General features: G+C 64.9%; 105 protein-coding genes (2 of these 105 running past the window's edge). 42 read left to right on the top strand and 63 right to left on the bottom strand.

All coding sequences use genetic code 11. The annotated features are described in order from the left end of the window. From FNV92_RS11980 to FNV92_RS11970, 3 genes are all read left to right on the top strand, one after another. Positions 1-482, top strand: the 3' end of a protein-coding gene (locus tag FNV92_RS11980; RefSeq protein WP_143840811.1) for an aldehyde dehydrogenase family protein. 967 nt of this gene lie to the left of the window's left edge; 482 of the gene's 1,449 nt are visible here — the last part of the coding sequence; its start codon lies beyond the left edge, outside the window; the stop codon is at positions 480-482. 140 nt (positions 483-622) lie between these two features. Beyond that, on the top strand, positions 623-2,164 hold the full coding sequence (gene garD / locus FNV92_RS11975) for a galactarate dehydratase (protein ID WP_143840812.1): 1,542 nt from the start codon (positions 623-625) through the stop codon (positions 2,162-2,164). 222 nt (positions 2,165-2,386) lie between these two features. Beyond that, a complete protein-coding gene (locus tag FNV92_RS11970) occupies positions 2,387-2,656 on the top strand; it encodes a hypothetical protein (RefSeq protein WP_143840813.1) in 270 nt (89 codons plus the stop codon). A gap of 45 nt (positions 2,657-2,701) precedes the next feature. On the opposite strand, the gene FNV92_RS11965 is transcribed toward FNV92_RS11970, so the two are convergent. After that, positions 2,702-3,058 (bottom strand): hypothetical protein, encoded by a 357-nt coding sequence (locus FNV92_RS11965; RefSeq protein ID WP_143840814.1) that lies wholly within the window; start codon positions 3,056-3,058, stop codon positions 2,702-2,704. A 353-nt stretch (positions 3,059-3,411) separates the two neighbouring features. Here FNV92_RS11965 and FNV92_RS11960 point away from each other — a divergent pair, with 353 nt between their 5' ends. Further along, positions 3,412-4,554: a hypothetical protein gene (locus FNV92_RS11960; RefSeq protein ID WP_143840815.1), complete on the top strand. Its 1,143-nt coding sequence runs from the start codon at positions 3,412-3,414 to the stop codon at positions 4,552-4,554. Between the two features lie 22 nt (positions 4,555-4,576). Here the strand turns inward: FNV92_RS11960 and FNV92_RS11955 are convergent, their stop codons facing one another. After that, positions 4,577-5,182 carry a DUF2147 domain-containing protein gene (locus tag FNV92_RS11955; protein WP_015684911.1) on the bottom strand — a complete coding sequence of 202 codons (606 nt, stop codon included), beginning with the start codon at positions 5,180-5,182 and terminating at the stop codon, positions 4,577-4,579. A 107-nt stretch (positions 5,183-5,289) separates the two neighbouring features. Continuing rightward, positions 5,290-6,318: an NAD(P)/FAD-dependent oxidoreductase gene (locus tag FNV92_RS11950; protein ID WP_015684910.1), complete on the bottom strand. Its 1,029-nt coding sequence runs from the start codon at positions 6,316-6,318 to the stop codon at positions 5,290-5,292. Between the two features lie 172 nt (positions 6,319-6,490). On the opposite strand from FNV92_RS11950, the gene FNV92_RS11945 reads away from it, so the two are divergent. Further along, positions 6,491-6,958: an acyl-CoA thioesterase gene (locus FNV92_RS11945; RefSeq protein ID WP_143840817.1), complete on the top strand. Its 468-nt coding sequence runs from the start codon at positions 6,491-6,493 to the stop codon at positions 6,956-6,958. Positions 6,959-6,970: 12 nt separating this feature from the next. On the opposite strand, the gene FNV92_RS11940 is transcribed toward FNV92_RS11945, so the two are convergent. Together FNV92_RS11940 and FNV92_RS11935 are read right to left on the bottom strand one after the other, a co-directional pair. After that, entirely contained in the window at positions 6,971-7,291 is a 321-nt protein-coding gene (locus tag FNV92_RS11940; RefSeq protein WP_008143731.1) for a 2Fe-2S iron-sulfur cluster-binding protein, read from the bottom strand. Between the two features lie 166 nt (positions 7,292-7,457). After that, complete coding sequence (locus tag FNV92_RS11935) at positions 7,458-7,832, bottom strand: Hpt domain-containing protein (protein WP_143840818.1); 375 nt, start codon at positions 7,830-7,832, stop codon at positions 7,458-7,460. 392 nt (positions 7,833-8,224) lie between these two features. Between FNV92_RS11935 and FNV92_RS11930 the strand changes: the two genes are divergently transcribed. Then, entirely contained in the window at positions 8,225-13,939 is a 5,715-nt protein-coding gene (locus tag FNV92_RS11930) for an apolipoprotein A-IV repeat region-like domain-containing protein (RefSeq protein ID WP_143840819.1), read from the top strand. 225 nt (positions 13,940-14,164) lie between these two features. Here the strand turns inward: FNV92_RS11930 and FNV92_RS11925 are convergent, their stop codons facing one another. Genes FNV92_RS11925 through FNV92_RS11915 form a run of 3 tightly spaced genes read right to left on the bottom strand, consistent with a single transcriptional unit; the run spans position 14,165 to position 16,963 of the window. Next, positions 14,165-15,046, bottom strand: a complete 882-nt coding sequence (locus tag FNV92_RS11925; protein ID WP_143840820.1) for an MlaD family protein — start codon at positions 15,044-15,046, stop codon at positions 14,165-14,167. Positions 15,047-15,062: 16 nt separating this feature from the next. Beyond that, positions 15,063-15,827, bottom strand: a complete 765-nt coding sequence (locus FNV92_RS11920; RefSeq protein WP_015684905.1) for an ABC transporter ATP-binding protein — start codon at positions 15,825-15,827, stop codon at positions 15,063-15,065. Between the two features lie 2 nt (positions 15,828-15,829). Next, on the bottom strand, positions 15,830-16,963 hold the full coding sequence (locus FNV92_RS11915) for an MlaE family ABC transporter permease (RefSeq protein WP_015684904.1): 1,134 nt from the start codon (positions 16,961-16,963) through the stop codon (positions 15,830-15,832). 134 nt (positions 16,964-17,097) lie between these two features. Between FNV92_RS11915 and dgcA the strand changes: the two genes are divergently transcribed. Then, positions 17,098-18,093, top strand: coding sequence for an N-acetyl-D-Glu racemase DgcA (gene dgcA / locus FNV92_RS11910; protein WP_143840821.1), 996 nt, complete (start codon positions 17,098-17,100; stop codon positions 18,091-18,093). Here the strand turns inward: dgcA and FNV92_RS11905 are convergent. Next, the gene (locus tag FNV92_RS11905; RefSeq protein WP_143840822.1) at positions 18,063-19,259 is read right to left on the bottom strand and encodes an MFS transporter; all 1,197 of its coding nucleotides are present in this window, start codon (positions 19,257-19,259) and stop codon (positions 18,063-18,065) included. The genes dgcA and FNV92_RS11905 overlap by 31 nt on opposite strands. A gap of 75 nt (positions 19,260-19,334) precedes the next feature. Here FNV92_RS11905 and FNV92_RS11900 point away from each other — a divergent pair, with 75 nt between their 5' ends. Next, complete coding sequence (locus FNV92_RS11900; protein ID WP_168213249.1) at positions 19,335-20,726, top strand: hypothetical protein; 1,392 nt, start codon at positions 19,335-19,337, stop codon at positions 20,724-20,726. Between the two features lie 215 nt (positions 20,727-20,941). On the opposite strand, the gene FNV92_RS11895 is transcribed toward FNV92_RS11900, so the two are convergent. Beyond that, positions 20,942-21,301 carry a hypothetical protein gene (locus tag FNV92_RS11895; RefSeq protein WP_143840824.1) on the bottom strand — a complete coding sequence of 120 codons (360 nt, stop codon included), beginning with the start codon at positions 21,299-21,301 and terminating at the stop codon, positions 20,942-20,944. 128 nt (positions 21,302-21,429) lie between these two features. On the opposite strand from FNV92_RS11895, the gene FNV92_RS11890 reads away from it, so the two are divergent. Further along, positions 21,430-21,813, top strand: a complete 384-nt coding sequence (locus FNV92_RS11890) for a VOC family protein (RefSeq protein WP_143840825.1) — start codon at positions 21,430-21,432, stop codon at positions 21,811-21,813. Here FNV92_RS11890 and FNV92_RS11885 read toward each other — a convergent pair. Next, the gene (locus FNV92_RS11885; protein ID WP_143840826.1) at positions 21,806-22,249 is read right to left on the bottom strand and encodes an RbsD/FucU family protein; all 444 of its coding nucleotides are present in this window, start codon (positions 22,247-22,249) and stop codon (positions 21,806-21,808) included. The two genes, FNV92_RS11890 and FNV92_RS11885, sit on opposite strands and share 8 nt — an antisense overlap. A 186-nt stretch (positions 22,250-22,435) precedes the next feature. On the opposite strand from FNV92_RS11885, the gene FNV92_RS11880 reads away from it, so the two are divergent. Further along, entirely contained in the window at positions 22,436-24,244 is a 1,809-nt protein-coding gene (locus FNV92_RS11880; protein WP_168213250.1) for a caspase family protein, read from the top strand. A 73-nt stretch (positions 24,245-24,317) separates the two neighbouring features. On the opposite strand, the gene FNV92_RS11875 is transcribed toward FNV92_RS11880, so the two are convergent. The 4 genes from FNV92_RS11875 to thiD all read right to left on the bottom strand — a co-directional run bounded on the left by FNV92_RS11875 (position 24,318) and on the right by thiD (position 28,250). Continuing rightward, positions 24,318-25,301 (bottom strand): threonine/serine dehydratase, encoded by a 984-nt coding sequence (locus FNV92_RS11875; protein ID WP_041748185.1) that lies wholly within the window; start codon positions 25,299-25,301, stop codon positions 24,318-24,320. A 62-nt stretch (positions 25,302-25,363) separates the two neighbouring features. Next, positions 25,364-26,407 (bottom strand): glycosyltransferase family 4 protein, encoded by a 1,044-nt coding sequence (locus FNV92_RS11870; RefSeq protein ID WP_143840828.1) that lies wholly within the window; start codon positions 26,405-26,407, stop codon positions 25,364-25,366. Between the two features lie 13 nt (positions 26,408-26,420). Continuing rightward, positions 26,421-27,233, bottom strand: coding sequence for a UDP-2,3-diacylglucosamine diphosphatase (locus FNV92_RS11865; protein ID WP_143840829.1), 813 nt, complete (start codon positions 27,231-27,233; stop codon positions 26,421-26,423). A gap of 216 nt (positions 27,234-27,449) precedes the next feature. Beyond that, the gene (gene thiD, locus FNV92_RS11860) at positions 27,450-28,250 is read right to left on the bottom strand and encodes a bifunctional hydroxymethylpyrimidine kinase/phosphomethylpyrimidine kinase (protein WP_143840830.1); all 801 of its coding nucleotides are present in this window, start codon (positions 28,248-28,250) and stop codon (positions 27,450-27,452) included. Between the two features lie 155 nt (positions 28,251-28,405). Here thiD and FNV92_RS11855 point away from each other — a divergent pair, with 155 nt between their 5' ends. The 4 genes from FNV92_RS11855 to FNV92_RS11840 all read left to right on the top strand — a co-directional run bounded on the left by FNV92_RS11855 (position 28,406) and on the right by FNV92_RS11840 (position 30,840). Continuing rightward, on the top strand, positions 28,406-28,651 hold the full coding sequence (locus FNV92_RS11855; RefSeq protein ID WP_015684892.1) for an Lrp/AsnC ligand binding domain-containing protein: 246 nt from the start codon (positions 28,406-28,408) through the stop codon (positions 28,649-28,651). An 88-nt stretch (positions 28,652-28,739) separates the two neighbouring features. Further along, complete coding sequence (locus FNV92_RS11850; protein ID WP_143840831.1) at positions 28,740-29,174, top strand: PqqD family protein; 435 nt, start codon at positions 28,740-28,742, stop codon at positions 29,172-29,174. Then, entirely contained in the window at positions 29,164-30,153 is a 990-nt protein-coding gene (locus FNV92_RS11845; protein WP_143840832.1) for a hypothetical protein, read from the top strand. Before FNV92_RS11850 ends, FNV92_RS11845 begins: the two co-directional genes overlap by 11 nt. A 6-nt stretch (positions 30,154-30,159) precedes the next feature. Then, positions 30,160-30,840 carry a glycosyltransferase family 2 protein gene (locus FNV92_RS11840; RefSeq protein ID WP_143840833.1) on the top strand — a complete coding sequence of 227 codons (681 nt, stop codon included), beginning with the start codon at positions 30,160-30,162 and terminating at the stop codon, positions 30,838-30,840. On the opposite strand, the gene FNV92_RS11835 is transcribed toward FNV92_RS11840, so the two are convergent. Both FNV92_RS11835 and FNV92_RS11830 read right to left on the bottom strand, forming a co-directional pair. Continuing rightward, positions 30,815-32,401, bottom strand: a complete 1,587-nt coding sequence (locus FNV92_RS11835; RefSeq protein WP_143840834.1) for a nucleotidyltransferase family protein — start codon at positions 32,399-32,401, stop codon at positions 30,815-30,817. The genes FNV92_RS11840 and FNV92_RS11835 overlap by 26 nt on opposite strands. Before the next feature lie 179 nt (positions 32,402-32,580). Further along, on the bottom strand, positions 32,581-33,510 hold the full coding sequence (locus FNV92_RS11830; RefSeq protein ID WP_143840835.1) for a c-type cytochrome: 930 nt from the start codon (positions 33,508-33,510) through the stop codon (positions 32,581-32,583). Positions 33,511-33,663: 153 nt separating this feature from the next. Between FNV92_RS11830 and FNV92_RS11825 the strand changes: the two genes are divergently transcribed. Next, on the top strand, positions 33,664-34,080 hold the full coding sequence (locus FNV92_RS11825; RefSeq protein ID WP_015684886.1) for a CHRD domain-containing protein: 417 nt from the start codon (positions 33,664-33,666) through the stop codon (positions 34,078-34,080). 87 nt (positions 34,081-34,167) lie between these two features. Here the strand turns inward: FNV92_RS11825 and FNV92_RS11820 are convergent, their stop codons facing one another. The 10 genes from FNV92_RS11820 to FNV92_RS11775 all read right to left on the bottom strand — a co-directional run bounded on the left by FNV92_RS11820 (position 34,168) and on the right by FNV92_RS11775 (position 46,674). Continuing rightward, positions 34,168-34,791 carry a class I SAM-dependent methyltransferase gene (locus tag FNV92_RS11820; RefSeq protein ID WP_143840836.1) on the bottom strand — a complete coding sequence of 208 codons (624 nt, stop codon included), beginning with the start codon at positions 34,789-34,791 and terminating at the stop codon, positions 34,168-34,170. A gap of 146 nt (positions 34,792-34,937) precedes the next feature. Beyond that, positions 34,938-36,221 carry a cystathionine gamma-synthase family protein gene (locus FNV92_RS11815; protein ID WP_143840837.1) on the bottom strand — a complete coding sequence of 428 codons (1,284 nt, stop codon included), beginning with the start codon at positions 36,219-36,221 and terminating at the stop codon, positions 34,938-34,940. 265 nt (positions 36,222-36,486) lie between these two features. Next, entirely contained in the window at positions 36,487-36,933 is a 447-nt protein-coding gene (locus FNV92_RS11810) for a c-type cytochrome (RefSeq protein WP_143840838.1), read from the bottom strand. Between the two features lie 131 nt (positions 36,934-37,064). Beyond that, entirely contained in the window at positions 37,065-39,374 is a 2,310-nt protein-coding gene (locus tag FNV92_RS11805; RefSeq protein WP_143840839.1) for a xanthine dehydrogenase family protein molybdopterin-binding subunit, read from the bottom strand. Between the two features lie 223 nt (positions 39,375-39,597). Next, on the bottom strand, positions 39,598-39,996 hold the full coding sequence (locus tag FNV92_RS11800) for a DUF1127 domain-containing protein (protein ID WP_143840840.1): 399 nt from the start codon (positions 39,994-39,996) through the stop codon (positions 39,598-39,600). A 263-nt stretch (positions 39,997-40,259) separates the two neighbouring features. Next, on the bottom strand, positions 40,260-41,786 hold the full coding sequence (murJ, locus tag FNV92_RS11795) for a murein biosynthesis integral membrane protein MurJ (protein WP_143840841.1): 1,527 nt from the start codon (positions 41,784-41,786) through the stop codon (positions 40,260-40,262). Between the two features lie 94 nt (positions 41,787-41,880). Then, positions 41,881-43,068 (bottom strand): DegT/DnrJ/EryC1/StrS family aminotransferase, encoded by a 1,188-nt coding sequence (locus tag FNV92_RS11790; RefSeq protein WP_143840842.1) that lies wholly within the window; start codon positions 43,066-43,068, stop codon positions 41,881-41,883. A 9-nt stretch (positions 43,069-43,077) separates the two neighbouring features. Then, positions 43,078-44,082, bottom strand: coding sequence for a Gfo/Idh/MocA family protein (locus FNV92_RS11785; protein WP_143840843.1), 1,005 nt, complete (start codon positions 44,080-44,082; stop codon positions 43,078-43,080). 182 nt (positions 44,083-44,264) lie between these two features. Further along, positions 44,265-45,677 (bottom strand): mannose-1-phosphate guanylyltransferase/mannose-6-phosphate isomerase, encoded by a 1,413-nt coding sequence (locus FNV92_RS11780; protein WP_168213251.1) that lies wholly within the window; start codon positions 45,675-45,677, stop codon positions 44,265-44,267. A gap of 7 nt (positions 45,678-45,684) precedes the next feature. After that, entirely contained in the window at positions 45,685-46,674 is a 990-nt protein-coding gene (locus tag FNV92_RS11775; protein WP_143840845.1) for an SDR family NAD(P)-dependent oxidoreductase, read from the bottom strand. A gap of 224 nt (positions 46,675-46,898) precedes the next feature. On the opposite strand from FNV92_RS11775, the gene FNV92_RS11770 reads away from it, so the two are divergent. Beyond that, a complete protein-coding gene (locus FNV92_RS11770) occupies positions 46,899-47,858 on the top strand; it encodes a lysylphosphatidylglycerol synthase transmembrane domain-containing protein (RefSeq protein WP_015684875.1) in 960 nt (319 codons plus the stop codon). Then, positions 47,855-48,874 (top strand): MraY family glycosyltransferase, encoded by a 1,020-nt coding sequence (locus FNV92_RS11765; RefSeq protein WP_143840846.1) that lies wholly within the window; start codon positions 47,855-47,857, stop codon positions 48,872-48,874. The genes FNV92_RS11770 and FNV92_RS11765 overlap by 4 nt, the downstream gene beginning before the upstream one ends. Here the strand turns inward: FNV92_RS11765 and FNV92_RS11760 are convergent. From FNV92_RS11760 to rfaD, 6 genes are all read right to left on the bottom strand, one after another. Continuing rightward, on the bottom strand, positions 48,862-49,809 hold the full coding sequence (locus FNV92_RS11760; RefSeq protein ID WP_015684873.1) for an NAD-dependent epimerase/dehydratase family protein: 948 nt from the start codon (positions 49,807-49,809) through the stop codon (positions 48,862-48,864). The two genes, FNV92_RS11765 and FNV92_RS11760, sit on opposite strands and share 13 nt — an antisense overlap. After that, positions 49,806-51,038 carry a glycosyltransferase family 4 protein gene (locus FNV92_RS11755; protein WP_168213252.1) on the bottom strand — a complete coding sequence of 411 codons (1,233 nt, stop codon included), beginning with the start codon at positions 51,036-51,038 and terminating at the stop codon, positions 49,806-49,808. The genes FNV92_RS11760 and FNV92_RS11755 overlap by 4 nt, the downstream gene beginning before the upstream one ends. A gap of 2 nt (positions 51,039-51,040) precedes the next feature. Next, positions 51,041-52,954, bottom strand: coding sequence for an SDR family NAD(P)-dependent oxidoreductase (locus FNV92_RS11750; RefSeq protein WP_041748789.1), 1,914 nt, complete (start codon positions 52,952-52,954; stop codon positions 51,041-51,043). 146 nt (positions 52,955-53,100) lie between these two features. After that, entirely contained in the window at positions 53,101-54,384 is a 1,284-nt protein-coding gene (locus tag FNV92_RS11745; RefSeq protein WP_143846029.1) for an O-antigen ligase family protein, read from the bottom strand. Positions 54,385-54,392: 8 nt separating this feature from the next. After that, positions 54,393-55,877: a D-glycero-beta-D-manno-heptose-7-phosphate kinase gene (gene rfaE1 / locus FNV92_RS11740; protein ID WP_143840848.1), complete on the bottom strand. Its 1,485-nt coding sequence runs from the start codon at positions 55,875-55,877 to the stop codon at positions 54,393-54,395. A gap of 27 nt (positions 55,878-55,904) precedes the next feature. Further along, positions 55,905-56,885, bottom strand: a complete 981-nt coding sequence (rfaD, locus tag FNV92_RS11735) for an ADP-glyceromanno-heptose 6-epimerase (RefSeq protein ID WP_143840849.1) — start codon at positions 56,883-56,885, stop codon at positions 55,905-55,907. Positions 56,886-57,044: 159 nt separating this feature from the next. Between rfaD and waaF the strand changes: the two genes are divergently transcribed. Next, the gene (gene waaF, locus FNV92_RS11730) at positions 57,045-58,142 is read left to right on the top strand and encodes a lipopolysaccharide heptosyltransferase II (RefSeq protein ID WP_143840850.1); all 1,098 of its coding nucleotides are present in this window, start codon (positions 57,045-57,047) and stop codon (positions 58,140-58,142) included. 55 nt (positions 58,143-58,197) lie between these two features. Here waaF and FNV92_RS11725 read toward each other — a convergent pair whose 3' ends face one another. The 3 genes from FNV92_RS11725 to FNV92_RS11715 form a co-directional block, all read right to left on the bottom strand. Continuing rightward, positions 58,198-58,659, bottom strand: coding sequence for a fasciclin domain-containing protein (locus FNV92_RS11725; protein WP_143840851.1), 462 nt, complete (start codon positions 58,657-58,659; stop codon positions 58,198-58,200). Between the two features lie 201 nt (positions 58,660-58,860). Beyond that, positions 58,861-59,463 (bottom strand): GTP cyclohydrolase I FolE, encoded by a 603-nt coding sequence (gene folE, locus FNV92_RS11720; protein ID WP_051026532.1) that lies wholly within the window; start codon positions 59,461-59,463, stop codon positions 58,861-58,863. 113 nt (positions 59,464-59,576) lie between these two features. Further along, positions 59,577-60,434, bottom strand: a complete 858-nt coding sequence (locus FNV92_RS11715; protein WP_244623717.1) for a LysR family transcriptional regulator — start codon at positions 60,432-60,434, stop codon at positions 59,577-59,579. Positions 60,435-60,532: 98 nt separating this feature from the next. Between FNV92_RS11715 and FNV92_RS11710 the strand changes: the two genes are divergently transcribed. Continuing rightward, the gene (locus FNV92_RS11710) at positions 60,533-61,504 is read left to right on the top strand and encodes a sodium-dependent bicarbonate transport family permease (protein WP_210248040.1); all 972 of its coding nucleotides are present in this window, start codon (positions 60,533-60,535) and stop codon (positions 61,502-61,504) included. Positions 61,505-61,511: 7 nt separating this feature from the next. Continuing rightward, positions 61,512-61,823 carry a P-II family nitrogen regulator gene (locus tag FNV92_RS11705; protein ID WP_015684862.1) on the top strand — a complete coding sequence of 104 codons (312 nt, stop codon included), beginning with the start codon at positions 61,512-61,514 and terminating at the stop codon, positions 61,821-61,823. 501 nt (positions 61,824-62,324) lie between these two features. Here the strand turns inward: FNV92_RS11705 and FNV92_RS11700 are convergent. Together FNV92_RS11700 and FNV92_RS11695 are read right to left on the bottom strand one after the other, a co-directional pair. Beyond that, the gene (locus tag FNV92_RS11700) at positions 62,325-62,696 is read right to left on the bottom strand and encodes a hypothetical protein (RefSeq protein WP_143840853.1); all 372 of its coding nucleotides are present in this window, start codon (positions 62,694-62,696) and stop codon (positions 62,325-62,327) included. Between the two features lie 44 nt (positions 62,697-62,740). Next, on the bottom strand, positions 62,741-63,757 hold the full coding sequence (locus FNV92_RS11695; protein ID WP_143840854.1) for a Bug family tripartite tricarboxylate transporter substrate binding protein: 1,017 nt from the start codon (positions 63,755-63,757) through the stop codon (positions 62,741-62,743). 191 nt (positions 63,758-63,948) lie between these two features. Here FNV92_RS11695 and FNV92_RS11690 point away from each other — a divergent pair, with 191 nt between their 5' ends. Beyond that, positions 63,949-65,445 (top strand): winged helix-turn-helix domain-containing protein, encoded by a 1,497-nt coding sequence (locus tag FNV92_RS11690; protein ID WP_168213253.1) that lies wholly within the window; start codon positions 63,949-63,951, stop codon positions 65,443-65,445. A gap of 180 nt (positions 65,446-65,625) precedes the next feature. Here the strand turns inward: FNV92_RS11690 and FNV92_RS11685 are convergent, their stop codons facing one another. Continuing rightward, positions 65,626-66,561, bottom strand: coding sequence for a LysR family transcriptional regulator (locus FNV92_RS11685; protein ID WP_143846031.1), 936 nt, complete (start codon positions 66,559-66,561; stop codon positions 65,626-65,628). Between the two features lie 129 nt (positions 66,562-66,690). Between FNV92_RS11685 and FNV92_RS11680 the strand changes: the two genes are divergently transcribed. Both FNV92_RS11680 and FNV92_RS11675 read left to right on the top strand, forming a co-directional pair. After that, a complete protein-coding gene (locus FNV92_RS11680; protein WP_143840856.1) occupies positions 66,691-67,020 on the top strand; it encodes a nuclear transport factor 2 family protein in 330 nt (109 codons plus the stop codon). Then, positions 67,017-67,805, top strand: a complete 789-nt coding sequence (locus tag FNV92_RS11675) for an SDR family oxidoreductase (RefSeq protein ID WP_143840857.1) — start codon at positions 67,017-67,019, stop codon at positions 67,803-67,805. Before FNV92_RS11680 ends, FNV92_RS11675 begins: the two co-directional genes overlap by 4 nt. Before the next feature lie 334 nt (positions 67,806-68,139). Here FNV92_RS11675 and ubiG read toward each other — a convergent pair whose 3' ends face one another. Together ubiG and FNV92_RS11665 are read right to left on the bottom strand one after the other, a co-directional pair. Continuing rightward, positions 68,140-68,916 (bottom strand): bifunctional 2-polyprenyl-6-hydroxyphenol methylase/3-demethylubiquinol 3-O-methyltransferase UbiG, encoded by a 777-nt coding sequence (gene ubiG / locus FNV92_RS11670; protein WP_143840858.1) that lies wholly within the window; start codon positions 68,914-68,916, stop codon positions 68,140-68,142. Between the two features lie 2 nt (positions 68,917-68,918). Further along, positions 68,919-69,074 carry a DUF2256 domain-containing protein gene (locus FNV92_RS11665; RefSeq protein ID WP_416377758.1) on the bottom strand — a complete coding sequence of 52 codons (156 nt, stop codon included), beginning with the start codon at positions 69,072-69,074 and terminating at the stop codon, positions 68,919-68,921. A 247-nt stretch (positions 69,075-69,321) separates the two neighbouring features. On the opposite strand from FNV92_RS11665, the gene FNV92_RS11660 reads away from it, so the two are divergent. Continuing rightward, the gene (locus FNV92_RS11660; protein ID WP_143840859.1) at positions 69,322-69,873 is read left to right on the top strand and encodes a hypothetical protein; all 552 of its coding nucleotides are present in this window, start codon (positions 69,322-69,324) and stop codon (positions 69,871-69,873) included. A 35-nt stretch (positions 69,874-69,908) separates the two neighbouring features. Next, a complete protein-coding gene (locus FNV92_RS11655) occupies positions 69,909-70,397 on the top strand; it encodes a DUF3429 domain-containing protein (protein ID WP_143840860.1) in 489 nt (162 codons plus the stop codon). Between the two features lie 191 nt (positions 70,398-70,588). Here the strand turns inward: FNV92_RS11655 and FNV92_RS11650 are convergent, their stop codons facing one another. Further along, positions 70,589-71,626, bottom strand: a complete 1,038-nt coding sequence (locus tag FNV92_RS11650) for a glycosyltransferase family 4 protein (RefSeq protein ID WP_143840861.1) — start codon at positions 71,624-71,626, stop codon at positions 70,589-70,591. A gap of 126 nt (positions 71,627-71,752) precedes the next feature. Between FNV92_RS11650 and galE the strand changes: the two genes are divergently transcribed. From galE to FNV92_RS11635, 3 genes are all read left to right on the top strand, one after another. After that, positions 71,753-72,766, top strand: coding sequence for a UDP-glucose 4-epimerase GalE (gene galE / locus FNV92_RS11645; RefSeq protein ID WP_143840862.1), 1,014 nt, complete (start codon positions 71,753-71,755; stop codon positions 72,764-72,766). A 118-nt stretch (positions 72,767-72,884) separates the two neighbouring features. Then, entirely contained in the window at positions 72,885-74,687 is a 1,803-nt protein-coding gene (locus FNV92_RS11640; RefSeq protein WP_143840863.1) for an ABC transporter ATP-binding protein, read from the top strand. A gap of 39 nt (positions 74,688-74,726) precedes the next feature. After that, complete coding sequence (locus FNV92_RS11635; RefSeq protein ID WP_143840864.1) at positions 74,727-75,428, top strand: fumarylacetoacetate hydrolase family protein; 702 nt, start codon at positions 74,727-74,729, stop codon at positions 75,426-75,428. Positions 75,429-75,492: 64 nt separating this feature from the next. Here FNV92_RS11635 and FNV92_RS11630 read toward each other — a convergent pair whose 3' ends face one another. The 4 genes from FNV92_RS11630 to FNV92_RS11615 form a co-directional block, all read right to left on the bottom strand. Next, on the bottom strand, positions 75,493-75,951 hold the full coding sequence (locus FNV92_RS11630; RefSeq protein ID WP_168213254.1) for a YybH family protein: 459 nt from the start codon (positions 75,949-75,951) through the stop codon (positions 75,493-75,495). Positions 75,952-75,962: 11 nt separating this feature from the next. Continuing rightward, positions 75,963-76,892 (bottom strand): aspartyl/asparaginyl beta-hydroxylase domain-containing protein, encoded by a 930-nt coding sequence (locus FNV92_RS11625; protein WP_143840866.1) that lies wholly within the window; start codon positions 76,890-76,892, stop codon positions 75,963-75,965. A 146-nt stretch (positions 76,893-77,038) separates the two neighbouring features. After that, positions 77,039-77,194: a hypothetical protein gene (locus FNV92_RS11620; protein WP_014493894.1), complete on the bottom strand. Its 156-nt coding sequence runs from the start codon at positions 77,192-77,194 to the stop codon at positions 77,039-77,041. A 144-nt stretch (positions 77,195-77,338) separates the two neighbouring features. Beyond that, positions 77,339-78,262 (bottom strand): LysR family transcriptional regulator, encoded by a 924-nt coding sequence (locus tag FNV92_RS11615; RefSeq protein ID WP_143840867.1) that lies wholly within the window; start codon positions 78,260-78,262, stop codon positions 77,339-77,341. A 210-nt stretch (positions 78,263-78,472) separates the two neighbouring features. Here FNV92_RS11615 and FNV92_RS11610 point away from each other — a divergent pair, with 210 nt between their 5' ends. From FNV92_RS11610 to FNV92_RS11600, 3 genes are read left to right on the top strand one after another with little or no spacing between them, the layout of a single operon-like run. Continuing rightward, on the top strand, positions 78,473-79,183 hold the full coding sequence (locus tag FNV92_RS11610; protein ID WP_143840868.1) for an SDR family NAD(P)-dependent oxidoreductase: 711 nt from the start codon (positions 78,473-78,475) through the stop codon (positions 79,181-79,183). A 16-nt stretch (positions 79,184-79,199) separates the two neighbouring features. After that, positions 79,200-79,433: a tautomerase family protein gene (locus tag FNV92_RS11605; RefSeq protein WP_168213255.1), complete on the top strand. Its 234-nt coding sequence runs from the start codon at positions 79,200-79,202 to the stop codon at positions 79,431-79,433. Positions 79,434-79,466: 33 nt separating this feature from the next. Further along, complete coding sequence (locus tag FNV92_RS11600) at positions 79,467-80,708, top strand: YbfB/YjiJ family MFS transporter (RefSeq protein ID WP_143840870.1); 1,242 nt, start codon at positions 79,467-79,469, stop codon at positions 80,706-80,708. A gap of 18 nt (positions 80,709-80,726) precedes the next feature. On the opposite strand, the gene FNV92_RS11595 is transcribed toward FNV92_RS11600, so the two are convergent. From FNV92_RS11595 to FNV92_RS11575, 5 genes are all read right to left on the bottom strand, one after another. Then, entirely contained in the window at positions 80,727-82,190 is a 1,464-nt protein-coding gene (locus tag FNV92_RS11595) for a flavin-containing monooxygenase (protein ID WP_143840871.1), read from the bottom strand. 53 nt (positions 82,191-82,243) lie between these two features. Further along, positions 82,244-82,663, bottom strand: coding sequence for a nuclear transport factor 2 family protein (locus tag FNV92_RS11590; RefSeq protein WP_015684843.1), 420 nt, complete (start codon positions 82,661-82,663; stop codon positions 82,244-82,246). 165 nt (positions 82,664-82,828) lie between these two features. Further along, positions 82,829-84,250 carry an adenosylhomocysteinase gene (ahcY, locus tag FNV92_RS11585; RefSeq protein ID WP_143840872.1) on the bottom strand — a complete coding sequence of 474 codons (1,422 nt, stop codon included), beginning with the start codon at positions 84,248-84,250 and terminating at the stop codon, positions 82,829-82,831. Positions 84,251-84,379: 129 nt separating this feature from the next. Continuing rightward, the gene (gene metK / locus FNV92_RS11580; protein ID WP_143840873.1) at positions 84,380-85,576 is read right to left on the bottom strand and encodes a methionine adenosyltransferase; all 1,197 of its coding nucleotides are present in this window, start codon (positions 85,574-85,576) and stop codon (positions 84,380-84,382) included. Between the two features lie 60 nt (positions 85,577-85,636). Continuing rightward, the gene (locus FNV92_RS11575; protein WP_015684840.1) at positions 85,637-86,989 is read right to left on the bottom strand and encodes a hypothetical protein; all 1,353 of its coding nucleotides are present in this window, start codon (positions 86,987-86,989) and stop codon (positions 85,637-85,639) included. Between the two features lie 167 nt (positions 86,990-87,156). Here FNV92_RS11575 and FNV92_RS11570 point away from each other — a divergent pair, with 167 nt between their 5' ends. Then, complete coding sequence (locus FNV92_RS11570; RefSeq protein ID WP_143840874.1) at positions 87,157-88,863, top strand: caspase family protein; 1,707 nt, start codon at positions 87,157-87,159, stop codon at positions 88,861-88,863. 175 nt (positions 88,864-89,038) lie between these two features. Here the strand turns inward: FNV92_RS11570 and FNV92_RS11565 are convergent, their stop codons facing one another. The 6 genes from FNV92_RS11565 to FNV92_RS11540 form a co-directional block, all read right to left on the bottom strand. Continuing rightward, positions 89,039-90,157: a cobalamin-independent methionine synthase II family protein gene (locus FNV92_RS11565; protein WP_143840875.1), complete on the bottom strand. Its 1,119-nt coding sequence runs from the start codon at positions 90,155-90,157 to the stop codon at positions 89,039-89,041. A 187-nt stretch (positions 90,158-90,344) separates the two neighbouring features. Next, on the bottom strand, positions 90,345-91,061 hold the full coding sequence (locus FNV92_RS11560; protein ID WP_143840876.1) for an ABC transporter ATP-binding protein: 717 nt from the start codon (positions 91,059-91,061) through the stop codon (positions 90,345-90,347). Continuing rightward, a complete protein-coding gene (locus FNV92_RS11555) occupies positions 91,054-91,809 on the bottom strand; it encodes an ABC transporter ATP-binding protein (protein WP_015684836.1) in 756 nt (251 codons plus the stop codon). Before FNV92_RS11555 ends, FNV92_RS11560 begins: the two co-directional genes overlap by 8 nt. Beyond that, entirely contained in the window at positions 91,806-92,834 is a 1,029-nt protein-coding gene (locus FNV92_RS11550; protein ID WP_143840877.1) for a branched-chain amino acid ABC transporter permease, read from the bottom strand. The genes FNV92_RS11555 and FNV92_RS11550 overlap by 4 nt, the downstream gene beginning before the upstream one ends. Before the next feature lie 8 nt (positions 92,835-92,842). Continuing rightward, entirely contained in the window at positions 92,843-93,712 is an 870-nt protein-coding gene (locus FNV92_RS11545; protein WP_015684834.1) for a branched-chain amino acid ABC transporter permease, read from the bottom strand. Positions 93,713-93,844: 132 nt separating this feature from the next. Beyond that, positions 93,845-95,020 (bottom strand): ABC transporter substrate-binding protein, encoded by a 1,176-nt coding sequence (locus tag FNV92_RS11540; RefSeq protein ID WP_143840878.1) that lies wholly within the window; start codon positions 95,018-95,020, stop codon positions 93,845-93,847. Between the two features lie 517 nt (positions 95,021-95,537). Here FNV92_RS11540 and FNV92_RS11535 point away from each other — a divergent pair. Beyond that, entirely contained in the window at positions 95,538-95,822 is a 285-nt protein-coding gene (locus tag FNV92_RS11535) for a hypothetical protein (RefSeq protein WP_143840879.1), read from the top strand. A gap of 46 nt (positions 95,823-95,868) precedes the next feature. Here the strand turns inward: FNV92_RS11535 and purU are convergent, their stop codons facing one another. After that, positions 95,869-96,732, bottom strand: coding sequence for a formyltetrahydrofolate deformylase (purU, locus tag FNV92_RS11530; protein WP_015684831.1), 864 nt, complete (start codon positions 96,730-96,732; stop codon positions 95,869-95,871). 186 nt (positions 96,733-96,918) lie between these two features. On the opposite strand from purU, the gene FNV92_RS11525 reads away from it, so the two are divergent. Both FNV92_RS11525 and FNV92_RS11520 read left to right on the top strand, forming a co-directional pair. Further along, on the top strand, positions 96,919-97,761 hold the full coding sequence (locus FNV92_RS11525) for a uroporphyrinogen-III synthase (RefSeq protein ID WP_143840880.1): 843 nt from the start codon (positions 96,919-96,921) through the stop codon (positions 97,759-97,761). Between the two features lie 123 nt (positions 97,762-97,884). Then, positions 97,885-99,147 (top strand): MFS transporter, encoded by a 1,263-nt coding sequence (locus FNV92_RS11520; RefSeq protein WP_143840881.1) that lies wholly within the window; start codon positions 97,885-97,887, stop codon positions 99,145-99,147. Positions 99,148-99,206: 59 nt separating this feature from the next. On the opposite strand, the gene FNV92_RS11515 is transcribed toward FNV92_RS11520, so the two are convergent. Next, on the bottom strand, positions 99,207-99,554 hold the full coding sequence (locus FNV92_RS11515; protein WP_143840882.1) for a hypothetical protein: 348 nt from the start codon (positions 99,552-99,554) through the stop codon (positions 99,207-99,209). Positions 99,555-100,299: 745 nt separating this feature from the next. Continuing rightward, positions 100,300-100,974: a Crp/Fnr family transcriptional regulator gene (locus FNV92_RS11510; protein WP_143840884.1), complete on the bottom strand. Its 675-nt coding sequence runs from the start codon at positions 100,972-100,974 to the stop codon at positions 100,300-100,302. 338 nt (positions 100,975-101,312) lie between these two features. Here FNV92_RS11510 and FNV92_RS11505 point away from each other — a divergent pair, with 338 nt between their 5' ends. The 6 genes from FNV92_RS11505 (at position 101,313) to FNV92_RS11480 (ending at position 108,505) form a co-directional block, all read left to right on the top strand. Continuing rightward, positions 101,313-102,134 carry an ABC transporter ATP-binding protein gene (locus FNV92_RS11505; RefSeq protein ID WP_143840885.1) on the top strand — a complete coding sequence of 274 codons (822 nt, stop codon included), beginning with the start codon at positions 101,313-101,315 and terminating at the stop codon, positions 102,132-102,134. Beyond that, the gene (locus FNV92_RS11500; protein WP_143840886.1) at positions 102,131-104,062 is read left to right on the top strand and encodes a long-chain fatty acid--CoA ligase; all 1,932 of its coding nucleotides are present in this window, start codon (positions 102,131-102,133) and stop codon (positions 104,060-104,062) included. The genes FNV92_RS11505 and FNV92_RS11500 overlap by 4 nt, the downstream gene beginning before the upstream one ends. Positions 104,063-104,240: 178 nt before the next feature. Then, positions 104,241-105,134, top strand: a complete 894-nt coding sequence (locus tag FNV92_RS11495) for a branched-chain amino acid ABC transporter permease (RefSeq protein WP_015684822.1) — start codon at positions 104,241-104,243, stop codon at positions 105,132-105,134. Between the two features lie 4 nt (positions 105,135-105,138). After that, positions 105,139-106,212: a branched-chain amino acid ABC transporter permease gene (locus FNV92_RS11490; RefSeq protein ID WP_143840887.1), complete on the top strand. Its 1,074-nt coding sequence runs from the start codon at positions 105,139-105,141 to the stop codon at positions 106,210-106,212. 44 nt (positions 106,213-106,256) lie between these two features. After that, entirely contained in the window at positions 106,257-107,540 is a 1,284-nt protein-coding gene (locus FNV92_RS11485; protein ID WP_143840888.1) for an ABC transporter substrate-binding protein, read from the top strand. Between the two features lie 125 nt (positions 107,541-107,665). Further along, positions 107,666-108,505, top strand: a complete 840-nt coding sequence (locus tag FNV92_RS11480) for an ABC transporter ATP-binding protein (RefSeq protein ID WP_168213257.1) — start codon at positions 107,666-107,668, stop codon at positions 108,503-108,505. 62 nt (positions 108,506-108,567) lie between these two features. On the opposite strand, the gene FNV92_RS11475 is transcribed toward FNV92_RS11480, so the two are convergent. Then, positions 108,568-109,719: an AGE family epimerase/isomerase gene (locus FNV92_RS11475; protein ID WP_143840890.1), complete on the bottom strand. Its 1,152-nt coding sequence runs from the start codon at positions 109,717-109,719 to the stop codon at positions 108,568-108,570. 85 nt (positions 109,720-109,804) lie between these two features. On the opposite strand from FNV92_RS11475, the gene FNV92_RS11470 reads away from it, so the two are divergent. Beyond that, on the top strand, positions 109,805-111,028 hold the full coding sequence (locus FNV92_RS11470) for a phenylacetate--CoA ligase family protein (protein WP_143840891.1): 1,224 nt from the start codon (positions 109,805-109,807) through the stop codon (positions 111,026-111,028). A 9-nt stretch (positions 111,029-111,037) separates the two neighbouring features. Here FNV92_RS11470 and fcl read toward each other — a convergent pair whose 3' ends face one another. Further along, positions 111,038-111,982 carry a GDP-L-fucose synthase gene (gene fcl / locus FNV92_RS11465; RefSeq protein ID WP_143840892.1) on the bottom strand — a complete coding sequence of 315 codons (945 nt, stop codon included), beginning with the start codon at positions 111,980-111,982 and terminating at the stop codon, positions 111,038-111,040. Next, positions 111,963-112,829, bottom strand: the 3' portion of a protein-coding gene (gene gmd, locus FNV92_RS11460; RefSeq protein ID WP_143840893.1) for a GDP-mannose 4,6-dehydratase. Its footprint extends 204 nt past the window's final position; only the last 867 of its 1,071 coding nucleotides appear in the window; its start codon lies beyond the right edge, outside the window — the gene reads right to left on this strand; its stop codon occupies positions 111,963-111,965. Before gmd ends, fcl begins: the two co-directional genes overlap by 20 nt.

Genomic DNA, 112,829 nt, shown 5'->3' with positions numbered 1-112,829 from the left:
TCGGCCCCGTCGTCGACCAGAGCCAGCTCGACCAGGACCTGCGCTACATCAAGATCGGCCAGGACGAGGGCGCCAAGCTCGCCTTCGGCGGCGAGCTTCTCAAGCGCGAGACGCCCGGCCACTACCTCCAGCCGGCGCTGTTCACCGAAGCCAACAACAACATGCGCATTGCTCGCGAGGAAATCTTCGGCCCCGTCGCAGCGGTCATCCGCGCCAAGAATTACGACGAAGCGCTGGCGATCTCCAACGACACCGAATTCGGCCTCGCCTCAGGCATCTGCACGTCGAGCCTGAAATACGCCTCGCACTACAAGCGCAACAGCGAGTCCGGGATGGTGATGGTCAATGTGCCGACCGCCGGCGTCGACTATCACGTCCCGTTCGGCGGCCGGAAGGGCTCAAGCTACGGCGCCCGCGAGCAGGGCTCCTATGCGCGCGAGTTCTACACGACGGTGAAGACGGCCTATACCTATCCGGGTTGATAGGCTGATATCGTAGGGTCGGTTAGCCCGCGGCTGCGCGAAGCGCAGTGCGCTCGCGTAACCCACCTCCTCTGCTTCCGCGGATAGAGCGCTTGGTGGGTTACGCTACGCTGACCCACCCTACACTTCGGAGTCCTTCCATGGACCAGGACGTCGCAGCGAAAGAGCAGCCCCGCTACATCAAGCTCAACGAGCGCGACAATGTCGCGATCGTGGTCAATGATTTCGGGCTTCCCGCCGGCTCGCGCTTCGCCAGCGGCCTGACACTGCGCGCCTTCGTGCCGCAAGGGCACAAGACGGCGCTGGTCGACATCGCGGAAGGCGCGCCGATCGTCCGCTATGGCGAGGTCATCGGCCACGCGCTGTCGCCGATCCTGGCCGGCGAATGGGTGGATGAGGCGCGCATCCGCATGCCGGAGGCCCCTGCCCTCGACAAGCTCGAAATCTCCACCGCCGTCCCCGCGCCGCTGCCGCCGCTCGAAGGTTTCACCTTCGAGGGCTTTCGCAACACCGACGGTTCGGTCGGCACCAAGAACATCCTCGGCATCTCCTCCTCCGTGCAATGCGTCAAGGGCACGATGGAATATGCGGTCAAGCGCATCCGCGCCGAACTGCTGCCGAATTACCCGAACGTCGACGACGTCGTGCCGCTGACGCACGCCTATGGCTGCGGCGTCGCCATCAATGCCCCCGATGCGGTGGTGCCGATCCGCACGCTGCAGAACATCGCGCTCAACCCGAATTTCGGCGGCGAGATTCTGGTCATTAGCTTGGGATGCGAAAAGCTCGCGCCGGAGCGGCTGGTGCCGGAAGGCGTCAGTGGCGCCATCGTGCGCATGCAGGACGAGGCTTTTGACGGCTTTGGCGCCATCGTCGACGCGATCATGACCCAGGCGGAAGCTCGCCTGAAAATCCTCGACAAGCGCACCCGCGAGACCTGTCCGGCCGCCGATCTCGTCATCGGCCTGCAGTGCGGCGGCAGCGATGCGTTTTCCGGCGTCACGGCCAACCCCGCCGTCGGCTTTGCCGCCGACCTGCTGGTGCGCGCCGGCGCCACCGTGATGTTCTCCGAGGTCACCGAGGTGCGCGACGCGATCCAGCTCCTCACCCGCCGCGCCATCAACGAGGACGTGGGCCGCGCGCTGGTGCGCGAGATGGCCTGGTACGATTCCTATCTCGCCCGCGGCGGCGCCGATCGCAGCGCCAACACCACGCCCGGCAACAAGAAGGGCGGCCTCGCCAACATCGTCGAGAAATCGTTGGGCTCGATCGTCAAGTCCGGCTCGAGCGCCATCACCGGCGTGCTCTCGCCCGGCGAAAAGGCTACGCAGAAGGGCATGCTGTTCGCGGCGACGCCCGCGTCAGACTTCATCTGCGGCACGCTCCAGCTCGCCTCCGGCATGACGCTGCAGGTGTTCACCACCGGCCGCGGCACGCCCTACGGCCTTGCCGCCGCGCCTGTCATCAAAGTGGCGACCCGCACCGAGCTCGCCCGCCGCTGGAAGGACCTGATCGACTTCGACGCGGGCCGCATCGCCACCGGCGAGAAAACCATCGAGGAAACCGGCTGGGACCTGTTCCGCCTGATCCTCGACGTCGCCAGCGGCCGGACCAAGCCGTGGTCGGACCGCTGGGGCATCCACAATGATCTCACGCTGTTCAACCCAGCGCCGGTGACCTGAGGGCAATAGATCTCCTCCACTCGATCTGCAGGCGGACTGACTGCCCCTCGCATGAAACCGTACGGAAACACTGGCGCGAAAAGCTTCCTGCCTGTTTCATCCCGTCGCATCATGCAATCAAATCGATCCGCAGGCGGCGGCCCAATGTTCGCACACGAGCGAACCTGATGCGGCATTGCCGCGACCAAACCTCCGATTGATATTTTCAACGGAGATTTTCCAATGCGTGTTCTCTCGATGATTGCCGTTGCCGGCGCCATGATTGCGAGCTCAGCCGGTGCATACGCCGGCGAGCTGCCCTCTTACGAAGTGAGGTCGTTTCCGATCTCGGCGACGCAAGTGCAGGTACTCGGCGGCGCCGGCGTCGAGGAGCAATCAACTGCTCCCGCGACGACCCTCGCCGGCATGCCTGCCTCGCCCGCCCAGCTCTCGGTGCTGTCGCCGCGGGTCAAGCGGCTTGCGAGCATGAGTTCGGAGAACGCGGCGCGCTGAGCGCCTTGTGTCGTTGCCGGGGCGCGCGTCGCCCCGGAGCGACCTCTACGTCATGCTGCCGGGCATGAAGCAGCGCACGCGGGGGTGGCCGTCGATGTAGTGTTTCCACACCATGGTGCGGCCGATCTTGTTCGGCTCGGTGATCACGGCTCCGTCGGGCACGACGACCCATTCGTCGTCGAGATGCACGCGGTAGCGGCCCTTGTCGGACTCCCAGTCGACATCGGCGACCACGTAGCCGTCAGCATCCGAGCAACATTGCCCGAATTCGCTGTGCAGGCTCTCGAACCAGGGCTTCAAGGGCGAGTTGGCATAACGTCCGTCATCGCGCGCAAGTGCCGATGTCGCCAGCAGCGTCATCAACCCCAGCAGCGCCGCCGCATACACTCTTCCAGATCTCATGTCGTCTTTCCGCGGATCGAGATTGTCATCGCGGGGGCGCGCATAGCCGCTCGCGCTCCGCGCGGTCGGAGATGCGCGGCGCCGGCGACTCGATCCCCCAGCTGCTTTGCGACAGCTATGCAAATCGGGCGCCAACGCGCATTCCGGGGAACTACTGGCGCCAAGCCTACCCTGGCCGGGGCGCGCAGGCCGCATGTGTGACGGGCCGGCGATTGGCTGCGATGTTTCGAAGGCTTTCCTTGTCGCGTCAGGACGTGTACGAAGCTGCCGCGGGCGCGGATCGCATCGTTTAACCGACTGTTTTGAATGGAAGAATTGGGTGTTGGCGTGACTGGCATCGGACCGTCGGCACTATGAGTGGTTCGAAAGACCTGCTTCCCAGCCAGCAGGACCCGACCGATTTGCCCGCAAACCAGGTGCAGTTTGCGCTGGTGATCTCGCGCATGCTCGAAACGGTGAAAGACGACGCGGAAGCCAGGCGGCAAATGGTCTACGATCTTGCCCGCTACAAGCTCCAGGAGCAGTTCACCTACGCCGACGCCAAGAACATCGACCAGATGAAGCGGGCCCTCGAGGTCGCGATCGAGGAGGTCGAGAAGTTCTCGCGTGACGAGGCGCCGCTGGAGCGCCTGCCGTCGCAGCAACTCACATCGTCAAAGGAGACAGGCGGTCTTCTGGTATCCGGCGAGGCGACCGTTTTGCGATCCGGGATCGGGATGTCCGGCAGCAAGCTGCCCGCGAATTCGGGCCCGCTTCTGCCGGTGATCAAGCGCACAGCGGCTATCCTGCTTGCGGTTGGCGCAGTCATCCTGATCGTCTCGCAGCGAGACAATATCGCCGCGCTGCGCCGGCTGATCTCGTCCCAGCCCCCGGAGATCGCACTGGTCGCGCCCAGGCCGGAGACGACGGTCACGGTCGCCAAGCCGGAAATGGTGCCCGCCGTCCCGCCGCCTCCAGCGCGCGTGCTGCCAACCGACTACGGCATCTACGCCCTGGTCGACGACAAGTCGCTGGCGGAGTTGAATGCGACCGGCGTGATGGCGCCGGACATGCGGATCGCGATTTCACCGGAGTTCAAGAAGCCCGACCGGCCGCATCTGCCGAACGGCCGCGTCAAGTTCATCGTGTTTCGCCGGGACGCCGCAAACGTGATTCCCGAGCGCGTCGAGGTTCGGGTCGTCGCGAAGATCGCGCGGGAGTTTTCGACCGACGCCGCAGGCAAGGCGCTGGGCGGCGGAGACGATGTCGCCGTCATCCGCAACTTAGCCTATCCGATCCGGGTATCGCCGATTCCGGGGAAACCCGAAATGTACGAGCTTCACACGGGCGATTCAGGGCTCGAGCTTGCACCGGGACATTACGTCCTGAGCCTGGGCTCGCAGGCCTATTATTTCCAGGTCGACGGCGAAATCACCGATCCCCGACAGTGCCTGGAGAAGGTCGTCGCGGGCAACGGCACGTTCTATGCGCCGTGCAAGAAGGCGCGGACTTACTGACGTTTCCCAAAACGGAAGCAGCTTACTGCTTCGGCGCCGGCGCCATCATCGCGCCGCCCTTCTTGGCCGCGGGCGCGGTCGCGGGCTTCGTCGTCGCGGCGGTCGCCTGCGCGGGAAGATATTTGGCGACGATGGCGGGATCGACCTGGGCGATGTTGGCGTCAGGCAGCCGCGTCCAGGTCTCGTCCTTGCCGAACAGCGAAATGCCGAGGAAGCCGCGCATGGTCAGCGTCTGGCCATCGGGGCTCACCGTCATCTTGGCCTTCCAGATGTTGCCGTCGCGCGGATTGACCACGTTGCCGCCGTCATACTTCAAGCCGTCACGCTTCATGTCGCGGATGAAGGAGAGGCCGAGCACCGGCGCGTTCTTGCGATCGTCGGTGCATTTGGCGCAGATCTCGTTCGGATCATCGCCCGGGCGCGGGAAGGTCTTTGCGATCACGCCTTCGAAGATGCCGTTGTGGTCGATGAAGAGAAACCATCCCACCGTCTTGCCGTCTTCGACCTTCTGCCACAGCCCCGCAGCCGTCGGCTGCTGTGCCTGCGCGGCTGCAGGCCACACCGCACCGAGCGACAGCGCGAGCGCGAGGAGCGAGAGCAGCCGAAAGCTGAAAAAGAGATTCCGCATTATGATCACCTTGCTGAGCCGCCACTGCAATGGCCGCAGACTACGGCGATTTCGCGAACGGTTCCAGCACCAGAAACATGGGGCATCGCATGTCGTTCCCGGTGCCGTCAGTTGACACCGAGCTTTTTTTGCAAGCTGGAGGACGAAGTCGTGTATTGGAACACGAGCCGCTTCTCCGGATAGACGTAGCGATGGGCTTTTTGCGACATCAGCGCGCCCTCGTGGAAGCCGCACAGGATCAGCTTGATCTTGCCCGGATAGGTGTTGATGTCGCCGATGGCGAAGATGCCCGGCACGTTGGTCTCGAACGCGGAGGTCTCGACCGGCACGAGATTGTTCTCCAGCGCAATGCCCCAGTTCGCGACCGGACCAAGCTTCATGGTCAGCCCGAAGAACGGCAGCATGGTATCGCAGGAAATCTCGGTCACGCTGTTGTCGTTGCCCTTGACGGTGGCGCCGGTCAGCCTGCCCTCGGCGCCTGAGAGCGCGGTGACCTGGCCGAGCCGCAGGTCCATCTTGCCGTCGGCGACCAGCGCGCGCATCTGCTCGACGCTGTGGGGCGCGGCACGAAAATCGTCGCGACGATGCAGCAGCGTGATGCGCTTGGCGATCGGATGCAGATTGAGCGTCCAGTCGAGCGCGGAATCGCCGCCGCCGACGACCAGCACGTTCTTGTCGCGGAAATTTTCCATCTTGCGTACGGCGTAGTGCACCGAGGTGCCTTCATAGGCCTCGATCCCCGGCACCGGCGGACGCTTCGGCTGGAACGAGCCGCCGCCGGCCGCGATCACCAGCACCTTGCATTCGAACACCTTGCCGGCGTCGGTGGTGCAGCGGAATCCGGGATCGCCGATCTTCTCCACCGTCTCGATCATCTCGCCGAGGTGGAAGGTCGGATGGAACGGCTTGATCTGTTCCATCAGCGCATCGGTGAGACCCTGGCCCGAAACCTGGGGAATGCCGGGAATGTCGTAGATCGGCTTTTCCGGATACAGCTCGGCGCACTGGCCGCCGACCTTGTCGAGGATGTCGACGAAATGTGCCTTCATGTCGAGAAGGCCAAGCTCGAAGGCGGCGAACAGACCGCAGGGGCCGGCGCCAACAATCAGCACATCGGTTTTGATCACGTCGCTCATGTCGTCTCTTTATCGGTTGGACGGCGCCCGGCGGGCAGAGGTGACCCTGCCTGTCTAGCCAACGGGGATGGATCAGGGAAGGCATAAAAGCGGTAGCGCCCCGCAGCCGCACCCACTTGCCGGGTCAGGATAACTGGGCTGTAACGGGATGCGATATGACGGAGATCAATCGGTGAACGCACCAAGCCGCCTCGATACGACGCCGCGCCTCGAGGACTTCCCTTTTCGCCTCGGTGACAATGTCCGCTTCGGCGACCTCGATCCGAACCAGCACGTCAACAACGCGGTCTACGCCACCTATTTCGAGACCGGCCGTGTCACGCTGATGAAGCTTCCCGAATACGGGCTGACCCCGCCGGGCCTTGCCTGGATCATGGTGCGGCTCGACATGCATTTCCGCGCCGAGCTGCATTGGCCCAACACGATCGAGCTTGGCCTCGGTGTGGTGAAGCTGGGACGGACGTCTGTGACCTTCGAGCAGGTCGTGTTCTCGAACGGGAAGTGCATCGCGTCAGCGACGTCGGTCGGCGTCCTGCTCGACGAGGCGACGCGCCGGCCCGCGGCGCTGACTGCGGAAGTGCTCGAGAAGCTCAGACCCTGGCACAAGCGCGGCATCGAGGTCGCGCCGCCGGGCACCTAACGAGCAAGAAGCTCAGGCCTGGCGTTCCGGCGTCGCTACGACGAGCCCGTCGAGCTCGTCGGAGACCTTGATCTGGCAGGACAGGCGCGAGTTCGGACGTACGTCGAAACCGAAGTCGAGCATGTCCTCTTCCATCGGCGTCGGGCTGCCGACCTTCTCGCGCCAGGCTTCATCGACATAGACATGGCAGGTTGCGCAGGCACAGGCGCCGCCGCATTCGGCCTCGATGCCGGGGATGCTGTTGCGGATGGCGGCTTCCATCACGGTTGCGCCGTTCTCGATTTCCACCGTACGGGTTTCGCCCTTGTGGTCGACAAAGTGAATTTTGGCCATGTGTGCTCGTGCTGCCGCGATCTGGGAGAAAGGAGGGTCCGGGCTGTCCTATAACGGGTCGATCAGGGCGGCGCCATAGCGTTTTCGAGCGAAGTGAATACCGTTTTGCGGGAAGAAAACGCGTCAAAACAAAAGACTAGAGCCACCGTCTATGTGGGATACCCGCCTAGTGCTTCAGGATCGCCTCGATGGCGGCGCGGACCTCGGCCACTGCCTCTTTCAGCGCGGCAAAGGCATCGGGCCGGTTGTGGCCGGTCCGGATCGCCGTCTCCAGGCTCGCGGCGGCATCCGCCACCGCAAAGGCGCCGATTCCGCGCGCGGATCCCTTGAGCTTGTGCGCGAGTGCGCCGGCCTCACCCGGCAACGCCGCCATGGCCGCGATCAGGCGGACCGCCTGCTCAGCGAACATCGCGAGCACTTCCTGCTCCAGCTCGGCATCGCCGAGCGTCATGCGGGAGAGGTGGTCGAGGTCGAGCGGGCTTTCGATGGGTGCAAGCGGGGGCGAAGGCATCCAGTCCATCCGTTGCAGTTCAGGCGTCATGGCGCAGGCCCCGGCATCACGCGATGATCCGCCGGTCCGGCGGTCAGGTTCCCTCCACCCAAGCACGAAAATGGTTAACGAAATGTTTGGGCCGCTTTACCTAATTCTGCCGGCTTATTGACGAAAAGTTGCCGCAATCCCACGAGTCCGGTGGAGAATTTCATTTATTGCTAAGGCGTTACGGCGCGATCCTGTTAACGATGATTAAGATTGTCTTAATCGCAGGCATTTCATTCGCGACGCTCTGCCAATAGGATGTTGCGGAAATTGGCGGACAAGCCGTCCGGGTGGGGACGGCTCGGAAATCCGCAAAAGCGGCATGATCCGGTCTGTGGGCTTGCGTAGCGGGGCTCGCGGGGGACGCGTACAAGTAACGAGGGCTCGGACTGAACATGGCAAACACTCCGAAAAAGGCCAAGGACCCCACAGAAGTTGCGCTTTCTGCGATCCAGGAAGCCCTGAACATCAGCGACACGGCGGCCGATACCAGCCGCAGCGCATCGATGCGCAACGAAGCGGCGCCGTCCATGGCGCCCCCGTCTCCCCCGATGTTCGACGAGCCGACCTTCGAACCGCGCCCCGCCGCCAACGAGCGTGCCGTGTTCGATCCGATCGAAGAACCGCGTTCGTCGCGCCGCGCCGCCAACGACGATCGCGCGACCATCGGCCAGCTCCTGCAGACGCTGCAGACGGGACGCCCGTCCCGCAACATCTACACGGGCGCGACGATCTTCACCGTCATCTGGCTCGCGGCGTGCGCCGCGCTGACCGTCGGCTTCCTGCCCTCGATCCAGGCCGCGATGGGCCAGAGCGGCGGCGTCCTGGCCATTGCCGGCCTCGTCACGATGTTCTTCGCGCCGGTCATGCTGTTCTTCTTCCTGGCGAGCCTCGTCTGGCGCGGCCAGCAAATGAGTGCCGTCGCGCAGGCGATGGCGCAGGTCGCGATCCGCTTCTCCGAACCGGAAGGCTCGGCCTCCGATTCTATGGTCACCGTCGGTCAGGCCATCCGCCGCGAGGTCGCGGCGATGGGTGACGGCATCGAGCGCGCCATTGCGCGCGCCGGCGAGCTCGAGACGCTGGTCGCCAATGAGGTCGCGGCGCTGGAGCGCGCCTATTCCGACAACGAAGTTCGCATCCGCGCCCTGCTCCAGGACATCGCGCACCAGCGTGACAACCTGGTCGGCCAGGCCGAGCAGGTCCGCAGCGCCATCTCCGGCGTGCAGATCGATCTGCGCCACGACATCGCGCTGATCTCGGACGCGATCGCCTCGCGCGTCGACGAGGTCGCCAAGTCCATCACCGGCGCGCTGGAAGAGCGCGGCGCCCACATCACCGGCGCGCTGAGCAACGCCGGCGACAACATGATCCTGGCGCTCGGCGAGCGCGGCGGCGACCTGCTCGACCGCCTCGAGGAAGCCAGCAACGAGACCACGCGCGCCGTGCTCGACGCCAGCGAGCGGCTGACCACCAGCCTCAACTTCAAGACCGGCCACGTCCACGACGAGTTCGTCGATCTCGCCGACCGTGTCCACGAGATGCTGAACGAGCGCATCGACCGCATCACGGGCGAGTTCGAGCAGCGCTCCGCCGCGATCGTCGACGGCATCTCCGAGCGCACCGAGCAGGTGCACGACAGCCTGAAGAACTCGTCGGACTCGCTGCTCCTCGAGCTCGAGCTGCGCTCCAACGACCTCTCCGCCAAGATCGACGACGCCGGCAACCGCCTCGCCGGCCACATCATGACCTCCGGCGACAAGGCGAGCGAGGCGCTCGACGCCACCGTCAACACCCTCGTCGCCAAGGTCGTCAGCCAGACCGAGACCGCGCACGACTCGCTGTCGCTGCAGATGAGCGCGTTCGACGAACTGGTAAGGAACCAGGGCACCGAGCTGGTCGAGAAGTTCGCCCGCGACAGCGGCACGCTGGGCGCCCTGATCACGCGCCACATCTCCGAGTTCGACCGCACCGTGAAGACGTTCGGCGGCGAGATCGTCGATCGCATGGGCCAGCGCACGCAGGACATCCATGAGTCGCTGAAGAGCTATGTCGACAATTTCGACACCCGATTCACCGCGAATGGCGGCGCGATCACGGCCGTGCTCGACCAGCGCCTGGTGCAGTTCGAGACCACGATCGGCGAACGCGTCTCCAACCTCGACGCCTCGCTGAACGGCAAGATCGCCAGCCTCGACGGCACGATCGAAGGCCACATCAAGACCTTCGACGAGCAGCTCGGCGGCCGCGTCGCCGCGCTCGAGGAATCGTTCGACACCCGCGCCCGGTCCGTCACCGAGACCATCGACGGGCGTCTCAACACGCTCGCGACGTCGCTGACCGACGGCGCCACGCAGGCGATCCAGTCGATCGACACGCGCCTCACCCACCTCACGACGACGCTCACGGGTGGCGCTTCGCAGGCGCTCGAGTCCATCGACTCCCGTCTCACCAACCTGACGACGACATTGACCGATGGCGCCTCGCAGACGATCCAGACGATCGATACTCGGCTGACCCATCTCACGACCACCCTCACCGGCAGTGCGTCGCAGGCGCTCGAGTCCATCGACTCTCGCCTGACCTATCTGTCGACCGCGGTGACGAATGGCGCCTCTCAGGCGGTGCAGTCGATCGACACGCGCCTCACGCTACTGACCTCGACGCTCACGGACGGCACCGCGCAGGCGATCGAGGCGGTCGACCGCCGCATCACCGGCGTCACCGAGATCATCGACGGCCGCAGCATGCACCTGACCGACACGGTCACGGCGCGTTTCCAGGACATCCACCAGGCCATCGAGACCAAGGTCGGCTCGGTCGCCAACGACATCGACGTGCGCGTGGCGCAGTTCGAGGACCTGCTCGGCTCGCGCGTCGAGGCCGTCGCCGGCCGCATCGAAAGCAGCGGCCGCCAGGCCAGCGAGGACATGATGTCCCGCGCCGAGATGATCTCGACCGCGATTCGCTCGCATGTCGAGGACGCCGAGCGCTCGCTCACCAACCTCGTCGTCAACACCAGCGAGACGATCCAGACCGGTGCGCGCACCGCCCAGCAGTCGCTGATGACGGTCTCCTCCGACGTCAACGCCCAGCTCAAGATGACCTCCTCCGAGGTCGAGCGCGCGCTGACCGCGGTCGGCACCGGTGCCGCGAACTCGATCCTGACCAGCGCCCGCGAAGCGCAGTCGACGCTGGTCGCCGCCTCCGGCGATGTCTCGAACCAGATCAAATCGCTGTCGGCCGACGTCGAACGCACGCTGTCGGCAGCGGGCTCGGCGACCGCCGCCTCGATCCTGGCTGGCGCCCGCGAGGTGCAGACCACGCTCGTCACGGCGTCCTCGGACGCGGCCAACCACGTCAAGACGCTCACCGCGGACGTGCAGCGCTCGCTGTCGCTGGCCGGCACCACCACGGCGGAATCGATCACCGCCGGCGCCCGCGATGCGCAGAGCGCGCTGATCGCGACCTCGAGCGAGACCGCCAACCAGATCAAGGCCCTCTCCTCCGACGTGCAGCGCTCGCTCTCGATGGCGGGCACTGCGACGGCCGAGATCATCACGACCGGCGCCCGCGAAGCGCAGAACACGCTGGTCACGGCGTCCTCGGATGCGGCGAGCCAGGTCAAGTCGCTCGCGGCCGAAGTGCATCGTTCGCTCTCGCAGGTCGGCCAGTCGACCGCCGAGACGATCACCACCAGCGCCCGCGACGCCCAGAGCACCCTTCTCGCTGTCTCCGCAGAACAGACCGGTCAGGTCCGTTCGCTTGCGGCCGAGATGCAGCGCGCGCTGGCGACGGCCGGCGGCGCCACTATCGAGGCCCTCACCAGCGGCGTGCGCGAGGCCCAGGGTACGCTGATCTCCGCCTCGACGGACGCGGCGAGCCAGATCAAGTCGCTGACGACGGATATCGAGCGGACGCTGACCGCGGTCGGCGCCGATACCGCTTCGACGATCCTCAACAGCGCGCGTGAGGCGCAGACCTCGCTGACCTCGACGTCGGCCGATGCCGCGAGCCAGATCCGCACGATCTCGACCGAGATCGAGCGCGCGCTCAGCACGGCCACGACGAATGCGACCAACGACATCCAGACCAGCGCGCTCAACGCCCAGAACGCGCTGATCAACGCCTCCAACGAGGCGAGCTCGCGGGTCAAGTCGAGCTCGGCCGACGTCGAGCGCTCGGTGCTCGCCGCCAGCAGCAGCTTCGGCCAGGCCATGACCGGCAAGACCGACGAGATCGTCACCTATGTGCAGCAGCAGGCCGACCGCCTGTCGAACATGATCGACGCCAAGCGCGGCTCGCTCGTGGACGCGATCGGCTCGAAGACCAGCCAGCTCACGCTCGACATCGACCGCGTCACCTCCGACGCGCTGAAGTCGATCGAGACCCGCGGCCACGCGTTCTCGCAGACCATGATGGGCAACGGCTCGGAAGTCGCCCGCACCATCAACGCGGCGAGCGAGATGGCCACCGGCGCGGTCAGCAAGTCGCTCAAGGACCTCGAGCAGGCATCGCGCTCGGCGATCGACCAGTCGCGCCAGGTCTCGATCGCGGCGGTCACCGAGATGCAGGAGACCAGCAAGATCCTGCGCACCGACACGGTCGCCCTGTTCGAGCGTCTGCGCGAAGGCAACATCCTCCTCCAGGAGGTGCTGACCGGTGCGCACGACAACCTCAACTCGCTCGAGCGAGCGCTGGTGACGCGTGTCGCCGACTTCGTCTCGGCGATGAACGACGTCACCTCGCGCAATGGAGCCGCGACGCAGAACCTGGAAGACCAGCTCAACGTCTTCAACACGAAGACCACGCGGGCGCTCCAGGACCTCGGCGAGCTCTCGACCCAATTCGACGCGCACGGCAAGGCGCTCGTCGAAGCCGCCCAGGTCGTGGAGCAGAGCAACAAGAACACCACCGCCTCGCTCGCCGAACGCAAGGCGGCGCTGGAATCGCTCGTCACCACGATCGACCTGCGCACGACCGACCTCGACCAGCGGCTGTCGCGCTTCACCGGCCTGCTCGATGAATCGCTGGCCGCCGCCGAAGAGCGCGCTCGCGACATCGCCCGCGTCGTCGCGGAGACCGCCGGCGCAGGTTCGGCCGCGATCACCCGCCAGTTCGAGGCGGTGCGCGCGGCGTCCGAGGAAGAGCACCGCCAGACCATCGAGTCCATGCACGACATCTACCGCCAGACCACCGACGAGGCGGATGCGATGTTCAAGCAGTCCGCCGAGAAGTTCGGCAACCTCGTCTCCAGCATGAAGCTGATGGCGCACGAGATGCACAACGAGCTCGAAGCGACCCGCAACGAGCTGCGCCGCGGCGTGCTCGAGATGCCGCAGGAGGCCGCCGAGAGCACCGCGCAGATGCGCAAGGTGATCGTCGACCAGATCGAGGCCCTCGCCGAGCTCAACCGCATCGTGGCCCAGCATGGCCGCGGCCTCGACGTCTCCACGGCGGGCCGCGCATCTGTCGCCGTCCAGCGCCAGGAAGAGCCGATGATGGCAACGGCGGGCGGTCGCGGTGCCGAGACGCGCGTGCGCGACACCGGCAGCGCCTCGACGCTGCCGCCGCCGGATCTCGGCATGCCAGCCTCCTCGCGGCGCACCGAAGCGCCGCCGGTCGCGCCCGCCGGCAACGACCAGGGTCGCGACGGCTGGCTGTCGGACCTGCTGAACCGCACTGACGCCAACCAGGGTGCGCCCACGGGGCGTGAAGCTCCGCGCGGCCGCCAGGCTGCACCGTCGCCACAGCCGCAGGCTGCGCAGAGCAGCGGCAATCCGCTGGAATCGCTGTCGCTCGACATCGGCCGACTGATGGACCGCAACCTCGCGGCCGAGATGTGGGACCGCTACCAGCGCGGCGAGAACAAGGCCTTCACCAAACGCCTGTACACGCCGGCCGGCCAGAAGGCCTTCGACGAGGTCGCCCGCAAGTACCGCGCCGACCGCAACTTCAAGGGCACGGTCGATCGCTACGTCGCCGAGTTCGAGCGCCTGCTCGACGAAGTCGCCCGCGACGGCCGCGGCCCGCAGGAGCTGCGCAACCATCTGACCTCGGAAACGGGTCTGGTCTACACGCTGCTCGCGCATGCGGCGGGCCGGCTGGGGTAAGGCGCGGCTAGCGATAGCGAATAAGGAAACGGAGGTCTCACGGCCTCCGTTTTTGTTTGAGAAAGATCGTAGCCCGCACGCAGCACGAATTGCGGCGCCTCCCCCAAGCACCGTCCTTGTGAGGAACTCTTGCGACGAAGCGATCCAGACTGTCCCCCGTGGAGAGAGTCTGGATTGCTTCGCTGCGCTCGCAATGACGAGTGGAAAGATACGCGGACGAAACGCCTACTGCCGCCTGCGCTCTGGCGCCGCCGGCCTCGGCGGCTCGGACGGTGGCGGCGGAGCGGCGGCTGGTGCGCTGTTGCTGGCGCCGAACAACACGCGGGTCGGGTTGCGGTCGAAATTGTTCACGGCACGGCTGATGTCACCGAGGGTGCGGCGGCCGTCGGTCATCAGGGCACCGGAGCGCTTGTCGAAATCGTCGGCGAGTTCGCGGATCGACTTCACCGCCTGGAACAGCTCGCCGCCGTCCTTGCCGCCGGCCAGCGTGTTGAGGCCGAGCATGAGGCTGTCGGCCTTGAGCACGACGCCGTCGACCTTGGCCATCACGCCGTCGATCTTCTCGGAGTTGCGGGCGAGAGAGTTGGTGAAGGTCTCGAGGTTCTTGAGCGAGTTCTTCACCGATTCCTGGTTGTCGGCGACGATCTTGTTGATGTTCTGCAGCGTGCCGCGGATCGCCTCGGTGACGTCCTGGAGCTTGTTGGGATCGGCCGTCAGCGTCGGGATGCCGTCCTCGTCGAGCGGCGGCGGGGGAGCCGCCTCCTCGCCGCCCTTGAGCGAGATTGCAGCCACGCCCGTCAGGCCCTGAAATTCGAGGCCGACCAGGGTGTCCTTGCGGATCGGGGCGTTATTCTCGACCATGGCGAGTGCGACAACCCGCCGCGGGTTGTCCAGCTTAACCGAGACCACCTCGCCCACCCGGATACCGTTGAAGTTGACGCTGCCGCCGTTGCGCAGGCCCGCTGCCGGGCCCTCGAACACGACCCGCAAGGGGCTGCGCTGCTTGGTGGTGTGCAGCGACTGGAACCACAGCACGAAGCCGATCGCCGCGGCGATCACCGCCAGCGTGAACGATCCGATCAGTACGTAATTCGCCCGCGTTTCCATCAGCTACTCCGGCACCTCAGCCCATCACCGCGCGAGCGCGCTTGCCATGGAAATATTGCCTCAGCCAGGGATGCTGCGAGGCCTGCATGTCGGCCATCGACCCTGCCGCAATGATCTTACCGTTCCCTAAAACGGCGATGCGGTCACATGCTGTGTAAAGGCTGTCGAGGTCGTGCGTTACCATGAAAACGGTCAGCCCCAAAGTTCGTTGCAGCGTCCGCACCAGTTCGTCGAAGTCGCCGGCGCCGATCGGATCGAGGCCCGAGGTCGGCTCGTCCAGGAACACGAGGTCCGGATCGAGCGACAGCGCACGTGCGAGCGCGACGCGCTTGATCATGCCGCCGGATAGTTCCGAGGGAAAACGGTCGGCGACCTCGGGCTTGAGGCCGACCATGGTCAGCTTGGCCATGGTGATCTCGTCCATCAGCCGCTGCGAGACGCGCAAGTATTCGCGCATCGGAAACTGGATGTTCTGCCGCACGGTCAGCGAAGAGAACAGCGCGCCTTGCTGGAACAGCACGCCCCAGCGACGCTCGACTTGGCGGCGCTGCGATGTGTTGGAGGAATCGAGGTCGACGCCGAACACCTCGATGCTGCCGGCAATCTTCGGCACGAGGCCGATGATGGTGCGCGTCAGCACCGACTTGCCCGCACCGGAAGGGCCGACGAAGCCGAGGATCTCGCCGCGCTTGACGTCGAGATTGAGGCCGTCGAGCACGCGCGTCGCGCCGAACTGCACGGTGATGTCGCGGACGCGGATGATGGGATTCTCGGGAGGCATCTCTACATCCCGATCGCGGCGAAGAAGATGGCGAACACGCCGTCCATGACGATGACGAAGAAGATGCCTTTCACGACGGACGACGTCGTGTGCTGCCCGAGCGATTCCGCGCTGCCCTGCACGGCCAGTCCCTCGACGCAGGCAACGATGCCGATCACGGCGGCCATGACCGGCGCCTTGACGATGCCGACGATGAAATGATCGATCGAGATGGCGTCGCGGAGCCGCAGCAGGAACGCCTCGGGCTGAACGCCGCCGTAGAGCCAGGCGACGAGACCGCCGCCATAGAGCGCGGCCATCGCGCCGAGGAACGCCAGGATCGGCAGCGCCAGCACCAGGGCCAGCATGCGCGGCAGCACCAGCACCTCGATCGGGTCGAAACCCATGGTGCGCAGCGCGTCGATCTCCTCGCGCATCTTCATCGAGCCGAGCTCGGCCGTGTAGGCGCTGCCCGAGCGGCCCGCGACCATGATGGCGACCAGCAGCACGCCGATCTCGCGGAGCACCAGTACGCCGAGCATGTCGACGACGAAGAGATCGGCGCCGAAGCGGCGGAAATGGAAGATGCCTTGTTGCGCGATGATGCAACCGATCAGGAAGGTGATCAGTACCACGATCGGGACGGCACGCCAGCAGACCTGCTCGAGGTGATGCACCGTCGAGGTCAGGCGGAACGAACCAGGGTGGATCAGGGTGCGCGCACCGGCGGCCAGCACCGCGCCGAGCATGTCGATCAGGCCCGCCACGGTCCCGCCGACGCCGGCCACGGCGCGGCCGATCTGCTCGAGCATGCCGGTGATGGTGATGTTGCTGCGGTCGATGACGGGCGTCGCCCGGACCCGGCGCACCTCGTCGACCAGGCTCGAATAATTGGCGGAGAGACCCGCGATCTGCGCCTCGACGGCGCCCTGGGTCAGGCTGCGGCGCAACCGCTCGATCAGCCAGGCGCCGAACGTATCGAGCTTGGCGACCTCGGAGACGTCGATGAAGATATTCTGCGAACCGCCGGCAAGCTTCTCCGCGTCGGCTACCATCCGCTCCAGGACCGGCGCGAAACTCGCGGTCCAGGTTCCGGTGGCGCAGAGGGCCAGCGCGTTGCCTTTCGCAATCCGTTCCAGCTTCGGATCGCCCGTCAAGATGTCCGCTCCCGTGCCGGGGCGGAGAAAATCAGATGGTTGCACACACGCCCTTACCCAGAGAAGCTATCCCCAACTGGTTAATGTTAGTTGCTACACGTAACTAGCAGGTTCAGATTTCGCCAGAGTTCAAAATGACTTCCAGCAAAGTTCCGGCACTCCGGGTGCGAATCGAGCGCTTTCCCATCGCCGGCAGTTTCACCATCAGCCGGGGCGCCAAGACAGAAGCCGTCACTGTTGTGGCCGAAGTGAGCCGGAACGGCCTCGTCGGCCGCGGCGAATGCGTGCCCTATCCCCGCTATGGCGAGACGCCGGAGGCGACCCTCGCGGCGATCGAGGCCATGCAGGCGACCCTGGCAGGCGGTATCACCCGACAGGCTCTGCAAGCGGCCATGCCGCCAGGCGCGGCCCGTAACGCGCTGGACTGCGCCCTGATCGATCTTGAGGCCAAGGCGGCCGGCCTGCGGGCCTGGAACCTGCTGGACCGCCCGATTCCGGGCGAGCGCACCACCGCCTACACGATCTCGCTAGGCACGCCCGAGGCCATGGCGGCGGCGACCGCCAAGGCGGCGCACCGGCCGCTGCTAAAGATCAAGCTCGGCGGCGACGGCGATCCGGAGCGGATCGCGGCGGTCCGCAACGCCGCCCCCGAATCCGAGCTGATCGTGGATGCCAACGAGGCCTGGACCGAGGCCAATCTGGAACAGAACCTCGCCGCCTGCGACGCCGTCGGCGTCACCCTCGTTGAGCAGCCGTTACCGGCAGGCAAGGACGACGCGCTGGCACGGATCAGGCGGCCGCTGGTGGTCTGCGCCGACGAGAGCGTGCACGATCGCCAGTCGCTGGCACCCTTGCGCGAACGCTACGACGCCGTGAACATCAAGCTCGACAAGACCGGCGGCCTCACCGAAGCGCTGGCGATGGCCGATGCGGCCCAGGCGCTCGGTTTCGAGATCATGATCGGCTGCATGGTCGCGACATCGTTGTCGATGGCCCCCGCCATGCTGGTGACGCCGCAGGCGCGCTTCGTCGATCTCGACGGCCCGCTGCTGCTGGCGCGCGATCGCGATCACGCGCTGCGCTACGACGACAGCCTGGTCTATCCGCCCGATGCTTCGCTGTGGGGATGAGCGTTCAGCCGGTGCCGCGCCAACCAGATCACAAGCGCGCCGGAAGCGGCCATCGCGGCCATGACGTAATAGAGGCCATCGCCGATGCGGGCGTAGATCGCGCCTGAGGCGATCGAGGTCGCCGCGCCGAGCAGCCCGTTGCATGCGGCGTAGTAGCCCTGCCCCCGCGCGATCTGATGCGACGGCACGCGCTGCACCAGCAGGCTCATGGTGCCGACGATGGTCATGCCGAAGGTGAGGCCATGGCCGAGCTGCACGATCGCGAGCAGCGCGAGCGGCGGTTCGTTGGCGGTGACGATCCAGCGCAGCACGGCGCTCAGCCCGCCGATCGCGATCAGCGTGGACGGATGCAGCGAGAAGCGCGGCGACAGCGCAAACACGACGATCTCGGCGATCACGCCCAGCGTCCACAGTCCCGCGATGGTCAGCCCGCCGAGACCATGGAGCTGCCAGTTGATGGCCGAAAACGTGTAGTAAGCGACGTGGCTGCCCTGGATCAGCGCGGCCGAGGCGATCACCGCCCAGAAACCGGCGTCGCGCAGCAGCGTCTTGCCGGCCGGCATCTCCGTCGTCCTGCGCCTGGCATCGTCGAGCGGCTGAAGCAGCAGGCTGGCCGCGACCGCGACGACGGCCCATGCCACGATGACCCAGATCAGATCGCGCGCCGCGATGTGGTCGACGAGATAACCGCAGGCGAGCGAGCCGGCGGCGAACGCCGCCGAGCCCCACAGCCTCAAGGGTCCGTAATCGAGCCCGTAGCGAGCGACGCCGCGTAGCGCATAGGCGTCGGTGAGCGGCATCGTGGGCGTCCACATCATGCAGGTCAGCGCATAGATCAGGAACAGCGCCAATGGTTGCTGCTGCAACCCGACGACCGTAAACCCGATCGCCGTTGCAAGCACCGACAGCATCATGGCGCTGCGAATCGCCTGTCGCTTTTCGGCAAAGGCGGTGACCTGCGGCAGCGTGGTGAAGCGCGTGATCGCGGGCAGCGCGTTGATGAGGCCGATCCAGGAGGCGTCGATGCCGATCGCCTTCAGCCAGACCGGGAAGAACGGCAGATGCGTGCCTGACACCGCGAACACGGCCGAGTAGAACAGGGCGAGGCTCACGGCGAATCGCCGCTTCACGGATGCAGCGATGGGGATTTGTGATTCGGGCGGCATCAAACCAATTGCGATTCGGTCGATATCGTGGTGATCGTTACAGTAACGCGCAGTGATTTGCGCGACGAGATTGACATGGCCAACGAAGCATTCGCCCTCTCGCCTATGTCTGCCCGCGCGGCCGAGCCGAACGAGCAGGATTACGACGCGATCCGCGAAGCCTTCCTGGAGACGGCGCGCGGCCGCTGGTTCCTCGGCGAATACGCCAAGCGCAACCGCAATGCGGACACCCGCATGGTGCTTGATGCGGTCGCGAAAATCGAAGAAACCCTTGCGGCACAGCGACAACCTGTCGTCGAGGACCGCCTGCCCGCAGCGCTGGTCGAGATCCGCCGCGCGGTCCACGAGGCAGAGACGGCTGCGATCGCGGCGTTCGATCCCGCGGTGATGGAGGCCAGCCTCGCCGCGATCCCGCGCGGCGTGCGCATCATCAAGGAGATTTCCTGGCGCTGGCGCGAGATCGGCGCCGACGGGCGAATCTGCGACCTCATCGATTCGCAGCTCGCCTCGATCGAAGCCGCCTCCGCGCAGATTTCGACGATCGACCCCCGCGTCGAGCTCAAGGCCGCATTCGATCTGCTCAGGGATCGGGTCGGACAGCTTGATGCGGACGGCGACACAGCGCCGCAAGCGGCCGCAGCACGTCCCGCCCCGGTGCAGGAAGCGCCTGTGACTCCGGCTGCGCCTGTCGAGGCCGCGCCTGCCGCGATGGCGAGCGAAGCACCCGTGGCTTTTACGGAGACGCCTCAGCATATCGACGAGGCTTCGAGGCCGGAAGCAGCCGACACTGCTGAAGCGTTCGCGATCGCCGAGCAGGCCGTGGACGCCCCTTTGGACGCCGCCGTGGCGTCGGCGATCGTCGCCGAGAGCGAGGTTGCATTCGACAGCGCCGCGCTCGAGGAGCCGGCCCCCGAGCCCGCCGCCTTCGCGCAAGCAACCGACGCGTTCGCGCTCGATGCCGCTGCGGAGGCGGAGGACGAGGCCGTGCTCGAGGCCATCGCGCTGGAGATGGCCGCGCCCGATCCCGAGTTCGACGAGATCATCGAACCGGTCGAGATGGCAGCGGCCGTTCCGGAGCCGGTGGTTGCAGAAGTTGCTGCGCCGGTCGCAGCGGAGCTTGCAGAACCGATCGCGCCGGAGCCCGTCGCCGCACCGATCGTGGAGCAGCCCATAGAGGAAGCGCCGATCGCGATGGAATCGCTGGCGCGCCTCACCAACGCCATCGCGGAGGCCGCGGCCGAAGTGATGGAGCAGCCGGCCATGCCGATGGCAGCCTCGGCAACATTCGGAGCATCGCTGGGCGCGACGCTGCCGATGCCCTCGCCCTTGTCCGAATCCTTGCCCGAGCCCTCGCTCGGCGCCAGCATCCTCGCCAGCGGCATGTTGCAGAAGCCCCGCGCGGCCAACGATCCGCTCGCGCCGATCCGCCGCATGACCCAGGCCGAGAAGATCGCGTTCTTCTCGTAAAGCGGCGTTGCGCACTCGCTCTCGTGTCCCGGACGCGCTGCAACGCCCTCAGCGTTGCTGCGCAGAGCCGGGACCCAGCGGGCGGCGAATTTCTCTGCAGTATGGGCCCCGGCTGAGCAGCGCATCGCTGAGGAAGCGCTGCGCTGCGTCCGGGGCACGAGGCCGATATACGGCGCTGGCTTTCGCTTCACCGTACCGACGGTGCGATCAGCCCGTCACCCGCAATTCCACACCGCGCCGATCGGCGTCCGCGTCCAGCACGGGCCGAAGCTGCCGCCATTGTAGCGGCCGCCGCCGAAGCCGGGACGGCCGAAATAGCGCCACTCGCCATCCCAGCCGTAATATTGCGGAACCGGATCGATGTACCAGTGGCGGCGGTCGCTGCGCGACATGCGGCGCATCGCCTCCTTCTGCTTGTAGAGCGGAATGCTGTTGCTCAGCGGCTGGCGATAGCCCGGCAGGAAGCCGTAGCCATGAAAGGCCTGCTTGGGGCGTTTCTGGATTGACGCAGCGGGCGCGACGGCCGGCAGCAGCGACAGGACGACGGCAACGAATAGACACATAAGGCGCGACATGGATCGACCATAAACAGGCAGATACGAGAAGGCCACTCAAATTCAGGTGCGAGCCCTTTTGCCGCTTCGACTCATCGGCCTCTGTCGATAAGCTTGCAGAAAACCACCCTGCATGTCCGGAACAACGAATGCCTGAACCCCCGCACATCGGCGCTTTCGCCATCGTTCCCAGCAACGATCTCGCGGCCGCGCTTCCGTTCTGGGAGCGGCTCGGTTTTGCGAGCGCGGGCGGCGACGCTGGCTACGTCATCATGAGGGGCTGGGGATGCGAGGTGCATCTGACGCAAGCCGGTGACGGCCCGTGGCAGGTGCCGGAGCACAATCCGTTTGGCATCTTCATTCGCACCCCCGATGTCGAGGCCATCGCCGCGCGCGTAGACGATATGATCATCCGGCCCGGCGGCGTGCTGCGCCACCGCGAATGGGGGATGTATGAGGTCGGAATCAACGGTCCCGACGGTCTTCTCGTCCGCATCGGCTGGCCGTCCGCGCTGATGACGGCCTCTAGCTGATGACGCCCTTGCGGATCAGGAAGCAACCGTAACCCCTGCTGTCACCGACCTGCACGACGCCAAACCCCACCGCAGCAGCGCGATAGAAATCCGGGCGCGCGAGCTTGCCGGGAGTGACAGAGCGACCGGCAGCGCGTTCGATCTCCGCGAGCACCGCGCGCTGCACGTCGGGCACGCGCTCGGGATCGTCGACCGGCATCATCACGCGCACCGGATCGGGATCGAAATCGTCGAGCGGGTAGACCGACATGATGGCGCGGATCGCGGTCTCCATGCTGATGCCCGGCAGCTGGATCAGGCGCTGCGATGTCGTGCTCTGCGCGATGCGCGTCGCCGGGTGATTGGCGTCGACGAAAACGAGATCGTCGCCATGGCCCATCGAGGCCAGCAGCCACAGTAGATCGGGCGTGAGGATCGGATCGATCGATTTCAGCATGTGACGGCATTCCCTCGAGGGCGTTCGTTGGCCGGCGACAACCGGCCATTCACCATAGCAGGTTCCAGGCGTGATTCAGATCACGCAGCCGCTCATGGTGACCGCGATCACGGACCATGCGCTCGAACGCGGCCTAGCTTGCTTGCAACCAATCTCGCATCGAGATCAGTGCCAGAGGAGCACGCCATGTTCCGCCTAAAGCCCTTCCTGATGACGGCCAGCCTGCTGGGAAGCCTGTTCGGCTTCGCCTGCGGTCCTGCCTCCGCGCAAGTCGCTCCGGTCCAGCCTGCCCCCGCCGCGCTGCAAGGCCCGGAGCAGCGCGTGGCGCTGGTGATCGGCAACTCCAACTACCAGAACGCGCCGCAGCTCTCCAATCCCGACAATGACGCGCAGTCGATGGCGCAGTTCCTGAACTCCGCCGGTTTCGAAGTGGTCGCCGCGACCGATCTCGGCCAGAACGACATGCTTCGCGTGGTCCAGGATTTTTCGGCCAAGGTGTCCGCGCGCGGCCCGAACACGGTGGCGATGGTCTACTACGCCGGTCACGGCGTGCAGCTCGCCGGCGAGAATTACCTGGTTCCCGTCGACGCCAAGGTCTCGAACCCGACCGAGCTCGTCAACAACTCGGTGCGTCTGGTCGACGTGATGTCGACGCTGGAGACGATCCCGAGCCGGATGCGCATCGTCATCCTCGACGCCTGCCGCAACAATCCGTTCCCTGACGTCAACGACGCCGGGCGCGGCCTCGCCATCGTCGACGCGCCGAACGGTTCGATCGTCGGCTATTCGACCGCGCCGGGCGCCGAGGCGCAGGACGGCACCGGCGGCCACAGCCCCTACACGCAGGCCTTCCTGAACGTCGCGCGCGAACCCAACGTGCCGATCGAGCAGCTGTTCAAGCGGGTGCGCCTTCAGGTGAACCAGACCACGCTCGGCGCGCAGATCCCGTGGGAGAGCTCGTCGCTGACGTCCGACTTCACCTTCTTCGGCGACACCGCGGTTGCCGCCGCGCGCGCGCCGGTGAATGCGCCGGTGGTGCAGATGGCCTCCAACCTGCCGAGCCGCTCGACGCGCCAGGCCTATGACTACGTCGTGTCCGAGGGTCGCCCCGAATACTATCAGGAGTTCATCCAGATGTATCCGCACGACCCGCTGTGCGACCACGTCCGCTGGCTGCTCAACAACCTCCAGCTCACGCAGGCTTGGCACAAGGCGGTGCTCGCGAACTCGCCGCTCGGCTACAAGAGCTTCTACGAAAGCTACGGCAACACCCCCTATGCGCAAGTCGCGTTGAAGCTCGAAGCCCAGCCGAAGCAGATCCCGTTGATGCAGGCGACCAAGTTCCTGGCGCCGCAGAGCATCACCCCGACCTTCAAGATCGGCAATCTCGGCCAGCCGAAGTACCTGCCGCAGCAGGGTAATGGTGGCGGCCAGATCATCGGCAACCTGCCGGTGGTGCAGAAACCCGGCGACAATAACGGCATCGGCAAGCTCGGCAATGGTGGCCAGATCGTCAACCTGCCCTCCGGCAACAACCAGCAGAACGGCACGCCATTGCAGACCCCGGGCAAGATCGTCACCCTGCCCGCGCCGACCAACACGACCAACACCAAGGGCGGCATCGGCAAGATCGTGACGCTGCCTGCGACCAACAACACGCAGAATGGCGGCAGCAACAATGCCGGCACTACGAGCGGCACTCCTGGCAAGATCGTGAGTATGCCGGTGAATGTCGGCAAGGGCGGCCCAACCGTCGATCCGAAGCCGGTCAACGTCCAGACGCAGAACCACCCGATCCGCGTCAACAACGGCGCGAGGATCGACAACAACCCGGTCAACAAGGTGCAGGTTCAGAACAACCAGCAGAACACCCGCCCGCAGCTCAACACGACCAATCGGATCGTCAACAATGGCGGCAACAACTTCCGCCAGTCGATGAACCAGTCGCAGGGCAATAACGGCGGCGGCAACAATCGCCGGAGCTTCATGCACTGATCGCTTGAAGGCGCACGATAAAGGGGCAGAGCGGCGACGCTCTGCCCCTTCTTCATGTCAAAATCTCAGAAGATCAGGCCACCAGCTCGGAAAACAAATCCGCATCGACATTGCCGCCGGACAGCACGATGACGACGTTCTTGCCGGCCACGTCGAGACGTCCCGCAAGCAGCGCGGCAAGGCCCACCGCGCCGCCGGGCTCGACCACGAGCTTCAGCTCGCGATAGGCGAACGCCACCGCCGCGCCGACTTCCTTGTCCGAGGCGGTCACGCCGCGCGCAAGCAGCTTGCTGTTGATCGCAAACGTCATCTCGCCGGGGATCAGCGCCATCAGCGCATCGCAGATGGTGCGGCCCGCGGGCGCATGCGGCTCGCGATGGCCTGCGGTCAGCGACAGTCCGTGATCGTCGAACGCCTCGGGCTCGGCCACCACGATTTCGGCCAGTGGATAGCGCGCCTTCACCGCCGTTGCGACGCCTGCGATCAGGCCGCCGCCGGAGGCCGGTGCCACCACGATGTCGGGGCTGAGGCCGAGCGCCGCCATGTCTTCCGCGATCTCGCGGCCGGCGGTGCCCTGCCCTGCGATCACGAACGGATCGTCATAGGGCCTAACCAGCGTCGCGCCGCGCTTCTCGGCGATCCCGCGCGAGATCGCTTCGCGGTCGTCATTGTAGCGGTCGTACAGCACGACCTCGGCGCCATAGGACTTGGTGCGCTCGCGCTTCGACAGCGGCGCGTCCGCGGGCATCACGATGGTGGCTTGCATATCGAGGATCTTCGCCGCCGCCGCCACGCCCTGGGCGTGGTTGCCGGAGGAGAACGCGACGACACCGCCGGCGCGCTGGTCCTGCGGGATCGAGGCGACCTTGTTGAAGGCGCCGCGGAACTTGAAGGAGCCGGTGCGCTGGAGCATCTCCGGCTTCAGGAAGACCTTGGCGCCGACGCGCTCGTTGAGCACGGGAAAGGACAGCAGCGGGGTGCGGATGGCAAAAGGCGCAATCACGCGCGCTGCGGCATCGATGTCAGCAGAGCTGACCGGAAGGGGCTGTTCTGTCATCAGCAATTTGTATCTCGGCCAATGACGGCTGGGAAGACACCTCCGCGAGAGGAATTTGTCCCTCAGGCGACGAAGCGTGGCTGTTCCGCGTCGTTTCGGCCGGGCAGCACCGCGCCCACCGCCTTGATGCTGTCGACAAAGGCCCTCGCCGACGCCTCCCAGGTGTAGTCGGCGGCGAACTCCACGCAGTCTTGCCGGGAGATGTCGAGCGCGGCGAAGCAGGCATTGCGCAGATCGTGATCCAGCGCCCCGACCGGCGCATCGCCGATCACGTCGCGGGGGCCTTTCACCGGGAAGGCAGCCACCGGCAGGCCGCTGGCGAGCGCTTCCAGCAGAACCAGGCCGAAGGTGTCGGTCTTGCTCGGGAACACGAACACGTCGGCCGCAGCATAGATATCCGCCAGTTCCTCGCCGTGCTTTTGCCCGAGGAAGATCGCATCCGGATAGGCTTCCTCCAGCGCCACGCGCGCCGGGCCGTCGCCGACGACCACCTTGGTGCCGGGCAGGTCGAGATCGAGGAACGCCTCGAGATTCTTCTCGACCGAGACGCGGCCGACCGAGAGGAACACCGGTGCCGGGAGGCAGAGATCGATGGCGCGAGGATGGAACAAATGAGTGTCGACGCCGCGCGGCCAGAGCACGACGTTGGCAAAGCCGCGCTCGCCAAGCTCGCGGGCGAGCGCCGGCGTTGCCGCCATCACCGCCCGGCTGGGCGCATGGAATCGGCGCAGCGCGCGCCAGATCAGGGATTCCGGAACCGGCACCCGGGCGCGGATATATTCGGGGAAACGCGTATGGAAGCTGGTCGTGAACGGCAGCTTGCGCTGGCGGCAATAGCGGCGGACCATCAGGCCGATCGGCCCTTCGGTCGCGATATGGATGCTGTCGGGGCGCGCCTCCTCGATCAGCTCTACGATCCTGGCCGGCCGCGGCATCGCGAGCCGCACATCGCGATAGCTCGGCATCGCGAACGTGCGGAACGATTGCGGCGTCAGGAACGTGAATTCGACGCAGAGCGCCTCGGCCGCATCAGCAAGCTTGGTCAGCGTCCGAACCACACCGTTGACTTGCGGGTGCCAGGCGTCGGTCGCGACCAGGATGCGCATCAGGCGGCCTCCGTCATGCAGCTCTGGCTGCCACCTGCGGAACGGCCGCAGGCTTTTGCGCGTGATCCGCCCAGGTGATGATCTCGAAATGACCGTCGTCGTGCTCGACCAGCGCGGTGCAGCTCTCGACCCAGTCGCCGCAATTCATGTAGCGGATGCCGGCCTCGTCGCGGATGACGGCGTAGTGGATGTGGCCGCAGATCACCCCGTCGGCGTCGTGGCGGCGCGCTTCGGCCGCGAGCGCCTGCTCGAACGCGCCAATGTAGTTGACGGCGTTCTTGACCTTCTGCTTGGCCCATTGCGACAGCGACCAATAGGGCACCTTGAACATGCGCCGGAAGAAATTGACGAAGCGATTCATCTGGATCGCGAAGTCGTAGGCCTTGTCGCCGAGATGGGCGAGCCAGCGCGCGTTCTGCACCACGAGGTCGAAGATGTCGCCGTGGATGACGAGGTAGCGCTTGCCGTCCGGGCCGGTGTGGACGGTGTTCTCGACCACGTCGATGCCGCCGAAATGCGTGCCGTAATAGTTGCGCAGAAATTCGTCGTGATTGCCGGGGATGTAGATGATCTTGGCGCCCTTGCGCGCCTTGCGCAGCAGCTTCTGGACGAGGTCGTTATGCGATTGCGGCCAGTGCCAGCTCGATTTCAGCGCCCAACCATCGACGATGTCGCCGACGAGATAGATCGTATCGGCGTCGTGGTAGCGCAGGAAGTCCAGCAGAAGGTCGGCCTGAGAACCGCGGGCTCCGAGATGAACATCGGAGATGAACAAGGTGCGAAAGCGCCTTTCAGGGCTCTCGTCACTCATATCGTAACTTCCCATGCGACATGCCTGTAACAATATCCCGTGACAGGGGGATGACCATTGAACCTCTGAGGCACCCTCGGATACGAATCAAACCTCGCCTCGCCCGTCCTGCGAATATCAGTCGCATGCGACAATCAGGCGACATGAAGCGGCAATGATTGTCCGCAAGAGCTCGGGAGACGCGGCCTCGGTGGTTAACGGCGGTAGCCGCCGCACCGCGCGCAGCCGACGTCAGTAAAACTTGTGGAAATGGTGGACCGGTCCGTGGCCGTGACCGACGCTGAAGCGATCGGCGGCCGCAATCGCCGCGCTGATCCAGGCCTTGGCGTTGCGCACGGCGCGCTCGAGATCCTCGCCTCTGGCAAGCCCCGCCGCGACCGCCGAGGACAGTGAGCATCCCGTGCCATGGGTGTTTCGGGTCGCGACGCGCGGCGCGGCGAGCGCGATCGTCGCCTCCGCATCAACGAGATAGTCGATGCTCTCGGCGCCCTCGCCGTGCCCGCCCTTGATCAGCACCGCGCGACAGCCGAGCGCGAGCAGGCGGCGCCCCTGGCTCTCGATCCCGGCCTCGCTTGTCGCAATCGGCTCGTCGAGCAGAGCCGCGGCTTCCGGCAGGTTGGGCGTGATCACCGAGGCAAGCGGCATCAGCTTCGTGCGCAGCGCTTCCACGGCCTCCGACGCCAGCAGGCGGTCGCCGGAGGTTGCGACCATCACGGGATCGAGCACGATGTGGCGGGGAGTCCAGCGCGACAGCGCGGCCGCGATCGCGTCGATGCTGGTGGCCTGCGCCACCATGCCGATCTTCACCGCGCCGACCTCGAGATCGGAGAACACCGCATCGATCTGCGCGGCGACGAACTCCGCCGGCACGGCGTGAATGCCGGTCACGCCCCGCGTATTCTGCGCCGTCAGCGCCGTGATGGCGGAGGCGCCATAGACGCCGAGCGCGGCAAAGGTCTTCAGGTCGGCCTGGATGCCGGCGCCGCCGCTCGAATCGGAGCCGGCGATGGTGAGCGCCACGGGCGTCGTCATGAGGCGAATTTCCGATGTTTCAGGGCCATGATCCACACCTAGCGCGCGGACCCCGGGGCAGCAAGTTCGCCTGCGCCCGGGGGCAGCAAGTTCGCTTGCTAAATCCGGCCGGTTTTGGCCTATTAGCGGCCAGATACGCCTTCGGAGTGACTGCAATGGTTCCTTTCTTCGTCCAGATCAAATGCAAGCTCGGCCAGTCCTATACGGTCGCCAATGCGCTCGCCGAAGCCGAGATCGCCTCCGAAATCTACTCCACGGCCGGCCATTACGACCTGCTGGTGAAGTTCTACGTCGACAACGACACCGACATTGGTCACTTCATCAACGAGAAGGTGCAGGTGCTGCCTGGCATTCAGGACACGCTCACCATCATCACCTTCAAGGCTTTTGGCGCCAAGTGACCCGGAATTCACGCCGGGCGCAGGTTGCGCCTCCGCTCGCCTGTGCTAGCGTCCAGCCACTGGAAATGAACCGAGTACCGAGCAAGTCATGGCTCTCACCACGTCGGTGCCGCTGCTGATCAGCCAGCAATTTGATAGTGAAGTGGTGCTCGCCAACTATCAGAACGGCGTCTATTACAACCTCGACGGCAGCGCCGCGCAAATCTGGCTCGGCCTGAATGTCAACCGAACGGTTGAGGAAATTGCCGGCGCCCTCGCCGCAGCGACCGGCGGCGATGTGCCCTCCATCACACGACAGGTGCAGGCTTTCGTCGACAGCATGCTGGCGGAAGGCCTCATCGCCGAGGGCACCCCCGAGGCGCGTAGCGAGACCTCCATGGAGACTTGGTCGCCGGTCCTGGCGGGCGCATTCGTCGCCCCGGAATTCCAGCGCTTCGACAATCTGCGGGAGCTGTTGCTGATGGATCCCGTGCACGACGCCGGCGAGCAGGGCTGGCCGCTGCGCGAGACCAATGAAAGCTAGCGGCTTCATCCGGCGGGAGATCGCGAAGATCTTCGCCAGGACATCGGAGCCGGTCGAGGCGCACGCGCGCTGCGGCCCGTTCGGCTTGCGCCTCGGATTTGCATCACAGGAATTGGCCGGCATGTTCCTGCCGGCCTACATCCAGAGCACGTCGGGCCATATCGATCTCGACCTGCGCTTCATCACCGCTGATCATCACGATCTCTCCGCGCTGGTGCCGGACGCCGCCGAGAAGCCGCGCCTCTTGATCGAGGACGGCGTCTATTCGGTGTGGCAGCCCGCCGTCATTCCCGTGCTGTACGCGGTCGACCTTGCGGCAAGGCGCGGCATCGCCTGGCTGCCGAAGGGCGAGGCGCCGCCCTGGATTCGCAGCCGTCCCGCGATCTCGCTGATCCATGCGATGATGCACGAGACGCCCTGGTGCGCGGTCCATGCCGCGGCCGTGGGCGGCGACGCGGGCTTCACGCTGCTCGCCGGCGAAGGCCACAGCGGCAAGACCACCGCGGCGCTGGCCTGCGCCAAGGCCGGCTGGCTTTACGCGGGCGACGACTTCGTTGCGGTCAACAGCGCGACCGGCGAGATCGAGCCGCTGTTCTGCTCGGCGCGGCTGCGCCCTGCCCTGATCGATACGTTTCAAGACTTCATCGGCAAGACCACGGCGGTCTCCGACTTCAACGGCGAGCCGCGCCATGAGCTCAGCCTCGCCGATCTCGGTGACCGCATCGGCGGCGGCAGATTGCGCGCGACCTTCATCCCCCGCCGGCGCGGCGCAGCGATGCCCGAATTCACCCCGGCCAGGCCGTCGGATGCGTTTCGTGCGCTGCTGCCGACCACGGCCTACGAACTGCCGGGATGGCCGAACGAAATTGCCGACAAGGTCGCGAAGATCGCTGGCCTTGGGCCGGTGTTCTTCGCCGACACCGGCACCGCGCCGATGGAGATTCCCCCGGCGTTCGGCCGCCAGCTCGACCAGCTCTGAGGCCGCATGCGCGTCTCCGTCGTCATCGCCGCCTACAACGCGCAAGACTACATCGCCGAGGCGATCGAGAGCGTGCTCGGCCAGACGGTCCCGCCCGACGAGGTCATCGTCATCGACGATGGATCCACCGACGGCACGCGCGGCGTTCTCGACCGCTTCGGCGGCCGCATCGTCGCGCTCACGCAAGGAAACAGCGGCCAGGCCGTCGCCGTCAACAAGGGCCTCGCGCTGGCGCGCGGTGAGCTGATCGGCTTCTGCGATGCGGACGATCTCTGGACGGCGCGCAAGCAGGAGCTCCAATTGGCGCGGCTCGAACGCGATGGCGAGCTCGACGCCGTCTTCGGCAAGGTGCAGCAATTCCTCAGCCCCGACGTGCCGGAGCAGCAGCGCGCGCGCCTCACTCCGGCCGTCGAGATCATGCCCGGCGAGCTGAAGCAATGCATGCTGATCCGGCGCGCCGCCTTGATGCGGATCGGCGCGTTCGACCAGACGCTGCCCGCGACCTTCTTCATCGCCTGGCTCGGCCGCGCCAAGCAGGGCGGGCTCAAAACCGCGCATGTCGACGACATCGTCGTCCGCCGCCGGCTGCATCCCGGCAATGGCGGCCGCCTCCATACGGAAGCTCAAAATCTCCAGACGCTGATGGCGCTGCGCAAGGCCATCAAGGCGCAGCGCCCGCCGGAGTGAACACCGGCACGCCGTTGACCGACACCGATTTCACGAACAATCCGAGCAGGCGGTGGTCGATCGAATGGCCGATGTCCATCGGGCGACGCATGTCCCGCATCCGCAGCGCGACGACGATCTTGCGCTTGTCCTTGCCGACGATGTTCGCCTTCAGGGCGACCCTGAACGGCATCGGATCCTTGCGCCCGGTGGTGACCTGCAGCACCTCGCCGCCGGCATAGGCGGCGAAGCGAAAGCGCTCCGTGCCCGGCGGCAGGAACGGGATCACCGCGAGCTCGACGTCGGCGAACCCCTGCGATTGTCCGTCGACCGGCACGCCGATGACCGCGAACTGCTGATCGGTCCAGCGTCCCTCGTCCTCCGGAATCGAGAACCCCTGCCCGAACCAGACGTCCTTGCCTTGCAGAGGATGTGGCACGCGCGCCGCCCGCTGCCAGACCCGCTTCAGAATCGCATCCCGAAACAGGGGAAAATGCACGGCACTGGCATCGAACGCCGCGGCGGCAGCGCCCGGCAGCCTCAGCCAATCCCTGCCCCGGAACGGGCCCTTGAACTGCGCGCGCAGGGCCGCGAAGAAGGCGACCCAGAAGTGCTGCCATTGCGAGCGCTGCGCTCGCGGTACCGCGCGAATGGCGATCTCGACGGACTTCCCGGGCGGGCTGTAGCGCCACAACTCATCGACCAGACCGTCCGGCACGAGCTCCGGCATCTCGCGCGCGACGACGTCGAGCAATTGCGCCGCGAACAGGCTGCCATCGTAGCGCGTCACGATCGAACGGAAACGATCCCAGTCGACCTTGCCGCCGGCGCTCTCCAGAACATGCACGACCTCGAGTGCCCGGGAGACCATCTCGCTCTGATCGGCCGGCTCCGGGCGCATCGCCGCGATCGCCAGATGCTCGGCAAGCCCGGGGATCAGCACCTCGTGCGTCAGCAGCGTCGCCGTCTCGGCGGTGCTGAACAGCTCCTCGGTCAGGCTCTCGTCCTCGAGCCAGAACAGCGCGCGCCAATGCAGGTCGATGGACCGGCTGAAACCGGCCCGCGACATCGCGACCGCGTGGATGTCGCGGTCGAAATCGGATTCCAAGAACAGCTCGACCTTCATGCCTTGGCTGCGGAACGAGGCCTGCCGCAGCACGTCGATGGCACGTTTCGCCTGGGTGCGTCGGACCAGGAGATCGTAATCTCCGGTCATGCGCTTGGCCATGTAGCTCTCGTCTCGCGCGAACAAGGCCCCGCCCTTGATCAGCAGCGAGGCGATGCCGGCTTGCTCCAGCGCCGCGCTGGCCGCGACGACGTCGCGGACCCGCGTCGCGTTCGACAGCCAGACATGCTTGACGACGCCGCGCATCCGCCTGGTGTCGGCGTCGGTAATTCCGGCCTTGTCGGCGGTGGCAACCAGCAGCGGCATGGTCCGGTAGACGACCTCGTCGGCCGCATCGAGCGGTTCTGACGCGCGCCAGGCCTGGTAGGCGTCGATTGCGGTCTGTCCCTGTCCGAGCGCGGCCCGGAACAGCATCAGAAAGCGCGGCTTCAGCGCGGCGGACAGCTTGGATGTCATCTCAACCGAACGGTTGAGATGCGAGGCCGGCTTCGTTCGGGCCCGTCGAAACCACGCGTCGAAACGATCAGCCGCACACGCGAAAGAACTCGACACCTCATCGTCACGTACTTCCAGTTCTCAACCGAGAGCAAAGGATGCGGGCGCGATCACCAAGTGTCAATCGGGCAAGGCCTGCGTCAGGCGCCGCCCTCCTTGCGTTTCGGCCGCGGCGGACCGTCCACCGGCGGCAGCGATTTGAGGTAGTCCGCCATCGCTGCAAGGTCCTCATCCGACAATTGCGACGTGTTCTTGATCACACGCGTCATCGCGCCGCCGACGCTGTCACCGTCGGGCAATTCGCCGTTCCTGAGGAAATAGGCAAGATCCTTCGCGCTCCACTCGCCGAGGCGTTTTTGGGTGATGTTGGGCACCCAGCCCTCGCCTTCGGGATTGGGCCCGCCGGCAAAACGCTCGCCCGAGATGATGCCGCCGAGCGCATTGCGCGGACTGTGGCACTCGGCGCAATGACCAAAGCTGTTGACGAGATAGGCGCCCCGATTCCATTGCGACGACTTCGTGCCGTCGGCGACGAACGGCTTGCCGTCCATGAACAGAAATTTCCAGATGCCGACATTGCGCCTGATGTTGAACGGAAAGCTCACGTCGTGGTCACGCACTTTGCCTGCAACGGCCGGCAGCGTCTTCAGATAGGCGAAGAGGTCGAGAACGTCTTCGCGCCTCGCGTGCTGATAGGAGGTGTAGGGAAACGCCGGAAAATAATGCTGTCCGCCAGGGGAGACCCCGTGCATCACCGCGTTGACAAAATCCGTGTCGGTCCACTTGCCGATGCCGTCAGTCGGATCGGAGGAGATGTTGGGTGCGTAGAACGTTCCGAACGGCGACTTGATCGCGACACCGCCCCCGAGCCTGGTGCGGTCGGGCTGGTCGGGGACGGCATGGCACGAGGCACAGCCGCCGGCGTTGAAGATGATCTCGCCGTTGGCGAGATTGGGCTTATAGGCGGGCGCGGCGCCGATAACCGCCACCACGGGCGCGCTCAGCCACGAATAGACGCCGGCGGCAGCGACCGCAGCCAGCAGCGCCGCCATAATTGTTCGTTGCAACATTCAGTCCATCCACGCGTTGAAACGAACTTATGGCCGATGTCCGCGCGGCTCCAGCCACGAAGAATTTAGCCCGCCTCACGCGGAAACGGGAATAAACTGAAACGGCCACTGTTGGGAAGTTTGACCGTCCAACGAGGTCACAGGGAGAATGTCATGAACAAGACCGTCATCGCCATGGTCGCGCTCGGCGCCGCTGCTTTTGCGGGGGCCGCCAGCGCCGAGAAGCTGAAAGCTACGCTCGACGGCAAGTCCGAGGTGCCGGCCACCACCAGCAGCGGCACCGGAACCGCCGATCTGGACTATGACGCCGCCAGCAAGAAGCTGTCCTGGAAGCTCAGCTATTCCGGCCTGTCCGGCCCTGCCACGGCCGCCCACTTCCACGGGCCGGCCGAGGCCGGCAAGAACGCCGGCGTCGCGGTCGCGATCCCGAACGCGACGTCCAGCCCGGCCGAGGGCTCGGCGACGCTGACCGACGCGCAGGCCGCCGATCTGCTCGCCGGCAAGCTCTACATCAACATCCACACCGCGGCCAATCCGGGCGGCGAGATCCGCGGTCAGGTGACGAAGTAAGCGACAACGCCGCTTCGTCGAGGAAAGGCCGGATGCACGAGGGAGCGTCCGGCCTTTTCGTTTCCAGCCAGACTGACGTTAAACGTCTCAGGCGGAACGCTTCCGCACCGCGACCTGATGGCTCTTGAGAATTACTTCGGCATCGCCATGCCAGGCCAGGAAGGTGTCCACGGCGGGCGCGACGCGTTCGGCGTCGGGACTGTCCGGCATCCAGGTGTAGTCGTCCATCAGCATCACGCCGCCCTCGCGCAGCAGGCGCCAGGCCCCGAGGCAGTCGATCATCACGTCGTCACGCTGATGGCTGCCGTCGACATAGATGAAATCGAACACCGCGTTCTCCTCGCGCAAGCTGCCGAGCGCCTTGATCGAGGTACCCACCATCTTGCGTAGGCGCGGGCCATAAGCGGCAAGGTTGCGGTCGAAGCGCCCGGCATCGTCCTCACGGAAGAGGTCGACGCAGGTGAGATGCGCGCGCGCGAAGAACTCGAGCCAAAACAGCGCGGATCGCCCCTCCTTGGAGCCGATCTCAAGCACCCGGGTCGTCGTATCGCGGATATCCCCAAACAGCGTGCTCCAGATCATCGTGCGGCCGGCCACAAAATCACGCCGAAACTCCTTGCCCGCAAAGATGTGGGCGTAGGGATCCTGGGCCCGCGCCAGCTCGACAACCCGCGCGCGAAGCTGCGCCAGCCGGGCGGAGGGATCGTTCATGAAAGCCCCAAGCTTGAAAGCCCAAAGCCTGGCTGCGCGGCGTCGATCATCGTGCCACCGGTCTGCATTATTGCTCCCTCCGCGACAGATTACCTCACCAGGACATCTGCCGAAAGTCCGCCTTGGGTCGGTAATTCCGACCGGGGCTAGGCGGCGTTCAGCGCCTGAGCGAGATCGGCGATCAGATCCGACGGATGCTCGATGCCGATCGACAGCCGGATGGTGGAATCGAGCACGCCGATTTTCTGACGGATGTCGGCGGGAACGCCGGAATGGGTCATGGTGGCGGGCAGGCTCGCAAGCGACTCCGTTCCGCCAAGGCTCACCGCCAGCTTGAGGATTTGCAGCGCGTCGAGGAATTTCACGGCCGCCGCCTTGCCGCCGGCGATGTCGAACGAGAACGTCGATCCCGCCCCAAGGCATTGCCGTGCGAACACGCGCCCCGCGGGCGAGGCCTCCGCGTGATGACCGAGGTAGTGGACCTTGGCCACCTTGGGGTGGTCGCGCAGATAGTCCGCCACGAGACGCGCATTGGTATCGGCCTTTTCCATGCGCAGGCTCAGCGTTTCGAGCGACCGGTTGATCATCCAGCAGGAATGCGGATCGAGCTGGGTGCCGATGGCACCGCGGAGCTGCTTGATGCCCTTCATGATGGCCTTCGTACCGAGCGCGGCGCCCGCGATCAGGTCCGAATGTCCGCCGACATATTTGGTCAGCGAATACAGCGAAATGTCCGCGCCGTGCTCGATCGGCCGCTGAAACACGGGACCGAGCAGCGTATTGTCGCAGGCGATGATCGGCGTGTGTCCCTGGCTCTTGCCGATCGCATCGGCGACGCGGCGGATCATCGCGATATCGACCAGACCATTGGTCGGGTTTGCCGGCGTTTCGATCAGGATCATCGAGACCCGGCCCTTGCGCATTGCCTCCTCCGCGGCATGACTGACCGCCGCTTCATCAATGCCATCGGCGAATCCGACGGCGCCGATCGACAGACGCGCCAGCGTGTTCGTCAGCAGGGTTTCCGTCCCGCCATAAAGCGGCTGAGAATGCAGGATGACGTCACCGGGGCGGACGAACGCCAAAATCGTGGTCGAGATCGCCGCCATGCCGGATCCGAACAGAACACAGCTTTCGGTGCGCTCGTAGATCGCGAGCCTGTCCTCCACGATCTCACTGTTGGGGTGATTGAAGCGCGAATAGACCAGGCCCGCGCCCATGCCTTCCGGCGGCTCGCGCCGGCCGGAGACGAAATCGAAAAAGTCCTGGCCGTCATCGGCCGTTTTGAACACGAAGGTCGAGGTCAGGAACACCGGGGGTTTGATGGCGCCTTCCGACAGTTGCGGATCATAGCCATAGGTCAGCATCAGTGTTTCCGGATGCAGCATATGGTTGCCGATGTGGGTCTTCGACGGGAACGGTTTGACCATGGCCTGTCTCGCTGTCTTGAGGTGCCCGCCACGTGTCGGAACTCCTGACATCATGAGGCAGTCAGGCGCGAGATGCACCGGCATCCATCAGATCGCATCAACGCGGCGGCTGACGTGAAGATAACTGCTCCAACGGCGATCCGTCAGGTCTTGCGAGCAGAATTCCTGTTGAGTTGCGCGCAGATGTTCCGGCTGATGCCCAAGTCAGCAAAAAAGGCGGCTGCTTTCGCAACCGCCCCTTGCGTGATCCCGGTAGCCCGTTCCCTCAGCCGTTCTTCACCCGGAACGTCTCATGGCAGCCGCCGCATTCCTTGCCGACCGCGGGAAAACTCGCCTTGAGCGAGTCCAGATCCTTGATCTTGCCCTTGGCCTCAGCGACGACCTTGGCGAAGCTTGCGACCTTGGCGTCGAAGCCGGCCTTGTCCTCCCAGACCTTCGGCGAGGCGCTGTAGTCGCCGTCGAGCTTCACGCCCTTGGCGCTGGCCGGAAACAGGTTCGGCAGCTTCTTGGCGGTATCCTCGAACTGCGCCAGGGCGCTGTCCACGGTGGCCTGGTCGTAGGGCTTCTCGCCCTTGACCATCGCCGACACCGCGCCGGCGTTCTTGCCGTTGCCCTTCATGAGGGCCTGGGCCTCCTTGACGGAGTCCTGCTGCGCCCACACCGCGCCCATGCCGAGCAGCAGCGCGCCCCCGACAACCAAAACTCGCTTCATTCGCAAAATCCCTTTCCCTAAGACAGGATCGTGCTGACCCCTCAATGGGCCAACACCGTTTGGCAGACTTCATTCCATCCCAAGTGCGACGATAAATCGTCGCACTTGGGATTATTTGGTCGAGCTTGGGCTTACAGGCTGTGACGGCGATGGTGCTCGTTGATCGCGATCCACACCCGCTCCGGCGTTGCCGGCATGTCGATGTGGTCGATCTTGTATTCGCGCCAGAGCCCGTCGACGATGGCGTTGACGATGGCCGGACAGGAGCCGATCGCGCCCGCTTCGCCCGCCCCCTTCACGCCCATCGGATTGGTCGTGCAGGGGATGTTGTTGGTCTCGAACACGAAGTCCGGACCATCCGCCGCGCGCGGCAGCGCGTAGTCCATGTAGGTCGCGGTGATGAGCTGGCCGTCGCCCGCGCCATAGACCACCTGCTCCATCAAGGCCTGGCCGATGCCCTGCATGGCACCGCCATGCACCTGCCCCGCCAGCAGCAGCGGATTGAGCGTCTTGCCGAAATCGTCGACGATCACGTAGTTGACGATCTTGATGATGCCGGTGGCCGGATCGATCTCGACTTCCGCGACGTGTGTGCCGTTGGGATAGGTGCCGTCGGCGCTGGCGAAGGTCGCGCTCGCGTTCAGTTTCGACGGGTCGGCGCCGGGCCGCTTGGCAAGATCGGCGAACGAAATCGAACGGTCGGTGCCGGCGATGCGCACGATGCCGTCGGTGATCTCGAGGTCGCCGGCGCTGGCTTCCAGCGCCTGCGCCGCGATGTCCTTGAGCTTCTGGCCGAGCTCGCGCGTGGCGCGCTCGACACTGACTCCCCCAGAGGGAATCGAGGCCGAGCCGCCAGTGCCGAGGCCCGTTGCGATCATGGCGGTGTCACCCTGATGGACGTGCACGCGCTCGGGCGCAACACCGAACTGCTCCGCGACGATCTGCGCATAGGCGGTCTGGTGGCCCTGCCCGCTCGACTGCGTGCCGATCAGGACGGTGATGTCGCCGTTCGGATCCATCCGAACATTGGCGGTCTCCTCGCCCATGGTGCCGCAGACCTCGACATAGCTCGCAAGACCGATGCCGCGGATCAGGCCGTGCTTCTTGGCCGCCTTGGCGCGCTTGGGAAACTCCTTCCACTCGGCGATCTCCATCGCGCGCTTCAGATGCGCGGCGAAGTCGCCGGAATCGTAGACCTTGCCGGTCGCGGTCTTGTACGGCAGCGCCTTCGGCGGAATGAAATTCTTGCGGCGAATGGCGTCCGGCGTCATGTCGAGTTTTCGCGCGCAGGCGTCTACGAGCCGCTCGATCACATAGGCCGCCTCGGGCCGGCCCGCACCGCGATAGGCATCGACCGGCACACTGTTGGTGAAGACGGTCCGCACCCGGCAGTGGAAGGCCTGGATGTCGTACAGGCCCGGCAGCATGCCGGCGCCGCCATGCGGGATGTAGGGTCCGAAGGTCGAGAGGTAAGCGCCCATGTCACCCATCAGGTCGCAATCCATCGCGAGGAATTTGCCGTCCTCGGTCAGCGCCATCCTGGCGGTGGTGACGTTGTCGCGGCCCTGCGCGTCGCCCATGAAATGCTCGGTGCGGTCGGCCGCCCATTTCACCGTTTTCTTCAGTTGCTTTGCCGCGACCGCGAGCAGAGCGTATTCGCGATAGGGAAACAGCTTCGTGCCGAACCCGCCGCCGACATCGGGGCAGATCACCCGCATCTTGTCGGTCGGGATCTTGAGCACGTTCTGGCAGAGGATATCGCGCAGCCGGTGGCTGCCCTGGCTGCCGATCGTCAGCGTCAGATGATCATTCTTGGCGTCGTATTCGCAGACCGCGGCCCGCGTCTCCATGAAGCTTGCGACCACGCGCGGATTGACGATGGCGATTTCGGCAACCGTATGCGCCTTGGCGAAGGCGGCTTCGGTCGCCTTCTTGTCGCCGATCGAAACATCGAACAGCACATTGCCCGGCTTGTCGGGCCAAACCTGCGGCGCGCCTTTCTTCACAGCGTGGACGAGGCCGGTCACCGCCGGCAGCGTCGTCCACTTGACTTCGATCGCCTCGATCGCGTCGCGGGCCTGGTCGATGGTCTCGGCGACGACGAAGGCGATGGAGTCGCCGACATGACGCACCTCGTCCTTGGCGAGAATGGGGTAAGGCGGGCCTTTGAACGGCTCGGTTTCGAGATTGAACAGGCAGGGCAGATCGCCGAGATCCTTGACGTCATCGGCGGTCAGGATGAGCGCAACGCCGGGCAGCGTGCGGGCGCGGCTCGCATCGATGGTGAACCTGGCATGCGCGTGCGGCGAGCGCAGCATCAGGCAGCGGAGCGCGGCCTGCGGCGCATAGTCGTCGGTATAGCGGCCCTTGCCGCGGATGAGCGCGTCATCCTCCTTGCGCAGCACGCTTTGGCCAACGCCGAACTTGATGGGAGCCGCCATTGTATTGTCCCGTCCTATGGTTGTTTTGCCGGCATATTGCCGTGGAAAAACTGGCAAGGCAAACGGGTTTAGCCATGCACATGGGTCGCAGGCCGGGGAACGCGCCGCGCCCCCTCCCTTGTGGATACAGAATTGCGCCGCAAACAAGACCTCATCCTGAGCAGCCCGCCAAAAGGCGGGCGGCTCGAAGGATCGGCCGCGAAGAACACCCCGCCAGGCTCACTTACATCCCGCCACGGCTCCAAATATCCGCGGCGCGATCTCTCAACGCGTCGATCGCGCGTTCAGGCGTGATGTAGTCGATCTCGCCACGCGTCAGACCGATATCTCTCAGCCCCCTGTCACTCAGGTCCTGCAACGCAACTCCAGGGCTCTGGCGTTGCTCGCGAAGCGCGCTCCAGGATCGTCTGAGGAAACTCAAGATGCTTCGCGTCGGCGCCCTCTTGGGTCCGGCAGCATCCTTTTTCGACAGGGCGTCGTCCAGCGCGGCAGCGGACGCCTTGAGACGTGCTGCCAAGGCCTGGTCGACCGCGCTCTTCGCCGACGCGATGGAGAGGGTGAGGCCGCGCCGAGCGGCATCGTCCCCAATCCCGGATGAAATGTTCGTCAGTTGAGGTGGCATCGCACGCTCCTGCTGTTGTGCCGGCAGGGAGCGTGGCCAAACAAAAGGCCCCGTCCGATGCCGGCGGGGCCTGGTGGAAAAGATGTCGTCGTCGAATTGCTAGCGCACGACTCCTCCCACGGCCCAGCCGAAGCGGGTCATGTGGTTGCAGTTGAGTTTGCGCGACGATTTAATCATGACGGGCGAATAGCACGGCGAGCGTGCAAAATCAAGAGATGTGCGAAGATCGGCCACATCCTGGAAGCGAGCAGATCGCTTTTCGCCTAACCACGCACCAGCGAGACTAGCCAGCTTCGGCCGAACAAGATGAGGATCGCGAGCGCGTAGACGATTGTGCCCCCGACTGCCAGCAGGACCAGTGTCAATTCATCGCGAAAGTGCATCAAGGCCAGCGACGCAGCGCTAATGCGCGCGATCAGCCAGAAGCTCACAGCTAGGACGAATCCTGTCAGCAGGAATTTCGCGAGCGACAGCAGCCAGGCGCGATCCAGTACGAGAAACCCGCGCCGCACGGCGAAGAACAGCACCATCAGCAGATTGGTCCAGACGCCGACGGCGGTGGCCAGCGCCAGGCCGATCTGGGCGAGCGACCCCATCAGAGCGACCTTGAGCGCGACGTTGACGGCGATGCCGGTCAGGGACGCCCGCACCGGCGTTGCGGTATCCTTGCGGGCGTAGAAGGTCGCGACCGCGCTGCGGATCAGCACGAAGGGAATCAGGCCGATGGCATAGGCCGCGAGCGTCGCACCTGCGGCAGCCGCGTCGGCCTTCGAGAACGCGCCGCGGGCGAACAGTGCGCGCATGATCTCGTCGGGCACGGTGAGGAAGGCCGCCACGAACGGGATCGAGAACAGCAGCGTGAAATCGAAGGCGCGGCGCTGCGCCTTCATCGCACCGTCATGATCGTTGGCCGTGATCCGCCGCGACATCTCCGGCAGCAGCACCGTGCCGATGGCGATGCCGATGACGCCGATCGGCAGTTGATTGAGGCGGTCGGCGTAATAGAGCGCCGACAGCGCACCCGCGGGCAGGAAGGTCGCGATGATGGTGTCGGCGAACAGCGCGACCTGCGTGCCCATCGAGCCCAGCGTCGCCGGTCCCAACGCCTTGAAGAAGCCGCGGATGTCTTCGTCGAGCTTGAGCGGCGCGAAGCGCGGCAGGCCGCCATGGCGGGCGAGGTCACCCGCGAGCAGAAAATATTGCAGGAAGCCTGAGATCAGCACGCCCCAGGCCGCGGCGTGACCCGCAGTCGGAAACCAGGCGGCCAGCGCCAGCGTCATCATCATCGCGACGTTGAGGAAGATCGAGGCGGCGGCTGCGCTGGCAAAGCGCTGCATCACGTTGAGCATGCCGCCGTACAGCGTCACCAGCGTGATCAGCAGCAGATAGGGAAAGGTGATCCGGGTCAGCTCGATCGCGAGCTTGCGCTGCTCGGCATCCTCGGAAAAGCCCGGCGCCAGAATGCTCATGGCCTGCGGCATGAACAGCCAGGCCACGATCAGCAGCACGACTTGCGAGGCCAGCAGCAGCGTGAAGATGCGGTCGGCGAACAGTTTTGCCGCCCCCTCGCCCTTCTCGCCATGGACATGGGCATACGCCGGCACCCAGGCGGCGTTGAAGGCGCCTTCGGCAAAGATCGCGCGGAAATGGTTGGGCAGCCGCAGCGCCACGAAAAAGGCGTCGGCCACGGGACCGGCGCCGAGAATCGCCGCGAGCATGATGTCGCGGGCAAATCCCGTCAGCCGCGAGAGCAGCGTGTAACCACCAACCGTGAAGATGCGTCCGAGCATGCGTCTGTTTTAGAGCATGGCGAGATCAGGTCTAGGTGCAAACCACGAGGAAGGTTGCCCCCTCTCTCCCGCCTGCGGGAGAGAGGGGCAAAGATCAGCCCGCGATCGCGCCGCGCACGGCGGCGATGATTCGCTCCTGATCGGCTTCGGTCAAATAGGCGTGCATCGGCAGGCTGATGACGTCCTGCGACAGGCTCTCGCAAGCAGGCAGGCCGCCGTCGGCGACCGGATATTGCTTGTAGGCGGTCTGCTGGTGCATCGACTTGCCGTAATAGATCGCGGTCGGCACGCCCTGGGCCTTCAGCGCGGCGGCGAAGCCGTCGCGGTCGATCCCCTCGGGCAGGCGGATGGTGTATTGCGCCCAGACCGAGGTATTGCCCGGCGCCAGACGCGGCACGGCCACCACGTTCGACAGCCCCCGCGCATAGCGCTCCGCGACCTTGTTGCGGGCGGCGATCTCGTCGTCGAAGATCGTCAGCTTCTCGAGCAGGATCGCGGCCTGCATGGTGTCGAGCCGGCCGGTCAGGCCGAGGCGGACGTTGTCGTATTTGTCGACGCCCTGCCCGTGCACGCGGATGCTGCGCAGCGTCGCGGCGAGTTCGTCGTCGTCGGTGAAGATCGCGCCGCCGTCGCCGAAGCAGCCGAGCGGTTTTGCGGGGAAAAAGCTGGTCGTGGTGGCGAGCCCGAAGGTGCCGAGCTTGCGGCCCTTGTAGCTGGCGCCGAAACCCTGCGCGGCGTCGTCGAGCACGAACAGGCCCTCGGCCCTGGCGATCTCGGCGATGGCATCGTGATCGGCAGGCTGTCCGAACAGGTCGACGGGAATGACCGCAACAGGCCGCAGGCCGGCCTTCCGCGCGGTCGCGATGCCACGCTTCAGCGATTCCGGGCTCATGTTGAAGGTGGCTTCGTCGACGTCGACGTAAACGGGCGTCGCTCCGGTCCGGGCCGCCGGCGAGGCGGTCGCGATGAAGGTGAAGGACGGACACAGCACGGCATCGCCGGGGCCGACATTCTTTGCCATCAGCACCATCAGAAGCGCATCGGTGCCGCTGGCGCAGGCGATGACGTGCTTGGCGCCGCAATAGGCCGCGAGCTGCTTCTCGAGCTCGGCGACTTCAGGGCCGTTGACGAACTGGCAGTGGTCGAGCACGCGCTTGACGGCGGCATCGAGCGAGGCGCCGAGCCGACGGCGCTGCGAGCTGACATCGATGAAGGGAATGGGATCGAAACGCAGATGCTGGTTCATGGCCTGGTCCTTGGCGCCTTCTCGCGTGGTCGACATGGAAAGGGATCAGCCGACAACGCGGCGCGGGCCCTTGCGTGCAGCCGAATTGGCTGCGGGGCGCGAGGGCGTTTCCAGGCACTGCGTGGCGATCTCGAGACTGGCAACGCCCTCGTCGCCGGTCACCGCCGGCGTCTCGCCGTGGCGCACGGCCCTGAGGAACGCGATCAACTCGGCACGCAGCGGCTCGTCATGGCCGACCGGCAGATGCCGCATCGAATAGCTGCCGTCGGGCTTGAAGCCGAAGCACTCGGTGACCTGGCGCGTCAAGAGATCGCCCATCACGTATTTGCCGCGGGTCGCGACCGTGACGCTACGCGCCTTGAACGGCGTCAGCCAATTGGTGTTGATGTGGGCGAGAACGCCGTTGGCGGTGCGGAACTGCAGCAGCGCGATGTCCTCGCGCTCAGCGATCGCGCTCGACAATTGCGGCTGCACCTCGACGATATCGGATTCGGTGAACCAGCGGATCAAATCGATGTCGTGCACGGCGAGGTCGATGACGACGCCGACATTGGACATGCGCGGCGGGAACGGGCCGACGCGCGTGATCGCGATCGACAGGATGTCCTCGCCCGCGATCGCCTGCTTGACGGCGGCGACGGCGGGATTGAAGCGCTCGACGTGGCCTACCATCAGCGTCACGCCGGCCTTTTGCGCAGCGGTGACGATCTCGCGGCCTTCCGCGACCGTGGAGGCGATCGGCTTCTCGACCAGCACGTGGATGTTCCTGGCGATGCAGGCGAGCGCGACCTCGTGATGCAGATGGGTCGGCGCGGCAATGGTGACGGCATCGACGCCGGCGGCGAGGAGCTGGTCGAGCGTCTCGAAGCCCTGGCAGTTGGCAAGCTCGGTGGTGCGCGTCAGGTGCGCCGGCGAGGGATCGACCACGCCAACGAGATTGACGCCCGGAAGACCCGCAAGCACGCGCGCGTGGTTGCTGCCCATCACGCCCGCGCCAATGACGCCGACGCGCAAGCCGGCCTTTGCCGGTGCAGAAACTTTGGAACTCATCTGAGCAAACCCCGATTCACCGCAAATCCCCGCGCCGCTTCTAGCACGGGCGCCACATTTGTGGCGAATGCCGGCCTGACTGACCGGACACGATTTGATTCAAAAAGTTACACGTTCCCCAGGCCTTAAGTGGCTGAAAGATACCCCTGTTTCGGCCCAGGTCGTGCTTCGGAGTGTGCTGGTTACGACCTTTGATAGTCGTCTTCAATCCGTATGATGTCGTCTTCCCCGAGATAGCTTCCGGTCTGGACCTCGATGAGTTCCAGCATGATCTTGCCGGGATTCTCCATCCGGTGGACCGCGCCCATCGGAATGTAGATCGACTCGTTCTCGTGCACCGTCTTGACCGTCTCGTTGACCGTGACCCGGGCCGCGCCGCGGACCACGATCCAGTGCTCGGCACGATGATGGTGCTTCTGCAGCGACAGCCGCCCACCAGGCTTGACCACGATGCGCTTGACCTGATGGCGTTCGCCATTGTCGACGGACTGGTAGCTGCCCCAGGGCCGGTGCACCTTAAGATGCTCTTCAGTGACCTTCGGTGCGACCGTCTTGAGCTTGGTCACGAGACGCTTGAGGCCGTTGGCATCCTTCTGGCGCGAGACCAGCACGGCATCGGCGGTTGCGACCACTATGAGATCGTCGACGCCTTCGAGCGCGACCAGCGCGGAATCGGTGGTGACGTTGCAGTTGCGGGAGTCTTCGAACACCGCAGCGCCATGCGAGGCGTTGCCTTGTGCGTCCTTGTCCGACAGCTCCCACACTGCGTGCCAGGATCCGACGTCGGACCAGCCGCAGGCCACCGGCACGACCGCCGCGCGCGAGGTCTTCTCCATCACCGCGTAGTCGATCGAGATCGCCTTTGCCGCGCCAAACGCCTGCGGCTCCAGCGTCACGAAGCCGAGATCACGGCCAGCGTTGGCGACCGCATTGGAAACCGCCTCCACGCTTCCCGCATCGACCTTGCGGTATTCGTCGAGGAGGAGCGTGGCCGGGAACATGAAGTTGCCGCTGTTCCACAGATAGCCCGAATTGACGTAGTCGGCGGCCTTCACCGCGTCCGGCTTCTCGACGAAGCGCGCGACCGCATGCACCGTGCCTGAGATCACCTCGCCGGGGCTGATATAGCCGTATTCGGTCGCCGGCCGTTCCGGCTTGACGCCGAAGGTGACAATGCGCCCGGCGCTCGCGGCGGTGAGACCCTCGCGGCACGCCGCGACGAAAGCGGCGTTGTCCTGCACCACGTGGTCTGCGGCAAGCGCGAGCACGATGGCGTCACTGGCGCGGTTCTGCGCGAACAGCGCCCCTGCGGCGATCGCGGGGCCGGAATCGCGGCGCATCGGCTCGAGGATTACGTCGGCCTCGATGCCGATCTCGGCGAGTTGCTCCAGCACCATGAAGCGGTAGGACGCATTGGTGATGATAACAGGACGATCGAACAGCGAGGCATCCGAGACGCGCAGCAGCGTGTCCTGGAAGGTCGAGCGCGCGCCGAACAGCGGCAGGAATTGCTTGGGGCGCACCTCGCGCGAAGCCGGCCACAGCCGCGTGCCGGCACCGCCGCACATGATCAGGGGGATAATGCGTTTGTCCATCGTCATTTCAAACCTTGAAGTAGTCCCGATACCAGGTGACAAAATTACCAACCCCGTGCGCGATCGGCGTTGACGGCGCAAAGCCGGTGTCGCGCATCAGATCCTCGACATCCGCGAACGTTTCCAAGACGTCTCCCGGCTGCATCGGCAGCAATTCTTTGATTGCCGTCCGACCCAGCTCCTGCTCCAGAAGTCCGACGACATGCATCAGCTCTTCCGGGTGGTGATTACCGACATTGTAGACCTTAGACGGCGCATTTGCGGCAGCCGGGTCATCCGCGGGCACCCGATCGACCAGCTTGGATACTACACGGGTGACGTCGTCAATATAGGTGAAGTCGCGGCGCATCCGGCCATGGTTAAAGAGCCGGATCGGCTTGCCCGCCATGATGGCATTCGCGAACAGAAACAGGGCCATATCGGGCCGTCCCCACGGGCCATAGATGGTGAAGAAGCGCAAAGCAGTGACCGGCAGCCGGTAGAGATGGCTGTAGGACTGCGCCATCACCTCGTTCGCCTTCTTGGTCGCGGCGTAGAAACTCACGGGATGGTCGGTCCGATCCTGCACGGCAAATGGCAGTTTAGTGTTGGCGCCATAAACGGAGGATGACGAGGCGTAGACGAGATGACGACAGCCGTTGCGGCGGCAGCCCTCCAGCACGTTGAGAAAGCCCTGGAGATTGGAATCGGCATAAGCCTGCGGCTGCTCGATCGAGTAGCGCACGCCGGCCTGGGCCGCGAGATGCACGACCTCAGTGAATCCGTGCCGCGCGAACAGCGCGGCGATCGCCTCGCGGTCGGCGAGATCGGCCTTGACGAACGAAAAGCGGGAATCGTCGCGCAACAGTTCCAGCCGGTCCCGTTTCAGCGCGGGATCGTAATAGCTGTTGAGATTGTCCAGCCCGACGACGGTCCGGCCTTCGGCGAGCAGCTGCCGGGCGACGTGAAAGCCGATGAAGCCGGCCGCACCCGTGACCAAAATCGCCTGATCCGTCATCCTGTTCCCGAGGGCCTCCAAACCCGATCCTGCGCCCGCGGCGCCTGTTTAGCCGCCGCATCGAGGGGGGCACAATAGCCCGCGGCCCGTCATATCGGCGGTTCATGACCGCTCCTCGACACCGCTATTGCAAGATCGACGCCAAAACCATACCAAAGCGGCCTAATTCGGCGCCTCGCGTCGGGTTGCCTCAAATCTTCGCAAACCCTGTTCATGCGGGCGAGATGCGCCGAATCCTGCTGTCGACGGCCAAAATCCTGATTTCCGGCGCGCTGCTCTATCTGGCGCTGCGCAAGGTCGATCTGTCCGAGCTGTTCTCGCGCTTCACAGCGACCAGCCTGTTCTGGATCGCCATGGCGATCGCGGTCACGTTCCTGCAAATCTTCGTCGGCGTGTTGCGCTGGCGCGAGATCAGCGCCGAATGCGGCGCGCCGCTCGAGCTTTCCCGCGCCATGCGCTACAACGTGATCGGCGCGTTCTTCAACCAGACCCTGCCGTCCGCGATCGGCGGCGATGCGGTCCGGCTCTGGCTGGTCGCGCGCGCCGGCGCCGGATGGCGCGCGGCCACCTACTCCATCTTCGTCGATCGCGCGATCGGCCTCGTCGCGCTCGCGATTCTCATCGTCGCGAGCCTGCCCTGGAGCTACGAGCTGATCACCGATCCGCACGGACGCTCGGCACTGCTGCTGGTGGACTTCGCCGCGCTCGCGGGCGGCCTCGGCTTCCTGGTCTTCGGCGCGCTGAAATGGCCGTGGCTGAAGACCTGGTGGGCCACCCATCACATCCACGCCTGCGCCGTGATCGCCAACCGCGTGATCTTCGACGCAAGGCGCGGCCCCGTCATCGCGATCCTGTCGTTGCTCGTTCACGTGCTCGCGGTCGTCATCGGCTGGTGCGTGGTGCAGTCGATCGCGGCGCCGGTCAGCTTTGGCCAGATCTTCCAGCTGCTTCCGCCGGTCATGCTGATCACCCTGATGCCGATCTCGATCGCCGGCTGGGGCGTGCGCGAGGCGACCATGGGCCTGGCCTTCGGCTTCGCCGGGCTCGCACCCAACGAAGGCGTCAACATCTCGCTGCTGTTCGGCGCGGTCTCCTTCATCGTCGGCGCGGTCGGCGGCCTGGTCTGGATCCTCAGCGCGGAGAAAGCCGCGCAGGGCTCGGCGCCGCTCGGAGTGCCGGAGTGAACCCGGCCAGCGACGCTGTCGCCATCGTGCCGTCGCTGCTTGCCGTTGCGATCGCCGCGCTGATCTCGGCCGTCGTCACCTGGAGCAGCCGTCCCCTGCTCCAGCGTTACGCGCTGGCGCGGCCCAACGCGCGATCCTCGCATCGCATCCCGACCCCGCAGGGCGCCGGCATCGCGGTGATATCAGCGACGCTGCTGGTCGCATCCGTCTGGGGGGCCTGGGCCAACGCCGCGATCCCTCCGGCGCTGGTCATCGCGACGATCGTGATCGCGCTGGTCGGATTCGCCGACGACATCGTGTCGCTGCCGGTGCTGGTGCGGCTCCTGCTGCAAGCAGCCTGCGTCGGCGCGGTCGTGTTCGCCGCGCCCGAGACCGCGCGCATCGTGCCAGCGCTGCCGCTGGTGCTGGAGCGCGGCCTCATCCTGCTCGCCGGCATCTGGTTCGTGAACCTCGTCAATTTCATGGACGGGCTCGACCTGATGACGGTGGCGGAAGTGGTGCCGGTCACCGCGGCGCTGCTGCTGCTCGGGTGGCTCGGGGACTTGTCATGGCCGGCGGTGCTGATCGCCACGGCGCTGTGCGGCGCCATGCTCGGCTTTGTGCCGTTCAACAAGCCGCTCGCGAAGGTTTTCTTGGGCGATGTCGGCAGCCTGCCGATCGGCCTCCTGCTCGGCTGGTGCCTGCTGGAGCTGGCCTGGCACGGACAGCCCGCCGCGGCGCTGCTGCTGCCCGGCTACTACCTCGTGGATGCCACCATCACGCTGTTTCGCCGCATCCTCAGGCGCGAGCAGTTCTGGTCGGCGCATCGCTCGCATTTCTATCAGCGCGCCACCGACAACGGCTTCACGGTCCCGCGCGTGATCGGCGAGGTGTTCGCGCTCAATCTATGGCTGGCGATGCTTGCCATCGTCACCGTTCGCGCGGGCTCGACGGCGATCACGATCGTCGCGGTGCTCGCCGGCGCGTCCGCGATCAGCTTCGTGCTGCGACGGTTCTCGCGCCCTCAGGCGTCCTGAACCGACAGCGCGAGCCGCAGGCCTTCATCGAGAGAGACCTGCGGCTGCCACCCCGTCGCAATCGCCTTGGAGATGTTGAGCTCCAGCGAGCCGATCAGGCTGTCATGGGTGTCCTGCCGGCCCATCACGCTCAGCAGCGTGCTGAGCAGGTTCGGCGGCATGCCGAATAGCCGCGAGTTCTTGCCGGCCGCCTTCGCCAGCCGCTCGATGAACTCAGGCGTCGAGACCTGCTCCCTGTCGGCCACCAGAAAGATCTCGAAATTGCTCGCCGTGTCGGGATGAGCGAGCCGGCGCGCGATGAACGAGGAGAGGTTCTGCACGGCGAGGAAGGCCCGCTGATTGTGGATCGCGCCAAAGGGCAGCGGCAGCCCGAGGCTCACCGCGCGCGTCAGCAGCGCGAAATTGCCCTTGGCGCCTGCGCCGTAGACCAGCGGCGGCCGGATCACCGAGATATTCATGTCGCTGTCGCGCGCCAGCGTCTTCAGTCCCGCCTCGGCTGCCGCCTTGGACATGCCGTAGAGGCCGCGCGGCGTCAGGATGTCGTCCTCGCTGAACGGTGCGCGGCCTTCATTGCTGCGGCCGTGCACCAGGACGGTGCTGACGAATATGAACTGGCGCACGCCGGCCGTCGCCGCGGAGCGCGCCAGATGCAGCGTGCCGGCGATGTTGACGTTTCGGTAGAGCTGGACCGCGTGCTCCTCGTGCTTGTGATGCACGCGCGCGGCGAGATGGACGACGGCCTCGACGCCCTCGAGCGCGGCGCTCCAATCCGTCTCCGGGCCGATCGATTCGATCACGACCTCGTCGTCGAGGCCTTCCGGACTGCGAACCGCACGGCGCACCGACCATCCCTCGCGCGCCAGCGCAGGCGCGACGTGACGGCCGACGAAGCCGCTCGCTCCCGTCACCAGCACGACCGGTTTGCGCTCGCTCATCGCCGCTCCGAAAGGTTCGGGTTGCGCAACAATTCGTCGATCAGGCCGGCATAGGCGTCCATCGCCACGGTCCGGTCGTATCGCGCGGCCGCCTTCACCGCGCGTGCCGCGATCGCACCGTCGTCGGAACGGGCCGCCGCACGAATCGCGTCTGCGAGCTGATCGGCGCGGCCCGGCGTCACGACAGCGCCGAGCCCGTTCTCCACCACGGTCAAGGCCGCCTCGGCGTCTGGCTCGGAGACCAGCAGCACGGGACGGCCGACCGCCAGCAGATTGTAGAACCGGCTCGGCACCGACACCCCCGCCACGTCCTTCCGGTACGGAATGATCCAGAGATTGGCCGCCGCCAGGAACGCCTCGAGCTCGGCATCCGCGACGCGCGGCACGAAGGAGACATTGGAGAGGTTTGCTGCGGCCTGCAACTGCTTCAGCCGCTCGAAGCCGATGCCCCAGCCGGACAGCAGGAAGTGGATGTCCGGCTCGTCCTCGAGAAGACGCGCCGCCTCGAACACGATCTCCGGATCATGGGTGAAGCCGAGATTGCCCGACAGGCCGACGACGAAACGCCCAGGGATGGCCTTGCGGAACGGATTGTCCGGTGACAGCGGACGCGGACCAGGCACGAGCGTCGCCCAGTTCGGAATGAAACGGATCTTGCTGGGCGTCATGCCCGAGTAGCTCAGCAGCGGCCCCTCGGCGTCGCGGCCGATGGTGATGACGGCGTCGAGCGCGCGGAACATGAGGCTGTTGGCGGCACGCATCGTCCTCGTCACGATCGAACCCGGCTTCAGGAGGCCCGCCATCACCAGCACGTCGGGAAAGAGGTCGTGCAGGATCAGCGCCGAGCGCGCGCCCTTGAGCCATGCCGCCGCGGCAACGGCATAAGGCAGCATGAACGGCGCGGTGACGGTGAGCACGACGTCCCCCGCCTTGAGCTCCCGGACCAGCGCGATGAACGTGCGCGCCGCGAACAGCAGCTCGGAGGCGCCGCGCCGCACCAGCGCTGCCTTTCCCGCCATCCGGTTCCTGATCGCAACGACGCGCGGCTTGCCCGGACCGGTGTGCGAGGCCGGCAGTGCACCAGGCCAGCCCGACAGCACGACGACCTCGTGCCGCTCGGCAAGACGACAGGCGATCTCGGCCATGATCGCGGCGGTCGTGCTGGTATCCGGCGGATAGTGCTGGCTCGCGACGACGATCTTGCCAGCGATCTTGTCTTGGGACTGCATGGTCAGGCCGCGGTCGACCCGAATTCCGGAACCGCGTCCTTCAGGATGGTCCTGATCGTGGCCCGATCGTCGCGCGCGATCGCCTGCTCCAGCGCGACGATCCACTTGCGCAGAGTCTGCATCGGCGGCTCGTTCGGCTGCGCGGCCATGATCCCGGCGACGCCTATCTCGCGGGTCGGCTCCTCGGAGGCGAACAGGATCTCGTGCAGGCGCTCGCCCGGCCGCATGCCCGTGAACACGATCTCGATATCGTAGCCGGGCTGCAGGCCCGAGAGGCGGATCATGCGCTCGGCAAGGTCGACGATCTTCACGGGCTGGCCCATGTTGAGCACGTAGACCGAGACGTCCGGACGCTGCGTACCGAGCGCGTGCGTCGCCGCCGTGATGACGAGGTCGCAGGCCTCGCGGATCGTCATGAAGTAGCGGACCATGTCGGGATGCGTCACCGTCACGGGGCCGCCGGCCTCGATCTGGGCCTTGAACTTCGGCACCACCGAACCGTTCGACGCCAGCACATTGCCGAATCGCACCGAGATCAGCCGCATTGCCGGCCTGGCGCCACCGCTCGCTGCCGCGAGGTCATGATCGAGCGCCTGGCAGTACATCTCGGCGAAACGCTTGGTGAGGCCGAGCATCGAGACCGGCTCAATCGCCTTGTCGGTCGAGATCATCACCATGGCTTCGGCGCCGGCGTTGTGCGCTGCATCGGCCACGTTGATCGAGCCGAAGATGTTGGTCTTGACGCCCTCACTCCAGTCGCGCTCGAGGATCGGCACATGCTTGAGCGCGGCGGCATGGAACACGATGTCCGGCTTGAACTCGGCCATCAGGCGCATGATGCGTTCGCGGTCGCGGATGTCGGCGATCCGCCCTTCGATCGCGGCCGCGGCGCCCTGCGCGGCGAGCGCTTCCGTGACGGCGTAGAGGGCCGGCTCGGAATTTTCCACGATCAGCAGGCGCGCGGCGCCAAACGCGACGACGCGCTCGCAGATCTCGGAGCCGATCGAGCCGCCGCCGCCGGTGACGATCACCGCCTTGCCCCTGATCAGGGCTTCGAGGCGCGCATAGTCGATCTTCTCGCTCGGCCGCAGCAGGAGGTCCTCGACCGCGACGGCTGTGAGGCGCGGCGTGTCACCGCTCTCGAGCGAGGGCATGCGGTTGACGATCACCCCGAGCTTGCGCGCCCGCATCAGGATCGATTCCGGACGCGCGTCCGGCTCGAACGCCGACGGCGTCATGACGAGGCGCGCGATCGGCTTGTTGCGCTTGGCGAAGTCGGCGATGACGTCTTCGATATCATCGATGTCGCCCAGCACCGGCACGTTGCGGATGAGCTGGCCGCGATCCGAGCTCGACGGCGACAGCATGCCGACCGGCCAGATGCGCTTGATCGCACCGCTCTCGATGCCGCGGAGCAGCACCTCGGCGTCCGCGGCGCGGCCGATCAGCAGCGTCGGCGCGGCATCTTCGGTCCGCGCATGACGCCGCACCCGTGTATAGCGGAAGTAGCGGTAGGTCATGCGCAACGCGCTGAGCAGGCTGATCTCGAGGAACCAGTAGAGGACGATGGTCACCTTGCCGAGGAAGAAGGCGCCGCGAACGTTAGGGGCGACGAAGACGTAATCGAGCACGAGCAGCGCGACCGTCAGCACGCTCGCGACGCGGATGATGTTCAGCGCGTCCGGCAGCGAGATGAAGCGCCATTTCGTCGTGGTCAGGTTGAAGACGAAAAACACGACCACGCTGAACGCGAGGAAGTAGGGCAGGATCTGGAACAGCAGCGGCAGGCGGTCGTAGAAGCCCTCGCCGCCCTCGAAGCGGATATAGAAGGCGGCAAACAGCGCCGCCGTGGTCGCCAGGAGGTCGTGGAGCGCAATCAAGAAATTACGCAAGGTGAGATGCGAGAGACGCGTCATCCGCCGACCGATGAAAATCCAGTTAGGTGCAACCTGACCGCGCTGATAGCCCATCTCGGCAAGAACCGCCAGCACAAGACGCCGGCCCGAGACCTGCGGCAAAGGACTTTCCGGCACAGGACTCTCAACATGGACTTGCCGGCCGCTCAGGAACCCGATTCGGGTTTCGCCGACGCCCGCTGCGCCCGGATCACCATGCCCCCGGCGACGCCGACGCCGATGACGTACATCCAGCCCTCGTGGAAATCGAACAGGTGGGAGTTGAACAGCGAGGTGAAGACGTTCTGGACCACGACCAGCAGGCCGATCCACTCGGCAAAGCCGTCGCCGCGAAACAGCAGGAAATGACTGATCCAGATCGCGTAGAGAACGAAGACGCCGATAACGCCCCACTGCACCGCGACGTGCAGCGTCTGGTTATGCGGATTCGGAAACACCCTGACGCCTTGAACCCATGAGGGGTCTTTGGAGGCCCGCTCGAATAGTCCCTGCGAGGAGCCGGTGCCGTGGCCCATAAGCGGAGCCTGCACGAAGAACTTGATCGAGTGCCGCCAATATTCGAGACGCTCCCCCATGGACGTCGGGACGTTCTCCTGCATGTAAAGCCGATAGTCCCGCGAAAACGTGTCGGCAGTCTTCCGCAATTGCGGCGAGGCCTGCCAGGCGATGGCGGCGCCCGCGATCAACACCGCGGAGATGATGGCGATGCTGCGCCAGCTCAAATGAAGCAGCGCGAACACGGCAATCATGATGGGCACGGTGACGAGCGCGGTGCGCGAGACCACCACGAAGGCCATGTTGACCAGGAAGCTCAGCGCCAGCGCCACGAGCAAGCCTGCGAGCCAGTAGCGCTTCTCGCGCAGCAGCTGCAGCACGGGATACGCGAGCGCGATCGCGCACAAAGTGAATTCCTGGCTCTGGTCGATGTAGTTCTTGACGAAGATGCCGCGTTCGAGGGGGTCATAGGGCCTCAGCGACAGGCCGGGATAGAAGGCGACCAGCCACGACATCACCGACAGCAGTGCGCAGGACACCAGGAAGGTGATGTAGATCCAGTGTCCCCGCGTCGAACGTTCGAAGTGATAGAGCAGGACGGGCAGCACGAGCAGCTTGACGGTCGGACCGACGGCATAGAGGCGCGCGCCCCAGGCCGCGTCCGACCACAGCGTCCCCAGCAATGCCAGCAGGAACAGCGCGATCGGCGCCGCGCAGATCGGGCGCTTCAGCGATTGCAGGAATGCCCTGACATCGAGAAACGGCACCATGCAGACCAGGAACGCAGCGTTGAAGATCGCCACGAGCGAGGTCGACCAGGGCAGCGAAGCCACGGTAAGGATCGCGAACAGATCGACCGTCTCGCTCCAGGCTGCCGGACTGCGCAGGCGCCGCCGCAGCATCTGGGCGGTGGTCTCGCTGGCAAGCGTCGTCACTTGGTCCGTCACTTGCCGCCGCCCCGCGCGCGATGGACCAGCGCGGTGGTGCTGAAGCCCTGGAGGATGTCGACCAGAACCACCGTTCCGCCCGCGGCCTCGACGACCTCGTGGCCGACCACCTGCTCGCGGGTGTAGTCACCGCCCTTCACCAGCGCGCTCGGCTTGATCCGGGTGATCAGCTCGATCGGCGTGTCCTCCTCGAAGATGACGACGAGATCGACGGCCTCTAACGCCGCCAGCACTTCCGCGCGCGCACGCTCGTCCTGCACGGGTCGCTCCGCCCCCTTCAGCCGGCGCACCGAGGCGTCGCTGTTGAGGCCGACGATCAGGCGATCGCAGGCGCCGCGCGCCGCGGTCAGCACCTTGACGTGGCCGGGATGCAGGATGTCGAAACAACCATTGGTGAAGCCGACGCGCAGGCCCTGCCGCCTCCATTCCGCGAGTTGTGCGTCGAGCGTATCAGGCTCCAGCACGATCTTCTCCTCGGCCGCCAGATAGGCATGCGGCAGGATCTTCCGCCGCAACTCGGCTGCGCTCACGCTGGCGGTGCCCTGCTTGCCGACCGCGACGGCGGCCGCGGCACTCGCCATGCGCAGGGCACTATCCCAGTCCGCGCCCGCGGCAAGCGAGACCGCGAGCGCGGCTGCGACGGTATCGCCGGCACCGGAGACGTCGCGCACCTTGACGGGAAAGGCCGGAACATGAACGGCATCTCCGCTGCGCGGCACCAGCGTCATGCCCTGCTCGCCTTGCGTGACCAGGATCGCCTCGCAATCGGCGAGCCGCATCACGTCCTCGCTGGCATCGACGATGCTCTGCACGGTGTCGGCACGGCTGCGCGTCGCCTCCGAAAATTCCTTGCGGTTGGGCGTGAGCAGTGTGGCGCCCCGATAGATCGCCCAGTTCAGGCTCTTGGGATCGACGATCACGGACTTGCCGGATTTTCGCGCGGCATCGATCGTGTGCCGGATCACCCGCGCGGTCAGCACGCCCTTGGCGTAGTCGGACAGCAGCACGATGTCGGCACGCGCGATCTGGGGCAGGATCGCCTCGATCAGCTTCGTCTCGACGTCGTCGGAGGCAGGCACAGCCTGCTCCCAATCCGCGCGCAGCATGTGCGTGGAGAAATGCTCGGACACGAAACGGACCTTGCGCGTGGTCGGCCGCGACGGATCGCACACCAGCACGCTTTCGATGCCGTCCTGCTCACCCAGCGCGTCCCTGAGCTGCCTGCCGGCATCGTCCTCGCCGACGAGGCCGACGAAGATGCAGCGCGCGCCGAGAGCGGCGATATTGCGCGCGACATTGCCGGCGCCGCCGATATGGATCTCGCTGCGCTGGGCCACGATGACCGGCGTCGGCGCTTCCGGCGAAATCCTGGACACCTCGCCATAGACGAATTCGTCCAGCATGATGTCGCCGATGCAGAGCACCGTGCGATCGGAGATGGCCTGCGCGAGGGCGTCGAAATCGAGAATGGGCGTCGGCATGATCCTTGAGCCTTAGATCCTGGAGCCTCAGCGGAAGCGGTCGGGCCGGTCGAGATAATCCCCGACATAGGCTTTCACCGCATCCTCGAGCGTCGTGAAGCCGCCATTATAGCCGGCGTGGTGAAGGCGATCGACCTTGCTCTGGGTGAAGTATTGATAGCTGCCGCGGATGCTCTCGGGCATGTCGACATATTCGATGTTCGGCCTGGTGCCCAGCGCCGCATAGGCAGCCAGCATCAGGTCCTTGAAGCTGCGCGCCTTGCCGGTGCCGACATTGAAGAGCCCGGACACCGACGGGCTCGCCAGCAGCCACATCATCACGCGCACGACGTCGTCGACATAGATGAAATCGCGGCGCTGATCGCCGTCGACGATGCCCTCGCGATGCGACTTGAACAGCTGCACGACGCGGCCCGCTTTGACGTCGTCGAAGCGGCGCGCGAGCACGCTCATCATCGTACCCTTGTGGTACTCGTTGGGGCCGAACACGTTGAAGAACTTCAGGCCTGCCCATTGCGGCGGGAGCGGATCGCCGTTCACAGCACGCCCGGCGACCGCGAGATCGAACAGATGCTTGCTCCAGCCGTAGAGATTCATCGGCCGCAGCTGCTTCAGGGCAGGCAGAGAGGCGTCGTCGTCAAAGCCGGCCTCGCCGTCGCCGTAAGTCGCCGCCGACGAGGCGTAGATGAGCCGCACGGCATTCGCCGTGCACCAGTCCAGCAGGCGCATGGAGAGGCGGAAATTGGTCTCGATCACGAGATCGCCGTCGGTCGCGGTGGTCTCGGAAATCGCCCCGAGATGGATCACGGCGTCGAGCTTGCGGCCCTTCAGCCAGTCGAACAGCTCGGCCGGCGGGAGGATATCCACAAGCTGGCGCTTGGCGAGGTTTCGCCACTTGCCCTCGCTGCCGAGCAGGTCGCAGACCACGACGTCGCTGCGGCCGGCCTCGTTCAGCGCGGCGACGACATTCGATCCGATAAAACCGGCCCCGCCGGTCACCAGCAACATTCCAACGTCCCTGCCCGATTTTTGCGACCCGTTTCTGCCCTAGCGCATGATCCGGCAAAGTGTAAGCGGTTTTGGGATTGGGCTGCGGCCGGCTTTACCTGCCGGCCCGGAGCGGCTACCGAACCGGTATATCCCAGCACACCTTGGCCCCGTCAATCAATGAACAATGATTCGCAGTTTAGTGGAGCAGCAGATCCGAGCGACACCCGCCCGATCCTGATCGTCCCCTATATGTGGATCGGCGATTTCGTCCGGAATCACACCGTGGTGCGGGTCCTGAAGGAGCGCTGGCCCAACCGGCCGGTTGATCTCTTGACCACCTCCCTGTGCGCCCCGCTGGTCGATTACATGCCCGGCGTGCGGCAGGGGATCGTCTGGGACCTGCCGCGCGGCCGGCTGGCCGTCGGCCGCCAGCTCGGCCTGGCCAAGCTCCTGCGCGAGCGGAAGTACGGCACCGCCCTGGTGCTGCCGCGGACCTGGAAGGCCGCCATCGCGCCGGCACTGGCCGGAATCCCCGAGCGGGTCGGCTTCGTCGGCGAGTTCAGGTTCGGCCTGCTCAACCGCTGGCGCTGGGGCGAGAAGAAGCTGCCCCGCTTCATCGACAAGAACGCCGCGCTGGCCCAGCCCGACGGCTCGCCCCTGCCCCCGGAATGGCCGGTGCCGCAATTGCAGGTCCCGGCCGAGGATATCGTCCGCTGGCGGCAAGCCAACGGCCTCAGCGCCGGCGCCGCCGTGGCGCTCGCCCCCGGCTCCGTCGGTGCGTCAAAGCGCTGGACCTATTATCCAGAGGCCGCCCGCCTGCTGGTCGAGCGCGGGCTGGACGTCTGGGTGGTCGGCGGCCCCGGCGAGAAGGGACTTGCCCAGGAGATCGTCGCCGCGGGCGGCCGCGGGACCGCTGGCGGCCCAAGGGTCCGGGACCTCACCGGCACGGATCTGCGCAACGGCGTCCTCGCCATGGCCGCGGCCGGCGTCGCGATCTGCAACGATTCCGGCCTGATGCACATCGCAGCTGCGCTCGGCACGCCGACCATGGGCATCTTCGGCCCGACCAGCCCCTATCTCTGGGCTCCCCTCAACGGCCTCGCCGCGACCGTGGTGCAGGATAAGAGCGTGCTGTCCTGCCAGCCCTGCCAGAGCACGATCTGCAAGATGAACGACCACAGGTGCATGCGCGACATCGCGGCCGTGGAGGTGGTGGGGATTGCGGAGCGGGTGCTGAGGGAGACGGGGGCACGCGTGACGACGCGCGACACCTAGTTCAACACTCGCCGGAAACCACCCTGCGTCAGCCCGGGTGGTTTCCGGTCGATCCTCAGTGATGGGTCTTTTGGCGCGCCGGAGGCAACAGCACGGTATCGATCACGTGGATCACGCCGTTCGACGCCTCGATATCCGGCTGAATGACACGCGCATCGTTGACCTTCACACCGAAGGTGCCATCGACGCTCACCGGCTGGCCCTGGACGGTCGCGACCTGGAGCGACTTGCCCGCCACATCAGCCGCCTTCACGCGGCCCGGAATGACGTGATATTTCAAAATGGCCGCGAGCTTGGTCTTGTTCTTGAGCAGCGACTCGACCGTTCCCGGCGGCAGCTTGGCGAAAGCCGCATCGTTCGGCGCGAACACCGTGAACGGGCCCTTGCCCTTCAGCGTGTGAACGAGGCCCGCGGCCTTGACGGCGGTGACGAGCGTCGTAAACGAGCCGGCAGAAACAGCGGTGTCCACGATATCCGCGGCGCGCGCCATCGAGGGGCCGAGCAAGCCAGCCAGCATGGCGGCTCCGGCCACGAACGAACGTATTGCAGGCGTCATCATTTTCTCCGAGTTGCTGTGATTGAGTCTCAACCGATGTGACGGATGCGCACGAGATCTCGCATCCACCGTGCGATCAGATGCGATCGACATTGACGAAACGGAGCCTCGCGGCGGCTGGATCACCTGCCTGTTCGAAAATCCTGCGGCGCAGTGCCGCGCTCAATCCTCGACCATGGCCATGAACTCCTGACGCGAGATCGGATTGTCGCGAAAGCAGCCAAGCATGCAGCTGGTCACCATGTCGGAACCGATTTTCTGCACCCCGCGGCTCGACATGCAGTGGTGATTGGCCTTGAGGATGACGCCGACGCCCTTAGGCTTCAGAGCTTTCTGCACTGCCGACGCAATTTCAGACGTCATGCGCTCCTGGATCTGGAATCGCTTGGCGTAGACCTGCACCACGCGCGCGAGCTTCGAGATGCCGACGACACGGCCATCCGGCACATAGGCGACCCAGGCGCGGCCGATGATGGGCGCGATATGATGCTCGCAATGGCTTTCGAACGAGATACCGCGCAGGATCACCATCTCCTCGTAGCTGCCGGTCTCGTCGAAGGTCCTGTCGAGGATCTGAATCGGATCCTGCTCATAGCCCGCGAAATATTCCTCGAACGCACGCGCGGCCCGCGCCGGCGTGTCCAGCAAGCCGGGCCGATCCGGATCATCACCCGCCCATCGGATGATGGTCCGAAATGCGGCTTCGGCTTCTTCACGGCTCGGCCGCTGCAGCCGATTGGGAGCAATTCCGGTATCCACAGTCACGCCATCAAACCTTTCGCGTTATCCGCCGCCACGATGCAACCGCCTCCATGACGAACGACACCGGATAACGCGCGGCGCGTGCTCTTGGATCACCGCTTACCCCGCGGGACGCATCAACTCAGGGTCTTGATCACGAAGTCCTTGAGGCGCTGCGCCGGCCTGGGGAGACGGTCGCGCTCCAGGATCGCGATCTCGGTATCCTTCAGGTCAGGCATCGGCTTTCCGTCCACGACATGCAGATCCGGGGGGACCATGTCCTTGGGAAGCACCGTGACGCCAAGCCGGGCGCGCACGGCCGCTAGCGTCCCCGCCAGCGAACCGCAGGTATAGGCGACCCGCCAGGACCGCTTGGCGCGATCGAGCGCTTCGGTCGCCCGCTTCCTGTAGACGCAGGGTTTGGGCGATACCGCCAGCGGCAAGACTCCCTGCCTGAGATCGAGCCCGCCCGTCACCCAGACCAGCGGCTCACGCCAGACGCGGGTGCCGGGGATCTCGATGGATCGTTCACGCTTGATCAGGGCGAGGTCGAACGCGCCCTTCCGGAAGCGCTCGATGAGATTCATCGTCAGATCGCAGGTGACCTCGAGATCGACCTGCGGATAGGCCTGGGCGAAACGCGCAAGCACGTCGGGAAGATGGCGGGTCGCGAAATCCTCGGGAGCCCCGAGCCGAACCAGCCCGCGCATCGCCGGCTCCTGGATGCGCGACACCATCTCGTCGTTCAGATCGAGCATGCGCCGCGCATAGTCGAAGAACGTCTCGCCTTCGGCGGTGAGCGCAACCGATTGCGGCGAACGCTCCAGCAGCTTGCCGCCGATCTGCTCCTCCAGCCGGCGGATCTGCAGCGAGATCGTGGACTGCTGGACGCCGAGCGCCTGGGCGGCCCGCGTGAAGTTTCCGAGCGACACGATGGTGACGAAGGACCTGACCAGGTCGATGTCCAGATTGACGCGCGTGCGCGGCATCATCATTACCTTTCTCAATGATGATGCTTAATACTATCAATTTCAACAAAGGACAGCCCAAAGCTATCAGACCGCCATTCATCGAAATGAGTCTTGGGGGTCCCGTGCTGGCGCTCGCCGTTCAGAATCTTGTCTCGCCTCCGGTGCTGTTCTTCGGCATGGGTCTTGGGGCTTCGCTTGGCCGGTCCGACCTGTCGGTGCCCGAGGCGATCGCGCGTTTTCTCTCGCTATATCTGCTGATCTCGATCGGCTTTCGGGGCGGCGCCGAGGTCGCCCACCAGGGCTTGACGCTGACGCTCGTCGCAACGATCGCCGCCGGAATTGCCTTGTCCGGCGGCTTGCCCTTCGTCGCCTACGCCTTCCTGCGCAACGTCGCCGGCCTCGACCATATCAACGCCGCAGCGGTGGCCGGACATTACGGGTCGATCTCGGCCGTGACCTTCGTCGCCGTCACGGGCGCCCTGACCCAGCTCGCCCTGCCCTTCGACGGCTACATGATCGCCGTGGCGGCCGCGATGGAAACGCCGGCGATCTTCTCCGCGCTCTTCATCGCGCGGACCGGGCGAGGCCGGACCGAGGGAGAGATGCCAAAGGATTTCCTGCGGGAGATTGCACTCAACGGCTCGATCGTCGCCCTGCTCGGCGCCTTCGCGGTCGGCTGCATTACGGGCGAACGCGGCATGACATCGCTCAAGCCCTTCCTGCTCGACGCGTTCGCAGGCTTCCTGTGCATCTTCCTGCTGGACATGGGACTGATCGCCGGCCGGGGTCTCCGGGACGGCTGGAGATCGCTGTCCGTCCCCGTCGCTGCCTTTGCCTGGGTCATGCCGCTGGTCAGCGCCGCGCTGGCGGCGGCCCTGGCGTGGCTGATCGGATTGCGGGCCGGCAGCATGGCCGTGTTGATGACGCTCGGCGCATCCGCCTCCTACATCGCCGTGCCGGCCGCGATGCGGCTGGCGCTGCCTGCGGCCAATCCCGCGATCGCGCTCACACTCTCGCTCGGTCTGACGTTTCCGTTCAACCTCACGGTCGGCATCCCCCTCTACATCGCCGCCGCACAGATGATCGCAGAATGAGGACAGCATGCAGATGTTTGCCAAGAAGCGCGTCGAAATCCTGATCGAGCGGGCCCTGCTGAAGCGCCTGACGGACGAGCTGGTGTCGGCCGGCGTCAGCGGATTTTCCGTCGTGCCCCTCGCCGCGGGACGCGGCCAGGCCGGGCAATGGGACTCGGACGGCCAGATCGGAGACGCCGCCGGCATGTTCGCGCTGTGGTGCATCGTCGATCCCGGCCGCCTCGACGGCCTGCTGGAGGCCGTCTTCGCGATCGTCTCCCGGCAGGTGGGACTGGTCTCGGTCAGCGACGTGGAGGTGGTGCGGCCGGAGCGTTTCTGAGCGGAATGTGCCCTGAGAACAGAAATGAGTCAGCTTAATCCAAGAGTGAGTCGGACGATCGTCGCGCTGCCGATGGTCGCTAGCGTTGAATGTCCGGTTCTGTTCGAGAGTCGACCTGGAGCCGAAGTCGTATTTTGACCCGATTGGAGGAGCGATCAAGTGACGAGACCATTTGAGCTTAGTTTGGCCAGACTGAGAAATGTCGTAGCCAACGTTGTGACCGATGACCGTCCTGATGAAGAAGGCTCGGCAGGGATCGTTGTGAATTTTCTGATGGCACCGTACTGAAGTTCTTCTATTGGCGCCTAATCCAAGACGGACGCGCGAGATTGAGCAGCTTCGATCATCAGAAAAAATACGGCCTACCTGCACCAATCAATGCGAAGGAACGGATAACCGACAATAAGCCGAAGAACTGACGGCGTAGCATTTCAAAGCAGGGTAGTGGCGCTTCCGAACAAGGTCAGCTTGTGGCCCCGAGCGGCGGTTGAAAAATGTCTGCTATTCCGCCGCTGTCGGTAGACAAGCGGACATCCGGTGTTCGGGCGGAAGATGACGCGATTGACCAAAGGGGGTACTGCCCAACTTCATTCGCCGAATTTTTCGACGTTTGTATTGCACGAGCGCAACGATCGTTGCGCAACAGATTGTGTTGCTCGCGAAGGTCAGTGCCATGGCCGTGTCGGCGACGATTCGCGCAGCATAGACGGCCGTGATGCCGTTCGACACGGTAAACAGCAACCAGGTCGCGGACGACACCGCGGCAGCGTCCTTCTGCCTAAGAAGAACCGAGATTTGCGGCAGGTAGGCTAGCAGCCGGAACGCGTTGGCGACAGCGAACGCAACAAAGATGATGTTTTCCGGACAATTCATGGCGAAAGTCCCTTGGACGAGCGATTGATGTCGAGAAATGTGCGTCACTCGGCCGAGCGCAGGCCGAGCCTTGTAATTACCTCGATCCAGCGCGTGGCTTCCTTGTCCCGGAGTGATTGCAGCTCTGCGGGATCCGTTCCCATAACCTCACTGCCGGCGCGATCGAGGCCACCCCGCGCATTCGGATCGCTCGCGAGGGCATCGCGCACGACCTTCGCCAGTCTCTCTGCGCGCGATTCCGGAAAACTGGCCGGCGCGATCATGCCCGACCAGCCGAAGAACGGCTCAAACTTGGGGTTGAGATCGTGCAGCGTCGGCACGTCGGGAAGCGCGGTGAGTCGTGTTGAGCCGGTCTGCGCCACCGCGAGCAACCGCCCTGCAGCCACATGCTCCGATGCTGCGGCTGCAATGTTGAACATCAGCTGGCAGCGGCCGGCGACCAGATCCAGCGTCGCCTGCGGAAAGCCGCGATAGGGCACGTGGACGATGTCGACGCCAAGCTGGGCTTTCAGTTCCTCCATGGCGAGATGTGTAACGGTGCCCGGACCGATCGAGGCGTAGGACAGGCTGCCGGGATGCGCGCGCGCATGATCGATGACGTCGGCAAACTGCTTTCCTGCGAAACTGCCGGGATGAACCGTCAGGACAAAGGGCGAGCGGTTGAGCAGGCTGATCGGCCGGAAGTCCGTGGCTGGATCGTAGGCAAGCGCCGGGTTCAGCGCCTTCGCGGTCGTTGTCGGGCCGCCGAGCACGATACCGATCGTATGATCGTCGGTGGCTCGGGCCACCGCGGCGGCGGCCGTGATGCCGCCACCGCCCGGCATGTTCTCGACAATGAAAGGTTGACCGAAGGCGGCGGCAAGGTGTGGCGCAAGGCCTCGCGCCATCGGGTCTGAACCGGAACCGGCTGGCTGGCCCAGCAGCACTCGGACTGCCTGCGTCGGCCACCCAATCTGTGCTGATGCGGATTTCGCCATCATCGGCATGGCGCACAGCGACGCGAGAGCTTGCCGGCGCGAGATGGCCATACGCGCATGGGAACCCTGAGTTTTCGGATGCATGGAATGACCTCGTTTGTTTTCATGGCTTGAGCATCCCACGCTTCGATCCGCTCGTCCTGACAACCCCCTGAAAGTGTGCTGAAATTGCAGCCATGTCAGAAACTCCGCCAAGCCGGACCGCCGACGCCCGTTCGTCCTTGCGGCAAGCCATTGGATTCGATGGGTTTGTTATCGAGCCCGCAAGAGGCCGCTTGCTCGGTCGTGAAGGTGACGAGATTCCGCTGCGGCCCAAGGCGCTCGAACTCCTGATCGCACTGACGGCGTCCGAGGGACGTCCGCTCGACAAGGCCGAGTTGCTGGATCGCATCTGGGGAGACGTTCACGTCACCGAGGACAGCCTGTTCCAAGCCGTGAAGGACGCGCGCCGTGCCCTCGACGATCGCAAAGGGCGATTGCTTCGCTATCTGCCGCGGCGTGGCTATCTCCTCGACTGCACGCTGACCACGGCGCCTCAAGTTACCCCCGCGGCCGAACCTGCGCTTCGGACCGATCGGCCGTCGATCGCTGTGTTGCCGTTTCGGGTGCTCGGCACGGGCATATCGGCCTATGTAGCCGCTGGTCTAGTGGAGGAGATATCGATCGCGCTGTCGCGGTTTCGCTGGCTGTTCGTGCTCGCCAATGCGTCGGCAGTCGCCATCGCGGCGCAGCGCGCGGATATGGCGGATAGTTCAGCGGTCGCGCGCGATCTCGGCATCGGATATCTGGTCGACGGCTCGCTCGACCAGACCGAGGCAGGCATCGTTGTCCGATGCCGACTGGTCGAGACGACGTCAGGCAGGCAGGTCTGGCAGGAGCGCTTCACCAGCCAGTCCGACGGCATCCTGCGCCTTTACGAAATGATCACGTCGTCGATCGCGGCGGCGATCGAACCGCGCCTGCTGCGGGCGGAAGTCGAACGCGTCTTGCGCCGGGGCACCGCGGATCTCGGTGCGTTCGACTATTATCTACGTGCGCTGCCTGGCTATTATTCGCGGACGCCCGGAGGCAATGCCGAAGCCGTCACGCTGCTGGAAGCGGCGCTCGCGCGCGATCCGCATTTCACGTTGGCAACAGCGTTGCTTGGACGCTGCGTCGCTACCAGCGTGTGGCTTGGCACCGAGCCCGATTACGCGGCCGGCGCTGCGCGCGCATTGGCGTTAGCACGGGCCGCGCTCAATATCGATCGAAGTGATCCGCAGGTGCTCGCGCTCAGCGGCCATCTGCTCGCGGTGGTCGGCGGAGAACATGCCGAAGGCGGCGCGCTCCTGGATCTTTCCCTGCAGATCAATCCCAATAGCGCTGAAGCCTGGCGGCTGGGTGGTTGGGTGTCGGCGTGGAACGGCGACACCGAGCGCGCGCTGCAGCGGCTGGCCGAAGCCGAACGGCTGGATCCGCTCTCACCCCTGCAGTCGGATGTCCACTCGGCGCGCAGCGTGGCTTTGCTGGTGGGCCGCCGCTTCGGTGAAGCGGTCGAGGCCGCGCGCCGTTCGATCGCCACGACACCTGAGGCGACCGCTCCTCGCCGTTTCCTCGTCGCCGCGCTCTGGCACGCCGGCGAGCGCGACGAAGCGAAATCGGAGTGCGCGTCCCTGATAAAGCGCCAGCCTAACTCATCGCTGAAGCGATCGCGCACTCTTCAATCGTTCAGGTATCCCTGGATGCTCGACCTACTGATTGATGGATTGCGTGGCGCAGGAATTCCGGAGTGACGGCGGCGAACGGCCACTGCCGACATAATCATCAAAGTCCACAAATCGCCCATTGCCGAAGTGGCTAGCCGCATCATTAAAGGTCCGCTCACCGAGGCATGGCAGACCCGATTTGCTCACGTTGAGTTCTTCGCATTTTGACCCAGAGCGGACGTTAAATTTACAGCGATCGAATGTCCGTTACTGGCGCGTCCTCAACTTTGGACGGCGTCGAGTAGTGCTGGCTCCACTTTGCCGCCGCGCGAAGTCGACGAAGGCCTTGAACGCGGCGGTCGGGTTGCGTCGGCTCGGATAATAGAGACTCAGCGGCGACAGTATGGGCGTCCAATCCTCGAGCACGGGCACAAGGCGGCCTGCCTCGATGTCGTCTCGTACGTCGGATTCCATTGCCAGGGCCAAACCGGCGGACGCGAGGACAGCGGTGCGTGCGAGACTCGCTTCGTCGAGGGTGATGGCGCCCTGGACGTCGATATGGACCGATTGTCCATTCTTCTCGAATGGCCAGCGATGGATCGCGCCATTAGGGAGCCGGACGCGGAGACAAGTATGCTCGGTGAGGTCCTGGGGAGTCCGGGGCGTCCCATGCGCTTTCAGATAGCTAGGCGTGCCGACCACAACATTGCGCCGCCGTCCCCCCAATGGGAGTGCGATCATGTCGGCCGGCACGAGGTCGGTGCTACGGACGCCGAGGTCGAAGCCGCCCGCGACGATGTCGACCAGGCGACCTTCTGTCACGATGTCGATGTGGACCAGAGGGTGAGCGCGCAGGAACGGCAGGACGAGCCAAGAGAAGATTTCGCGGGCCGCTGTTGGAAAGGCGTTGATGCGAAGCGTGCCTGAAGGCGTGGCCTGTCGCGAGCGCGCGAAATCCATCGCCGCATGAATGTCTCGCACGGCAGGCGCGACCTGCGCGACGAATTGCTGACCTGCCTCTGTCAAGGAAACGCTCCGCGTCGTCCGGTTGAAAAGCCTTACGCCGAGCGTGCGCTCCAACTTTCCGACCGCATTACTGAGCGCGGTCGTTGAGACCCCGAGCTCGATCGCCGCCGTTCGGAACTTCCCTCGGCGGGCAACCATGAGGACGGCATCCAATTCGCTCAGGCTGCTCTGCAAAATTATCCCGATTTTCGTGATGAAACGTCCCGAATTGTCCTGATTATCGCGCCAGATGTCCATCGCTATCTTGGCTGGCAAGCGCACTTGCAGCCGCTCCAGGCTGCGACCGCAACAAACAGGACAAAGACAATGACGCTCGAACTTCCACCTCCGATTGCCGCGTACGTGGCCGCGAACGCCCGTCTCGATGTAGACGGGATGCTCAGCCCCTTCACGCGCGACGCGGTTCTTTTTGCTGATGGGGGCCGTCACGAGGGTCACGCCGGGATGCGGGCCTTGTTCGAAGAAGCGGTGATCCCGGTCAGGGCGATCTTCACGCCGGATGCCGTTCGCCACGAGAAGGGTCAGGTCGTAGTCGAAGGCCCTGCCCATGGCGACTTCAAGGGCAGCCCGATCCGCTTCACCTACCGCTTCACCCTCGTGAACGACGCCATCAAAGCCTTGGAGATCACGGCATGACCATCAAGGCTGATCCTACAGAGTTCGCGGGCAAGCGCGTGCTCATCAGCGGCGGCAGCAAAGGTCTGGGCCGCGCCACCGTCGACCGCTTTCTGGCCGGCGGCGCCCGGGTGATCACCGCCGCCCGCGGAGCGATGGAGCCTGTCGACGGCGTCGAGTTCGTCCAGGCGGACCTGACAACTTCCGAGGGTGGGCAAGCACTGGCCAAGGCGGCGCTCGAACGCATGGGCGGGGTCGACATCCTAGCCCACGTCATCGGGGGTTCGTCCACACCAGGCGGCGGCTTTGTCGCTCTGACGGACGAGAACTGGCTCTCCGAACTGAACCTGAACCTTCTGGCCACGGTCCGCCTTGATCGTCTCCTGGTTCCGCAGATGATCGAGCGGGGCGCGGGCGCGGTGGTGCACGTCGCCTCCATCCAGTCGGTCCTGCCTCTGCCCGAGGCGACTACGGCCTACGCCGCCGCAAAGGCCGCGCTCAGAACCTACAGCAAGTCGATCTCCAAGGAGCTGGGACCGAAGGGCGTGCGGGTCAACGTTGTCTCTCCCGGCTGGATCATGACCGAGTCCTCCGTCGAACTGTTGAAGCGTCTGCAGATCGTCAATGGCGGCACGATCGAGCAGGCACGGCAAGTCGTCCTGAACAGTCTGGGCGGAATTTCCATCGGGCGTGCGGCCGAACCATATGAAGTCGCCGACGTCATCGCCTACTTGGCCTCGGATCGTGCCGCCTCGATCCACGGCGCCGAGTTTGTTATCGACGGCGGCACCATCCCGACCGTCTGATCAAAGGCACTGGTTCACGCTCGGCCGAGCCGGCCTGGCGTGGACAGACGCATGGCGTGGCCTGATTGTCTCAACCTTTGCTCTTCGGCCTCAGTGCGGCCGTCCGCAGTTGGCCCCCCTCGGACTCTTCGCTCGAGCCGGATGTCCGGTTTAGGCAGAAAGCTGCCGCCCCTCCGGCACTCGAAATTCGATTGCTTCGGGTGCCCGGGACTCGAGGTTGATTAGAATCTGACACGAGATCCGCTTGATGGGCCTGCTTGAAAGCATCGAGGTTCCTATCTCCGCGGACTCGCGATTCGCTTTGAGACACACGAGACACTCGCGGCGCCGCGTCTCATGCCGCCGTCGGCTCGCCGCGCCGCCTGTGGATCTGGAGATAGTTGGTGTTGCACGAGCGGGTCGTATGCCAGCGCATGGTGATCGGAGCGAGCTCCAGACCGCAGGTCTCGATGACGGAGAATCCGAGCGGAGCGAGCGTGCCTGCGATCTCGTCCGGCCGCATGAAGCGCCGCCAGTCGTGCGTGCCGCGGGGCAGCCAGCCCAGCACACATTCAGCCCCGACGATCGCCTTCACGAACGACACCAGCGTGCGGTTCAACGTGCCGATGACGAGTAGCCCGCCGGGCGCAACCAGGCTGGCGGTCGCAGCCAGAAAGCGATCGGTGTCGGCGACGTGCTCGACGACTTCGAGCGACAGCACGATGTCGAACTGCCGCCGTTCGGCGACCATCTCCTCGGGAACGGCCTGCCGATAGACGACGGGCAAACCGGTCTGGTCCGCGTGGACGGTTGCCACGCGGACGTTGCGCTCGGCGGCGTCGATGCCGAGCGCGAGCGCGCCGAGACGCGCCATCGGCTCCGTCACCAGACCGCCGCCGCAACCGACGTCGAGCAGGGTCAATCCGTCGAGGGGCCGCTCCCGCCTGGGGTCACGCAGCATCAGCGCGGGGAGCCGGTTGCGGAGGTGCGCGACGCGCGACGCATTGAAGCCGTGAACCAGCTTCATGCGGCCGTCGGGATTCCACCAATCCTCGGCGAGAGCCTCGAATCGCGCGATCTCGTCGGGATCGACGCTCGGCGCGAGACCGGTCTTCATGTCCTTGCGCAGCATGGTCAGCCTTCCTGGCGAGCAGTTCGTCGCCCGTCACCGCGACACCGTTCGGAACAGAATTTCACGCCTGGCCAATCCCGCGCCCATTTCCGCCGCCAGGCGAATGGCCGCTTGCAAACGGCGCATATCTTGGTCGGTAGGTCCGCTTTGCGTCGCATCTTCGGCATGGGAGGCTAGCCAAGAGAGGAAGAGAAGCCCGCCGGCGCGGCTGGTGCGAGCACCGGCGTGTTGCCCGCACGGATCGAGCTTTCTCTCCCTGAACGACGCCGCATGGTTTTTGGATCATGCCGCCTGGCCCTTCGCCGCACCGCTTGTGATCCGAGGCCGGCCTGTGGTCGTTTCCTCCCCGTGGCGCTGCTATCGTGCGCGACGATCGGCGCGTCCGAGGCAGATGATCCAAGCCAGATGATCAAGACAATTGCAGCCTGGATCGGCAGTTATGCGGATCACCCGGACCCTCGTTCTGCGCTGGCCGGCAAGATCGCGCTCGTGGTGGCCTCCAACCAGCCGTTCTATCCGCTCTATCTGCATTGGATCGTGGGGACGGCCGCCTGGCCGGCCTGGCTCAGCCTGCTGTCGACCCCTTTCTTCCTGGCCGTCCCCGCACTGGCAAGAAGGCATTCGTTCGCGGGCCGCGCGCTGCTGCCACTGGTCGGCGTCGGCAACACCGTCTTCTGCGTCAAGCTGTTCGGCGCCGCGTCGGGCGTCGAGCTGTTCCTGCTTCCCTGTGCGCTGCTCGGCACCGTCCTGTTCAGACCTGACGAGCGCCTGAAGTCTGCGATCGTCGTCGCGTTGCCCTTCATCGCCTATCTCTTCGTCGACGCCCATCTCGGCGAGCCCGTGATGATGACGTCGGAGTATGCGAGGCTCGTCGCCTTGAACGGGATGAGCGTGGCAGCCCTGATCGCGCTGATCGGCCTGCTCTGCTCGACGCAGCTGGCGACGCGAGAGGTATGAGATCGTGACAATTGTGATCACCGGCGCGAGGCAGCATGTCGACATCTCTGACTGACGATCATGAGAGCGGGCCGCGGCGCGCACTCGTTCCCATCGCTGCAGTATGGCTCGGCGGATTGGGCCTGGTACCGTTCGTCGGGCTCTCGATCGCCTCGCGGGCCATCGAGGGCGACTTGAAGACGGCCGCGCTCCACGGACTACTGGCCTACGGCGCCGTGATCCTGTCGTTCCTCGGCGGCATCCATTGGGGCGCCGCGATGGTCCAGTCGATCTCGCGGACGGATCACGGTATCGATTCTGTCCGGCTCGGCATCAGTGTCATTCCCTCGCTCGTCGGCTGGACGTCGCTGCTGATCGATCCCCGATATGGACTCGCCCTATTGGCGGTCGGCTTCGCCGCGAACCTGCTGCTGGATATCCGGTCCACGCGTCAAGGCTTGGTCCCGCCATGGTATCGCGTGCTTCGCCAGCCGCTGACGATGATCGTCATCATCGCCCTGATCGTGGCGGAGTTCGGCCGGTGAGACACCTTCGTTTCGCCGGAACTGACGATTGTTGCGATGATGAAAGATTAGCGCTGTTTTGCCCGACGGGTCAATCAATTTTCGTATAATCAGAAAATTTCCGTCGCGACCTCGCAAGTCATTGATACCGCTGTGACCGGCTACTGTGCATGGGGTTGTTTTCGCGGCTTCTTGTTTTTCGGTGAAGGCGCTCAGAGCAGCGGCCGATAGACCTCGCCGATCCGCGCCGCCTCAGCATCCAGGCTGAACTTTGCCAGCACCCGCGCCCGCCCGCGCTCGCCCATCGCCGTGGCAGCCTGCACGTCGCGCATCAGCGGCTCCAGCGCCGCAGCCAGCGCCTCGGCATCGCCCGTCGGGATCAGGACGCCGGTGACCCCGTCCTCGACCACGAGCTCAGCCGCACCGGCGCGCGCGGCGACCAGTGCACTGCCCGCCGCCATCGCCTCGATCAGCGTCAGGCCAAAGCCCTCGTTGCGCGAGGTGAAGGCGTAGATCGTCAGCCGCTGATACCAGCGCTGCACCTGTTCGATCGGCAACTCGCCGGTGATGACAATGCGCGCCTGCAGGCCTGCTGCTTCGATGCGCCTCCTCAGGTCGTTCGCAAAAGCAGTTTGCTCCGGCGTGACCTGACCGACGATGACCGCGGTGAAATCCGAATAGCGCGGCAGCAACCGGCACATCGCATCGACGAACACATCCGTGCCCTTCTGCGCACGCACGCGGCCGAAGCAGCCGATCGCGTAGCGGCCGGGCAGCGCGGCCTCCGCGAACGCCGCGGCGCGGTCGACCGGCGGCGCGTAGATGTCGGTGTCGACGCCATGCGGGATCACCGTCGCCTTCACCTTCAGGAACGATGCCGAAATGTCGGAGGTCGCGATGATCGCGTCCATTTGCCGGATCAGCCAGCGCGTGATCCAGCTGTGATGCCGCTGCGCCGCCGAGGTGAACACCAGCTTGAGCGGCCAACCGAGCGCGCGCAGCACGACACCCGCGATCATCTCGTTGTTGCGCCGCGCATGCCAGATCAGCGGCGCCTTGCGGCCCCACAGTTTCAGGAGACCGGCGCCGCCGAGCCGCGCGATCCCCTCCGGCGCGTCGGAACCGAACCACGCGGCGCGATACAGCCTGGCCAGCCGCGGCGCCACCATCCGGTTGGTCGCGGTGACCCCGGAATAGCGCCTGTGCAGATTTGGCACGATCACTTGCAGATCGCCGGGGGAATTCGCCACGTCATGCTCCGTTTCGAAAAGTCCCTATACGCAACATTAAGCATAGTGACCAGTTCAGGGCTGCCGAAACCCCCTCTTCACCGCGCAAACGTTAACGTGGCGCATTGATCGAAGACGGGTGAGACCATGACTGTGCTAGTCACCGGCGGCGCCGGCTATATCGGAAGTCACACGGTTCTCGCGCTGGCGGAAGCCGGCGAGGACGTGGTCGTGATCGACGATCTCTCCACCGGCTTTTCCGCTTATCTCCCCGAAGGCGTGCCGCTGTTCATCGGCGATGCTTGCGACGAGAACCTGCTCGAGGGCGTGATCGCCCAGCATAACATCGAGAGCATCATCCATTTCGCGGGCTCGGTGGTCGTGCCGGAATCGATGCGCGATCCGCTCGGCTATTACCGCAACAACTTCATGACCGCGCGCAATTTGCTCAACGTCGCGGTCAAGCGCGGCATCAGCCGCTTCATCTTCTCCTCGACCGCCGCCGTCTACGGCAATCCGGACCAGGTGCCGGTGCCCGAGCACGCCCCGACGCGGCCGCTGTCGCCCTACGGCTCGTCGAAGCTGATGACCGAGATCATGCTGCACGACGTCGCCGCCGCCTACGGCATGCAATACGTGACCTTGCGCTATTTCAACGTTGCGGGCGCCGACCCGCAGGCGCGCATTGGCCTCGCCACCGTCGGCGCCACGCATCTGCTGAAGATCGCGGTGGAAGCCGCGACCGGCCAGCGCGCCAAGATCGACGTGTTCGGCACCGACTATCCGACCCCGGACGGCAGTTGCATCCGCGACTTCATCCACGTCACCGACCTGTCGCAGGCGCATCGCTCGGCGCTGGCCTATTTGCGCAATGGCGGCGCCTCGACGACGCTGAATTGCGGCTATGGCCGCGGCTATTCGGTGCTGGAGACCATCGACGCGGTGCGCCGGGTTTCGGGCCGCAGCTTCGCCGTGCAATACGCCCCGCGCCGGCCCGGCGACATCATGACCATGGTGGCCGACACCAGCCGCATCCGCGGCCTGCTCGACTGGCGGCCGCAATACGACGACCTCGAGACCATCGCCGCGCACGCCCTGGCGTGGGAGGAGAAGCTGTTCCGCGAGCGCCATGGCGAGCTCCGCCACGCTGCATCGGCCTAGATTCCATCCGGGCGCAAGCCCTTAATTGGGCTTGAAAAACCCCGCTCGAGCGGGCACAGAGGCCATTCGATCCCTGACGCGCGGGCAGCTTTGCCGCTGCGCCGTCAATGGAAAGCGGATGGCCCAGTTTCCAAAGAAAATCACCGACGATCCCTATGCGGCGATGGTCCTCGTTCGCCGCCTGGTCACGGAACAGGGAGTCGTCTACTGGCGGCGCTATCTCGTCGCCTTCGCGCTGATGGCGCTTGCCGCCGGATCGACCGCGGGCGCAACCTACGTGCTGGGCCAGGTCATCAACCAGGCCTATGTCGACAAGAACATCCCGGGCATCGCGATGTTCTCAGGCATCACGGTGATCCTGCTCTTCATCAAGGGCGTGGCGACCTACGGCCACATGGTGATCCTGACCAAGATCTCCAACGCCATCCTCGCCACCAACCAGCGCCAGCTGTTCGCCAAGCTGATGCGCGAGAGCGTCGGCTTCTTCTCTGAACGGCATTCCTCTGAATTTCTGGCGCGGCTGACGGCCGGCGCAAAATCGATCACCGACGTCCTCAACATGCTGGTCAACGCCATCGGGCGCGACCTCATGATGCTGCTCGCCATGGTCGGCGTGATGGTCTGGCAGGACCCCGTGATGTCGTTCATCGGCCTCGTTGTGGTGCCGCCGGCAATGCTGGTGCTGCGCAAGCTGGTCAAGCGCATCAAGGGTCTCGCCTTCAACCAGTTCACCGGCACCGCCGACATCATGGAGACGATGCAGGAATCGCTGCAGGGCATCCGCACCGTTAAGGCGTTCACGCTAGAAGAAACCATGCAGAAGCGCATCGACGAGAACATCGCGATCGTCGAGCGCAACGCCAACAAGATGGCCCGCGTCGCCAACCGCTCGAACCCGCTGATGGAAATGCTCGGCGGCTTCGCGGTCGCCGGCTGCCTGCTCTATGGCGGCTACAGCGTGGTCGCGCTCAACGCCACCCCGGGCGCGTTCTTCTCCTTCATGACGGCTTTCCTGATGGCGACCGAGCCGGCCAAGCGGCTGGCGCGGCTCAACATCGATTTGAACAGCCAGCTCGTCGGCGCGCGCATGCTGCTCGAAGTCGTCGACAGCCCGGCCAGCGAGCAGTCCGACGACGACAAGCCGGCACTGAAACTGTCCGACGCGAAGATCGAAATGCGCGACGTCAGCTTCTCGTATCGCGCCAATGAGACCGTGCTCAACCGCATGAGCTTCGTTGCGGAGCCCGGCAAGGTTACAGCGCTGGTCGGCCCGTCCGGTGGCGGCAAGTCGACCGTGCTGGCGCTGCTGTTGCGGTTTTACGAGGTGACGCAAGGCGACATCGTGATCGACGGCCAGTCGATCGGCGCCGTCTCGCGCAAGTCGCTGCGGGCGCAGACCGCCTATGTCGGCCAGGACGTCTATCTGTTCCGCGACACCATCCGCAACAACATCGCCTTCGGCAAACCGGGCGCGACCGAGAACGAAATCATCGACGCCGCCAAGGCGGCCTGCGCGCATGATTTCATCATGGGCTTCCCGCTCGGCTACGACACGCCGGTCGGCGAGCACGGCACCCAGGTGTCAGGCGGTCAGCGCCAGCGCATCGCGGTGGCGCGCGCGCTGCTCAAGAACGCGCCGATCATCCTCCTGGACGAGGCCACCGCCGCACTCGATTCGGAGTCCGAGCGGCAGGTGCAGGAAGCGATCGAGCATCTCTGCCAGAACCGCACCACCATCGTGATCGCGCACCGCCTGCACACCATCATGCACGCAGATAGCATCCTGGTGGTCGAGGGCGGCGAGATCGTCGAGCAGGGCCGGCATGATGATCTGCTGCGCCGCTCGGGCCGCTATGCCTCCTTCTTCCGCCTGCAGCATCACGACGCCGGCGCTCTGGCGCCGATCAGCGCAACCGCATAGAGTCCCTTATCAACCTCAAGAGCAGCGAGACCGCTTTTCATGAACGCCGCCTCCTACGTCATTCCGCTTCCGCCCCAGGCTTCGCTCCCCGTCGTCGGCGAGAGCGGCCGTTTTCCGGTGCGCCGCATCTGGTGTGTCGGCCGCAACTATCTCGAGCACATCCGAGAGATGGGCAATGACGAGCGCGCGCCGCCGTTCTTCTTCGCCAAGCACGCCGACATGCTGGTGCCCGACGGCGCCACCATTCCCTATCCGCCGCTGACCAAGGACCTGCATCACGAGGTCGAGCTGATCGTCGCGCTGAAGAGCGGCGGCCTCAATATCCCCGCCGACAAGGCGCTCGACCATGTCTACGGCTACGCCGTCGGCATCGACCTCACCCGCCGCGACCTCCAGATCGCCTCGCGCAAGAAGGAGCGTCCCTGGGAAATCGGCAAGTCGTTCGACGGCTCCGCACCCGCCTCCGCGCTGCAGCCGGCCTCGAAGATCGGCCATCCCTCCAAGGGCAGGATCTGGCTGACCGTCAACGGCAAGGAAGCCCAGACCGGCGACCTCGAGCAGATGATCTGGAACGTGCCGGAGACGATCTGGCAGCTCTCGCAGCAGGTGAAGCTCGCTGCCGGCGACATCATCATGACGGGCACGCCGGCCGGCGTGTCGCAGCTCCAGCCCGGCGACAAGCTCGAATGCGGCGTCGACGGCGTCGGCACGCTGAAGGTGAGCATCGGCCAGCCGGAATAGGCTGCGCGGCATCTCGAAATCAAAGGCCCCGGATGTGTCCGGGGCCTTTTGATTCAGATCGCCTTTACCAGGCCTTCACAGGCCGGTTGGCATGGCTTGCCTGCGGCACACCGCGGTTGAGCGACATGTGGGAATGCACACACATCCAGCCATCGTCATGTCTTGAGAACACCATCGTCGCCCGCCCCGGACGCGGAAACGCGCTGCCATCGGGATGATAACCGGTGCTCGTCCACGGCGCGATCACGGTCGCCATCGTGCCGTCGGGGGATGCCAGAACCGCGGTCTGATCGAGCACGAAGCGGAAGTCGGTCGTCTTCGGCCAGACGTTGTCCCATTGCGAAGTGACCCATTGATCGAGCCCGGGAATGACATCGTTATGCGTGCCGAAGGCCAGCACGTCCGGATGAAAGAGTGGCCTCGCCGAAGCATAATCGACCTCGCGGACATAGCCCGCGAAGGTCTCCAGCCACTGACGGAAGAACTGCGCGATCTCCGTAGTCGCTGTCGGCAAGGGGGCCATTCGCACCTGCTTCACCGCAACGCCGACATCACGATGAGGCCGAGGATCAGCGCGGTCAGCGAGTATTTCAGCGTGTAGTAGACGTTGCGGTTCCACTCCTTGACCTTGCGGCTGCCGAGGTGGATCTCGTAGAGCTTGCCGAACACCTTGTTGAGCACGCCGACATGCTCGCCATCGACGTTCTGGGTTGCCGACGCCTTGACGATGTGATGGCTGACCCATCGGTTGATCGCGGTCATGAAGCCATACTTCATCGGGCGCTCGACATCGCAGAACAGGATGATGCGGTTGACGTCGGTCGCATTCTCGGCGCTGTGGATGAAGGTCTCGTCGAACATGAAGGCCTCGCCGTCGCGCCAGACGCATTCGACGCCGTCGACCAGGATGCGGCACTTGTTCGAGTTCGGCGTGACGAGGCCGAGGTGGTAGCGCAGCGAACCTGCGAAGGGATCGCGGTGCGCGCCGAGCTTGCCGCCCGGCGGCAGCATCGCGAACATCGCACCGTGCACACTCGGGATCGACTTCAGCAGCTCCACCGTCTTCGGGCACAGCGTGTTCGCCGACGGCAGGAAGTCGTCATACCATTTCAGGTAAAACCGCTTCCAGCCGCTCTTGAAGAACGAATAGAAACCCCAATCGTTGTTCTTGGCGGCGGCGCGGATGAACCCTTCGTCGAAGAGCCGCACGGCCTCGTCGCGGATGGTCTCCCAGTTCTCGCTGAGGGGCTTCAGCTCGGGAAACTGCTCGACCGGGATCACCGGCTCGTTCGGGACGGCCGAGCCGGCATACATCAGTACATTGTAGGGGGCGAGATAGGTCGAGTGATCGCCAAGCTGGCGCGCAAAGCGCAGCCGCTGCTTGCCGCGGAAGTGAATGTAGATCGTCGACGCCACAAGCACATAGAGAATGACAAGTTGCGGCGCAAAAAGCTGTTTCAACATTTCCCCAAGTTCCCAACTGACCCAGCCGGGAACGTGATCTACCCCGGCCCGTCCGAACCGGCAAGATATTCACCGCTGGGTTGCAATCACGCTGGGGAGAGCGGCAATACGGAACCTGGACTAAGAGCCGGCCGAAACGAGCCGAATCACGCCCGGGACAGCGCCTGCAGACCCTTGAAGGTCAGGCGTTTGGGATCCGTGACGCCGGCCAGATAGAGCCGGCGGATGAAGGCGATGACGGCGTCGCGGTCGCAATCGGTCAACGCGACGACGGCGTCGACCGCGATCTTCTGGGCTTCCATTGGGCTCACCTCGGCCTTGCGAGTAACCCGGCCGAGACAGGCTAGGACTCACCGGTTAATCCGGCGTTAACCGTTCGGGCAGCATGGCCGATTCAGCCCGGTGCCCGTATACGCAAAACAACGCATTGCCTAAGGTGCTGCGGCTCACCGCGCTGCCATGCTCTTCCTGAGCTGCGCAAATTGCTTCTTCAGCCGCGGTACGGCGAAGTCGGTGAAGGCACGTACCTTGGGCACCGAGAGCCTGCCCTGCGGGCAGATCAAATGCGCAGGCATCTCCGGATCCTCATCACCGGCCAGGACGATCTCGAGCTCGCCGCGCGCGACCTGCTCCGCCACCTGATAGGAATACATCCGCGCCACCCCGCGCCCGGCCACGGCCGAGGCCACCGCCGCATAGGTGCTGTTGACGAGGAGGCGCGGAGTAAACTGCACCGTCCGGACCGCCGACGAGCCGGCCTGCGGCACGAAGGTCCAGGAGTTCGGAAGATGCGCCATTGCCACGATCTGATGCTTGGCAAGATCGCCGGGCTCGGTGATGCGCGGGTGCTGCTTGAGATAGCGCGGCGCCGCCACGACGACGCGGTTGATCTCGCCGACCCGCATCGCCACCATCGCTGAATCCGCGAGAGGCCCGATGCGGAGCGCGACATCGACGCCTTCCTCGATCAGGTTGACCGCACGGTCGAACAGCAGGAGCTTTGCCGACACCGTCGGAAAGGCATCGAGAAACGCATCGAGGATCGGCCGCAGCACCATCTCGCCGGACACCACAGGGGCGGTGATCGTGAGCAGGCCGCGCGGCGCCGTGCGCGGTCCGGCGGCAATGTCGTCGGCCTCCTCCAGCTCCGCGAGCACGCGGCGGCAGATCGCGAGATAGCGCTCGCCCTCCTCGCTCAGCTTGATCGCTCGCGTCGTCCGGTGCAGCAGCTCGGCACCGACCCGCTCTTCCAGGAAGGCGATGGCGCGGCTGACCGCTGCCGGTGAGCGGCCAAGCTTGCGCCCCGCGGCCGCGAGGCTTCCCTCGTCCACCGCGAGGACGAACACATTCATCGCATCCAGACGGTCCATGCCTTCCCGCCGTCCCATCAAATTCCGGTGACAAGCTAGGCGTTCATCCCCGCCACGACAACCGCCAAGCGCCGGTCCGGCATTCGTTCGCGCCACGTAACAGTGTCTGCCGGACAACGTGTATTCGCAGCCGGGCCGCCTGGGCGTACCTCACCTGGCAAGCCAGCTGCTGCTGGCCCAGGTTCTGAAAGCCAACAACAGGAGCCCGTCATGGGTATCGAACAGAAGGTCGCCATCATCACCGGTGCATCGCAGGGCATCGGCGCCGCCCTGGTCCAGGGTTTTCGTAATCGCAACTATCGCGTCGTCGCAACGGCGCGCTCCATCAAACCGTCGGGCGACGACGATGTTCTCGCCGTACCCGGCGATATCTCGGATCGCGCCACCGCCGCGCGCGTGGTCTCACAGGCCGTTGCCCGCTTCGGCCGGGTCGACACGCTGGTCAACAATGCCGGCATCTTCGTCGCAAAGCCGTTCACGCAGTACACGGCCGAAGACTATGCGGCGGTGATGGGGACCAATGTCGCGGGCTTCTTCAACATCACGCAGCTCGCCATCGCCGAGATGGAGAAGCAGGGTTCTGGCCACGTCGTCCAGATCACCACCACTCTGGTCGAGCAGGCGAACTCGAACGTGCCCTCGGTGCTGGCCTCGCTGAGCAAGGGCGGACTGAGCGCCGCGACCAGATCGCTCGCAATCGAATATGCCAAGCGCGGCATCCGCGTCAACGCGGTGTCCCTCGGCATCATCAAGTCGCCGATGCATCCGGTCGAGACGCATGCCCAGCTCAGCGCGCTGCACCCGGTCGGCCATATGGGCGAGATGTCCGACATCGTCGATGCCGTGCTCTATCTCGAGGGTGCCTCCTTCGTCACCGGCGAGATCCTGCACGTCGACGGCGGCCAGAGCGCCGGCCACTGAGTCGAGGAGAAACACGATGCCCATCGTCACCATTCAGGTGACCCGCGAGGGAACGACGCCGGGGGCGGCGTCGCTCACCGCGGAGGAAAAGGCCGCACTGATCAAGGGATCAAGCCAGCTCCTGCTCGACGTCCTCGGCAAACCGCTCGATTCCACCTTCGTGGTGATCGAGGAAGTCGACCCGGACAATTGGGGCTGGGGCGGCCTGCCCGTCCCGGAATTCCGGCGCCGCCGAGCCGCCCAGACCTGATGATCCGCGCGCCCTCGCGCGCAGGAGGATGAGATGACCAACGCAGATACGAAGCAACGCATCGAGACCCGGCTGCACCCGCAGCCGGGATCAGACTCGCGGTCAACTTCACAAAGAACCTGGCGATATGCCGTGGCGGGATTGTCCGCATCGCTGGTTGGCCTTGGCCTCGCGCGCTTTTCCTATACCCCGCTGATCCCGGCCCTGATCGCGGCAAAATGGTTCAGCGCATCCGACGTGGTCTATCTCGGTGCGGCGAACCTTGCCGGCTATCTCGCCGGTGCGCTCGCGGCGCGGGCTGCAGCTTCGCGCGTCGGCGCGGTCCCTGCGCTGCGCGCGATGATGCTGCTGGCGACCCTCTCCTTCTTCGCCAGCTCGACCCCGATATCGTTCAGCTGGTTCTTCGCCTGGCGCTTTCTCTCAGGTCTCACCGGCGGCATCATCATGGTGCTGGCGGCTTCCGTCATTCTGCCGCACACCTCGCCCGCGCGGCGCGGCATCGTCGGCGGCGTGATCTTTGCCGGCGTCGGGCTTGGCGTCGCAGCATCGGGCACGTTGGTGCCACTCTTGCTGCAACAGGGCCTGCAGCAGAGCTGGTATGGCCTCGGCGCGCTCTCGGCCGTCCTCACGCTCGCGAGCTGGTGGAACTGGCCTGCTGACGCCAAGGGCCATGCCGCTCCTTCGCATCCGACGAAGCCCCATCGAGCCTCGCCCGCCGCTCGTGCGTTGCTGGTCCAGTACGGTCTCAACGCGGTCGCCTTGGTACCGCCCATGGTCTTCATCGTCGATTTCGTCGCGCGCGGCCTTGGCCAAGGAATTGCCGCGGGATCGTACTACTGGGTGCTGTACGGCCTCGGCGCGATCGTCGGTCCGCTCGTCACCGGCCATCTCGGTGACCGGTCCGGGTTTGGACCGGCATTGCGCGCTGCCTTCCTGATCGAGGCGGCCGCTGTGCTGCTGCCGACCGTCAGCACGGCATCGGTTTCGCTGATCGTATCGAGTGTTGTGGTCGGCGGCTTCACGCCGGGGATCGTGCCACTGGTGCTCGGGCGCATCCACGAGCTGGTGCCGCATTCGGCCGAACAGCAGCGCGTGACATGGAGTCACGCCACTACGAGCTTTGCGCTGTTCCAGGCGGCAGCGGCCTACGGCTTCTCGTGGATCTTTGCGCAGACCGGCGGCGACTATCTGGTTCTGTTCGGACTCGGCGGCGCGGCCGCAGTGCTGGCACTCGCGATCGATCTTGCCCTCGCGCTCAACAAGCGCAAGGCATAGAAGCAGCCGGCGGCGTGATCAGGAATATTGCATCACGCCGTCGTCGATCCGGCCGAAGCGCAGGGAGACGATGTCGAGGGCGTAGTTCTGGTACAGCCGCCACGGCTGCTTCGAGCCCTGCTTCGGCATCTTTGCGACCGAACGCTGTACATAGCCCGAGGTGAAATCGAGCGACGGCTGCGCGGTGATTTCCGGGTCGTCATTGTGCGGCATGCACTGGCGGAAATTGTGCCGGTCCATGTAGTTGATGAGACGGCAGACATATTCACAGGTGAGGTCGCATTTCAGCGTCCACGACGCGTTGGTGTAGCCGAACGCCGACGCCATGTTCGGCACGTCGGCATACATCATGCCCTTGTAGGTCAGCGTGTTGGCGAAATCGACGGCGCGGCCGTCGACGCTCACCTCGAGTCCGCCGACGACCTGGAGTACCAGTCCGGTCGCGGTCACGATGATGTCGGCGGCGAGCTCGCTGCCATCCTTCAGGCGGATGCCGTCACGGGTGAAGGTCTCGATCTCACTGGTGACGACCGAAGCGCGCTGCTCACGGATCGCCTTGAACAAATCGCCATCCGGCACGAGGCAGAGCCGCTGATCCCAGGGATTGTAGCGCGGCGTGAAATGGGTCGCGACGTCGTAGTCGGGGCCGAGCGCCATCTGGACGCCCTTGAGGACCAGCTCCTTGACCTTCGCAGGCCGGCGCCGGCTGAGCTGGAAGAAGAACATCCCCCACATCACGTTGCGCCAGCGGATCAGATGATAGGCGAGCCGCGCCGGCAGGTTGCGGCGAAGCTTGTTGGCGACGGGATCCAGCGCCGGACGCGACACCACGTAGGTCGGCGAGCGCTGCAGCATGGTGACCTGCGCCGCCTTCTTGGCAAGCTCGGGCACCAGCGTCACCGCGGTCGCGCCCGAGCCGATCACGACGACACGCTTGCCCGCATAGTCGATGTCGTCGGTCCATTTCTGCGGATGCACGATGCGGCCGGCGAAATCCGCCACGCCCTTGAACTCCGGCGTATAGCCCGCCTCGTATTTGTAATAGCCCGAGCACATGAACAGGAAATTGCAGGTGAGACGCACGAGCTCGGTCGCACCCTCGCCTGTCGTGCGCTCGGCCTCGACAGTCCAGCGTGCGTCCGGCGTCGACCACGCGGCGCGCTTGACGCGATGACGGTAGCGGATGCGCTTGTCGATACCGTTCTCGGTGGCTGTCTCGCGCACGTAGTTCAGGATCTGCGGCCCATCGGCGATCGCCTTGGGATCGGTCCACGGCTTGAAGGAGTAGCCGAGCGTGAACATGTCGCTGTCGGAGCGGATGCCGGGATAGCGGAACAGGTCCCAGGTCCCGCCGATGCAGTCGCGCCCCTCGAGGATGACATAGCTTTTGCTCGGGCACTTACTCTGAAGATGATAGCCCGCGCCGATGCCGGACAGGCCGGCACCGACGATCAGGACGTCGAAATGTTCTTTGGTTTCCATTGTGGCGTTCTCCCTCCACAGAGGATGGGCGGCGCCGGGCCGAATTGCAACCGTCAGGTGATGGTCGCGGCGTAGACACAGGCGGTGTCGAAGTACTCATGAAATTCGACCGCCTTGCCGTCCTTGAAGCGCCAGAAATCGACCTTCGGTGTCTCAGCGACCTTTCCGGTCTTCTTGTTGGTCCACGCGCATTTGCCGCGCACGACGACGGCGTCACCCTCCGCGACGTACTCGTTCATCGTGTAGTACTGCATGCTCCAGTCGGCCAACAGGCCGTCGAAATAGCCACGTAGCTCGCTGCGATCGTCATAGCTCTTGGCGAAGGGTACCGCCGGAGCTCCGCGCGGGATCGAATCAAACTTGATCTGCGGGCCGATGACATTGTCGAACCAATGGTCGACGCTTTGACCCTTGCTGTCGCTCCACCGGCGATAGGCTTCCTTCAACAATTGAACGTTGGCTTCGCTGGACATCGCATTCCCTCCATATGCATTTTGACAATGAAAGTGGGAAAGGCGGCCGCCCGCTCCAGAAGTGGCAGGCTTGTTTTGGCTCTACCTGGAAGCGTAACACAGAGAATGGCGACAAAAAAAGCCCCGGATCGCTCCGGGGCTTTTCTGTCGCAACTGAAGGCGATCTCAGTACCGATAATGATCCGACTTGAACGGGCCTTCCTGCTTCACGCCGATATAGTCGGCCTGGTCCTTGCGCAGCTCGGTGAGCTTGACGCCGATCTTGGCAAGATGCAGCCGGGCCACCTTCTCGTCCAGCGACTTCGGCAGCACGTAGACTTCCTTCTTGTACTTGCCGTCCTTGTTGTTGGCGAACAGCTCGATCTGCGCCAGCGTCTGGTTGGTGAAGGAGGCCGACATCACGAAGGACGGATGACCCATCGCGTTGCCGAGGTTCACGAGGCGGCCCTCCGACAGCATGATGATGCGGTGCTTGTCGGGGAACTCGATCTCGTCGACCTGCGGCTTGATGTTGGTCCACTTCAGGTTACGCAGACCCGCGATCTGGATCTCGTTGTCGAAGTGGCCGATGTTGCAGACGATGGCGCGATCCTTCATCGCGCGCATGTGCTCGATGGTGATGATGTCCTTGTTGCCGGTCGCGGTGACGAAGATGTCGGCGCGCGGTGCGGCGTCTTCCATCGTCACGACCTCGTAGCCCTCCATCGCCGCCTGCAGCGCGCAGATCGGATCGATTTCGGAGACCATGACGCGGCAGCCGGCCTGGCGCAGCGAAGCCGCCGACCCCTTGCCGACGTCGCCGAAGCCGGCGACCATCGCGACCTTGCCCGACATCATCACGTCGGTGCCGCGGCGGATGCCGTCGACCAGCGATTCACGGCAGCCATAGAGATTGTCGAACTTCGACTTGGTGACGCTGTCATTGACGTTGATGGCGGGCCACAGCAGCGTGCCGGCCTTCTGCATGTCATAGAGACGATGCACGCCCGTGGTGGTCTCTTCGGAAACGCCCTTGATGCTCTTGGCGATCGCGGCGAAGTAGCCCTTCGGCTTTTCCTTGAGCTGCTTCTTGAGCAGCGCGAAGAACACTTCCTCTTCTTCCGAGCCGGGCTTGTCCAGGAACGCCGCGTCGCCGTTCTCGGCACGCAGACCGAGATGGACGTACATGGTGGCATCGCCGCCGTCGTCGAGGATCATGTTCGGATGACCGCCGCCGTGCCAGTCGAACAGCTTGGCGGTGTAGTCCCAGTACTCGGTCAGCGTCTCGCCCTTGACGGCGAAGACGGGAATGCCGGCGGCCGCGATCGCAGCTGCAGCGTGATCCTGCGTCGAATAGATGTTGCAGGAGACCCAGCGGATGTCGGCGCCGAGCGCTGCCAGCGTCTCGATCAGCACCCCGGTCTGGATCGTCATGTGGAGCGAGCCGGCGATGCGCGCGCCCTTCAGCGGCTGCTTCGGGCCGTACTCCTCGCGGGTGGCCATCAGGCCGGGCATCTCGGTCTCGGCGAGCGAGAGCTCCTTGCGGCCGAAATCGGCGAGCGAAATGTCCTTGACGATGTAATCGGTGAAGCCGGGCTTCGCGTTCATAGCGGAGATCCTGTTGTTGAATTGGTCATTCCGGGGCTCCCCAGACAGGCGAGCCCGGAATCTCGACATGATGGATAAGGATTCCGGGAACGCTCGCTCGCGCGAGCGCCCCGGAATGACACGAACAAACTAGAGCGAGCGCTTGAGCGGCTCGACCAGATCGGTCTTCTCCCAGGAGAAGCCGCCCTCGTTGTCGGGGGTGCGGCCGAAATGACCATAGGCCGAGGTGCGCGCGTAGATCGGGCGGTTGAGGTCGAGATGGCTGCGGATGCCGCGGGGCGTCAGATCCATCGCCTGCGCCGCCGCCTTCTCGAGCTGGTCCTCCGACACCTTACCGGTGCCGTGGGTGTCGATGTAGATCGACAGCGGACGCGCCACGCCGATGGCGTAAGCGAGCTGGAGCGTGCAGCGGTCGGCAAGACCAGCGGCGACGATGTTCTTGGCGACGTAGCGCGCGGCGTACGCCGCCGAACGGTCGACCTTGGTCGGATCCTTGCCGGAGAACGCGCCGCCGCCGTGCGGCGCCGCACCACCATAGGTGTCGACGATGATCTTGCGGCCGGTCAGGCCGGTGTCGCCGTCGGGACCGCCGATGTAGAACTTGCCGGTCGGATTGATGTGCCAGATCGTCTTCGGCGTGATCCAGTCCTTCGGCAGCGCCTCGCGCACATAGGGCTCGACGATGTCGCGGATCTGCTTGGACGAGATGTCCTCGACCAGATGCTGGTGCGACACCACGATCTCGCGCACGCCGACCGGCTTGCCGTTCTCGTACTGCACGGTGACCTGGCTCTTGGAGTCCGGACCCAGCACCTTCTCGCGGCCGGAGTGGCGCGCTTCCGAGATGAGGCGCAGAATCTTGTGGGCGTAGAAGATCGGCGCCGGCATCAGGTCGGGCGTCTCGTTGGTGGCGTAGCCGAACATGATGCCCTGGTCGCCCGCGCCCTCTTCCTTGACCTCGCCCGGCTGAAGCGCATCGACGCCCTGCGCGATGTCGGCCGACTGGGGATGCAGCAGGATCTCGATGTCGGCGGTCTTCCAATGGAAGCCTTCCTGCTCGTAGCCGATGTCCTTGATCGCGGCGCGCACGACGCCTTCGATCTGTTCGTTGGTGACGGACTTCGGGCCGCGGGTCTCGCCCGCGATCACCACCTTGTTGGTGGTCGCAAGCGTCTCGCAGGCGGCGCGAATATCCCAGGGATCGATGCCGGCTTTCGGCCCTTCGCGATAGAACAGATCGACGATTTCATCGGAGATCCGGTCACAAACCTTGTCGGGATGCCCCTCGGACACGGACTCGCTGGTGAAGAGATAGGACGCGCGCATCAGTAACCCCTTGTTCCGCCTAAGCCGGCGGGCGTTTGCGATGTTTAGCCTTGGATTGTGTCAATCACGCCGTCGCGAGATGACGTAGGATTCGTCGAGAAACCAGAGCCCGTTGTACTTTCGCAGCACGTCCCTGGCGGCATCCAGAGCGCGGCCGTTTTGAGTCATATCTGCCAACCGGTCGTCCTCAATCTGGGCGACATAGACCGCCGCATTCCACGCTGCAAAGGCCGTCGAAGTTCCGATCGTGCCGGTGACCTCGTTGGGCAGAGCCTCCATATCATACCTGAAGATCGAGCGGTTGTCCGCGTAAACATTAAAATTCAGGTCGCGTCCCAACGATCCGAGTTCGTATTTCACGGCGCGCAATAGCTCATGGCGGCTCACCGCGAAAGGATTTTCTCCGGGCCAGATTGCCTGGATCATTTCCATGCCCGGATCCTGGCCATGGGAGTGAATTCCGATGAGCCGGCCACCCGGCCGCAACGCCCGCGCCAGAGGTGCAATGATCCGCTTTGCCCTGAAATTGACCGAGGACAACGCGCGATAGGGCTGGGATGCGATGACGAGGTCGAAATTGGCCTCGGCTTGGCCCGGCCGTGGAATGGTCGAATCCAGCAGGAACCGCTGGTCCTCGCGGTAGAGCACCAGCACGACCGGCCGCTCGTACAGCGGCATGCCCGTACGCGGGCTGATGGCCGCGCGCCAGTTCTGCTCCAGAAACGGCTTCAGCTCGGCAATCTGCGTCTCGAAGTCGCCCGATGAGGCTCCCCTGAGCGGCACATCGTGCCACACGGTGGCGGCTGCGGCCGCAGGTGAGTTCGGCGTCAGCCAGGGCGCTTCCGCATAGTGCATATTGGTGAAGACGAACACCGAGGCCGGATGCTCGAACAGCCGGTCCGGGACCTTGTCCAGCGTGAGCCGGACATCTTCCAGGCTGAGTTCCTTGCCGGCGACGTAGAATGGCATGTGAGGAAAGCGCTGATGCATCGAGCGCAGCACGCGCGCGAGCACCGAGCCGTCGCCGACGCCGGCGTCGAACACACGCAACGCCGGCGGCCGAGGATGGATGCTGGCGAGTTCGAGCGCCACGCGTTCCGCGACCACCCGCTTCTCGCTGCAGGTGTGGACGAACAACAGGTATTTCTGCCGGTTCTCGAAGAAGCGGAAATTGCTGCGCGGATCGCGCTTTTCCGGCGGCACCTGAAGCCCCCGCGGCGGCGGCAGGCCGCCGGTCGATGCGGCGATGTAGGCCTGGATCCGCTCCAGCGTATCGACCGTGATGCGCTTTCCCTCGCGCAGCCGATGCACCAGCTTCCCATCGTTCACCGCGCGCCGGCCAAACGTCGACTCAGCCATGTCCGCCCCGCGGCAGAACTCGGTGATTTGGCTGAGGATTTCGTCGTTTTTCATCAGTGGGAATTCGGTGGGCAGAGGCGTTGGGCCCCGCCATTTAGCAAACTCTGCCCACTGATGGAATACCCTCGGCTTGCTTTACCCCAGCTCCGATGACGGGAGCGTGAACCCCGGCGCGCCGCCGGACAACAAACAAGCGCCTCTCCTCCTACGGGATAACTGCAATGCGTCGCCTGCTCCTCGCGCTCTGCCTGCTCGCCGCAACCATGTGGTCGGCACCCGCTGTTGCGCAGGCGCGCAGCCAGCTCGGCCCGCTCTGCACCACCGACACCACACCGGCGGACCAGATGATCGACGCCTGCAGCAAGATCGTCGCGCTGAAGGTGTTCAAAGGTGAGCAACTCGCGACGATCCATTTCTGGCGCGCGGTCGGCTGGAACAAGAAAGGCGACTATTCGAAAGCCATCGCTGACGCCACCGAGGCGATCCGTCTCCGGCCGAGCCAGGCGGCTTACAACCTCAGGGGATCGGCCTATTACGACAAGGGCGAGTACGAGATCGCGATCGCCGATTTCGACGATGCATTGAAGCTCGGACCTCCGAGCGGCACCATCTTCCACAACCGCGGCAACGCCTGGCGCGGCAAGGGCGACTTCACCAGAGCGATCGCCGACTACGATGCCGCGATCAAGCTGGAGCCGAACTCGGCGTTCTCGTTTCAGAACCGCGGCATTGCCATGGAGGCGCTCGGCGATCTCGACGGGGCTCTGGCCGACATCAACCAGGCGATCCGGCTCGACCCGACACTGCCGCAGCCGCTGATCAACCGCACCGCGATCTGGCGCATCCGCGGCGATCTCGATCGCGCCATCGCCGATGGCAGCGAGGCGATCCGGCTTGCGAAGGAAAGGCCCCCCGTCAACATCATGACGCCGCCGAACAGCGTGTTGATTTCCGGCTACATCCACCGCGCGCTGGCCTATGAGACGAAGGGTGACTACGCGCATGCGCGCGATGACTACAAGGCGACGCTGGCGATCGCGGCGTCCGATGCCGGCAGCAAAGCCAACCAGGCCACCGCAAAGGTGCGGCTGTCGCTGGTGACGGAGGCGCCTGCCCCGATCCCGCGCGATGCGCCGTCACCAACGACGCAGCCGCCTCAACAGCAGACCGGCATGGCGCCATCACCCTCACCTGCCTCGGGGATGCCTGGCAAGCGCATGGCGCTGGTGATCGGCAACGGCGCCTATGCGCATGTGAAGGCGCTGCCCAATCCGGCCAACGACGCGCGCGCCGTCGCCAGGAGCTTGCGCGATATCGGCTTCACGGTCTCGGAGGGCATCGATCTCGACCGCGCGTCCATGCAGAAGGTGACGCGCGACTTCCTGCGCGAGGCGGCACGGGCGCAGGTCGCGGTTGTCTACTATGCGGGTCACGGCGTGCAGGTCGACGGCCGCAACTATCTCATTCCGGTCGATGTCGAGCTGAAGGCCGGCAGCAGCATGACTGAAACGATGCTCGACATGGATACCATCATGGCCGGCCTAGACGACCAGGTTCGTACCAACATTCTGATCTTCGATGCATGCCGCAACAATCCGATGGCGCAGCAGGTAGCAAGCGCCGGCGGCAATCGCGCCATCGAGGTCGCCTCGGGCCTCGCAGCGCCAACCAGCCTGGGTGCGGGTGCGACGTTGGGTGCAGGCACGCTGATCGCCTTCGCCACCGCGCCGGGCCAGGTCGCGCTCGACGGTGAAGGCGCCAACTCGCCGTTCTCCGCCGCCCTCTCCCGCCATCTCGGCACGCCCGGACTTGAAGTGCAGCAGATGCTCACGCGGGTGCGGGCCGAGGTAGTCTCGGGCACGAAGAGCAAGCAGGTGCCGTGGTCGAACTCGTCGCTGCTGGGCGAGGTCTATCTGGCGGCAAAGTGAGGATTGAGGGCGCCATCAAAGGTCAGCAGCGCGGCGCTGCTATCCATACACTCGGTGTCATCGCCCGGCCTTAACCGGGCGATCCAGTACGCCGAGACGTCGACGATTCACCGAGAAGCTGCGGCCTACTGCATTCCCCGCTTTCGCGGGGAATGACAGCAGCCACGTTGCAAACTCAGTTGCCCCACACTTCCTTCGCGATCTCGACCGCGAGGCTGAGCTTGGCCCACTGCTCTTCCTCGGAGAGGACGTTGCCCTCTTCGGTCGACGCAAAGCCGCATTGCGGCGACAGCGCGAGCTGCTCCAGCGGCGCGAACTTGGCGGCTTCCTCGAGGCGGCGCTTGATGTCATCCTTTTTCTCGAGCTCGCCGAACTTCGAGGTGATGACACCGACCACGACGATCTTGTTGCCCTTTGGCAGGAAGCGCAGCGGCTCGAAGCCGCCAGCGCGGTCGCTGTCGTATTCGAGGAAATAGCCGTCGTAATTGGTGCCGGCGAGCATGGTCTCGGCCACGGGTTCGTAGCCGCCCGAAGAAATCCAGGTCGAACGGAAATTGCCGCGGCAGACATGCGTCGTCACCACCATGTCAGCAGGCTTCTCGGCCAGAGCGTAGTTGATGACGCGCGCATAGATCTGCTGGAGGCCGTCCGGATTGTCGCCGCGCTCGCGCGCCTTCTGCAACTCGTCGGTCGAACAGAGATAGGCCCAGACGGTGTCGTCGAACTGAAGATAGCGGCAGCCGGCGTCGTAGAACGCCTTGACGGCCTTGCGGTAGGTTTTGCCCAGATCCTCGTAGAAGGCGTCGAGATCGGGATAGACGTCCTTGGAAATCGCCTTGCGGCCGCCGCGGAAGTGCAACACCGCCGGCGAGGGGATCGTCATCTTGGCGGTGACGTGGGCCTGGTCCGCGCACTTCTTCAGGAAGCGGAAGTGATCGAGCATCGGATGGTCGTCGGGGAAGTCGAGCTTACCGATCACACGCACTGCGTCATGACGGGTCTGCACGCCCGCGAACTGGATGCCGGAATCGGGGTGGAACAGCTCGCAACCTGTGAGCTTGGCCAGAAAGTCGAAATGCCACCAGGAGCGGCGGAATTCGCCGTCGGTCGCAAGCTTCAGGCCGACCGAAGCCTGCTTGTGAACGACCTTCTCGATCTCCATGTCCTCGATCTTGCGCAGATCGTCGGCCGAGATCTCGCCCTTCTCCAACCTGGCGCGGGCCTCCTTGATCTTGGCGGGGCGCAGGAGGCTGCCGACCTCGTCGGCGCGGAAGGGGGCTCTGGTTCGCTGCATTTCTTGTTTCTCCCGAAATTTCAGTCGGCGCAGGTTGTATTCCCTTTCCCCGCTTGCGGGGAGAGGGTTGGGGTGAGGGGGAGTCTCCGCGGGAACGGTGACAGTTTGGACTCGTGGAGAGTCCCCCTCACCCGATTGCATCTTTGATGCAATCCGGCCTCTCCCCGCAAGCGGGGAGAGGCGAAGATTAGTGGGCCGCCGCCCCTGCGACACCGAGGTGGCGCTCCAGGACCGACGGGTCGGCCTTCAGCGCGGCGCTCGGGGCATCGTGGACGATCGTTCCGCGCTCCAATATCACAACACGGTCGGCGAGCCCCAGAATCTTTTGGGCATTCTGCTCGACGATGATGGAGCAGATGCCCCCTGCCCGGGTGATCGCGCCGATCGCCTTCAGAAGCTCCTCGACGATGATGGGGGCCAGGCCCTCGGTCGGCTCGTCCAGCAGCAGGACCTTCGGGTTGAGGGTCAGCGCGCGGCCGATCGCCAGCATCTGCTGCTCGCCGCCGGATAGCTGGTTGCCGAAATTGCTCCGCCGCTCCTTCAGCCGCGGGAACATCTCGTAGACCTTCTCGACCGTCCAGGGACCGGGCTGCGCGACCGCGGTCATGTTCTCTTCCACCGTGAGCGAGCGGAAGATATTGCGCTCCTGCGGCACCCAGCCGATACCGGCGCGGGCGCGCTGGTCGGGTCGCAAGGTGGTGACGTCGATGCCGGCGAGCACGACGGTACCGGAGAAGCGACGGGTGACGCCGACGATGGAGTTGATCAGCGTGGTCTTGCCGGTGCCGTTGCGTCCCAGCAGCGCCAGCACCTGCCCTTCGGCGAGGCGCAGCGACATGTTGGGTAGCACCACCGCCTCGCCGTAGCCGGCACGAAGCGAGTCGAGCACGAGCAGGTCAGACATTAACCACCTCCTCGCCGAGGTAGACGGCCTTGACCTGCGGATCGCGCGCGACCTGGTCCGGCGGACCTTCCGTAAGCAGCCCACCCGAGACCAGCACCGAGATGCGGTCGGCGAACGAGAAGACGAGATCCATGTCGTGCTCAATCAGCAGCACCGTGACGTCGCGCGGCAGACTGCCTACGACGGCGAGAATGTCGTGGCGCTCGCTCTCGGGCACGCCGGCCGCGGGCTCGTCGAGCAAAAGCACGCGCGGCTTGGCCGCGATCGCGACCGCGATCTCGAGCAGGCGCTGCTTGCCGTAAGGCAGCGTCACGGTCTCCTCGTTCATGACGTCGAGCAGATGGAAGCGCGTCAGGAGGTCGGCGATCTCGCCATTGACGTCGCCGCGCGTGCCCATCCGCCGCCACCAGTCGCCGCCATGGCCGAGGCGCTCGGAGACGGCAAGGCCGATGGTCTCCAGCGGGGTGAGGTCGGGATAGAGCTGGTTGATCTGGAAGGTGCGCGACAGGCCGCGCAGAACGCGCTTGTGCACGGGCAGATCCGTGATGTCCTGGCCTTCGAGCAGGATACGGCCGGAATTCGGCTTGAGCACACCGGTGAGCTGATTGATGACCGTGGTCTTGCCGGCGCCGTTCGGGCCGATCAGCGCGTGGCGGGCGCCCTGCTCGATCTTCAAGGAGAGATCGCGGGTGACGCGGAGGCCGCCGAACTGCTTTTCGAGATTCCTGGTTTCGAGCGCGATGGTCATGCGTCGCGCTCCGGCAGTGCGACGTCAGCCTTGCGCCCGGCAAACTGCCTGATTATCAGGTTAGGCACGTACAGCACCCAGCGATGCAGGCGCTGACGGCCGACCAGCACGATCACGACCAGCACGAGGCCGATCCAGAACTGCCAGTATTGCGGGGTGATCGTGGAGAACAATTCCTGGAGCATGCGGAAGATCACCGCGCCGATCAGCCCGCCATAGAGATAGCCGGTGCCGCCGATGACGAGCACCAGCATGAGGTCGGCCGAGCGCTCGAAGGCGAACACGTCTAGCGAGGCGATCGCGGTGGTCTGGGTGAACAACGCCCCCGCGATGCCGGCATAGAACGCCGCGAGCGTGTAGATCGCGATCAGGCGGCGATTGACTGGAATGCCGATTGCGGCGGCGCGCAGCGGATTGTTCTTGATCGCGCGCAGCGACAGGCCGAACGGCGAGTGCACGACGCGGCGCGCGAACAGGAACAGCACGAACAGCACGGCCAACGAATAGAAGAAGCCGGTCTTGCCGAACATGTCGAACGGAAGCTGGCCGAAGATCGGCTGCATCTCGATGCCTTGCAGCCCGTCGGTGCCGCCGGTGATCTTGGAGAAGCGCTCCGCGAGTGCCTCCAGCAGCAGCGCGATGCCGAGCGTCACCATCAGGCGGGTCAGGTCGACGCCGCGGATCACCAGGAAGCTGGTGGCGAAGCCGAGCACCATCGCGGCAAGGCCTGCGACGACCAGCGCGATCACGGGCTCGTTGATGATGCCGTGAAGCGCGAGCAGCCCCGCGGCATAGGCGCCGACGCCGAAAAAGGCGGCATGGCCAAGCGAGACGATGCCGGCATAGCCGAGGATCAGATCGAGCGACATCGCGAACAGCGCCAGCCGCACGATGTCCGTCATGATCAGATAGCGAGTGGGAAACAGGAAGCCGCAGGCCAGCACGACGACCCAGAAGGCTGCCTCGCCGTAGTGCCAGCGCGCATGGCGCTGAGCGTGATAGCCGACGTCGGACGAAGCGCTCATCGGCGAACTCAACGCGCGGCCGTGCGGCCGAACAGGCCGTTCGGGCGCCAGATCAGGATCACGATCATCATGGTGTAGATCACGAAGGGACCCATCTTCGGCACGTAATACTTGCCGGCGACGTCGCCGATGCCGAGCAGGAGCGAGGCCAGGAACGGGCCGGTGATCGAGGAGGAGCCGCCGACCGTGACCACGATCAGGAAGTAGATCATGAATTTCAGCGGGAAGTACGGATCGAGGCCGAGGATCTCGGCGCTCAGCGCGCCGCCCAGGCCGGCAAGGCCACAGCCGAATGCGAACGTGAAGGCGAACACTTGCGGCACGTTGATGCCAAGGCCGCTCGCGGCGCGTGGATCGTCGACCGCGGCACGCAGGCGGCTGCCGAAGCGGGTCTTGGCCAGCACCATCTGAAGACCGATGGTGAGCAGGCCGCAGATCACGATGATCATCAGCCGGTAGCGGCCGATGCCGACGCCGAACAGGTCGAACTGGCCCTGTAGCGCGGCCGGCAAATTGATGAAGACCCGCGAGGAACCCTGGATGTAATCGACCGCTGCGACCGACATGAAGGTCAAGCCAATGGTGAACAGCACCTGGTCGAGATGGCTGCGCCCGTAGAGGTGGCGGTAGAGCGTGCGCTCCAGCAGGATACCGATCGCCGCCGAAGAGACAAAGGCGAGCGGCAGCGCGGCGAAGAACGGCCAGCCCATTCGGTTGACCAGCACCATGCAAACATAGCCGCCGGCCATGGCGAAGGCGCCATGGGCGAGGTTGACGAAGTTCATCAGGCCGAGCGTGACCGCGAGCCCGCAAGCGAGCACGAACAGGAGCATGCCGTAGGCAACGCCATCGAACAGGTTGGTGAGGATCGAGGTCATCGAGGGTAGACTGGTCCTGGTAACACTCGTCATTCCGGGGCAGCGCACGGCGCTGAGCCCGGAATCCGTTTCAACAATTTCGAGATCCCCGATGCGTGCCAAGCGCGCCCGGGGATGACGCGCTTTCGCGCGTCACTTCTTGGTCTTGCCGAGATCCTTGACGGCCTCGAAGGTCGCGAACTCGACGTTGTAGAGTTCGCCGTCGACCTTCTCGACCTTGCGGATGTAGATGTTCTGCACGATGTCGCGGGTCTCGGGATCGATCGAGATCGGGCCGCGGGGGCTTTCCCACTTCTGGCCCTTCATGGCTTCGACCAGCTTGGTGCCGTCGGTGTCGCCCCCCGTCTTCTTCAGCGCTTCGTAGATCAGGTGGATGCCATCATAGCCGCTCACCGCCATGAAGCCCGGACGGTTGCCGTAGGCCTTCTTGTAGGCCGCGACGAAATCCTTGTTCATCTGCGAGGGATGCGCCGCAGAATAGAGATGCGCAGTGACCGTGCCGAGCACGGCGTCACCCATGTTGTTGAGCAGGTCGTCGTCGGTGACGTCGCCCGGCCCGATCACCTTGATGCCGGCCTTGTCGAGGCCGCGCTCGGCATATTGCTTCATGAAGTTGCCGCCCTGGCCTGCAGGCACGAACACGAAGATCGCGTCGGGCTTGGCGTCCTTCATGCGCTGGAGGAACGGCGCGAAATCGGGGTTGGCGAGCGGCGTCTTGACCTCCTCGACCACCTCGCCGCCGCCGGCGGTGAAGTGCTCCTTGAAGAAGTTGAGCGCGTCATTGCCCGGCGCATAGTCAGAGGTCAGCGTCGCGACCTTCTTGATGCCGTTCTTGACCGCCCAGTCGCCGATGATGGTCGACGACTGCGCCAGCGTGAAGCTGGTGCGCACGATATAGGGCGAGCGCTCGGTGATGATGGAGGTGCCGGCCGCCATCACGACTTCCGGGATCTTGGCCTGCGTCGCGAGCGGCGCGGCGGCAAGCGCAGCCGGCGTCACGCCGAAGCCGGCGATGAAATGGACCTTGTCGTTGACGATCAGCTCCTGCGCGGCGGTCTTGGTCTTGTCGGGAATCGCAGCATCGTCCTTGAGAATGATCTCGACCTTCTTGCCGGCGACGGTGTCGCCCTTCTGCTGCATGTAGAGCTTGATCGCGTTCTCGATCTGCTTGCCGGTCGAGGCCTGGCCGCCGGTCATCGGCAGGATCAGGCCGACCTTGACGCTGTCCTCGGCCTTTACAGGCGCGATGGCCGCGAGGCCGGCGATGGCTGCCATCGCAGCCCAGGAAAACTGTTTGCGTTCGAACATCAGACGATCCCTCCCCTTAATTCCTTATCTCTTGCGCGCCGGACCGAGTGCCCGATCCTTGGCATCATCTTAGCTCACGCGCGAGTGATGTCGCGCGCCACATGGCGTCTTCCGCGCCCTCATTGTCAATCGGACGTTTGGCGACCATTCGGCGCAAGCCGAGCGTTCCGATCGCGACGGCGGGGCGCAGTGTGCGGTTACGCCGGAGTAACCCGAGCTCCGATCCGGGCCGCGCCAATTTGTACGATTGTACAAATCAAATGGACCTGTCAACGAAAAAGCCCCGTCACCGACCAAGCCCAGTGTCGGAGCCGGGTCGTAGTCTAGAAACGCGACCGGCCGGGTGGATGGAGGATTTCGTCTTTCTTTTGCAGGATTCGGACATCGGCAGAGTCGGGGCCAACCGCAAATACGGTATTTTATTACCTATCTCGAATAAGTCTATTTTACCTTGTTGAAGGCTACTCTCCCGGCGCCGGACTGACTGGCGTCCAATGACCGAACTCGTGCTCACACAATGCCCAAGCCCTTCCGCCCCCTTCTCGTTCTCGCAGTGCTCGCCGCGGGGCTGTGCGGCTGCGGCACCGTCAACGAGAAGCTCTCCGCGGGCATGGGCGACTACGTCCCGCAATGGGCCGGTGGTCTGCCCGCCGACGCACCGCCGCGGGCGGGCACGCCGCAATACGATGCCTACATGAAAGAGCGCGAGCGCAAGCGGCTTATGCCGGCGGCGGACCGCGAGAAAGAAGAGCAGGCCCAGAAAGGCGCGACGGGGTCCACGTCGGCCGGCGCAGTGCGCTGAGGCAGTGCGCTGCCTCGCCCCGCAACCGGGGAGAGGTGAAGACACATCAATCCATAAACACCACCGTCTTGCGGCCATTAAGAATGACGCGGTCATCCAGATGATAGCGGATCGCGCGGGCGAGCACACGGCGCTCGATGTCGCGGCCCTTGCGCACGAGGTCCTCGGGCGTGTCGCGATGGCTGATACGCTCGACGTCCTGGTCGATGATCGGACCCTCGTCGAGATCGCGCGTGACGTAATGCGCGGTGGCGCCGATCAGCTTGACGCCGCGCTCATGGGCCTGGTGATAGGGCTTTGCACCCTTGAAGCCCGGCAGGAACGAGTGGTGGATGTTGATGCAACGCCCCGACAGCTTTGCCGAGAGATCGTCCGACAGGATCTGCATGTAGCGGGCGAGCACGACGAGATCGGTCCCGGTCCTGGCGACGAGATCGAGAATCTGCCCCTCCTGCTCGCGCTTGGTCTCCTTGGTAACGGGCAGATAATGGAACGGGATGCTGCCGAAATCGAGTCCATCATAGACGTCACGCGGATGGTTGGAGACGATCGCGGCCAGCGTCATCGGCAACTCGCCCGTGCGCCAGCGATAGAGGATGTCGACCAGGCAATGGTCGGACTTCGACACCAGCAGCATCACCTTGCGATGCGCGGCGCGGTCCCGCATCTGCCACTCCATGCCGAAGCGCTCGGCGATCGCGGCAAATCCGGTCTGGAGCGCGGATAGTTCCACGGCGAGATCGGCCGCGGTGAACACCACGCGCATGAAGAATTTCTTGGTCTCGGTGTCGTCGAACTGCTGGGCGTCGAGAATGTTCTGCCCGTTATGGGCCAGGAAGGTCGACACCGCCGAGACGATGCCGGGGCGATCCGGACAGGACAGGGTCAGGACGTATTGATGATCGGGCATGGTCTTCCAAGAAATGGCTCTTGACGAAGGTTTGCGCAGTGGCTCGCGAAACACCGCGATTTGCGCTCTGCTCTATCACCGACCGCGCCCTTGCGCCAATCCCAAGACTTGATCCTGACACTTGCTTCACCGTAGTGCGTAGGGTCAGGATGAACGGACCATTGCGATGACTGACCGGAGACGCCCATGGCCGACCGTTTGAACGGCACCCGCATCCTGATCCTGGAAACGCGCGAGGAAGCGCAGTTTTCGAAGCTGCTGGCCGAGCAAGGCGCCGATGTCGTGCAATGCCCGATGTTCACCATCCACGACGCGCCGGATCCCGCCCCGGTCGAGGCCTGGATCCGCCGCGCCATCGACAAGCCCTTCGACGATCTCGTGCTCTTGACCGGCGAAGGCCTGCGGCGGATCATGAAACTCGCCGTCGCCCGCGGACTCGACCAGCCGCTGGTGACGGCCCTCGCCAAGTCGCGAAAGTTCACCCGGGGGCCGAAGCCCGGCAAGGCGCTGCGCGAGGTCGGCCTCGAGGCGCAGCAGACCACGGAGAAGCCGACCACCGAGGGCGTGATCGAGATGCTGGGCAAGCTCGAGCTGAAGGGACGGCGCCTCGGCCTCCAGCTCTATCCGGACAAGGACCACGGCGCGTTGACCGGCGCGCTGGCCGCGCAGGGCGCCGATGTCGATAGCGTGCTGCCCTATGTCTACGATTCCAAGGCCGCCGACGCCAACATCATCACCGCCATCGACGACATGGCCGAGGGGCGAATCGACTCCATCGCGCTGACCAATCTCGGCCAGGTCCGCCGGCTGATCGAGGCCGCGAAGGCGCATGGCAGCGAGGCGAAGCTGCGCGCTGGTCTGGAGCGGACACTGATCGCCTCGGTAGGACCGGCAGTGTCAGGCGAACTCGCCGCGCACGGCCTGCGCACCGACGTTTCGCCGGCGGACGAAGCCTATTTCATGCGCCCGCTGATCTCTGCCATGGCAGCGGCGCTGGCGGAACGGAAGCCGAGAACCACGGCAAGGTAGACGCGGAGCGCAAGGGCGGCCTGCGGCAGCTCCAATTGACACGACCATCACCGGCGATACGTTGCCGACGGACACAAGAAACAACCGGGGCAAGGGAATCGCCGTGATACGAGTCATCGCGCTGTGAGCGCAGCCGCACGGCCCTCGGCGCTCGCGCCATTCCGCATCCGCAACTATCGTTTCCAGTGGCCTTCCGACCTGCTCACCTCCTGGGCGTTCGAGATCGAGACGCTGGTGCTCGGCTGGTACATCCTGGTCGAGACCGGCTCCGTGCTGCTGCTCACCGTGCTGGGGTCGCTTCAGTATGTCGGGACACTCGTCGCACCGGTGCTCGGCATGATCGGCGATCGCATGGGTCATCGCGATCTCCTGGTCGTGCTGCGCCTCACCTATACGGTGCTCGCCTCGACCATCATGGTACTGGCGCTGACAGGCCACCTCGGGCCGCTCAAGGTCATGATCATCGTGACGATCATGGGCCTGATCCGCTCCTCCGATCTCGGCCTTCGCAGCGCATTGCTCGCCGGCATCATGCCGGCCGAGCTGCTGGTCGGCGCGATCAGCCTGTCACGCACGACCCAGGACAGCGCCCGCATTGCCGGAGCGCTGACGGGAGCCGGCCTCTTCGCCGTGCTCGGCATCGGACTGGTCTATGCGGCGGTCGCCGGCCTCTATCTGTTGGCCGCGGTTCTCATGGTCTGCCTGACCCGGCCGAAGAGGTCCGTTGTTACGACCGATCTGCCTGCAAACAGCCGCGCTGTTTCAAGATTGCTGGACGAGCTGAAGGAAGGAATGATCTACGCCTGGAATGGCCCGGCAATGGGCGCTGCGCTGTCTGTCGCCTTTCTGGCCAATCTCACCGCATTTCCGTTCACCAGCGGACTATTGCCCTACATCGCGCGCGACATCTTTCACACCGACCAGACCGGCCTTGGTTATCTCTCGGCAAGCTTCGCCGTCGGCTCGCTGATCGGCTCCATCACGCTCAGCCTGGTCGGCGGACTGCGCATTGCCCGGCTCCTGATCGGCGCGACGCTGGCCTGGTACGCCATGCTGCTGGTGTTCGTCGAGACCAGGACCATGCCTGTGGCGATGGCCTGCCTCGTGCTGGCCGGCATCGCCCAGAGCATGTCGATGATCTCGGCCGCGGTGATCCTGATGCGCACGGCGAGCGCGCATCTGCGCGGCCGCGTCATGGGTGTGCGCATGATGGTGATCTACGGCCTGCCGCCGGGCCTGCTCGCGGCCGGCAGCCTGATCGACATCATCGGCTATTCCGCGACGGGTTCGCTCTATGCCGCCGTGGGCTTCATCGCGATGCTGGCGATCGCGATCCGCTGGCGCGCCGACCTCTGGCCGGTCCACGCGCCGGCCAACGCGCGTTAGGGCGTGCCCGCATAAATCGGGAATCCGTTTGACGTCCGCTATGCCCTTAGAGCGCTGGCTCAGGAGTTGAAGATTTTGTCGCGGGTGGGCTCCATCATGACGAGGAAGAGCACGATGAATAATGCCACCGCAATAGGGTAAGCGAAGATCAGCAGAACCGATGCCAACATGACTTCGCCGCGCGCTCCAAAGAAGAATGGAGCCAGTTCGAGCGGCATGACGACGCCGAAGCCTGAGCTAATTCCACCAATGACGGCCACCACAACGCACGTTGCAACCTTCTTCAAGAACAGGGCGAGTACGAAACAAATGAGTGCGATGGCGATGAGCGCCCCTTCCGTCTGGTGCATCAATTGAACTGGCCAACCAGACTGTTGATTACCGAGGGAGGCAAACACGAACATCATGAGAACCATGCCTAACCTGACTCAACGGGCAGCCTTCGTACGATAAACCGCTTTCTAGATGATTGCACGCCCTGGTTGATGATTGGTGCACGTGCGCGAGAACCTGACGCGAAGTGCGCGACGGAGCCCCTTACGCAGACGAAAGCGAACTTCGCGGATGGTCAGTTCAGGGTCATAAGCAGCACGCGTAGGATAGGTTGAGCCCTTGCGAAACCCATCATGCTTCGTCAGCGGCGAACGGATTGATGGGTTTCGCTGGCGCTCTACCCATCTTACGCACTACGCTCCGATCTCGGCGATGGCCTCCGCGCTTGCGGAGCGGAAACCACCGGCAGCCCCGGGTTGATCCGACCTGCCTTGCCACTTACCGAAGCGGCGGCGGGAATGGAGGCGGCGGCGGGTACGGGGGCGGAGGCGGCAACGGACGGCGCCACCGTCGACGCGGCGGAGGTGGCGGAGGTGGCGGAGGTGGTAGCGGCCGTCTCATGCCCGGCGGAGGAGGAGGACCGGGTGGAGGCGGAGGAAAGGGCTGCGCCTCAGCACCAGCCTGACTCATGACGAGAGTTGCCGCGCCGGCAAAAAGCGCAAACACGCCGCGTCGCGTGAAATGTTCCACCATTCTGTTGGGCTCCTCATTGCCTCGCAACACAATTTGCGCGATGTGCAATGTAAGCACGCCCATTGTAACCTAACATTTCCGTTTGATTTCCGTTTGTAACTCAGCGCTGGCGGACGCCCGTAAATCCTAGTCCCCATACCCGCGCAGCTTCTCCACATCGAGGATGGTGACGCCGCCATATTCGAGCCGCAGCAGGCCTTCCTTCTCCAGCTGGTTCAGCGCGCGATTGGCGTTCTGGCGGGACATGCCGGAAAGCGCGCCGATCTCCTCCTGGGTGATCTCCAGATGCGCGGTCGATTCCGGGTAGAGGATCGGGTTGAACAGTGAGGCGATGCTGCGCGCGAGGCGCGCGGTGGCATCCAGCGTGCGGTTGACCTCGAGCATGCCGATGAACTGCCCGAGCCGCTCGTTGAGCTGGCGCACCAGGAAGCGGTTGAAGCCGACGCTGTTCTCGAACAGCCACATGAAGGCGCTGCGTTCCATCAGCGCGACACGGCTGCTCCGCAGCGCGACCACGTCGTAGCGGCGCGGCTCGTTCTTCAGCACGCTGCCCTCGCCGAACCAGGCCCCTGCCGTGAGGCCGGCAAGGCTGGTCTCCTTGCCGTCGCGCGAGACCCCGCCCATCCGGGCGAGGCCAAAGACCATGCCGGCCCAATAGTCGAACGTGTCGCCGCGCATGAACACGGTCTCTCCGGTGCCATAGGACCGCTCCGTGATGCCAGCGCGAGCGACCTCGATCTCAGCCTGCGTGAGCTCACGCGACCAGGCGGCAACGCGCTTCAGTTGATCCTCTGAAATCATGATCCCGAAGCCAGCCGCACCGTTTCGTCACCCAAGTGTTCTGCTGCACCGCAACAAGATCATTTCGACCACCATCCGACGAAAGACGAAGGCCGCGGCCACCCGAAAAACTTTGTCGCAGAATTGTCAGCCGGGAGACATTTCAAAATAGCGCTTTCCCCTATTGAGGGCCACCTCGGGCGATGCGGCTTTTGATCCCAAGCGGGAATGAGAGCCGCGCGGCTTTCCGCGGAGACCATCTGCTGCATGGCCTCACCGGCACGGCCGTACTAGGATCGCCCGGAAGGAACCGACGAAGAGCGCCGCTGAACGCGCCATCACCGGGAGGGATTTGTTTGGTGGCTACCAGTCTTGAAGTGCGCGGCGTGTCCTTGCGATTCGGCGGCGTCCGGGCGCTGACCGATGTCAGCTTCGCCATCAGGGACGGCGAGCTGTTCTCGATCATCGGCCCCAACGGCGCCGGCAAGACCTCGATCGTGAATTGTATTTCCGGTCGCTACAAGCCGACCGAAGGCCAGCTGTTCTACGGTGATCGCGATATCACCAGCCTGACGCCGAACGCCCGCGCCTCGCTCGGCATCGGCCGCACCTTCCAGAACCTCGCGCTGTTCCACCACATGAGCGTGCTCGACAACGTCATGGTCGGCCGCCATCACCTGCTGAAGAACAATTTCCTCACCGGCTCGCTGTACTGGCTCACCGGCGCGCGCAAGGAAGAGCTCGAGCATCGCCGCAAGGTCGAGGAGATCATCGACTTCCTCGACCTCCAATCCGTGCGGAAGGCGCCAGCCGGGACCCTCTCCTACGGCTTGCGCAAGCGCGTGGAGCTGGCCCGCGCCATGGCGCTGGAGCCGCGCCTCATCCTGCTCGACGAGCCGATGGCCGGCATGAACTTCGAGGAGAAGGAGGACATGGCCCGCTACATCGTCGACCTCAACGAGGAGTTCGGGATGACGGTGGTGATGATCGAACATGACATGGGCGTGGTGATGGACATCTCCCACCGCGTCATGGTGCTGGATTTCGGCCGCAAGATCGCCGAGGGCGACCCGGCCGCGGTGCTCGCCGATCCCCACGTCAAGCGCGCCTATCTCGGCGAAGAGGACGAGGTGCTGGTCGATCCCGACGATGCTCCGCCGGCGCAGGAGAGCGCGGCATGATGGATTATGCGGGCCGCGTCGCGCAGGCCGACACCTATCCGAAGATGCTCCGGCTCAACGCGAGGGAGCACGGCAACGAGATCGCACTGCGCGAGAAGGATCTCGGGCTGTGGCGCCCGTTCACCTGGAACGATTATCAGACGCGCGTTCGCGACTTCGCGCTCGGCCTCGTCGAATTGGGCCTGGGACGCGGGGATGTCATCGGCATCATCGGCGACAACCGGCCGGACTGGGTCGCTGCGGAAATCGCCACCCATGCGATTGGTGGCTTGAGCCTCGGGCTCTACCGTGACGTGCTCGACGAGGAGGCTTCGTACCTGCTCAACTATGGCGAAGCCCGGCTCGTCTTCGCCGAGGACGAGGAGCAGGTCGACAAGCTGCTGGTGCTGGCCGAACGTGCGCCTGATCTGAAGCACATCATCTATTCCGACCCGCGGGGGATGCGGAAGTATGACGATCCCAGGCTGATGTCGGCGGAGAAATTCGCCGAGCTCGGCCGCGCCCGCGCCGCACGCGAACCGGAGCTCTACGACAGGCTCGTGGATGCCACCAAAGGCGAGGACGTCGCGATCCTCTGCACGACGTCGGGCACCACATCGCATCCAAAACTTGCGATGCTCGCCGCCGGCCGCGTGCTCGGCCATTGCGCGACCTATCTCGCCTTCGATCCGAAGGGACCGGACGACGAGTACGTCTCGGTGCTGCCGCTGCCCTGGATCATGGAGCAGGTCTATGTGCTCGGCAAAGGCCTGCTCTGCCGGATGAAGATCAACTTCGTCGAAGAGCCCGAGACGATGATGAACGACCTGCGCGAGATCGCGCCGACATTCGTGCTGTTTGCACCGCGCGTCTGGGAATCCATCGCCGCCGACGTCCGCGCCAGGGTGATGGACGCAACGCCCTTCAAGCAGCGGCTGTTCGACATCGGCATGAAGGCTGGCCTCGCCGCGCTCGCAGAGGGCAAGCGTTCGGGCTTGGCCGACGCGATTCTGTTCCGCGCGCTGCGCGACCGGCTCGGCTTCACCCGCCTGCGTTCGGCCGCCACCGGCGGCGCGGCGCTCGGGCCCGAGACGTTCAAGTTCTTCCAGGCCATGGGCGTGCCGCTGCGCACGCTCTACGGCCAGACCGAGCTGTTGGGCGCCTACACGCTGCATCCCGAGGGCAAGGTCGATCCTGACACCACGGGCGTGCCGATGGCCGACAGCGTCGAGATCCGCATCGACAATGCCGACGTCCATGGCGTCGGCGAAATCGTGGTGCGGCATCCCAACATGTTCCTGGGTTACTACAAGAACCCCGAGGCCAGCGTCGCCGACGTCAAGGACGGCTGGATGCTGTCGGGCGATGCCGGCTATTTCAACGCCAACCGCCAGCTCGTCGTCATCGACCGCATCAAGGACCTCGCCGAGACCTCGCGCGGCGAGCGCTTCTCGCCGCAGTTCATCGAGAACAAGCTGAAATTCTCACCGTACATCGCGGAGGCCGTGGTGCTGGGCGCCGGTCGCGACGCGCTCGCGGCAATGATCTGCATCCGCTACTCCATCATCTCGAAATGGGCGGAAAAGAACCGCCTTTCCTTCACAACCTACAGCGACCTCGCCTCGCGACCCGAGGTCTACGCGCTGCTCAAGAAGGAAGTCGAGACCGTCAACGCGACGCTGCCGCCGGCGCAACGCATCTCGCGCTTCCTGCTACTGTACAAGGAACTGGACGCCGACGACGGCGAGCTCACCCGCACCCGAAAGGTGCGCCGCAGCGTCATCAACGAGAAATACGAAGGCATCATCGACGCGATCTACCGCGGCGATGCCGACATTCCCGTCGACACCGTGATCCGCTTCCAGGACGGCACCACGCAGCGCGTCCGCACCACGCTGCGCGTGGTGGATCTGGGCGGGCATGGGCACATGGCGGAGGCTGCGGAGTGAGGCAGGTGATCACCGCGCACGCCGCCGCCCTTCGCCTCTCCCCGCTCGCGGGGACGCGATCCCATATGCATCCCGTCATTGCGAGCGTAGCGAAGCAATCCAGAGCCTCTCCGCGGAAAGATGCTGGATTGCTTCGCTGCGCTCGCAATGACGATGTGGGTGCATCAGGAGACCACACATGAACACCGCCTTCCTCATCCAGCTCCTGGTCAACGGCCTCGTGGTCGGCACGCTCTATGGCGTGGTCGCGATGTCGTTCGTGCTGATCTACAAGGCGACCCAGGTCGTCAATTTCGCGCAAGGTGAGTTGCTGCTGGTCGGCGCCTGGGTGTGCTGGGCGCTGCTCGCCAAATACCAGGTGCCGTTCTGGATCGGCATGCCGATGACGCTGGTGTTCATGTTCGTGTTCGGCATCGCGATCCAGGTGCTGATCCTGCGGCCGATGATCGGCGAGCCCATCATATCCGTGATCATGGTGACGATCGGCCTCTCGACCGTGCTGCAGGCGACGCTGAAATGGATGTTCGGCGTCAACCCGCAGCCGTTCCCGCGGGTGTTCGAGAGCCAGTCGGTCAGCCTGTTCGGGCTCCAGATCCAGACCGTCTATGTCATGAGCCTCGTGGTCTCGGTCGCCATGATGATCGGCATGGCCTGGTTCTTTCGGGCCTCGAAGTACGGCCTTGCGATGCGCGCCACCGCGTTCAACCAGCAGGTGGCGCAATCGCTCGGCATTTCCGTGAAAAGCGTCTTTGCGATGGCCTGGGCGATCTCGGCGACGGTGTCGGCTGTCGCAGGCGTGGTCGTTGCCGTGGTGAACGGCGTGTCCTCGGGCCTCGCCGCCTACGGCATCAAGGTGTTTCCGGCGGCGATCCTCGGCGGACTCGACTCCGTCGGCGGCGCCGTGCTCGGCGGCATCATCATCGGGCTCCTGGAAAACATCGCTCAATATGTCGACAGCGAGTATCTGCACTGGGGCAATCTCTACGAGGTCGCGCCGTTCTACGTCCTCATCATCGTGCTGATGATCAAGCCTTACGGCCTGTTCGGCACCCACGACATCGAGCGGATCTGATCCCATGGCCGGCCCTGCCCTCATTCCTGCTGGTGATTTCCGCACCTCTTATGCGGCCGACACCACGATCTTCCCGACCACGACCAGCCGCAACTTTGCGATTCTCGGCGTGCTGCTGCTCTGCTTCGCACCGCAACTTCTCGCCGGCTATTGGCTCAGCATCCTGATTCAGATCGGCATCTTCTCGATCGCGGCGCTGGGGCTGAACATCCTGGTCGGCTTCACCGGCCAGATCTCGATCGGGCATGCCGCCTTCTTCCTGCTGGGCGCCTTCACCTCGGCCTATATTTCCAACAACGCGCACATCCCGGTGTTCTTCGCGATCCCGCTCGCGGGCGTCATCACCGCACTGGTCGGGCTGATATTCGGTATCCCGGCGGCGCGGCTGAAGGGGCTCTACCTCGTGATTGCCACGCTCGCCGCGCAATACATCCTGCTCGACTTTTTCTCCCGCGCCGAGTGGTTCACCGGCGGCTCGGTGCCGGCCAGCGCCAATCCGTTCTCGATCTTCGGCTACACGCTGCGCGGCGACCGCCAGTATTTCTACGTCGTGCTGGCCTACGTGGTCGCGAGCTACATCCTCGTCACCAATCTGATGCGCACCCGCGACGGCCGCGCGCTGGTGGCGATCCGCGACCATTATCTCTCGGCGGAGATCATGGGCATCAACCTCACCAAGTATCGCACGCTGTCGTTCGGGCTGGCCGCCTTCTTTGCCGGCATCGCCGGCGCGCTGTATGCGCACTACCAGTTGGTGGTGTCGCAGGAAGGTTTCGGCATCGAGCGCTCGATCCTGTTCCTCGCCATGATCATCATTGGCGGCACCGGCTCGATCATGGGCACGCTGATGGGCACCGCTTTCGTGGTGCTGTTGCCTGAAACGATGGAATTCCTCAGCGGCTACCTGAAGGGCGGCGCGATCGACAAGGCGCTGTCGCTCAACAACAACCTCACCTTCCTGCGCGAGATCGCGATCGGGGTAATCATCATCGCCTTCCTGATGTTCGAGCCCGACGGGCTCGCGCATCGCTGGCGACAGATCAAGGCATACTGGAAGCTCTACCCGTTCTCGCACTGAGCGCGGCAACTTCGCTTAAGAACCATAAAAGGAGGAACGAACCGATGAAGACCAAGTCCCTTTTGAGCACCGCGTCGCTCGCCCTTGTCATCGCTGCCTTTTCCGCGGGGGCACAGGCGCAGATCGCGGTTGGCCACCTTGAGGATCGCTCGGGCGGCACCTCCGACGTCGGCACCCCCTACGGCCAGGCCGTCGCCGACACGTTCGCCTGGGTCAACAAGAACGGCGGCGTCGGCGGCAAGCAGCTCAATGTCGACACCAACGACTACGGCTACCAGGTGCCGCGCGCGATCGCGCTCTACAAGAAGTGGTCGGCGCCGGACTCCAAGGTCGCGGCGATCATGGGCTGGGGCACCGCCGACACCGAGGCGCTGACGGGCTTCCTCGCGCAGGACAAGATCCCGGATCTCTCCGGCTCCTACGCCGCGGCCCTCACCGATCCCGAAGGCATCAGCGGCAAGGCCAAGCCCGCGCCCTATAATTTCTTCTACGGCCCGAGCTACTCGGACTCGCTGCGCGCGATGCTGATCTGGGCGGCCGAGGACTGGAAGGCCAAGGGCAAGTCCGGCAAGCCGAAATTCGTCCACATGGGCGCCAACCACCCCTATCCGAACGCGCCGAAGGCTGCCGGCGAAGCCATGGCGACCGAGCTCGGCTTCGAGGTGCTGCCGCCGCTGGTGTTCGCGCTCGCGCCGGGTGACTACAGCGCGCAGTGCCTGAGCCTGAAATCCTCGGGCGCAAACTATGCCTATCTCGGCAACACCGCGGCCTCCAACATCTCGGTGATGAAGGCCTGCAAGACCGCCGGCGCCGAGGTGCAATTCCTCGGCAACGTCTGGGGCATGGACGAGAACGCCGCCAAGACGGCCGGCGATGCGGCCAATGGCGTGATCTTCCCGCTGCGCACCGCGGTGAGCTGGGGCGGCGACGCGCCCGGCATGAAGACGGTGATGGAAATCTCCAAGATGTCCGACCCCACCGGCAAAGTGTATCGCCCGGTGCACTACATCGCGGCGGTCTGCTCGGCGCTCTACATGAAGGAGGCGCTCGACTGGGCCGCCAAGAACGGCGGCGCCACCGGCGAGAACGTCCGCAAGGGATTCTATCAGAAGAAGGATTGGGTCCCGGCCGGCATGGAAGGCGTCTGCAATCCCTCGACCTGGACCGACAAGGACCATCGCGGCACGCTGAAGGTCGACCTCTATCGCACCAAGATATCAGGTGCGACGGACGGCGACCTCAACGACCTCATGGCCAAGGGCGCGATCAAGCTCGAAAAGGTCAAGACCGTCGAGCTGCCGCGCAAGCCGGAATTGCTGGGCTGGTAAAGGCAATCTCAGACGTCATGGCCGGGCTTGTCCCGGCCATCCACGTCTGACTGTTCGGCACGAAGTACGTGGATGCCCGGGACAAGCCCGGGCATGACGACAGCAGCAGATTGGCGGCATACCCAATGACCGAAATCGTCGAAGCGACCCGCCCCTCCCCGACCGCCGTCCCCGCGCCGCCGCTCCTCAGCGTGCGCAACATCGAGGTCGTCTATGACGACGTCATTCTGGTGCTGCGCGGGCTCAGCCTCGACGTGCCCAAGGGCGCGATCGTGGCGCTGCTCGGAGCCAACGGCGCCGGCAAATCGACGACGCTGAAGGCGATCTCGGGGCTGCTCAAGACCGAGGACGGCGAGGTCACGCGTGGCGAAATCTTGTTCGAAGGCGAGCGGATCAATGGCATCGACCCCGATAAGATCGTCCGCCGCGGCATCTTCCAGGTGATGGAGGGCCGGCGCATCGTCTCCGACATGACGTCGCTGGAGAACCTCAAGCTCGGCGCCTTCACCCGCCGGGACCGCGAAGTCGATTCCGATCTCGACATGGTCTTCAATTATTTCCCGCGTCTGAAGGAGCGTACCGGCCTGGCCGGCTATCTCTCCGGCGGCGAACAGCAAATGCTCGCGATCGGCCGCGCACTGATGGCGCGGCCGAAGATGATCCTGATGGACGAGCCGTCGATGGGCCTGTCACCGCTGCTGGTGAAAGAGGTGTTCTCGATCATCCAGAAAATCAACCGCGACCTCGGCGTCACCATCCTGCTGGTCGAGCAGAACGCCCGCGCCGCACTGTCGGTGGCGAGCCACGGCTACATCATGGAGCAAGGCAAGGTCGTGCTCGACGGCACCGCGGACGAATTGCGCGACAACGAGGACGTCAAGGAATTCTATCTCGGCGGTGCCGGTGACCAGCGCAAGAGTTTCAAGAACCTCAAGAGCTTCAAGCGGCGCAAGCGCTGGCTGTGACATGGCGTTTTCGAGCGAAGTGGTAACCGGTTCGCGTGAAGAAAAACGCGTCAAAAATGAATCTAACCCAGCACCTGCTCCGCTTCCGTGACTGCGCAGAGAACATGATAGAACGACGACGCAGGAATGGTGTCGACCAGCGATTTGCCGTCGCGATCGAACTGGTCGTACCAGCCGCCCCGCACGGGATGGCTGAGATAATGCCGTTCGAGCCGCACCAGCGCCGCGCGCGCCTCGTCCGCCGCGCCCGCCTCGCCGGATTCGGCCTGCGCGATCCACGCCTTTGCCATCTCGGTCTGCGGCCACAGCCGGCGCGTGCTGCGGCGGATATTGCCGGCAGCATCGCCCTCGTCGACGAGGCAGCCGGTCGCCTCGTCGCGATAGCGCAGCGCGGTCGCCAGCAGTTCGGCACGGCGTTGCCCTGTCGGGCAACCGGTGATGCGTTCAAACCCCTTCAGAAGCCAGACCCATTCTGCCTGATGGCCGGGCTCGACGCTGACCGGCTCGATCTTGGACCAGTCCTCCTCGAAATACTCCGTCAGGATGCGTTTCTGCTTGTCGTAGAGATTGGCGAGAAACAGCGCGAAGAACTCGCCGGCACGGTTCTGGAACGAAAAATCGTGGGTTGCGTCGAAACACGCGATCATCGCCTCGAACAGATGCATATGCGGATTCTGCCGGCGCGGCAGCGACACCGGCAAGCCTTCGTGGACGCCGCCATGCGGCGAACGCAGATGGCCGTCGAGGAAGCCGAGCAGCGCGTCGATCTCGGCGCGAATCTGCGCATCCTTGTCGAGCGTATAAACCGTCGCGAGCGCAAACAGGATGAAGGCGTGATCATAGGCATCGCGCCGGCCGTCCAGGACCGCGCCATCCGGCGTCAGCCGGTGAACATAGCCGGGCCGGCCGTCGGGCGCCTTCGCCTTTGCCAGCAGATGCTCCAACCCCTTCAGCGCGATGCCCCGCCCCTCAGGGTCCCAGCCCATCTGCGCCGCCTTGGCGTAGCAGTAGATTTGCCGGGCCTGCACGAGCACCCGCCGCGGCGCGGCCACGTCAGCCGTGCCGTCACGGTGCAGACGGTCGACAAAGCCGCCGGCCGCACCATCCCAGCCGACGGACGACCACAGCGGCAGCGCCTCGTCGATCATGCGGCGCTTCAGGCGCGCGACGACGTCCGCGGCCTCACCCGTCGCAACGATCCGATCATCCGCCATCGCGTCCCCTTCAAGCCCCGCCACTGGCCGTCTGTACCCATGCCGGTGGCGGCGTGCAACGGATGCCAACCCGGAAAGACCAGCCATGACCGCCCATTACGACGCCCTTGAGACGCGCGATCAGGCCGTGCGCGAGGCCGAGCTGTTTTCCCGCCTGCCGGGGGTGCTGCGCAGCGCAATGACTGCACCGGCCTATGCGGAGCGGCTCAAGGGTCTCGATCCGGCCTCAGTGACCTCCAGGGCGGCGCTGGCGGGCCTGCCTGTGCTGCGCAAGTCGGAACTGCCGGCCCTGCACAAGGCCTCCACGCCGTTCGGTGGCTTCGTGGCGGCAGCACCCGGATCGTTCGCCCGCCTCTTCACCTCCCCCGGCCCGATCTTCGAGCCGGAGGGGCGGCAGGCCGACCCCTGGCGCGGCGCGCGGGCCCTTTTCGCGGCGGGCTTCCGTCCCGACGACGTCGTGCTCAACACCTTCAGCTACCATCTTACCCCCGGCGGATTCATCTTCGACGCGTCCGCGCGGGCACTTGGCTGCGCGGTGATCCCTGCGGGCCCCGGCAATACCGAGCAGCAATTCGAGCTGATCGAGGCCTACCGTCCGGTCGGCTATAGCGGCACGCCCGACTTCCTGAAGATCCTGCTCGATGCCGCCGCGAGCACCGGCCGCGACGTCTCCTCGATCAAGCGCGCGCTGGTCTCGGGGGCGGCCTTTCCGCCCTCGCTGCAGGCCGAGATCAGGGCACGTGGCATCGATGCCTATCAGGCCTTTGGCACCGCCGATCTCGGCCTCATCGCCTTCGAGACCGCGGCGCGCGACGGCATGGTCGTCAACGAGGATCTGATCATGGAGATCGTCAAGCCCGGCACGGGCGATCCCGTTGCGGAAGGCGATGTCGGCGAGATCGTCGTCACCTCGCTCGACCCGCATCATCCCTGGATCCGCCTTGCGCTCGGCGACCTCACCGCGGCACTGCCGGGCCCCAGCCAATGCGGCCGTACCAACATGCGCATCAGGGGCTGGATGGGCCGCGCCGATCAGACCACCAAGGTCAAGGGCATGTTCGTCCGTCCCGAGCAGATCGCCGAGATCGGCAAGCGCCACTCCGCGCTCGGCCGCCTGCGCCTCGTCGTCACGCGCCAGGGCGAGGCCGATGCGATGACGTTGAAAGCGGAAGCCGCGGCCACAAGCGATGCTCTGCGCGAGGAGATCGCCGGCACCTTGCGCGCGGTAACCAAGCTCGGCGGCAATGTCGAGCTGGTCAGCCCGGGGGCGCTCCCGAACGACGGCAAGGTGATCGCGGACGAGCGGTAAGACCGCTTGCTATTCGGTCGACTGACGGTACGCCGCATAGGCGCGCTTCAAGCCATCATGAAGCGAAGTCTTTGCGCGCCAGCCGAGCTTCTCGAGGCGGCTGACGTCGAGCAGCTTGCGCGGGGTGCCGTCGGGGCGCGAGCTGTCGAAAGCGATCTCGCCGTTGTAACCGACGATTTCGGCCACGACACGCGCGAACTCGGCGATGGTGATGTCCTCGCCGGTGCCGATGTTGATCAGCTCCGCGCTGGAATAGGTCTTCATCAGGTGCACGCAGGCGTCCGCCATGTCGTCGACATAGAGGAATTCGCGCCGCGGCGTGCCGGTGCCCCAGACCACGACGCTCTCGGCACCCGCGATCTTCGCCTCGTGGAAGCGGCGGATCAGGGCGGCGACCACGTGGCTGAGTTCGGGATGATAATTGTCGCCAGGGCCGTAGAGATTGGTCGGCATCACGCTGATGAAGTCGCACCCGTACTGACTGCGATAGGCCTCCGCCATCTTGATACCGGCGATCTTGGCGATCGCGTAGGGCTCGTTGGTCGGCTCGAGCGGGCCTGATAGCACCGAGTCCTCGCGCAGGGGCTGCGCCGCCAGCTTCGGATAGATGCAGGACGAGCCCAAAAACATCAGCTTCTCGGCGCCGCTCTGATGCGCGGCCTGGATCACGTTGGCCGCGATCGCGATGTTCTCATAGATGAACTCGGCGCGCAGCGTGTTGTTGGCGACGATACCGCCGACCTTGGCGGCGGCGAGAAACACGACCTGCGGCCGCACGCGTCCGAACCAGTCGAACACGGCGGCCTGGTTGCAGAGATCGAGCTCGCGCCGGTCCGCCGTCACGAGCTTGACGTCCTCCCGCGCCAGCCGGCGTGCGATCGCGCTGCCGACCATGCCGCGATGGCCGGCGACGTAGACGCTCCTGCCCTTCAGCTCAAACGGTGCGCTTGCCACTGGCCGCGTCCCGCTTTGCCTCGGCCAGATCGCTCGCCATCATCTCCTGGACGAGCTCGGCAAACGTCCGCTTCGGCTTCCAGCCGAGCACATCGCGTGCCTTGCTGGCATCGCCGACGAGAAGATCGACCTCGGTGGGGCGGAAATAGGTCGGATCGATTTTCACGACCGTCTTGCCGCTGTTCGTATCGATGCCGGTCTCCTCGACGCCCTTGCCGCGCCATTCGATGCGGCGCCCGACCTGCGCGAACGACAGCTCGACCATCTCGCGCACCGAACGCGTCTCGCCGGTGGCGAGCACGAAATCGTCGGGCTTGTCGGCCTGCAGGATCAAATGCATGCCCTCGACATAATCCTTGGCATGGCCCCAATCGCGCTTGGCTTCGAGATTGCCGAGATAGAGCGTGTTTTCCAGGCCGACCTCGATGCGGGCGACGCTGCGGGTGATCTTGCGGGTGACGAAGGTCTCGCCCCGGATCGGGCTCTCGTGGTTGAACAGGATGCCGTTGGCCGCGAACATGCCGTAGGCTTCGCGGTAGTTCACCGTGATCCAGTAGCCGTAGAGCTTTGCGACCCCGTAAGGCGAGCGCGGATAGAACGGCGTGGTCTCCTTCTGCGGGATCTCCTGCACGAGGCCATAGAGCTCGGAGGTCGAGGCCTGGTAGAACCGCGTCTCCTTCTCCATGCCGAGGATGCGGACCGCTTCCAGCAGCCGCAGCACGCCGATCGCGTCAGCGTTGGCGGTGTATTCCGGACTCTCGAAGCTGACGGCGACGTGGCTCTGGGCGGCGAGATTGTAGATCTCGGTCGGCCTGATCTGCTGCACCAAGCGGATCAGATTGGTCGA

The sequence above is a fragment of the Bradyrhizobium cosmicum genome (genome assembly GCF_007290395.2).
Classification (GTDB): Bacteria; Pseudomonadota; Alphaproteobacteria; order Rhizobiales; family Xanthobacteraceae; genus Bradyrhizobium; species Bradyrhizobium cosmicum.
The sequence above is the reverse complement of the archived record's forward strand: the minus strand, read 5'-3'. Positions and strand labels throughout refer to the sequence as shown.

What these genes read in the sequence shown, in the direction of transcription:
- garD (WP_143840812.1), top strand. Translation starts at nt 623, where the DNA reads ATGGACCAGGACGTCGCAGCGAAAGAGCAGCCCCGCTACATCAAGCTC.
- FNV92_RS11970 (WP_143840813.1), top strand. Translation starts at nt 2,387, where the DNA reads ATGCGTGTTCTCTCGATGATTGCCGTTGCCGGCGCCATGATTGCGAGC.
- FNV92_RS11965 (WP_143840814.1), bottom strand. Translation starts at nt 3,058, where the DNA reads ATGAGATCTGGAAGAGTGTATGCGGCGGCGCTGCTGGGGTTGATGACG.
- FNV92_RS11960 (WP_143840815.1), top strand. Translation starts at nt 3,412, where the DNA reads ATGAGTGGTTCGAAAGACCTGCTTCCCAGCCAGCAGGACCCGACCGAT.
- FNV92_RS11955 (WP_015684911.1), bottom strand. Translation starts at nt 5,182, where the DNA reads ATGCGGAATCTCTTTTTCAGCTTTCGGCTGCTCTCGCTCCTCGCGCTC.
- FNV92_RS11950 (WP_015684910.1), bottom strand. Translation starts at nt 6,318, where the DNA reads ATGAGCGACGTGATCAAAACCGATGTGCTGATTGTTGGCGCCGGCCCC.
- FNV92_RS11940 (WP_008143731.1), bottom strand. Translation starts at nt 7,291, where the DNA reads ATGGCCAAAATTCACTTTGTCGACCACAAGGGCGAAACCCGTACGGTG.
- FNV92_RS11935 (WP_143840818.1), bottom strand. Translation starts at nt 7,832, where the DNA reads ATGACGCCTGAACTGCAACGGATGGACTGGATGCCTTCGCCCCCGCTT.
- FNV92_RS11930 (WP_143840819.1), top strand. Translation starts at nt 8,225, where the DNA reads ATGGCAAACACTCCGAAAAAGGCCAAGGACCCCACAGAAGTTGCGCTT.
- FNV92_RS11925 (WP_143840820.1), bottom strand. Translation starts at nt 15,046, where the DNA reads ATGGAAACGCGGGCGAATTACGTACTGATCGGATCGTTCACGCTGGCG.
- FNV92_RS11920 (WP_015684905.1), bottom strand. Translation starts at nt 15,827, where the DNA reads ATGCCTCCCGAGAATCCCATCATCCGCGTCCGCGACATCACCGTGCAG.
- dgcA (WP_143840821.1), top strand. Translation starts at nt 17,098, where the DNA reads ATGACTTCCAGCAAAGTTCCGGCACTCCGGGTGCGAATCGAGCGCTTT.
- FNV92_RS11905 (WP_143840822.1), bottom strand. Translation starts at nt 19,259, where the DNA reads ATGCCGCCCGAATCACAAATCCCCATCGCTGCATCCGTGAAGCGGCGA.
- FNV92_RS11900 (WP_168213249.1), top strand. Translation starts at nt 19,335, where the DNA reads ATGGCCAACGAAGCATTCGCCCTCTCGCCTATGTCTGCCCGCGCGGCC.
- FNV92_RS11895 (WP_143840824.1), bottom strand. Translation starts at nt 21,301, where the DNA reads ATGTCGCGCCTTATGTGTCTATTCGTTGCCGTCGTCCTGTCGCTGCTG.
- FNV92_RS11890 (WP_143840825.1), top strand. Translation starts at nt 21,430, where the DNA reads ATGCCTGAACCCCCGCACATCGGCGCTTTCGCCATCGTTCCCAGCAAC.
- FNV92_RS11885 (WP_143840826.1), bottom strand. Translation starts at nt 22,249, where the DNA reads ATGCTGAAATCGATCGATCCGATCCTCACGCCCGATCTACTGTGGCTG.
- FNV92_RS11880 (WP_168213250.1), top strand. Translation starts at nt 22,436, where the DNA reads ATGTTCCGCCTAAAGCCCTTCCTGATGACGGCCAGCCTGCTGGGAAGC.
- FNV92_RS11875 (WP_041748185.1), bottom strand. Translation starts at nt 25,301, where the DNA reads ATGACAGAACAGCCCCTTCCGGTCAGCTCTGCTGACATCGATGCCGCA.
- FNV92_RS11870 (WP_143840828.1), bottom strand. Translation starts at nt 26,407, where the DNA reads ATGCGCATCCTGGTCGCGACCGACGCCTGGCACCCGCAAGTCAACGGT.
- FNV92_RS11865 (WP_143840829.1), bottom strand. Translation starts at nt 27,233, where the DNA reads ATGGGAAGTTACGATATGAGTGACGAGAGCCCTGAAAGGCGCTTTCGC.
- thiD (WP_143840830.1), bottom strand. Translation starts at nt 28,250, where the DNA reads ATGACGACGCCCGTGGCGCTCACCATCGCCGGCTCCGATTCGAGCGGC.
- FNV92_RS11855 (WP_015684892.1), top strand. Translation starts at nt 28,406, where the DNA reads ATGGTTCCTTTCTTCGTCCAGATCAAATGCAAGCTCGGCCAGTCCTAT.
- FNV92_RS11850 (WP_143840831.1), top strand. Translation starts at nt 28,740, where the DNA reads ATGGCTCTCACCACGTCGGTGCCGCTGCTGATCAGCCAGCAATTTGAT.
- FNV92_RS11845 (WP_143840832.1), top strand. Translation starts at nt 29,164, where the DNA reads ATGAAAGCTAGCGGCTTCATCCGGCGGGAGATCGCGAAGATCTTCGCC.
- FNV92_RS11840 (WP_143840833.1), top strand. Translation starts at nt 30,160, where the DNA reads ATGCGCGTCTCCGTCGTCATCGCCGCCTACAACGCGCAAGACTACATC.
- FNV92_RS11835 (WP_143840834.1), bottom strand. Translation starts at nt 32,401, where the DNA reads ATGACATCCAAGCTGTCCGCCGCGCTGAAGCCGCGCTTTCTGATGCTG.
- FNV92_RS11830 (WP_143840835.1), bottom strand. Translation starts at nt 33,510, where the DNA reads ATGTTGCAACGAACAATTATGGCGGCGCTGCTGGCTGCGGTCGCTGCC.
- FNV92_RS11825 (WP_015684886.1), top strand. Translation starts at nt 33,664, where the DNA reads ATGAACAAGACCGTCATCGCCATGGTCGCGCTCGGCGCCGCTGCTTTT.
- FNV92_RS11820 (WP_143840836.1), bottom strand. Translation starts at nt 34,791, where the DNA reads ATGAACGATCCCTCCGCCCGGCTGGCGCAGCTTCGCGCGCGGGTTGTC.
- FNV92_RS11815 (WP_143840837.1), bottom strand. Translation starts at nt 36,221, where the DNA reads ATGGTCAAACCGTTCCCGTCGAAGACCCACATCGGCAACCATATGCTG.
- FNV92_RS11810 (WP_143840838.1), bottom strand. Translation starts at nt 36,933, where the DNA reads ATGAAGCGAGTTTTGGTTGTCGGGGGCGCGCTGCTGCTCGGCATGGGC.
- FNV92_RS11805 (WP_143840839.1), bottom strand. Translation starts at nt 39,374, where the DNA reads ATGGCGGCTCCCATCAAGTTCGGCGTTGGCCAAAGCGTGCTGCGCAAG.
- FNV92_RS11800 (WP_143840840.1), bottom strand. Translation starts at nt 39,996, where the DNA reads ATGCCACCTCAACTGACGAACATTTCATCCGGGATTGGGGACGATGCC.
- murJ (WP_143840841.1), bottom strand. Translation starts at nt 41,786, where the DNA reads ATGCTCGGACGCATCTTCACGGTTGGTGGTTACACGCTGCTCTCGCGG.
- FNV92_RS11790 (WP_143840842.1), bottom strand. Translation starts at nt 43,068, where the DNA reads ATGTCGACCACGCGAGAAGGCGCCAAGGACCAGGCCATGAACCAGCAT.
- FNV92_RS11785 (WP_143840843.1), bottom strand. Translation starts at nt 44,082, where the DNA reads ATGAGTTCCAAAGTTTCTGCACCGGCAAAGGCCGGCTTGCGCGTCGGC.
- FNV92_RS11780 (WP_168213251.1), bottom strand. Translation starts at nt 45,677, where the DNA reads ATGGACAAACGCATTATCCCCCTGATCATGTGCGGCGGTGCCGGCACG.
- FNV92_RS11775 (WP_143840845.1), bottom strand. Translation starts at nt 46,674, where the DNA reads ATGACGGATCAGGCGATTTTGGTCACGGGTGCGGCCGGCTTCATCGGC.
- FNV92_RS11770 (WP_015684875.1), top strand. Translation starts at nt 46,899, where the DNA reads ATGCGCCGAATCCTGCTGTCGACGGCCAAAATCCTGATTTCCGGCGCG.
- FNV92_RS11760 (WP_015684873.1), bottom strand. Translation starts at nt 49,809, where the DNA reads ATGAGCGAGCGCAAACCGGTCGTGCTGGTGACGGGAGCGAGCGGCTTC.
- FNV92_RS11755 (WP_168213252.1), bottom strand. Translation starts at nt 51,038, where the DNA reads ATGCAGTCCCAAGACAAGATCGCTGGCAAGATCGTCGTCGCGAGCCAG.
- FNV92_RS11750 (WP_041748789.1), bottom strand. Translation starts at nt 52,954, where the DNA reads ATGACGCGTCTCTCGCATCTCACCTTGCGTAATTTCTTGATTGCGCTC.
- rfaE1 (WP_143840848.1), bottom strand. Translation starts at nt 55,877, where the DNA reads ATGCCGACGCCCATTCTCGATTTCGACGCCCTCGCGCAGGCCATCTCC.
- rfaD (WP_143840849.1), bottom strand. Translation starts at nt 56,885, where the DNA reads ATGTTGCTGGTGACCGGCGGGGCCGGTTTTATCGGATCGAATGTCGTC.
- waaF (WP_143840850.1), top strand. Translation starts at nt 57,045, where the DNA reads ATGAACAATGATTCGCAGTTTAGTGGAGCAGCAGATCCGAGCGACACC.
- FNV92_RS11725 (WP_143840851.1), bottom strand. Translation starts at nt 58,659, where the DNA reads ATGCTGGCTGGCTTGCTCGGCCCCTCGATGGCGCGCGCCGCGGATATC.
- FNV92_RS11715 (WP_244623717.1), bottom strand. Translation starts at nt 60,434, where the DNA reads ATGATGATGCCGCGCACGCGCGTCAATCTGGACATCGACCTGGTCAGG.
- FNV92_RS11705 (WP_015684862.1), top strand. Translation starts at nt 61,512, where the DNA reads ATGCAGATGTTTGCCAAGAAGCGCGTCGAAATCCTGATCGAGCGGGCC.
- FNV92_RS11700 (WP_143840853.1), bottom strand. Translation starts at nt 62,696, where the DNA reads ATGAATTGTCCGGAAAACATCATCTTTGTTGCGTTCGCTGTCGCCAAC.
- FNV92_RS11695 (WP_143840854.1), bottom strand. Translation starts at nt 63,757, where the DNA reads ATGCATCCGAAAACTCAGGGTTCCCATGCGCGTATGGCCATCTCGCGC.
- FNV92_RS11680 (WP_143840856.1), top strand. Translation starts at nt 66,691, where the DNA reads ATGACGCTCGAACTTCCACCTCCGATTGCCGCGTACGTGGCCGCGAAC.
- FNV92_RS11675 (WP_143840857.1), top strand. Translation starts at nt 67,017, where the DNA reads ATGACCATCAAGGCTGATCCTACAGAGTTCGCGGGCAAGCGCGTGCTC.
- ubiG (WP_143840858.1), bottom strand. Translation starts at nt 68,916, where the DNA reads ATGCTGCGCAAGGACATGAAGACCGGTCTCGCGCCGAGCGTCGATCCC.
- FNV92_RS11665 (WP_416377758.1), bottom strand. Translation starts at nt 69,074, where the DNA reads ATGCGACGCAAAGCGGACCTACCGACCAAGATATGCGCCGTTTGCAAG.
- FNV92_RS11660 (WP_143840859.1), top strand. Translation starts at nt 69,322, where the DNA reads ATGATCAAGACAATTGCAGCCTGGATCGGCAGTTATGCGGATCACCCG.
- FNV92_RS11655 (WP_143840860.1), top strand. Translation starts at nt 69,909, where the DNA reads ATGTCGACATCTCTGACTGACGATCATGAGAGCGGGCCGCGGCGCGCA.
- galE (WP_143840862.1), top strand. Translation starts at nt 71,753, where the DNA reads ATGACTGTGCTAGTCACCGGCGGCGCCGGCTATATCGGAAGTCACACG.
- FNV92_RS11640 (WP_143840863.1), top strand. Translation starts at nt 72,885, where the DNA reads ATGGCCCAGTTTCCAAAGAAAATCACCGACGATCCCTATGCGGCGATG.
- FNV92_RS11635 (WP_143840864.1), top strand. Translation starts at nt 74,727, where the DNA reads ATGAACGCCGCCTCCTACGTCATTCCGCTTCCGCCCCAGGCTTCGCTC.
- FNV92_RS11630 (WP_168213254.1), bottom strand. Translation starts at nt 75,951, where the DNA reads ATGGCCCCCTTGCCGACAGCGACTACGGAGATCGCGCAGTTCTTCCGT.
- FNV92_RS11625 (WP_143840866.1), bottom strand. Translation starts at nt 76,892, where the DNA reads ATGTTGAAACAGCTTTTTGCGCCGCAACTTGTCATTCTCTATGTGCTT.
- FNV92_RS11620 (WP_014493894.1), bottom strand. Translation starts at nt 77,194, where the DNA reads ATGGAAGCCCAGAAGATCGCGGTCGACGCCGTCGTCGCGTTGACCGAT.
- FNV92_RS11615 (WP_143840867.1), bottom strand. Translation starts at nt 78,262, where the DNA reads ATGGACCGTCTGGATGCGATGAATGTGTTCGTCCTCGCGGTGGACGAG.
- FNV92_RS11610 (WP_143840868.1), top strand. Translation starts at nt 78,473, where the DNA reads ATGGGTATCGAACAGAAGGTCGCCATCATCACCGGTGCATCGCAGGGC.
- FNV92_RS11605 (WP_168213255.1), top strand. Translation starts at nt 79,200, where the DNA reads ATGCCCATCGTCACCATTCAGGTGACCCGCGAGGGAACGACGCCGGGG.
- FNV92_RS11600 (WP_143840870.1), top strand. Translation starts at nt 79,467, where the DNA reads ATGACCAACGCAGATACGAAGCAACGCATCGAGACCCGGCTGCACCCG.
- FNV92_RS11595 (WP_143840871.1), bottom strand. Translation starts at nt 82,190, where the DNA reads ATGGAAACCAAAGAACATTTCGACGTCCTGATCGTCGGTGCCGGCCTG.
- FNV92_RS11590 (WP_015684843.1), bottom strand. Translation starts at nt 82,663, where the DNA reads ATGTCCAGCGAAGCCAACGTTCAATTGTTGAAGGAAGCCTATCGCCGG.
- ahcY (WP_143840872.1), bottom strand. Translation starts at nt 84,250, where the DNA reads ATGAACGCGAAGCCCGGCTTCACCGATTACATCGTCAAGGACATTTCG.
- metK (WP_143840873.1), bottom strand. Translation starts at nt 85,576, where the DNA reads ATGCGCGCGTCCTATCTCTTCACCAGCGAGTCCGTGTCCGAGGGGCAT.
- FNV92_RS11575 (WP_015684840.1), bottom strand. Translation starts at nt 86,989, where the DNA reads ATGAAAAACGACGAAATCCTCAGCCAAATCACCGAGTTCTGCCGCGGG.
- FNV92_RS11570 (WP_143840874.1), top strand. Translation starts at nt 87,157, where the DNA reads ATGCGTCGCCTGCTCCTCGCGCTCTGCCTGCTCGCCGCAACCATGTGG.
- FNV92_RS11565 (WP_143840875.1), bottom strand. Translation starts at nt 90,157, where the DNA reads ATGCAGCGAACCAGAGCCCCCTTCCGCGCCGACGAGGTCGGCAGCCTC.
- FNV92_RS11560 (WP_143840876.1), bottom strand. Translation starts at nt 91,061, where the DNA reads ATGTCTGACCTGCTCGTGCTCGACTCGCTTCGTGCCGGCTACGGCGAG.
- FNV92_RS11555 (WP_015684836.1), bottom strand. Translation starts at nt 91,809, where the DNA reads ATGACCATCGCGCTCGAAACCAGGAATCTCGAAAAGCAGTTCGGCGGC.
- FNV92_RS11550 (WP_143840877.1), bottom strand. Translation starts at nt 92,834, where the DNA reads ATGAGCGCTTCGTCCGACGTCGGCTATCACGCTCAGCGCCATGCGCGC.
- FNV92_RS11545 (WP_015684834.1), bottom strand. Translation starts at nt 93,712, where the DNA reads ATGACCTCGATCCTCACCAACCTGTTCGATGGCGTTGCCTACGGCATG.
- FNV92_RS11540 (WP_143840878.1), bottom strand. Translation starts at nt 95,020, where the DNA reads ATGTTCGAACGCAAACAGTTTTCCTGGGCTGCGATGGCAGCCATCGCC.
- FNV92_RS11535 (WP_143840879.1), top strand. Translation starts at nt 95,538, where the DNA reads ATGCCCAAGCCCTTCCGCCCCCTTCTCGTTCTCGCAGTGCTCGCCGCG.
- purU (WP_015684831.1), bottom strand. Translation starts at nt 96,732, where the DNA reads ATGCCCGATCATCAATACGTCCTGACCCTGTCCTGTCCGGATCGCCCC.
- FNV92_RS11525 (WP_143840880.1), top strand. Translation starts at nt 96,919, where the DNA reads ATGGCCGACCGTTTGAACGGCACCCGCATCCTGATCCTGGAAACGCGC.
- FNV92_RS11515 (WP_143840882.1), bottom strand. Translation starts at nt 99,554, where the DNA reads ATGATGTTCGTGTTTGCCTCCCTCGGTAATCAACAGTCTGGTTGGCCA.
- FNV92_RS11510 (WP_143840884.1), bottom strand. Translation starts at nt 100,974, where the DNA reads ATGATTTCAGAGGATCAACTGAAGCGCGTTGCCGCCTGGTCGCGTGAG.
- FNV92_RS11500 (WP_143840886.1), top strand. Translation starts at nt 102,131, where the DNA reads ATGATGGATTATGCGGGCCGCGTCGCGCAGGCCGACACCTATCCGAAG.
- FNV92_RS11495 (WP_015684822.1), top strand. Translation starts at nt 104,241, where the DNA reads ATGAACACCGCCTTCCTCATCCAGCTCCTGGTCAACGGCCTCGTGGTC.
- FNV92_RS11490 (WP_143840887.1), top strand. Translation starts at nt 105,139, where the DNA reads ATGGCCGGCCCTGCCCTCATTCCTGCTGGTGATTTCCGCACCTCTTAT.
- FNV92_RS11485 (WP_143840888.1), top strand. Translation starts at nt 106,257, where the DNA reads ATGAAGACCAAGTCCCTTTTGAGCACCGCGTCGCTCGCCCTTGTCATC.
- FNV92_RS11480 (WP_168213257.1), top strand. Translation starts at nt 107,666, where the DNA reads ATGACCGAAATCGTCGAAGCGACCCGCCCCTCCCCGACCGCCGTCCCC.
- FNV92_RS11475 (WP_143840890.1), bottom strand. Translation starts at nt 109,719, where the DNA reads ATGGCGGATGATCGGATCGTTGCGACGGGTGAGGCCGCGGACGTCGTC.
- FNV92_RS11470 (WP_143840891.1), top strand. Translation starts at nt 109,805, where the DNA reads ATGACCGCCCATTACGACGCCCTTGAGACGCGCGATCAGGCCGTGCGC.